Genomic DNA, 115343 nt, shown 5'->3' with positions numbered 1-115343 from the left:
TCATTCCTATGGGAAGCAAGAAAAAAAGGCTGAAGCGCCTTTTCAGGCTTTCTATTTAACTAACGGGCAGTTTTTTGAAAAGTACTATGCTAATATTAATTAATGATTATTATTGGAGAGGTGAAGATAAATGAAAAAGTATCCCTGCCCTTGTTGCGGTTATAAGACTTTAGATGAGAAACCTCCTGGGACAGACATTATATGTAAAGTATGTTTTTGGCACGATGATGGTATTCAAGCAGACGATGTTGATTATTGGGGTGGTGCAAACGATTTATCACTAAGAGATAGTCAAAAGAATTTTTTGAAGTTTGGAGCAGTTGAAAATAGATTTATTAAAATTGTAAGAAAACCAACTATGGAAGAAGCAAGAGAGATAAATTGGAAACCACTAACTGAAAAATAATTATTCGTTCTTTCACTAACAGGTTCTTTTGTAGAATAAAGTTATTCCAGCTATTGAAAAACATAAATAAATACGCAATATTACCATAATCCACTTTTTATTTGATTACGCTATTATTTTTTTATCCAGATATTATAGTTACAGCTTTTTGGGAGATTTAGATTTTGTCGTAACAGACAGAAGGTTCAAAAGGTATCTTTAACTGATATAAATAGACAAAAATTCCAAGGCACTATCTGCCTTGGAATTTTGTTCGGATCATTTATTCTCTTCTTCTGCTATTTTAAAACGATGGACCAGCTGTTCAAGCTCTTCAGACAAATTAGATAAAGATAACGCTGATGATGACACTTCTTGGAATGAAGCAGTTTGCTCCTCTGTTGCGGCAGCTACTTCTTCTGTATTTGCCAGCGTCTTATTTGAGCTGTCTGCGATTTCTTCGATGGAATGCTGAACACCTTGTACCTCTGCAGTAATTTCCGTTGTTGTAGTGGCAACATCTTTTATGTGGCCAGCTACCAGCTCAATACTTTCAAGTATTTCTTTAATATGTGAGTTTGTTTTTTCAGAAAGCTGAATCCCAGAATCCACGTTTTCCTTGACTAGCAGCATATTAGCCACTGTATTAGATGAATGACCTTGGATAGAGATAATTAAGGTATCAATATGATTGGCAGAGGTGCTTGTCATATCCGCCAACTTTCTCACTTCATCTGCAACAATAGCAAATCCTTTGCCCTGCTCTCCAGCTCTTGCAGCTTCGATTGCGGCATTTAGAGCGAGCAAGTTCGTTTGGCCGGAAATTTCCTGTATATAGCTTAACGTCTCTTTAATCTCATTAATACTTGATACTAAGGATTGTAAACCATTTGCCGCTAACCCAACTGAGTTGTGAATCATGTCCATTTGTTCATACATTTCTGTCATAGCCTTTTCCCCATCTTTTGCTTTTCCTTTAATCCGGTCAGACTCTTTTGAGACATGGTTGGCTTTTGTCGATACACTTAAGATATTTTGAAGGGAATTGTTCACTTTATCCAGGCTCCGTTGGGCAGTTGTGTTTTGCTCATTACTGTTTTCAGCAATTGTTTGCATTGCATCAGCGACTTGCTCTGCCGACACTCTTGATTGCTCCATACTTGCTGCCAATTCATCAGATGATTGGGCAACATCCCTTGATGTTCTGCCAACTTGTGAAATCATAGCTTGAAGGGAATGAACGAAAGCATTAAAAGAAGAAGCTAAATGAGTGAACTCATTTTTCCCTTTCACCTCTACTCTTTTCGTCAAATCTCCATTGCCTGAAGCAATTTCAACCATCTGTTTATTCATGGCACTCAACGGACGCAAAATAGAGCGAAGGAGGATGAAGCCTAATACTAAACTAAACATTATAGCAATAATAATAATAGTAATTAAAGAGATTCTTGTAATGTCAGTGTTCTTCTTGCTGTCGGCTTCTATTTGTATAACATCCTGATTTATTTGGTCAACTAGTGTCTCCACAGCAGGATCAAGAACTTCTTTTCTTAAGTTCCTTAAGTCACCAAAATGCAATGACTTTGATTCAGAAGGATTTTCGGCAAACATATTAATTACTTTGTCACTCATTGTTTTATAAGATTGGAAGCTGCTTTCTAATTGTTGAATACTTTTTTTATGTACTTGATAATTCGATAACTTTTCCATTGAATTAACTGTATCTTCTACATCTGAAGCCTTTTCTTTAATTCCGTTTGTATACTGGCTGTCCCCTGTGAGCAAGAAACCTCTCTCATCATTGGACATCCCAGCAAGGCGATATTGAACATGGGTAACGAGCCGCTGCATTTCTTTTGATTCTTTCAGCTTTTCATGAAAAGCTTCTGCATTTAAAAGGCTGTTAATGCTGTAAACTCCGATTCCTATCATGGAGAATACTAAAACTGTCAGTATGGTAATTAATTGTGTTTTTATCCTCATTTTTTAACCCTCACTTATTTCACATAACTACCTCATTTATATCGGTTAACTAGATGAAGAGTGAAGAAAATTAGGAGAAAGAATGAAGAAAACCTCAATTAAATAGATTGTCTGTACCTTCTATACCACTTCTATAAAAATTATAAAGAGCTTTAGCAAACACAAAAGAATATAAATAGGCTAAAGTTCACTAAATTCCCATACGAACAAAGACTAAAATTTCAGTACAATACCAGAATCCCCCTTCCCATCAAGCTATTTATTCCCGTATCTAATTTCCGTTGTGACATTTTTTTCACTTATTCACTTGTGATTATTTTCACTTAAACTAACGCCCTCAATAAACAAAAAATTATCTCTTAAATTTGCTGTTTTACTTAATATTCCTAACCAACTTGATAACGCTAATAGATTTGATCAGTATGAAAAGAACACAAACAAGCAGTATAAAAAGAAAAAAGACGACTTTCTTCTTGAAGTATCTCCCCTGAATTCTATGATTTTCAGCATCCCATCACCTACACACAAATGGTAAATGCCCCTAGTTTCGAAACACTTATTTATAGTAAAATTAAATAAAGTTTTTCCAAAAATTTTTTATACCAAAGGAGATAAACAAATGAAACTAGGTGCATTCTCTGTAAGTTTAAACGTAAAAGACATTCATATTTCCAAGTCATTCTACGAAAAGCTAGGATTTCAAGCATTAGGTGGTGACATAAAGCAAAATTGGCTTATTATGAAGAATGAAAATTGTATCATTGGATTATTTCAAGGAATGTTTGCAAAGAACATTCTAACCTTTAATCCAGGCTGGAATGAAAATGCTGAAAATCTCGAATCGTTTACGGATATTAGGGAAATTCAAAAACAACTTAAGGCTGAAGGAATAAAAATGATCTCGGAAGCAGAGGAAATAACTAATGGACCAGCCCATTTTTTTATTGAAGATCCAGACGGGAATCAAATTCTTGTAGATCAACATCGATGAAAGTAGCGGAGATAACGGAATCTACCTATAACTATTAACAACCAAGGATATATAAGGAGCCTTTCCCCAATTATAAGTGGATAACTAAATGGAAGGAAAGGCTTAAATATCCTAAACTTCTGTTCATTCTAAACAGAAGATGGTGCAAAATCTCTAAGGATTTCGGAATCCACCAAATTATTCAGATTAAATCGAAATTTATGCAATATTGTGTTAAATGATTAGGAATTCCTTCTTCTACTAAACTGCTAGTTTAAGAAAAAACTCCTGCAAAACTACAGAATTTTAATCAAACTTTATTATAAATGATCCATCTTTTTTATAAAACTCCACTAGCAGTCAAACCAGCTCAGTAATGCCGATACTTTAAGCTAATTCTTTAAAACTCTCTCTAATTTATAATAAATGGATTTATATTGGGTGTCTCCACTATTTTTTCCTATTCTCTTATAATCGGTTATTAACAGGGAACCGTGCAATTTTGCTTAGCACGGAAAATTTTCCGTGTTTTTTTAAACATATATTTATTTTGGAAGATTTAATTGCCACGAGACACCGAACCGATCATTTAGCCAGCCAAACTTCTTACTGAAACCATAGTCACCTAACGGCATAAGTGCTTGCCCATCTATGATGAGTTTCTCATAAAGATTGTCAAGCTCCTCTTCAGTATCACAAGTAACAAAAATTGAGAATGAAGGAGTAAAGGAAAACTGATGCTTCACATTACTGTCAATGCACATAAATTCTTGCCCTTTTAAGGAAAAAGTAGCCTGCATTACAGTTCCTTCATCTCCAGTTTCATTCGCTCCATAGCGAACAATACTTGTAATTTCTGAATCGTCAATGACTGATATGTAATGATTCATTGCCTCTTCTGCTTTGCCATCTTGAAACATTAAGAATGGTGTAACCTTTTCCATATAAATCGACTCCTTAAATATAAAGAATAATACATCAAAACAAATTCTCTTTGGATTGTGTCAGCAAGCGGAAATACTATCTAAGTTCATACCTTTTATTTCACTCATAACGTTCACTATACTAAATGATTAAGGCTAATCAATTTATCGAATATATTAATCATTTAATCCCTTTCCAGCAAGAATTTACTGCATACATTTTTCCATTCTTGACTCTCCCCTTCTTTTAAATTTTTTAACATATGCAACCACAAAAAGAACGTTTGTTCTAGATCTATATTAACATATATTTCATAAGCATGGAAATTCCTATTCCACAATCTGGCCCGTTTGTGGAACAAGAAAAATCCTGCATATTACTACAGGATTTTTAATCAAATTTTATTAAAAATTATCAATCTTTATTTTACATAATCGAATTTTAATTTAAATGAGCAATCTTTTTTATAAAACTACACTTTTATAGGATTATGAGCTTAATAGTCTTTAAATAAAGATATCTAAAATTAAAGTCAAACCAAACGCTACAAACGAGAGGATCGTTTCCATCACTGTCCAAGTTTTAAATGTTTCTTTGACAGTTAACCCCATATATTCTTTTACTAGCCAGAAACCTGCGTCATTTACATGTGAGAACATTAGAGATCCAGCTCCTGTAGCAATAACAAGCAATTCTAAATTAACGCCAGACATATGCGCCACCACAGGAGAAACGATTCCAGCTGCTGTTGTTAATGCAACGGTTGCTGAACCAGTGGCAATTCGGATTAAACCAGCTACTAGAAAGGCAAGAACTATTGGGGATAAAGAAATCTGTTCAGACATCGTAGCGATGGCAGTCCCAACACCGCTGTCAATGAGAATTTGTTTAAATCCTCCTCCAGCACCGATTATAAGGATTATAGATGCCAATGGCAATAAGCACTCTTCTGTTAATTTTTTTATTAATGTTTTATCCATCCCTTGACGATATCCTAAGAAGAAGTACGCTGCAAAACAAGCAATTAAAAGAGCAATGATAGGGCTTCCAATAAACAAGAAAATATTTTCTGTATATTCTGACAACGAAAGATATGGTGCTATAACCGTTAGGACCATTAATAAAACAGGCAATAAAATAATAAAGAATGAAATGCCGGTGCTTGGTAATTGATTTGCCTTTGTTTCCACTCGGATTAGTTCTGGTTCCCCAACGGGAATCACACGTTTATGAATCCATCTCGAAAATATGGGTCCAGCAATGATAGCAGTCGGAAAGGCAATGATTAATGAGTAAAGAAGAACATGTCCCATGTTGGCGCCATAAATGCCGATTGCCGTCATCGCACCTGGATGAGGCGGGACCAATCCATGTACAATCGATAAACCAGCCAGAACTGGAATTCCAATTAATAAAATATTTTGTTTTGTTGACTTGCGAATGGAAATAACTAAAGGAAGCAAGATAACCAAACCAACTTCAAAAAATACGGGAATCCCGATAATAAAACCAGCTAGCAGCATAGCCCATGGAAGCTTCTTTACGCCAAATTTTCGGATAAAGAAATCTGCTACCTGCATCCCCGCACCAGAATCGGACATCATCTTTCCTAAAATTGTTCCCAGTGCCAATATACCAACAAGATGGCCAAGTACAGATCCTACACCTGTTTCATAACCGCCGACAATCTTGTCCATTGGCAGTCCAGAAAATACAGCTAAAAATAGGCTGGCCACCGATAAACTTATGAATGCATGCCACTTCCACCATGATACTCCCAAAATAACAATGATAATCGCGATTACTGTAATGCCTAGTAAATATAAATTCATCTCATTTCCTCTCCCTCTGGAAATCGCTGATATAATTGATGAATAAATGGGATTACTGCATCGATTCGTTATAGGTAACAATATAGTTTTGTTTGTCCGTATTATAGTACCCTTCACTATATTCCAATACATTCCCCTCTTCATCAATGGAACGTCGAATTCTTTTTAATATAGCTGTATGTTTTTCTATCTTTAACGTTTCACTAATATGATCCGGTGCAGCGGAAACTTTGAACTCATCCCGAAATGATTCAAGGCGAATATTATTTTCCTCTAAAAAACGGTACAAAGAATTGATCTGAATATCATTTAATTCTTCTTCTGCGATATCCACTAAAAGATAATGAGTGAAATAAATATACGGTTCATGATCCAATAGGTAAACCCTGTCTATTTGAAGGCATTGTTCCCCAAATAAAGAATAAAGTGGCGTTTCCGCAGACAATGGAAGCTTCTTTATATTTACCACTTTTTTTGTAATATGATGGCCCTCTTCTACTAAAATCTCCGTAAAACGTTTCCCTTTTGAAAGTCTCGCATTGGAAACATTTGAAATCACCTTTGTTCCTTTACCGCTTTTCTTTTCAAGATAACCTTCCTGTACCAGTTCTTTAATGGCATTCCGTATAGTAATCTTACTCACATTAAACTCTGTTTCTAATTGAGGCTCGGAGGGAATGTTTGTGTTAATAGCATAAACTCCATGTAAAATACGATCCTTCAATATTTCTTTAATTTGTAAATACAATGGTCCCTTTTTTCTATTCACATTCATTCCCTATCTCCTGCCTTTATCTTTTTATATCTTCAGTCTTTCCTATCATTGCTGAAAGGATTTCTGTTTCTGTTGACATGGGGGTATCCCCAACAATGGTACATGCTAACATACCCGCCGCGGTGGCAAAACGGACTGTTTTCTCCGAGGAAAAACCAGCTAATTCGCCATGTAAAATCCCGCTCGTATAAGCATCTCCAGCACCAATTCTATCATATACGGAAAAAGAAATGTTCTCTGAAAATATAAATGCTCCATCTTTATACATGTATCCCTGTAAAGAATGGGTATTATCACTATTAACCTGCCGATGTGTTCCTGCAACTGTTTGAATAGCAAACTTTTCTGCGACTTTAGGAATTAAATCCTTCAGTTGTTCTAGTTTTGAGGCTTTTTTTGTCTCCATTCCTAAGATATACATCGCATCTTTTTCATTCATCATAACAATATCCGCTAATGCAAGCATGTCCTCATAATGGGATTTAGCTTTGGCATAGCCCCCGTCCCATAAGGATGGGCGATAGTTACAGTCAAAGCAAACAAGCCCGCCTTTTTCTTTTACTTTTTTGGCCAGTGTCTTCATGCTTGCGCGAACCTGCTCTGTCATGGCAAGTGTAATGCCGCAAAAATGAACGATATCTGCATTTTCTGCAATCAAATCATAATCATAATCAGAAATGCAAGCTGTATTAAAGCTGCTTTCTAGCCGATTAGTATAGGTAACACGGCTCGCTCGTTGTCCAAAGCCATTTTCTAAAAAATACATGCCAATATATTTGCCGCCTCTTGCAATAAAGTGACGTACAATTCCTAAGCGTTGTAAAAAAGAAATTGCGGCATCACCTAAAGGATTATCCGGTATTTTTGTAACAAGATATCCATCATGTCCAAGCTTTGTCATTGCAGAAGCAACGTTTACTCCCGTCCCTGAAAAAGAGTATTGTAATTTATTTGCTTGTGTCAGTAGTTCATACCCCTGCACCTGCAACCTCATCATGACTTCTCCAAATGCTACAATTTTTTTAGGCATATTTAACAGTCGAATCTTTTATGATGGCTAATAATTTTCTTACATCTTCCTCATTCGTTTTTCCAGTCTCTTTATTAATGATAGAGGAATAGACATGAGGAATAATTTTAGGCACATTTGCTTCCAAGGCAATTTCTAAAATTTTAGCAAAGTTATCTAAATCAATGCCGCCGGTTGGTTCTAAAGCAAACCCTTCTTCCCCACATGCTTCAGCCACTGCACGAAATTCCTCTTCATGGATTAGCCCTTTCATTGGGAAGTATTTCAATGCATTTCCCCCCATATCACGGACAAGTGCAATAGCCGCTTTTATTGGTACAATTGCCGTTTCTCCATTAGCACTAATAGGGCCAGTAGAAATATTTACATATCCAACCTTACCAGTTGGTGAAACAAGGGAGTTAATCCAACTCTCCTTTTCTCCTAAATTTGCCCTTGTAGCGCCAACTGCCGGGAAAACTTGATTAATATGACTGCCAGGATAATACTTCGCGATTTCTGCTACAACTGCAGCCTGCTTGTTATCTCCAGCGCCTAATCCGATGGAAACAGCCTCATCTATCGCTGCTCCATATTCCTTCATAGCCGTAACTGCAGCTTCTACTGTGGAATAGTCTTTTGAAAGCACACCAACTAGCACATGCCCCTCCGCAGCCTCAAAAACTTCCTTTGCATTTTCCATACTATTAGCCAAAACATTTAAAGCCACACGATTTTGGTAAAAGCGTTTTTCAATATTCATCATTTTTCTCCTCCTAAAATTTTCTTTACTCTAGCTTCAATTACATAGATGTCATCCCCTTGAAGCGGCCGCGGATCTATATCAAAGAAGCCTTGGCGGATTCCATAGTCCCTAGTATAGATAGCAATGTCTCCATTTCTTAACTTATCAACTACTTCTTTTGCTGTTGTTTTTGCAATGGCAGAATCTAGGTGAATACGAGCTCTATAAATGGCTCTTCCAGCTTCATCTTGTACAATCGTTACTTTTACGCCATCATATGAATCTAGTGATTTAAGGATTTCCAGACTGGCTTTTTCTTTTTCACTCGTGTCCTCTTTGACAAAATACTCCTCCAACGCCTGCAACAAGCCAAAGGTGGTTTCTTTTCCAACCTTCATGCTTCTGCCGATACCATGCAATTGCACTTTTAACCATTCGATATATTTTTGCTTTCCAGCCACAATCCCCGATGTTGGCCCTTCAATTGCTTTAGAGCCGCTATAAATGGCCAAATCAGAAATCTTCACATATTTTTTCAAATCCTCTTCAGCTGCCGCATCAACAATCAGGGGAATATGATTCGCTTGTGCAACTTCCCAAGCCTCTTCAACGGAAATCATATTCTTTTGAACAGCATGATGGGATTTTACAAATAATATAGCTGCCGTGTTTTCATTAATGACGTCAGCGATATGTCCTGCTTTGCCTTCATTAGCATAACCGACTTCCACTAGCTTTCCGCCGCCGAGAAAAACCATTGTTTCTACTGGTGCACCATATTGTACATTATGGCCTTTCAACATGATGATCTCGTTTTTTTGAATCGTTTCTTGATGTAATCTCTCACTTTTTCGGCGGTTTCCTTCTGTGACAATCGCTGCTATAGATAAGGCAATGCCACTTGATGCAGAGTTTACGACAACCGCCGCTTCGGATTGAACAAGAGCAGCAATATGCTCTCCTGCTTTGTCCACTAAATCAGAAATTTCCATATAATTTTGTCCGCCTATTTTCATGGCTTCCATCACCGTGTCTGTTGGAGCGGAAACTCCTAAAATACTCATTCTCCCGCTTGCATTGATAACTCTCTTCAAACCATATCTAGCATTCAATGTATTCTCCATTAATAACCACTCCTTTTACGACAATCCTTTGATCTGCTTTTCGCTTTTCCCCTTCAGAATCCAATAAATCAATCGCTTCATCCTCCACTGAAAATAATGTTAGATTTGCTAGATCTCCCGCTGAAATCCGTCCGAGTGCAGGTTTATTTAACCAACTCGCTGCATTGACAGTAACAGCTTCAATAACCTCTTTTAGGGAATAACCCAAATACAAAAATTTAGTTAGAACATTTGCCATACTGTAAACAGGTCCATACAGCCGGTTTTTCCGATAAATATCTGTACTGATCGTATTAAACCTTATACCGGATTCTTTCGCTTGTTCTGCGGTCTTGAAAGAAAAACTTGCATTGCCATGGCCCACATCTAAATGAACCCCACGTTTGATTGCATCTAGGAAGTTAGGGAGAGGCTTTCCACTCTTGTCAAATAAATTATTGGATTTTCCATTTAAATAGTGGGTAATAATATCATTTTCCTCTAATACATCCAAAACATCATTAATATTTGGAGGACCTGATCCAATATGAACCATTAAAGGTAAAGCGGTGCTCTCAGAAAATTTTCGGGCTATTTTTAATGGTTCTATCCCATTAGAACCAACCACGCTTTTACTAATCCTTGCTTTAAGGCCAATGATAAAATCTTTATTTTCCATTACTGCTTTTTTTAATTCTTCTTCATCTAACCAAGACAGGTTGGATAATTCATCGATTTGCTTTAATCCAATTCTTGAAACATTTAAGAAAGCGAATACATTTGTTTTAGACCTTTTAGTATGGATAGCCAAGTCGCATACTCGATCGGCCCCCGTACTTCCAGCATCAATAATGGTTGTTACCCCTGTTTTATAGCCTATCTCATCCATATCATCTCCATATGGATCAAATTCTGGAAAGGCATGTACATGCATATCAATCCATCCACTAGAAACATAAACTTTATTTTTAAAATTAATTATTTTCCCTCCAACCCCAGTACCTGGCGGAAAAATCCCAGCAATTTTTCTATTTTCTACAACAATATCTGCAGCTTTCCCATCTATCATTTTTACATTCTGCAGAACAAATCTGGTGGTCATTTCAATCATCCCTTTTGATAAGCCTTAAGCAATATAAGTGCAATAGTACTTGTACGCGGTTACATTCCCCTTTACAAAACTAGATTAACACTTATTTTCTGTTTAGTCAATATAACGTTATAATGTTTCTAATAAATGATGTACAGCAACATCATTTATTAGAACAAAATCCTACTCCCTTTGATCTTTAAGCATATGACCCGTATGGATGGGAAGGGAAGCATTGGAGATGCCAGCTATGACACAGGCAGCCTTCGTGGGGATTTAATAGCGCTATGCCAACATTTCGTTAAAAACTCTCAAACCTTTTCATCTGAATTTTTGAAAGGCTTTTTAAACGAAATGATCGAGAATCCAGAAATTGCCCATTTATCAGAAAAAGGGACTGTCTCAAACTTGCTAGTTATTGGAAAAATTATCGAAAGGGCCATCATACGCGGGGAAATCAAGCATGAAGTTAGTGACTTAGTAAAGCTGCTGCCTTTTGAAGTATTGCGTTACCATATTGTGTTTATGAAGGACAAGGTGGATGACCTATTTATCGAACAGTTAGTGGATCATGTTATGCTGCCAGCTATGGCAAAATGCAATAATGTGGAGGGCTAGAATAACAAAAGGCTGAACATACAGAAACATGGTCTTAGTTATAAAATAATCCCCATCTGGTTGACAGACGGGGATTATTTTATAACTATATGAAAACCAGCTCCCTATATTAAAAAGTTAGTGTTGCTTTAAAATAAAGCTTGATCAAATTAATGCTAGTAACCCTGATAAACGAACATAGAAAAGAGCGTGTTTTGAAAAAAGATTGATCAAAACACGCCCTTATCATTTTTAATTGGCACATTCTTTTATAAAAAGGTTTGATCATTTCCAATCTATGTTGCTTCACAATCGCGCCCTATTCTTGAACAAGTCAATACTTACTTTTTAGGCATAGTGTATGTCACAGAAAAACCACTGCTTTCTTCAATTCTCGTAAAAATTTCATTAAGAATTTCTAATGCTCTTTCGTTTGATTCATACTTACCTAAAACCTTACTCCAGCGATCCATAGCAGCACTACTGATTATCCCTTCTATTTTCTTTCCGTCTACTGTAATTTCTTTTGCGTTTATCAAACTTTTATCATCTTGTGTTGCAATCCATAGCATAAATAATCATCCTTTTGGTTTATATTTTTTCATTTACAAATACAACAATATGGCCCGTTTGCAGAACAAAGTAATACTTTACAAAGCAAATCTTTTTATCAAACTATTTTACAAATTATCAATCTTTATTATAAATGATCAGACTTTTTTATAAAATATCGGACTTTATTTTAAATCCACAGTTAGAGGGAAGGGAAATTCCAATTTTTTTGTAAAGCTTCTTTTATTTATCATAAGGTTCGTCGCGCTATAATTAAATGAGGTTTTCGTTATAACTTAAGTCATCAACGGATTGATTAACATGATTGACCATTAATTAATTGGTTAATTGAGTGGCAATCAAATTACCTTGATAGAACACTTCAATTATAAAAATGGAATTTAAACTTATTCCCCTGTTTCCCCAAGATATTCCTTCATACTAACCGCAAAGTGACTGTTCGGGAGATAGGCAATCTCTAGAGGTTTTCCGGATAAGTTTGCTTGGTAATAGCTTCTTGAAATGTTTAGGCTATAGACGTCGATGGCAAGATCGTTAAATTCCAATTCCATTAGAAATTGGGTGCCGTAGTCAGGGTCATCGAACTCCACCCCGATTGGGATCGCAACCAACTTTTCATACTGCTTATTTTCAAAAGCTTCTTTATCTTTATAGAGTAGTATGGAAGATTCCATAAAGGAATAGCTTGTTGTTAGCATCACAGCTGCAATGAATAAACAAAAAATCCTTGCCAACCAGTTTCTTGTACCGATAATTAATCCGATAAAAACAAGACCAAAGCAGAGACACATGCTTGCAGAACTGTAAGCACCAATCATTTCCGATATAATGAAATTTTCTTCGGCTAACTCAGATATGCCCCACAAAATGAGCGTTACAATTAAAAAACACATGCCGATGAATACGAATACGCCAGCAAGGGTTTCCCTCCTATTTTTACCTAGACAAATACGTCGATTTGACTTCTTTTTCTGCTCTAGCTTTATGGTCATTTGCTGCTCCCTTCTTCTAAAAGTAGTTTCGAAATTTATGATGAACAAAAAGATATCATATTCAGGCTGAACAGCGATCCAGCTGGCGAAAAAGGCTGACCTTGCCTTCTCCCCTTGAACGATGAAAATTTTCCTTTACTCATTTTTCCATTGCTGACGCCATTCTTCGACTTTAGCATTAATTTCCTTCGCCGCTTGCTCTCTTTCCGACACCTTGGTCTCATTTATTGCTTTGAAGTGCTTATTACGTAAATCATGCAGGGACTCAGCCAATTCCAGGACTTGTTTCTCCACATGATCGGTAATCAAATTCTCCTTATGCAAAAAATAGGCGGCATGTTTGATGCGATTCAATTCTGCATCGGAGGCAGTATATAAGGGATTATAAATCTGATTCATTCGCTCCATTGCCTTGGTCATTTGCTGCATCGTCACCCCTTGTGTCCAAACAAGCTCCCCAATCGTAGGCTGCCATTTTTTCGTAATTTGAACTCCGAGCTCAGCAGGATCCTCTACCGTCACATACTCTCCCCCGCCAGAATCGGCCACTTGTTTTAGTTGCTGCTGCCCTTCGTTATCTACATTGAACCCAATAATATTGACCTTTGCTTTAATACTTTGACTTTGAAGCTGTTGAGCTGCCGCGACGGGGTCTCCATCACATGTTTCCACTCCGTCACTCACCATATAAACCAGATTCGAGTAGTCGTCTGAAGGATAGGCTTGCAGAATTTCTCTCGCTTTATTGATCGCCCCAGCTAATGGGGTCCAGCCGCTCGCATGGAAAGAATTTAACGAGTTTGTGAAGTTTTCAGCTTGATAGACTGATAGCGGATACACCGATTCCACAGACGAACAGGATGTTATCTTATCCGAATCGGCTGATGATCCAACATGTCCATATGCAATCAATGCGACATGGGCGTCACCGGGAATTTGTTCTATGAATCTGGCAATCGCTGCTTTCGCTAGCTTCATTTTCGTTTGGCCGGCTATTTCCCCTTTCATACTGCCGCTTGCATCCAGTAACACCAAAACATTCATTTTCTTTTGTTTTGTGGTTACCTCATCCTCACCATTCGGCAATTCCGGCATCACGAACCCATGATCATATGCAACTAATTGCTCATAATAGCTTTTATAGTTTCCTGAACTAAGCATATAAACAAGAAAATCATATACCTGTTCACCGCTTAGGTTTTTATGTTGGGTAAAATAAGTTTTGAGTTCCTTCTCGGCAAGGGGATTGAACGTTTGCTCTAGAAAATCCCGGTATTGTTGACTGTCCCATCCTCCCAGCGTTTCCAACTGCTGGTCCATATGCGTTTCGACCAACACGCCAGCTTTTTGGTCAACCATTTCTTCCACTGTTTTTGCAGCAGGCGGAATCCTTGCCTCCACTGCTTCCTCGGTTGTCGTTATTTTAGCGGACTTTGTATCCTCCGTTTGCGTTTGATCCTTCGCACACGCTCCAATTACTACTAAGGATAGAACGCACACTAGTATTGCGCCCCTTTTAAAAAAATTCATCCCTTATCCTCCTTCTAGAAAAATACCATTATTTTCTATACGTTCTGGGATCCATTTGGTTTCTAAGGCTTTTGACACAATTAATAGCGAGATATTTAGATGCATATCCCTATCAATAAAGCCCTGCAAAATCCTAGCTGATACACAAAAGAGTTAGGAGAATTTCCACCCCTTTAGAAATGTCGCATTTTCAAGTGGAAAATATCAAATTTGCCTATCTTTTTTAGGAGGATGGTCTTGCGGTCAACATCATGTATACGGTTGATGACCCTAAGAAGCGAGCCGTTGGTTTTAAGCTTTCTGAGGGGATAGAGGTACAAAAGGAATTAGATAGGAAAGTTAAGTTTGCTAGGCAAAAATCTAAACTAGCTGGAACAAGTCCCGGCTCGTTTTTTGTAATGAAAGGAGAAGTTTAAAATAAGCAAAAGCGACAGCAGAGGAATTTAACCATTTTTTGTATTTGCTCAATCAGGGTTTTCTTCATTTAGAGAAGAAAATCCTGATTGAACAAAAAAATTACATTCGCTGTCAGAGCAAAAACATTATTAACTAGTGCACACGATTACATTTATTATTGATTTACTATTTTAGAGATTTAACCCACCATAAATTACTAAATGGATCCACGAAACCTGCCATGTGCCCGCCGTTTTCTTCTTCTATAACTTCCATAATAGAAGTCGCCCCTGCTTCTGTCGCTTTTTCATATGTTTCTTTAACGTTTTCGACATAAATAAACATTTGTATTGGAACTAGACCATCATTCTTTAAATCCCCGCATACACCTGGACCGCAGCTTCCATCATAAGATGTATCCGCAAAATAAATGATACTATCTCCTATTTTCATTTCTGCATGAACTACCCCCTCTGTACCTTCTAACTTATGAATAGTTACTACATCAGCCTGAAAAACCTTCTGAGTAAATTCAATAAATTGCGGTGCACTTAGTACCATGAAATAAGGAACAAGCGTTTGTTTCACTTCAAGATTATTCATTTCATCTCTCTCCTTTTATTAAAATTTGATCGGAGAACTTCAAACATTCACCTTACATATTTAATAGTACAATATTCGTGCAAATGATAATGTTATGCTATTATATATACTAATATTATTGATTCTAGTAAAAAAACCCGTCATCTACTTTAACTATGTTTTGTAAGGATACAGAAGGAGATTGGTGATGAAAGGTATTGAGATTGCAAGAAACTTAAATATAAGTACAAGTGCATTAAGGCATTATGAATCTTGGGGACTTATTCCTAAAGTTGAGAGAGCAAAAAATGGTTACCGCATCTATACAAAAGTACATGAAGCATATTTTCAGTGTATACGTTCATTGAATGCTGGTTTTGGCATGGATTTGGTTCGAAAGGTCATGCCCCTCATCCTCAATAGAAAAATACTTGATGCCTTATGGTTAATTAACAAGGCACAAGTTGACCTTCATACGGAAAAGGAAACTGTACAAAGAACAGTGGATATGCTTGATTTAAAAGAGTTAACCCCTATTCCAAATTATCGTCATAAAAATTCGTTTACGATTGGAGATGTAGCTCAAGAAGCGAATGTGTCTACTTCTGCGATTCGGCATTGGGAAAAGGAAGGGTTAATAAAGCCTGAACGTCACCAAGAGAGTGGTTTCCGTATATATAGCCCATCTGATATTCGAAAGGTACTTATCATTCGAACTGTTCAAAGAGTTGTTTACTCCTTAGATATTGTTCGTGAGGTCTTATCAGATTTGGATAAGAATAACGTTACTCAGGCTAAAGAAATGGCTCTTAAGTCTCTTCAATACATTGATTATGCACTAGTGGAGCAAGTAAAAGGCATTGCCTATTTGCACAATTTATTGGATGTTGTGTCAAACAAAGAAGGACAGGAAATATAATCCATTTGCGAAGTTGAACGTTGATTGTAATAGAATAGAAGGTGTCTTCCATTCACTAATCCGCATACCCCGTGCAGTGTAAGTATCATAATAAGGAGTATAGTTTTAAAATACGACACTTTTGCCATGAATGGAGGCATATTTTTCGGATCATTTTGTTCGTTAGACTATGCTAGTTTACTTACTACTATTATTCCATCTATTATTTCCATTAAATAATCCGCTTTAATTATCAATTGCCATTTAACATTTTAAAAAATTATACTACATATTCCGAATCCCCTTTAAAATTGGCTGATCATATACGGGCCAAGCTAAGGGATTCGTCACCAGTTAAGACGAAAATAGACTAATAAAAAAAAGGCTATTCTTGTTGAAAAATCAACTCGAATAGCCCTTTCTTTGTATAAAAATTAAAATGCTGGTATGGCCGTTTCACTATAATTTTTTTCTAAAAATTCACGTACCTCTGGACTTGTCATAGCCTTGGCCAATTTTTGAATTGGCTCAGAATCAACATTATCTTTGCGTGCTACTAATGTAATTGCAAAGTCGTTGTCAACCCCCTCTGTGAGAAGAGCATCATTTTTTGGCGTCAAACCAAGCGGTGCAGCATAAGCAGGTGTCATAACAACCGCATCTGCATCATCATACATTCTCGCCAGCATTAACAAATCTACTTCTTTGAACTGATAGTTTTTAGGATTATCGATAATATCAGCCTTTGTATAGTATGGACCCGTTTTTTTCTTTAAAGTAATGACTTTATGCTGCGCTAGCAAAGCCAATGATCGGTCAATATTTGAAACATCATTTGCGATAGCAATAACAGCACCTTCCGGCAATCGATCGATTGTATCATACTCTTTAGCATATACACCATAATTTGCAAAATAGATTGGTGTCACCGGTACAAGCTTGGCGTCATTGTTTCGATTAAATTCCTCCATATATGGAACATGTTGAAAGAAGTTTGCATCTACTTCTCCTGCTGCTAGTGCACTGTTAGGCTGCACATTATCACTTAACACAACCATTTCTAGGTTAATACCATCCTCTGCTAGCTTTGGTTTAACAAGCTCAAGGATTTCCGTCATTGGAGGAATAAGAGAAGCTACTTTCAATGTTACCTCTTCCTTCTCTTGATTCTGTGTATTTTCTTTCTCTGTTGCTTTATTCTCTTTACCACATCCTACTAAGAGCACCATAAGTGCTGTCATCAGAAAGAGTATTTTTTTCATGATGTTTCCCTCCATTATTTATCTTTTATCAATCATTCTGGATACAGCTGTTCCGGTAAATTGGACGAGCTGTACTAGGATAACCATAATGATAATCATATAGATCATTAGCTCTGTTTGAAACTGTTGATAGCCGTACCTGATGGCAAAGTCACCGATACCCCCGCCTCCGACCACTCCCATGATCGTTGAATAGGAAATAAAGCTGATAATCGATGTTGTTAGTCCGAGGACAAGCCCAGAGCGTGCCTCCACGTAAAGAAATTTAAACATGACATCCTTTACAGAAGCTCCCATGGAAATCGCTGCCTCTATCACACCCCTTGGCACGTCCAATAGGGATTGCTCGACCAATCGGGAATAATGGGCAATGGCAATAATCGATAATGGAACTGTTGCAGCTGCTGTACCAATGGCTGTGCCAAGCATAAGTCTTGTAAATGGGATTAAAAAAACAACTAATAATAAAAATGGGAAAGAACGAATAATATTGACCAATAAATTTAAAATCGAAAAAGCCCATGGATTCTCAAGCAACTGGCCCTTCCTGCAAAAAAACAGCAAGGTTCCGACAGGCAATCCGATAACAATCGCAGCTAAAATGGACACGCCAACCATTGCCATGGTTTCTCCAATTGACTGCCAAATTTCCGCCTCATATTGAACTAAAACCTCAGGCATAACCTCGCCCACCATTCTCTACTAATTGTTCGATAAAGTATTCTGGACGATTATCGATTTTTTGAATCCCATTTGGTTCGATTGAGACCGTATCATAGATCTCTCCATCTGCCATGATCGTTACACGATTGCATATACTTTTAATGACGTCCATCTCATGACTAACAATGACAATCGTCACACCAAAACGTTTATTAATATTCCCTAGCACATCTAATATTTCAGCCGTTGTATTGGGATCAAGAGAAGAGGTTGGTTCATCGCATAACAAAACTTGCGGATTATTTGCCAATGCCCTTGCAATGGCAACACGCTGCTTTTGTCCCCCGCTTAATTGTGCAGGATATTTCTTCTTCTCATTCTCCAATCCGACAAATTGAAGACACTCCACAATACGGCTCCGACGCTCTTTCTTTGGGTAATTTGCCAGCTCTAAAGAAACAGCCACATTGTCATAAACTGTTTTATTTGCCACAAGGTTAAAATGCTGAAAGATCATGCCAATCGACTTCCGTGCCTTTCGAATTGTTTTATTGTTCAATGTTGTCAGTCTTTGGCCGTTTACTTCCACTTCGCCCGCATCGGGGGTCTCCAACAAATTCATTAGCCGCAGCAAGGTTGATTTCCCAGCTCCACTTGCTCCAATGACTCCATGAATTTCCCCTTTATGTATGGTTAACGTAACAGACTTAATCACCTGAAAATTTGAAAACTTTTTACTCACTTGATGCAGGTTAATCATAATCCTTTCCCTTCCTATTTATTAAATCGCTCTCTGTTATAGCTTAATCACAGAAACACAGCTAAGAAACTATTTTACCAACTAATGAGGGCAAATTGCAAAGACACAAATTAACAATTAAAAGCTTCCAACCCTATTAAACTCCCTCTTTCTATTAAAAAAACCAAAGACAACAATGTATCTTTGGCCTTTCTTCTAGCACTCTTAGATAGGGGTGATTATTTACATGTTGGCATAAGTTCATTTACCACTTAAACCATTTGTGGTTTCAGGCGCGCAATACTTACGCCATCCTGCTTAAATTACTTACCGTAAATGTTATTCCCTAACATTTCAAGTGTATCAAAAATTCGAACACCGTAATCCATAAAGTCATCATACGTTACTTCATAAACGCGCCCTTCTTTAATCGCACTTACATCTTTAAGAAGAGGTTCATTTAAAATACTCTTAACAGCATTTGCATCTAAAGCTGCATTACGGTCTGCCTTTATATAGACAATTACATCTGGGTTTGAACTTATAATTGTTTCTAATGACGGGTCAGCGCCATTACCTTCAACAGCTGGTACAAGATTTAACTTTGTTAATAAATCTTTTTGTAATCCCTCTGATACACCAAAAATAGAAAATGTTGATTTCGAAGAATCATAGCCTACGATAGGAAGCAATGATAATTTTTTCTCTCCTTTTTTCGTGTCTACTTTTTCTACGATAGCATCATAACGATCTTGTAGCTCTTTCGCATATTCCTCTGCACGATCATTTACATCGAAAATTTTCCCTAATGTTAATACATCATCGATAACTGCTGTTAATGGTGGGTTTTCCCCTATGTTACTTGCAGATTGTGTAAATACATTAATTCCTAAATCATTAAATGTTGATACAGAACCCATACTGTCATCAGTAAACACCATGGAGCGCCCAACTACTAAGTCAGGTGTTTCTCCGACAATAATCTCTTTGGACATCGTCATTTTATCTCCAAGATTTTTAAGATCAGCAACATCGTCTGCGAATTGACCAGTTACAGCATTATCTGGTTTCGTAATCCCAACAATTTTATCCTTTAAGCCAAGCTGTAATAACATCTCAATGGAAGAAAGATTATTCGTAACGACACGTTCAGGTGCTTTTTCAAAGGTTTGTGTATATTTATTTCCTTCAAAATCACGAATTTCAATTTCTAATGGATATTTTGTGTGATTTCCCTCTGTATCCTTTGCTTCTTTGCTTTCCGTTTCTTTCGCTTTTCCTGCTGTTTTCTCTCCAGTTGTACCACAAGCTGCCATAAGGCTTACTGCTGCAAGAATTGCAGCAAATAGAAGTAAAAATCGTCTTTTCATTCTGTTCTCTCCCTTATTATTTTTCATTAGGTTGGTAATAACTAATGGATAAATGATTTGTTCGTGGATCTTTAAATACTTCACAATCCACTTCATAGATTTCTTTTAATATCTCTTTTGTAATCACCTCTTCCGGCTTACCGTCATAAACAATTTCTCCTGCTTTTATAAAATAGATATAGTCACAAAATTGCGCGGCTAACGAAATATCATGCAAAGCAGATAAAACATTTACTCCTAGTTTTTTGATAATATGTAAAATATCAAGTTGATACTTTATATCTAAGTGGTTACTTGGTTCATCAAGAATCATAAGTGAGGGACTTTGCACAATTGCTCTTGCTAGTGCAACCCGTTGCTTTTCTCCACCTGAAAGCAAGGAGATTTTTCTATTTTTAAAGTCTAATAGACCTGTTTTCCTTAATGCTTCCTCCACAATGTGATAATCTGATCCACTTTCCTTTTCTAGTGCCTTCAAATGAGGAGTTCTTCCCATTAGAACAACTTCCTGCACCGTAAAATCAAAGCTATTACTTTGAAACTGGGAAACTACCGACATATTTTGTGCAATTTGCTTAGTCGGTATGTCCTCAAGCTTTGACTGATCCAGATAAATGGTTCCATTAGATGGCTTCAATACTCGGTAGGCTGCCTTCAATAAGGTAGACTTTCCACTTCCATTTGGACCGAGCAAGGCGACAAAGGAATTATTTAACACATTTAAATCAATCCCTTTTATAATTTTCCTGGCTCCCAAATTAATCTCAATATTCTCTATTTTTAAATCCATAAAAATCCCCTTACATTAATTTGAAAAGCTATAATTTTTTCGAATCATAATATAAGCAAAAAATGGGGCACCAACGAGAGCTGTAAATATCCCAATAGGCAATTCGATATTATGCAGAATAGTTCGAGCTAAAACATCTACAGCCACTAGGAAAATACCACCTACTAAAACGGAAACAAGAACAAGTCTTCGATGATCCGGGCCAATCAAGGCTCTAGCTATATGCGGAATAATCAAACCGACAAAACCAATAATGCCACAAGCAGAAACTAAAATACCCGTTAATAGTGCAATAATCACAATGTAAAACTTTCGATAAAAATTAAGGCGAATACCAAGTGTAATCGCTATTTCATCTCCCTGCAGCATCGTATTTAATGTACGATATTGCGTAAGAAAAAAGACAAAACAAACACTGACAGCTATGGATGGTAAGAAAAGACTTTCCCATTTTGCCGCTGATAGAGAGCCCATCGTCCAGTATGTAATCCTTGTAATGGTGTTATCTGATCCTGAAACCGCAATGATAAAATTTGCAATGGCTGTGCAGCCAGCATTTATGATGGTTCCCGATAAGATTAATTTGGTTGTTGTAATACTACTCTTAAATGAAGCTAAAAATAACACAGCAATAGCTGCACTTAATGCCCCAAGAAAAGCAACAACAGCTAAACCTAATCCACTAAATAGCCCAAGGATACCGCTTCCCAAAATAATGAAAAAGGTTGCTCCTAAATATCCACCAGCAGATATCCCTAGCAAATATGGATCGGCAAGCGGATTTTGTACAATTGCCTGCATCACCACTCCGCACAGAGCTAATCCTGCTCCAATAACAAGACCCATAATAACGCGGGGAAGTCTTATCTTCCAGATGACGCCAGAAAATGTTTCATTTACTGTCGGCTCCAAGTTAAATATCTTTTCAATGAATATTGTAAAGGTTTGTGTGAACGGTATTTTTAATGTTCCAACACTTACAGCTATAATAATCATTAATATGAGTGTAATAATCAGCCCCACTATTAGTAAGGGAAAGCGAGTCTTTTCTATCTTCATTTCCAACCACCTTAGCTATCACTCCTATGATAACAGCCCCTATTATCATTCTTATGACTAGATTCTTTGTGTTTTCACTCTATTAATTAGAGTATTCCTTCCAAAATAATAGAGAATATATTATGATTATAGTTGATAATGGTTATCATTATCAATACTTTTTTGTATTTTTTTATAATCTTCAAAATACGAATATCTAAAGAAGGTGGGGAAAATTATATGATTCAATTTCGTAATGAGAAAATTGCCAACTATGAGGTATGTATCATCTTACCCTCAGGTTACGACCAAACCAAAAAATACCGAACCCTCTATATGCATGATGGCGGAGAAACTGCCATGCAAGCTGTAAACTATATCGATCATTTAATTCTTTCAGGTCAAATTGAACCACTTATCGTTATTGGAATTAAACCCATTGATCGCAATAATGATTATACACCGTGGGAAGCACCATCACTTGTACCACATGGTTCCATCTTTGGAGGACAAGCGCACGTTTATTTACATACTGTTGTAACCAAAATCAAGCCATATATAGATGCTCATTATGCTACGAACCCTGAGCCTTCCCATACAGCTATTTCCGGCTGCTCATTTGGAGGACTTGTTTCCATTTTCGCCTCCTACTATTATCCAGAGGTATTCCATCAATATATCTTATTATCTGCTTCCTTTTGGTACGAGGATGTTCTTCGCTATCTTCAAGGGGAAAAGATTGAACGGCAAGGAAATACCTATGTCAAACCAACTGTAAATCGTCAAGATCATCAGCTCTATTTATATGTTGGAGAATTAGAGGGAATTTATAAAGAAACGACTCAACAGCATATGGTTGCTTACACAAAGAAGGCCCATCTTGCATTGATCAAGGAAGGCTACTTGGAATCGAATCTCTTATTTGAGTTAGATCCAGAAGGAACTCATGATGACCTATTCTTTTCTAACTACTTCATTCAGTCACTTCGTTGGTTATTTGGCATAGAAAATAAAAACAAAACGATGGATCGTTAATTAGCCTTAAACAATTGCACCACAATAATCCCCAAGAATGGTGATTTCCCTTCAGTCTTGGGGACTACTTTTTTAAAGGCCTTTATCTATTGGCGAATCGAAAGGCCCTGCTCATAATGGTGGGCACTACAGAAGCATGATTTTCATCCATCGCTACATACAGCTCTATTGCTAATTCCTTTAATGATTGTCTATTCAGCATGGCATATAGGCGCTTTGCATCCTCTACCATAAACCTTTCTTCACTTCCAACAGTGATCAATAGCCTTTGTTCGATATAATGATTGTGATCCGCATACAGCAAAACCTCATGATCGTTCCACCAGATGGAAGGACTTGATGCCACATATGTTTGAAAAAGCTTTGGTTGAGTAAAAAGCGCCCAGAGTACAAACAAACCACCTAACGAGTGGCCAAATAATGTTTGCCTTTCTACATCTACAGGATATTTTTTAGAAATTACTGGCATTAACTCTTGCTCGATAAAGGCAAAAAACTTCTCCGCACCACCATGCATACCAAGATCTGCACCTTTCAATCGCTCTGGGTATAAATATTGCTCTGCTGGCGGTGTAAAATCATAAAATCTGCGCTTTCCCCCCTCTTCCTCCACTCCTGTATGGCCAATTCCAATCACAATCGCCTGCGAAACCAATGTTTTTGGTGCATTTTTCGATTGTAATTTTACAACATCACGTCCAAATTGGAAGTAAGCATTACCATCTAATAGATAATAAACCGGAAATCCCCTTTCCGGTGGCTCCCCTTCTGGTAAAAACACTTTAATATCATAGGCCCCCCCCATAATGTGTGACTCCAACACCCAGCATTCTGTATCATTTAGCTGTACTTTACTAACCATCGCTCATTCCTCCATCCATCTATCAATCAATATCAAACAACACGTACCCTTTTATCTAATTAATACTTCTGATACATAATAAAAATGATTATCATTCTCATTTTATTTCATAAAAGGCAACTGAGCAATATTATATTTTATAAAATATTGGAGAGGACTCACTGCTAGATTCAAAGATTCCCTAGGATTTAACTTCATTGAGGAATTCGGAGAAGAGAGTAATGAACAGATAATGGAGGATTTGAATCTAGCAATAGCTCCTAATGAAGAGATAAAATTGGCCCACCTTCTCAGGGAGCGTCAAATGATTCGTAACTTTGACTCACATCCAATTTCACAGCAGCTTATTACTGAACTACGCCAAGTATCTATACTATCCATTACCTGGGATTGAAAAGAATCATTATGCCGCTTTCTCATTATTTCAAACAAAGAGGGAAAGGAACAAACTCATTATAATTAACTCTTCTTGCTTGTTTCCAAGAAAGAAGCAAGAAGGAATATATGTATAAGGGCCATCTGAACCTCATTTTCTTAGGATACGGTTTACCGTAATCTATCCACTTACGGAGAAAAAAATAATACAAGATATGCCTAGCAGAGAAAATTTTTATGCCTATTCATTGATAGAAGCTTCTTTATTTAAATGAGTTTGAGCGTATGAAAAGAAGAATTAGTAGAAATATATGGGGAACCATAATAGCCAGTGAATAAAGACAAAATGAAAAGACATGATTTCCGCACTATACAGAATTCATGCCTTGCAAACTGTCTAATCTATAATCTATTTAACTTTTTAGGACCTCTTTCTTTAGTAGACAGCCCTTCTACTTATTTATTTTTACGTTAACTGAAAGTTCTTTATTTCCCTCTGTTTCCTGTGTATTATCTGCTATATTTAAGCCAACCACTCCTAAAATAATGAGGATAATGGAACAAATTTTAAAGAAAGAAATATTTTCTTTAAAAAAGAATAACCCAATGATAGCTATTGTTGCAGTTCCTACACCTGACCATATCGCATACGCTGTACTTATATCAATTTTTTTAAGTGACAGTGTTACGAAAGATAAACTCAATCCATAGAAAACAAAAATAGCTATGGAGGGAAGCAACTTTGTAAAACCTTCCGAAAGCTTCATGGAAGTTGTTCCAATAATTTCAGCAAATATACCTAGAATCAAGTAAAACCAACTCATATTTTTCCTGCTCCTTCACGTAGGTTAAGCAAACAAAAGAAACGAATAAAATTTATTTTATTCGTTTCTGACACTTTAAAAAATGGGTTAATAAGGACGATCTCCCGCTATCGTTACACGTTCTGCCAAACGCTCGTATGGATAATAATCTGATACAGCATAATGCTGAGTAGCGCGATTATCCCAAAAAGCAATCGAATTAGGTTCCCAATGAAAACGAACCTGATACTCAGGTATATGTGTTTGTCGAAATAAAAATTGCAGCAGTTCTTCACTCTCCTTCTCGTCAAGCCCAATAATCCTTGTAGTAAAAGAAGGATTCACAAAAAGAAGTTTCCTTCCTGTTTCAGGATGCGTCCGAACAATTGGATGGGTAACCGCTGAAAACTCCTTTTGCCACTTCAAAAGCTCTTCAGGACTCATCAAATGACTAAATGATGGCGTAAAATCATGAAGCGCCTGCAATGTGTCGATTCGTTCTTTTATTGTGTCCGGCAGATTATCGTATGCAGCTCCCATATCTGCCCAAAGAGTATCCCCTCCTACTGGCGGGACTTTCATTAAACGAAGGATAGCGGCCTTTGCCGGTTGTTCACGAAATGATACATCCGAATGCCATATATTTTCAAAGCCTTTTTGGACTTTATTTCTGTTAAACTGAATTACTTCCTTTGCTCGGCCTGTCGGTGCATTATAAAATGGATGAACCTCTAACTCTCCAAAGTTTTTTGCAAAGGCTATCTGCTGCTCTGAGGTAATCGCTTGATTTCTGAAAAAAATCACCTTCCATTCAAGCAATGCTTCGTTTAATTCTTCTCTTAATGGTGTTGAGAGCGGTTTGGATAGGTCCACTCCTTCAATTTCCGCACCAATAATAGGGTTTAGCGGCTTCACTTTAAAAAATGAAAAAGTTTGGTTTTCCTTATCTACTCTACGTCGAAGTATTCTCGGACCTTCCTTATCCTCACGATTATTAAAATGTACAGGACGTGGATAATTATGTAATTCATTTGCCATTGGTCTCATCCTCTCAATTTGTTTTAATTGTAGCAATCAGATAGTTTCTTAATTCTTGAAATTCTTTATAATTAAAATCAATGGCTGTCGGATTATGCCTTTTTAAGGGATTGGCTATATCGATAGCTATTCTTCCGGGATTTGGCTTCATGACTAAAATCCTTGTCCCTAGAAGCATGGCTTCCTCCACATCATGCGTAATAAAGAAAATCGTTTTCTTCGTTTCACTCCATAATGACAATAAGTGGTGCTGCATATTTTCTTTTGTTAAAGCATCTAGAGCACTAAATGGTTCATCCATTAAAACCGCTTTGGGATCAGCCGCTAATGTCCTTGCTATAGCAGCTCTTTGCTTCATCCCTCCAGATAGCTGATGAGGGAGTAAATCCCCTACCGTTTCAAGCTGCACCAGCTGTAAATAATGGTCAACTTGCTTTTTTCTTTCTTCCTTTGAGTAGCCTTTCATCTTTAGACCGAATCCAACATTCTCTTTTATTTTCATCCATGGAAACAAATTGTGATGCTGAAAGACAACCCCTACATCACTAGTTGGTTTAGAATAACTTTTTCCTTCAATCTTCACTTCTCCAGTAGTTGGTCTTTGAAAGCCCGCAAGAATATTTAATAGCGAGGACTTCCCGCATCCTGATGGACCAAGAACACACACAAACTCATTGCTGTGCAAGTGAAGGTCAATATCTTGAAGAACGGCTTGCTGCTTCCGCGAATATTGCAGGAAAATGTTTTTTACTTCAATTATTTTTTGCCTTTGCTCCTGATCAAACTCTTTATCTTTAAACTGCAAAGTAGTTGTGATTGCCATATCTTTAATCATCCTTTTCCATTCAATGATAAAAATTTGAAAGCAGCGCTTTTTCGAAAGTTGCCTTATCAGGAGCACTAGTAATAGACTGTTGCTCTACCAAAAAATCTGCTGTGTCTTTTAATGTTTCAGCAAGTGGTCCATCAAAATACTCTTTTTGTTTGGAGGAATCAAGCCAAACGATTTGTTTCATTGTTTTCAAGCTTTCTTCAGGTGATAAGCCTAATTCTTTTGAAAGAAGTTCAGCAGATTTTTCAGGATTTCCATGATAATACTTAACCGCTTCATCAAGAACACTGATATATTCTTTTACAATATCAGGGTATTTCTCTGCAAAATCTGAACGGACAATTCCTACTTCAGCAGTGATAACTCCTTTTTCTGCAAGTTTTCCTGAATTAACAATCACCTTGCCATTGTCTGCAAGAAGCTTTGATTGCATCGGCTGCCAAATATAAGCGCCATTAATATCTCCCCGTTGCCATGCTGCAAAAATATCAGGTGGCTGCATATCTAAAATTTTAATTTTTTCTTTTACTGGATCGATTCCCTCCTCTTTTAAAGCGCCCAATAAACTAAAATGTGAGGTGGAACTAAATGTAGTAGCAATTGTTTTACCTTTTAAATCCTTTAACGACGCAATACCAGAGTTGCCTTTCACAACAAGCGCTTCACTTTCACCAATGACATCGTGCAAGTAATAAATTTTGTAAGGCAATTTACTTGCTACTCCTATTGCAGCAGGAGGAGTGCCAACAAGTCCAAAGTCAATGCTTCCGCTTGCAATGGCATTATTAACATCACGACCTGCTTCAAATTTTACCCATTCAATTTTGGTGTCTGGATACTTCTTTTCCAAGAGCCCTAAGGCTTTTGCAACTAACTCTCCATTAGGTGAGACCTGATATCCAAGAACAATTTTTTCCGGTATTTTAGAATTATTAGCTTGTGTCCCGCTCGCTTTTTCAGCTGCATTATCTTGATTTCCACAAGCAGCGGTAATCAACAATACAAGCAAGGTGATTAATAGTAAGAGTTTTTTTTGAATTAATGTCTTCATCGAAGTTCATTCCTCTATTCTTTATTTTTTATTTACCTACCCAGGAGAAGCGGCGTGCCTGATAGAAACGAAGTAATCCATCTAGTACAATAGCAATGATCCCCATCAAAATAATGCCGACAAAGACAATATCACTTCTTAAATACCGGCTCGCATCTAGTACCATCCATCCAATTCCGTTGGTTGCAGCCACCATTTCAGCAGCTACCAATGTTGCATAGGTAACACCGATCGATGTACGTAAACCAGTAAGAATGTCAGGATAGCAAGAGGGCAGGATAATGAACCAGAATAATTTTAGTTTATTAGCGCCAAGTGAAAGCGAGGCGTTAATTTGATCAGCCGGCAATTTTTCGACCGATGCTGCTGTCGCGATAAATAAAGGCGCAAACCCACTTAAAAATAACAAGGCAATTTTAGATTCATTGTCAATCCCCAGCCATAAAACAAGCAGTGCATAATAAGCAAGGGGAGGAAGTGGACGGTAAAATTCAATAATCGGTGCAAAAACGGCCCGTATATGTTGGGAATATCCACATAGAATTCCTAATGGGACAGCCGTTACAAAGACAAAAAACAGGGCTGTAAATAGACGGTACATGCTGTTAGCTATATGCGTTAAAAGAGATGCACCTTTATAACCTTCTGCTATCAAAACCAGAAAAGAAGACCAAACAGCTTGCGGTTTTGGTATGAAGTAAGGGTCTACCCATTCCAATTTTGTAACAATAGTCCAAATGATGAATAGAACGATTACACTCCCAATAGAGATACCTCTTAATCTCATATTCTTACTTTTTACAAACGAAAGCTTTTCCATTTTAACCTCCTTAAAAACAAATAAAGGAGGCTCCCTCTCATAGATTAGTTATGAGTAGGGAGCCTCCAGTTTACCGGTCAGCTCAGTATTCCGATTGAATTACTTAGAATAGATTAGCACAGTATGAAAAACGAGTCAATAATGATATCTGAATTATTTTTATTTTCTTATTTGGATGGACTTTAACTATCACTCCATTGGTTTAGCGAAGAAAGCGTTAACTCATACTCACGAATAATGTCCTTTCTTGGTTTTCCGTTCAGATATAGTTGCACCATTTGTTGTTTAAATTCTACGGCGAAAGTTCGGCATGCTTTTTTTGGTCATGGTAGATTCTCCTCTGATTGTCTTATTCGTATTCTGCTTGACCTTAAAATATCTGTCCCTGTCCAACCAAGCGGAAAACATCCATTTATTACTAGATAATAGTTTATATAATTTTATGAGTTTTATATCATGGAATGAAATTATAGATATAGTCTTGAACAACTCCACTGCTTAAAATATATATTTAGGTGTATCTAATTCTTTCACTAGTAGGGGGAAGGTGCCACCTTTCCTTATCACCTAATCAATAGATTATCTAGCATAGTCAACTAGTAGTTACTTGAAGATAAAAAGTTTTTTACATATACTTAGTTTAGACAAACAACAAACAAAGAAGAATACAAAACTACTTTATTTTTAAAATTTAAGATGCACAGAGGTTTCGCCATATCGGATAAAAATTGGAGGGTTGAAAATGAAAAAGATAGTAATAACAGGTGGTAGTGGTCTACTTGGTTCAGCAGTCATAAAGGAATTTTTGGAACATGGTTATAAAGTTGTTAATGCAGATATCAAGTATCCAAAAGAAACACTTTGTAAAACAGTTATAACAGACTTAACAAATCTTGGGGAGGTATATGGGGTATTAGCAGGTGCTGATGCAGTTGTCCATCTTGCCGCTATTCCAGTTGCATACTCACATCCAAACGAAGTGACCTTTCAAAATAATGTGATGTCTACTTATAACATTTTAGAAGCTGCAGGGAATTTAGGGATTAAAAAAGCTGTAATATCTTCCAGTGAGTCGTCATATGGTATTTGTTTTTCAAAACAAAATTTAAAACCACAATATGTACCAATAGATGAGGATCACCCACAGTTGCCGGAAGAAAGCTATGGTTTATCCAAGATTGTAAATGAGAAAACAGCTGATATGATTCACCGTAGAACGGGGATGCAGGTAGTATCATTTAGATTGGGAAACGTCATTTCTCCTAAAATGTATAAGAATTTCCCTGAATTTATCTATAATCCTGAACAGCGAAAAACCATATTGTGGAGTTATATTGATACGCGAGATGCGGCCACTGCTTATCGATTAGCTATTGAGACAGAGGGACTTGGTTCTGTTGCCCTTAATATTGGGGCGGATGAAACAAGTATGGCTATTGAGAGTAAACAACTAATGGGAATATGCTTTCCAGATGTAAAAAATTTTAGAAAAGACTTATCAGGCTTTGATCCCCTGTTAAACAATGAAAAGGCTAAGAAACTACTAAATTGGAAGCCTATTCATAAGTGGAGAAATTATGTAAACCTATAATTCTAAGCTCTAACTATTAATATAAAAAGAGATAAATAAAGTGAAGTAGTGGATAAAATGACACTGCATTACGTTTATATCAATTTTTATTAAACGCAGATTTTTCTCCTGTATTAACCTTAAATATTCTAAAATATTTTTTCGCTTTTTTCATATTTAAAACTCCCAACGACGTATAGAATCATAAAAGATAGGCTTATCCAATATAAGGAATCTATCTTTTAATGAATTTTTATTGAATAGCAAAAAGAGGTTATGCATGATATAATCCTCTTTTTGCTTGGATTGTAATGTCTATTTCCATCTCTCCAATTTATGAAGGCTTTTTACAAACATTCCTGCCAAAAACTTCGGAAAACCCATTTCAATGCATTTATCTTTTACAAATTGTTTCATTTCATCGACAGAAATGTCCTTTTGCATAAATTCTCCTTCTTGATAGCAATGCTTACAGTACATAGAACTTTTATCTAAATTTTTTTCCGTACCTCGATCTTCCATTTTTTTTAATGGCATAGCACAGCTTTGGCATTTTTTATATTCTTTCATATCTATTACCTCACCATATACTTTCATTAAGTTTCTAATGTTTTATAGATTTTTTTAACTCTTTTTAGTTGAGGAGCTGTTAGATATTTTTCTCTTTTTCGTAACACATTCAAAAATTCCTCTTTATTTTCATCAGTTACGGCTAAAAGCGTGCTTTCCGAGTGCTGAGGAATTTCCTTTGACCTGCAATTCTCGAGGTGATGGAGTAAGAATGGAAAGGAAAAATCACCTCATTATTTTCCTTCCTGATGGCTGCTAGCTTCGCAAGCGTGAGGACACCTTTATCAATGGTAATGACCGAACCAATTTTCATAGCACTTTTTAATATGTCAAGATGAGCCATGATGGTTTCTGATGCTACGTCAGCAATGGTTGCTAATGCCATCATTCCCCCCCAGACCAAACGGTTATTGCGGCTTTTTAGCAGCTCTATAAAAGTTAGTGCATACTTACTTATGAGTTCTGGTTTAACTTGTCCAATTTCGTACGCCACTTTCAGACAATCGTATTGAATCTTTTTATCTTTGCTAGATAGGTTTTCTATTATTTCTTCTATACCAGCATGATTTTCTTCATTAGCTAACTCATGTGCCAGCTCAATATTTGGCACTTCATCATTTCGACTTAGTTGAGAAGCTAATTGGTTTAATACTGACATGATAATCCCTCATTTATCAAATTGAATTCTCGTACATACATTATCACATGTAATCAGACACCAGTATGTCGTATATATTAATATTTATCACAAATTTTCTGTGCTCTTTCTTTTATAATTTTCCTAATATGTTGTGGCTCAAGCACTTCAATCTGATCCCCTAGACCTAAGATTATACGATAAACCCATTCATCCTCTGGCAATGTTTCAGTCAAATAAATCCACCCGTCATCTCTAAATTCCAAATCATCAAATTCAAAATAATCTTCTAACTCATTTAAAGCATGTTGAGTAAACTTCATACTCACAGAGACCATTTCACGATTATGCTGATAAAAGTTATACTCCCTAGCATATTCTCTTTGTTCTATATCTTGATTTGTGAGTTTTATGTTTCGCATTCTTCCTAATTTAAACAGGCGATATTCATTTCTTAATTTACAAAAAGAATACACATACCATTTATTCACCTTTAGAATCAAGGTAATGGGCTCAATTTCTCTTTCTGTACAGCTTCCATTTATATCTATATATTGAAAAATAATCGCTTTATTTGATTCAATCGATTTTTTGATGGTATTTACTTTTTCTGTTCTTTTTTCAGTTGGCCCCCACCCACCGAAATCTAACAAAACGGATGACTGCTGTTTAATAGTATCATTTGCTTTTATGGAGGTAAGCTTTTCGATAATTTGTTTTAACTGTTTATCATCATAGGTTTTATATACACCGTTTAATGCAGTAAGCAGTAAGTCATGTTCTACCTCATTAAATAGACCCGTACGGATTTTGTATTCCTCCAGAATTCCATAGCCGCCATTTGATCCTTTATAGGAAACAATGGGGATTCCAGCCATGTTGATGGAATCGATATCTCTTTGAATCGTCCGAACAGAGACCTCGAACTCTTCTGCAAGTTCTTTTGCTGTTATTCTATTTTTATTTAATAACTTGATGATCATCGCAAGTAATCGTTCTATCTTCATGTTTTACAGCTCCAGTGAAATATAATTGATTATGTTCCTATAGCTGATTTAATATCTTTTCCCGTTTAGCTAAATAACCAGAATCCGTTATTTATGGTATGGTTCACCTTCCTCGTTATTTTTAAATTCCTGTTTTTCAACAATATCTCTATCTTGGACAATGCTTGATGTATTTACTATAAACTTACTATAAACCTTGTCATAAAGCTTGATAGTTCCATAGCCAAGCAATCCCCCAGAGGTGTTTAGTATTAGGTCATCTACATCAAAAATACCGAGAGAAAAAACAACCTGTAAGCATTCCAAGAATAAACTTGCACTCAAAGATAGAGCTAATACGCCTATGAATGACATCCCTTTCTTTTTAAACAATAATACAAGAAACATTCCAAATGGTATGAACACTACGATATTCCCAACCAAATTACTTAAATCATGCCACCACCATAGACTCTGAATATTAATGAATATTGTTTTAAACGGGATAAAATTACCTCTTTGCAATTGGTACATGAGATTATCAGGGTTCCCAAAATTCCTCTGAAGTTGAGACATGAGAAAGTTCATATCTCTCCAGCGGAACTTAAATAGAATGATTCTAAGTAATGCGTACATATAAAAGACAAATAGTGCTAGTACAATAATTTTGTTCATTAATTTTGTTTTTTTCATTCTGCCATCCCTACCTCCTTGAGATTAGCATGTGTTGATATTGGAAACACTGTCACAATTACACCATCCATATTGTTGCCTGATATCTCCCAACGAAGGTTGGAAGGCACATGAATGGTCGTATCTTTGGTTACAGGGTAATAAGAGATTTCATATTTTTCACCATGCATAGTAGTTGAAATGGACTTTTGTTCTTTTAAGAAATCCAAATATTCTTCTAAAGAAAATTTTTTTCCCTCCATAATCACACTATGCGGCAATCCAACATAGCGAATATGCCAAGGTTCATACTGGATGCCTGTGATTGTCGTTTTGTCCTTTGGATAACGTAAAATGAACCCGTATTTCCAAGCATTTTCTTCTATCCACTTTCCTTCTGGTGCATCCACCATCTTCATTTGAGTAGATCCTACATCAAGCGACAAGCCTAAATTATGTTCGCTATAGCCGGCTGGCAACGCATAGGCAGAACCCATTTCTTGATAAAGTACACTTTGCTCCTCAAAGTCTCGAAAGCCACTAGTAATGCAGAAATTACGGACTCCTTCTTTTTCTGCAGCAGTAGTCATCTCTGAAAATCTACGTGCTATATCCTCTGACAAATACATTTCGCTCTCTAACAATCCGTACCCCTTTATCAATTCATTGTGCGTAGATAGATTGATGATATCCGATTTTATACTTTTTGGGTGCGCTGGATATTCACCGTTGACCAAAAGCAGATTTCCTTGATAGATTTGTTCTTCTGTAATCTCTTTTTTTTGAAGATTTCCAGAAATTTTTCTATCCACTACTTTATCATTTTTATATAGTTCATAATGTTGCATTTCTTCTTTTGATTCCAAAAACGGTTTAATATATAGGAAAGTTAAACACAATAATAACAATAAAAATCCCCACTTTTTCATTTTAATCTCCTCCTTCTTGCAGCTTGTTAATAGAATAGGAAAAACTTTTAAAATAAAAAGTGGGGTAAATATTAAATTTTTCTTAAATTTTTACTTGGACTTTATTATTAATCTTCTTAAGCATTCTCCATTGGTAATCGGACTTCAAATATAGTGCGTATTAAATTACTTTCGGCAGTTATTGTCCCATTGTGTTGCTCTACAATATTCTTCGCAATAAATAAACCGAGACCTGTACTATTTTCTTGATGAGTTCGTGCTTTGTCACCCGTATAAAGCATATCAAAAATATGGGGCAGTTCATCTGGAGGAATGGCATCTCCATAATTGATCACTTGAATAACTACTTCCTCTGTATCAATAAAACCGTTGATATCTACATACTGCCCCTCATAGCCATAGCGATTGGCATTAATCAGAAGATTTTCAAACACACGTGCCAATAACTCTCCATCCCCCATAATAGATAAAGGGGAAGTACTATTTATTCTTGCTATCAAATCGTTTTTCTCAAAGACAGGATACAACTCTTCTTTCAATTGAATAAGTAGCTCACTTAAATCGATTGGCTTCTTCTCAATTGGTAACATGCCATAATTCATCCTAGTTATCTCGAATAATTCATCAATTAGCCTTTCTAAACGTTGAGATTTAGTAAAGGCTATCGTTAAAAAGTGTCGTACTTGTTCTTTAGGCAAGCTATCATCCTTAATGATTAAATCCAAATATCCTAACACAGAGGTAAGTGGAGTCCGCAAATCATGAGCTAAATTTACGACCAATTGATCCTTACTGCTTTCCGAAAAATCTCCTCGTTGAATCGCTTCTTCCAATTTTCCACTTGCCAAATTGATGCTTTGGGCAATATCGCTAAATTCATCATTTGACAATATTTGAACTCGATGTTTAAAATCACCTTGAGCTATATAATGAATTCCTTTTGAAATCTCATTTAAATAGGCAGAATAGGGTTTTGTAAGGAAAAAGAAAAAAAATATCGAAAGCAAGATAACTAACAGTAAAAAGAAGTTAAGGTCTCCAATATTCCCCACGATTTTGCGAAAATAAGCTAGTGTATCTCCATGACTAACATTTGTATAATAATACAATTGGAGGACTTTAAAGAGTAGATAGGTTATGAGGCTAGATAAAAGCATGCTTAAACCTAACAATATTATCATTTTAGAACGAAAGCCTCGTAGTATTTTACCCATTGAATTTATAACCTACCCCCCATACAGTTTTTATCAATTTGTTTTTTCGTTTATCCTCTTCAAGTTTTTTCCGCAAAGTACGAATATGAACCATAACGGTATTCCCACCTCCATAGTATGCATCCCCCCATACCTTCTGAAAAATATCTTCAGCACTATAAACTTTATTTGGATTACTGGCTAATAAATATAAAATTTCAAATTCCTTCGGCGTTAACTCAATATTCTTACCATATAGCGTAACTGTACGTTGTTCAGGAGAAATCGTTAATCCTCCAAACTCCAAGTTTGAGTTCTGTTTGGTTTTCGGTTGATTCAACTTCATAAAGCGTCGCAGCTGTGCATTTACCCGCGCTACCAATTCAATGGGTATAAATGGTTTAGTCATATAATCATCCGCTCCAATTACCAGTCCCTGTACTTTATCGAAATCAGATGTTTTAGCACTCAAAAATATGATAGGCATATTATGCTTTTCGCGAATGCAGCGGATTACTTCATATCCATCCATTTTTGGCATCATAATATCCAAAATCAGCAAATCAATCGATTGAGCCTCAACAACACTAACAGCCTCTTGCCCATCCGATACTTTAATCACATGGTACCCTTCTTTTTCTAAATGGATGGCAATCAGATCAGCAATTTCCTCCTCATCATCAGCAATTAAAATCGATATACGTTTCATCTATTCCACTCCTATATCAAGTTACATTCCGTGTATTTTTTATTTATCATCAAACCTTACAAAGCTGCACCCTTTTAAAAAAATTTGATGTTTTTGGTGCGGATACCTTATCATCCGAATCTTAACTAACATGGTATAATTTAAAGCTTGTATTTTATTTTCTATTATTTCCTTTTTGTATTCAAGAATCTGCCCCTTTAATGGAATAACTTTATTATCACTTAACAAGTTCTTAATCCACAAGAAAAACCGGAATCCCTCCTTTATAGAAATAGGAAATTCCGGTTCATCTTTTTTATAAATGGATAAACTTTTATCAAAACGGTACAACTTTTTGATAAATAAAGTTTTATCAAAAGCATGCTGCAAACGTTGATTTTATAATAGAAGAAACCTACTCATTTTGAACAAAAATTGAGCAAAATGCGTGGATATAGCATTAGTGTAGTGTAAATCCCCATAAAAAAGTTGATTAAAAAGTGATTATTAGTGTTTGATTATCAACAACTTAACACTATCTCTCTTGAACTCTTCCTCATTTTGAATACACCCTAAATCATATACTATATATAGTTAACGTTCATATTGCTTTGCGTAAGACGTAATATCTGCACTTATTTCTTCTATAATTTTTAATTTTTTCCCCTCATGCAATAACTTGACTTCAATACATAATCTTAATTTAGGAATAATAAAATCAGGAATGAATTCTTTCCCTGAAAACTCAAGCTTTCCCGTTTCTCTATCATAGTCAGTACCTTTACTTAGCCCTCGACCTAACAGTAAGATTTCAATAACATTTTGAACTTCGACTATTTATTAATCTATGAAAATGCCGGCAATTCATACACTTTATCCCAAACAAACTGAATCATTTCACAAAGGGATCTCAGTGTATTTAACTGCAAGTTTTCCTGCAGTGTGATTAGAGAAGTTTTTACGATGACCTTTTCATCAAACAAACGTAATGCAACCAGTTTTCCTTCTTCCAAATCCTTTTTTACATAGTTACTCGACATTATTCCTAATCCTTTTTGCTGTATAATCCCCCGTTTAATCGCTTTTTCACTTTCTACAAGAATCGTTCTATTTGGCACAAATGGAAGTTTATCCATAAAGATATCCATCTTTTTTTGAAAATCACTATCTGCTCTAAATTTCATAAACGTCAGATCATCTAGCAAACGATTGATAGGATATCGTTCATGCAAAGCTTTACTGACTACTAGCAACAATTCTTCTTCTTCAAGAAGAGTGTTGGATATCGTATTATCTTGAATCTCTCCGGAAATAATTCCAATATCGTATTCCTTGTTGCGAACACCTTTAATCACATTACTTGTTTGCCTTGATAATATCTCTATGTTAACGTTTGGATGGTTTTTAATATATTCCGTTGTTATAGGGAGCAAGTATTCCGTACAATAAACTTCTGCTGCTGCAATGACAAGATTGCCGTTGGGCTGTGCGAGTTCCGCAAATTCACCTTCAATTTTTTGAACAATACTTAAGAGTTCATTAGCATGTGCTTGCAGTTTTTTTCCTGCCGGAGTTAAACTTAGCCGTTTGTTTATACGAAAAAATAAAGATTGTCCCAACTCTTGCTCAAGTGCCTGTATTTGTGAGCTAACAGTCGGCTGGGTGAAATTTAAAATTTCTGCGGCTCTTGTAAAATTTAAATGTTCTGCCGCAATTACAAATGTCTTTAAATGACGTAATTCCACATAGTTCACCCTTTTTTGCTTATAATCTACTAATTCTAAAGAAAAACAGAAAATATTTCAATTACTTTGTGAGAAAATATAACATTGTAATTATATATAAGATGATTACAAATCTGAATTTTTTAATAATTCTGATTTGTGTTACATTACATGTATACAATTTAAGGAGGTAGTCATTTGGGTAGTTTAGATATCATATTGATGTTTATTTATTTCTTAGTAATTATTGGCGTAGGGGTTATTGGTACAAAAAAAATAAAATCCTCTGAAGGCTATGCAGTTGCTGAAAGAAATCTAGGTTTTTTTATGTATCTCTCTTGTCTAGCAGCAGTTATTCTAGGAGGCGCCGCCACAATTGGCACAGCTAAGCTTGGCTTCTTATACGGCATTTCTGGAGCATGGCTTGTCATTATGATTGGTTTAGGCACTTTATTGCTTACTGTTCTTTTATCGAAGAAGCTATTTGCCTTGAATGTAATAACTATTAGTGAAATGCTTTTCAAAAGATACAATAGCCAAACAAGAATTATGAGTGCACTAGTTGGCTCCACCTATACAGCTATGCTTGTTATTACACAAGTTATTGGAATGGGCAGCATTATGAATGTATTTCTTGGCTGGGGTATGGTCCCTTCTATTTTATTAGGAGGCGGAATTGTTCTATTATACACATTACTTGGCGGCATGTGGTCCATTACCATGACAGATGTAGTTCAATTTTGCATCATGACAATAGGAATATTCTTTATTATGCTTCCACAAAGCCTTTCAAGTGCTGGCGGTTGGAGTTCACTTATTGATCATGTTCCTGCTTCCTATATGAATTGGACAAATATTGGATGGTCCACCATTTTTCAATATTTCCTTCTTTATACGCTGGGACTGTTAGTTGGACAGGATTTATGGCAGAGGACTTTTACAGGCAAAAACTTACGTACGGTTAAAGCCGGAGGAATAGGAGCAGGCATCTACAGCATTTTCTATGCGTTAGCCATTTCTATCGTTGGAATGTGTGCATTTGTTGTATTTCCTAATTTAGATAACCCACAAAACGCCTTTGCTCATATGGTTTTAAATGTACTGCCGACAGGATTGATTGGAATTGTTTTAGCGTCTGTTCTATCCGCACTTATGTCGACGGCTTCTGGCACCTTATTAGCTTCATCCACTTTACTTGTGAATGATATTATTAAGCCGAATTTAAAATCAGAATTATCCGAACAAAAAAGTTTGTTCTTATCTCGTTTGCTTACACTATGTATTGGAATATTCGCCATCGTATGTTCCATTTGGGTGCAAGATGTCCTAGTTGCCTTAGATATTGCTTATGCAATTTTATCTGGTGCTATGTTTTTCCCAATTGTTCTCGGCTTCTTCTGGAAAAAGGCTTCTGGCAAAGCAGCATTTATTTCCATGTTGATGAGCACAGCCACTATTATAGTTGGTTTAATCGTTCAGGGAACAACAGCAACAGAACCAATTTTGTATGGTCTGCTTACCAGTTTCATTAGTATGGTTGTTTTGTCATATGCATTGCCAGATAAAAAACCTTCCTTACTTATGAACGAAGCTATAGAAGATAAACAAGTAATATAAAAAATAATCATATAAAAAGGAGTCATTATCATGCAAATACCTACTCAAGAATATTTAGGGACAAGCCTATTAAAAGAATCTTTTTCAGAACCTAACACTTTAAAAACAGTTTGGGGAGAGAAATGGGGAGCTTCCAATTATATTGGACAAATAAGAAAAGTATTAGTGCATAGACCAGGTAAAGAGTTAGAATTATTTCGGAAAATGCAATATGAAAAGAATGTTGATGCACAAGTGCTTCGGGATGGAAGTGGGAAAATTACCAGTTATTTACAAGGAGAGGAACCAGTTAATGAAGAACTTCTGCACTATCAGCATGATCAACTCCGTGAAACGTTAGAGAGGTGTGGAGCTGAAGTTATCGATGTTGATTTCGCTGCTCCATCTCATACTAAAACGATGTATACAAGGGATATTGGACTTGTTGTACCGAGTGGCGTTATTCTTACTCGTCTGGCTTTACCGATGCGCCAAGGAGAAGAAAAAGCAGCCTATCAAACTTTTGCTAAATTAGGCATGCCTGTACTTGCTATGATTCAAGGGGAAGGCTTTATTGAAGGTGGAAGTTTTGCGATGCTTGATGAGAAAACAGCAATAATCGGCCGTTCTATTCGTGTCAATCAAACAGGAATTGATCAGCTGAGACAAATTTTATCATGGCAAAATATTGACTTAATTGTCATTGATGTTCCGAACGATCGCATCCATTTAGATGAAATGTATGTAATGATTGATTATAAAACAGCTCTTGTAGAACCAGGGCGTCTTCCTTATTGGTTTTTAGAAGAACTGAGATCAAGGGGAATAAAACTAATCTATACTGACCCTTCCGATCCTGAACGTGCGGCAAACTGTTTAGCAGTCTCTCCTGGAAGAGTACTTATCGCTTCAGACGCACATAAAACAATAGAAAATCTTAAAAATCATGGCATTAAAGTATTCCCAATTGATTTATCAGAAATCCGTAAATTAGGAGGAGGAATCCACTGTTCTACCTTGCCTTTAATTCGAGAAGACATCTAGTAGGAATAAAGTAAAACTTCAATCAGTGGGGGTTTTCTTCATCCCCCACTGATTGTTAGTTGAACCAATCAGGCTTTTACGGGCAGTTGTCCCCCACCTAGATTTCTCCTTTCTTCTTGTACTAGGCGGGAGCAAAATCCTATTAAGCAAGATAAAATAGTCATAGAAAAATCAATTGGTTGTTACTTTCATCCAATTGATTTTTTTGAGGCTATATAAATCATTTTCAATTTTCTAACATGAAATTTGCAAATATTTGGCCTATATCAAGATATTGTACAAATTCTTATGTAGAAAAATTAGGACCAACTTATATATAAGATCAAATCAAAAAATCTTACTTATAAATAGAATACAAGGTGAAAAAATGTACAAAAACGGAAAAGATATTTTTTTTATTATACTAGGTGCTTTTTTATTCGCTTTAGCCATTAATTTATTTGTTATTCCAAATGACCTTGGCGAAGGTGGAGTAACAGGTATTACCATTATTTTATACTATGTATTTCAATGGGGACCGGGAATGGTCAACTTTATTATCAATGCATTTCTAATTTTAATAGGGTACAAGTTTTTAGATAAGCAAACTTGCATTTATACGATTATTGCTGTTATTTTTAATTCTTTGTTTTTGCATGTAACAGCAAGCTGGCATATTGAATCAAATGAGATTATTATCAATGCTATTTTCGGCGGGGTGTTTGCAGGAATTGGTATTGGCTTGATTTTAAAAGCGGGAGGAACAACGGCAGGAACGACATTATTAGCGAGAATTACAAATAAATACCTCGACTGGAGTATTAGTTCTTCCTTGCTGTTTTTTGACTTAATTGTTGCTTTTTCTTCCTATTTTATAATAGGTGCAGAAAAATTAATGCTTACCATTGTCATGCTCTATATTGCAACAAAGGTAATGGAGTTTATTATTGAAGGATTAAATCCAAAAAAAGCTGTAACCATTATTTCCAGCCGACAAAACCAAATAGCAGAAAAAGTGAATAATATAATGGATCGAGGAGTAACGGTTATCTATGGAAAAGGCTATTACTCAAACGATTCGAAAGAAATTTTATATATTATCATTAGTAAACAAGAGGTGGTTACCTTAAAGAAAATTGTCAAAGAAGTAGATAATGAAGCTTTTATCACAATTCATGATGTCCGTGATGTTTTTGGAAAGGGGTTTTTGGAGCTTTCTAAATAATCATCTAAAGTTTATTCCCTATTTCGTTATTTACGCAGGGAAACAGTTCTCTCTCTTATAAGCATGTTGTCGTAACGAACATATATTAATTTAAAAGAAAATGAGGCTCATATTGCCTCATTTTCGGCTGTCGACAAACGCTTGCTTTCTTTTTTGTTCACCATACTCAGATGCTCATCGCCTATCTTGGCAACTCCGCTCCTCCCAAGGCCTCACCCCTCAAAAGCCAAGCGTTCTCAATCACCCTAAAAAATTAGCAAATCGATTTTGTCCATACTCTGAAATTTATTTAGTTATTTATAAATAAACCACTAATTTTATGTGGATTTTTAAAATTATTTGTATCTACTTAACAAAGTCCTGTAATTTTCTTCAGGCTTTTAAATATTTACTTTTACTAACGTAATATTTATAAAGCAACTGACCATAGACCGAGGCTAATACTTGTTGAAAAAGCATTCCAAGAACAACAGGCAATGCAACTTGAGCAGGAAAAAAACTGACAGCTAATACAGAGCCGGCGCTTATATTTCTCATCCCACTGCAGAACGTCATTGTCATAACCACATCTCGTTCCCATTTAAGAAACAAGCCTATACACCAGCTTATTAAATATCCAGTCGAAGAGATGACAAATACCGTAGTAATGATTAGAATGAGATGCCCATCCAATTTAGTTAAATATGGAGCTAAGATACCTCCATTAATACAGACAATCATAACAACCCCTATTTTCGTAAAAGGAGAAAGTTTATCTGCTAATAGTACGTTTGCTTTCCCTTTTGTTGCGTGATTTATGATCATTCCTAAAAGCGAAGGAAAAACAATCATAAAAAATAAACTTTTCATTAATTCCCATACATCCATTACCACTGTCTCTCCTGCAAAAAAAGATAAACTAGCTGGAACGATAAACGGAGAAAGAAGGGTATCAAATAAAATAATAGCTAGTGCAAAAGAAAGATTTCCTTGATAAATGGTTGCCCATAAAAAACTAGTAACGCCTGTCGGTATAACAACTGCCAAAATAAAACCTGTAATAGTAAGGGAATCTCCATGGAAAAACAGATTTCCTAATCCCCATGCCAAAAATGGCATTACTATATGCAGTACCAATAAGCTAATAAAAAAGGGAGAAGGTCTTCGGATAACAAAATCTAGTTGTTTAAAATTAGACCCCAAACTCCCAATAAATGTAATAAACGCAAATATCCAAGGAATTAAAAAGGAGAGATAGGTAATTTTATCCCCACTAAAAACACCGATTAATAAACCTGCCGGTGTAAGAATAGGCATTGTTTTTATTAACCATTTATTCAATATTTTTAACATGTTTAGTCCAACTTTCTAGAAATTACCCTATAATCAGCAAAAAAGTGCTTTGGGAAGAGTACTTACTCTTCCTCTTCCCGCAAGCACATTTGCAATCTAACTATCTAATGGAATCAAAAATGTCATTCGCTTAGTTCATCCAAAGAGTTTTTGATTATATGAAATGCTTTATCGATTTCTTCCTTTGTAACTGTAAGGGGTGGAATAAAACGAATAACATTTTTTTCCGTTCCACATACAAGGAGAATTAATCCTTTTTCTAATGCCTTTTCTTTTAATCCATCTACCGTTTTTACATCTGGTTGTCCATCCTCTTGAATGAATTCCATTCCAATCATTAGCCCTAATCCACGAATATCACGAATGTTCGTATACGTCGCTGTCAGTGTCTTAAGTTTCTCTGTGAAATATGCTGCCGTTTCCACAGATTGTTCCAGCAATCCGCCTTGCAATAGTTCAATGACTGCAAGTGATGCAGCACAGGAAACTGGATTTCCTCCGTATGTTCCCCCATGTGTGCCAGCCGTCCATTGGTTCATTAATTCTGCCTTGCCTACTAAAGCACTGAGCGGAAAGCCATTTGCAATTCCTTTAGCAAGGGTTAAAATATCAGGCTGTACGTCAAAGTGCTGCCATGCAAACATTTTTCCTGTGCGCCCAAAACCAGTTTGAATTTCATCAAAAATCAATAGAATCCCATGCTGATTACAAATCTTTCTTATTTCCTTGATGAATTTTGCCGGCGGAACAATATATCCCCCTTCTCCTTGTACAGGTTCCATAATAATGGCCGCTACTTGATCTGGAGCAATCAAAAATTTAAAGATTTCTTCTAAGGAGTCTAAACAACGAGTTATTTCTTCCTCTTCTGACAACCCTGTACGAAAAGCATAAGGATATTCTGCATAATAAACACTAGGAAGAAGCCCTTCATACCCTTTTCGATATAAAGAATTAGAAGCTGTTAAAGTTGTTGTTGCGAGTGTACGTCCGTGGAAGCTGCGTTTAAAAGAAATGATGCCAGGGCGTTTCGTTGCGTGTTTCGCTAGTTTGATAGCTCCTTCGTTCACTTCTGCCCCACTGTTTGAAAAGTATACCTTGCAGTTACCGCCGTTTAATTCGTTGAGCTTTTCCGCAAGTTCCACATATACTGGATAATAAAGAACATTGTGGCCACCGTGAATTAATTCATCAATTTGTGCCTTTGCTCTTTCTACAACGAGTGGATGATTATGGCCAACATTTGTTACGGCTACGCCACTTGCAAAATCTAAATATTTTTTTCCATCTTCAGAGGTAACGTAAGCACCTTCCCCTTTGACGATGCCAATAGTAGTTGCTCTTTGTGCAATGGGAGGAAATACCTTATTTGCTCTTTTTATTAAAGATTCAGATGTTATTGTCATATTTATCACCTTTTCCTTTGCTTATAATTTTTTAGTAGAAGCCTTTAACCAAGAATTTGTCATATCTCTAATAAGTTTTGGTACCGTTTCGAAAGAATAGGGCTTATACACGCGTTCTGTCCAGCGATGTGCATCAAACCCATACACGCCAACATTAATAGAGGGGATATTTAATTTACGTATATCTTTAATTGGGACGGGATAAATCTTATTCCATTCAGGAAAGTTATCGACAAGATAGTCAATTTCCTCATCCGTATCATGAAGGGAGAGATAACTGCTGTCCGAAAGATACGGAAAGAATTTTTTCACTGAAAAGATATCATTTGTACGTGTAGAAGTATTTGCTGTTGCTTCTTTAATCGTTTGTAAAATAACTTGATCCCTTTGGCTTTCTCCTGCCAAATAATTATGTGGACAATATGGAGGTGCGTAGAAAACAATCACACACGGCGTTACCGCTTGGTCTAATTCTCGTAATCTATCCACTATCTTGAAACAAAGCTCACGCAGTTCAAGTGTAGGGTTTTCTTTTAACACCTGTTCTGAAACTGCCTTTACATCTACTCCTTGTTTAGCAAGCTTTTCACAATACTCCACATAACTATAAACATCCATATCCCAGTTCGGGCGATTAGCCGGAAAATTATTCACATCAGCAAACTTTTTGTAATTATTTTTGTAATATTCAGATATTTTAACGGTTGCTTCTTGTGCTATAACTTTTAACTTTTCCATAATATCTTTTGGTGAAGCCTCCAGCACCATAAAGTTAAAATACAAATGACTAGTTACGGCTGTTTGCACATTGTAAAACTCTTTCGTATCTCGATGATAGAGAGCAGATGGAGGGGTAATCAATTCCCCTTCAATATGTTCAGTCAAATCCATATTATTATTAATTCGTTTATTTAATTCCGCTGTCACAAGTGTAGGATCAAGACCATTAAGTGTTTGTCCAACATGGGTTTCACGCCCATATACATAAAAGCATGGCAACAACTTTCCACCAGATCCAGTATAAATGTACTTATTTATATCACCAGGATAAAAAGCGGAAATATAATCCGTATTGATTGCAACTACATACTCCAACTCTTCTTCTTTTTGCAAACGCAGCAATTCATCCACAGCAGCAATAATGCCTGAATGTTGATTTTCCTCTACTGGATTTGCCATAAAAATAATGTCTCCATCCCATTCTTCCTGATGCTCACTAAAATAAAGAACATTCGCTAAGTGAACTGCAACCCCACTCTTCATATCCAATGCTCCCCGGCCAAACATCCAGTCACCCGATAAAGCCTGTGTACGAATCTCTTTGTCTGAATATGTTTGAAAATACTCTAGCAGTGCGTTTGGATCGTTTGCGCTTGATTGCAAGGCACCAAAGTCTTCAATTCCAACCGTATCGATATGTGCATGAAATACGACCGTTTTTTTGGAGCTTCCATTGCCTTTAATATGTGCAAACACATTCTTCCTGCCCAATGCATCATTCGGCAAAGGCTGCATCCATACATGAGTAGGGTGTTGATTAAAGTAAGGAAAGCTGCGTAAAAACTGTTCAATTTCATCTGCTATTTCGGATTCCCCTTCTGTTCCATTGATACTCAATGTTTGTACAAGAGAGGTTGTAATAGCTTCTACTTGATCAAATAACGGCAAATCTTTTATTTTCGTATACATATAGAATTACCTCTCCTTCTAATACTCTCTGCTTGTGTTAATAACATTGATCATCTCACCATCCCCTTTTCTTGCTTTAACATTCTTAACAAAGATATCCACACAACGATCCATATAATAAATCGACTTTGCAGACATATGCGGTGTTAAAATCAAATTCTCACATTCCCATAAGGGACTATCAGCTGGAAGCGGCTCTTGCCTGAACACATCCATCGCTGCTCCTCTTAATACCTTACTTTGAATCAGTTCTACTACTGCTTGTTCATCGACTACATCCCCACGGCCAATGCTAATAAATATGGATCCGGGCTTCATTTTCTGCAAATATGCTTTTGAAAAGAAATTTCTCGTATTTGTAGTAGATGGGAGAAGGGAAATGACATAATCAACATTGCCGATTTCCTTTTCTGCTTCTTCTAACGTGTACGTCTCTTGAAAATACGGTACTGTTTTTCCAGAAGTATTTACTCCGCAAATAGTTATATTAAATTGGGAAAGTGTCTTGGCAATAGCTTGACCAATGACACCTGTTCCATATAACAGCATTTTGAGACCTGTTAGTTCTCCAACTAACTTACTTCGATCAAATTGTTTTTTGTTTTTTAATGATTGATAGCGGGCCATGTCTTTTTCAAAATAAAGCATGCACATGAGTACATATTCACTCATCGGTTTAATATGAATACCAGAGGCATTTGTCAACGTAATTCCTCGTGCAGCCAATTCACAAATATCTAAATCATCAATCCCTGCACTAAACCACTGAACCCACCTCAATTTCGGAAACGGTTCAAAGGTAGCTATTGGTCTTCCATCAAAACTTAGACCATATGCCAGCAATACTTCAAGAGATTCCTTAATAGGATTTGGAATCTCCTTTACGGAGCTGTAAAGGAGTACCTCTTCCCCGGTTTCACGTGATATTTTCTCTAGATGAGAAGGCAATACCTCCTCACAAACAGCAACAATCATGCAAGAGCACCTCCGTTTATCCTGCTAAAATTTACGAACGTTTTTCTACATTTTCAATATGATATCGAACAGCCTCAGCAGCTTTTTTGGCATTTCGTTCTTTTAATGCTTCAATAATCTTTAAATGCTCTTCGTGTGCTTCAAAAGCACTTTCGGAAAGTGTACCAGAGAGCACAAGATATCTTGTTAATTGATTAAGAATTTGTTCAATAAATTCTTGTAATTTCCTATTTCCAGAAATCTCCGCTATTCCTAGATGGAACTGCAAATCTAAATCAATGTAAGTATAATGGTCCTTCTCCTCAATTGCTTTTTTCTGATTAATCATCAGCATCTCTAAATGTTGAATCCTCTCATCCGATACAAGAGGAGCAGCTTCTTCTGCTGCAAGTACTTCCAGAACTTTTCTCAATTGAATATAGTGCTGAAAGTCTTGGTCAGAAATAAAGGAAATACGCGCTTTTTTGCCATTTTCTGATGTAACCAATCCATCATAAGTCAGTGCTGCAATAGCTTTGCGTATCGGCGTTCTGCTGATTCCAAGCATAGTAGCAATTTCTTCTTCCGGTAATGCATCACCTGGTTGAAAATCCCCGCGAATAATTGCCTTTTTTATCTCTTTATAAGCACGATCTGCTAATGTTTCCGATTGTTCAATTTTATTTATCATCTGAAATACCCTCTTTTCTCTATCTGTATTCTGTATACAGAATACTAGTTTATTATGTGATAAGTATACAGAAATTGCAGAACAATTCAATCTAATTGTAATATTTCCTTACTCTATTTTCAGCATGTATTTTAGTGAAAAATATCTTAATAAACTCTTAGATATCTAGATTTTTAGAGAACTCCCAGCTGTATTTTTCATTTATAACCACTCTCATTTTTCTAAAGCATGCTTTTCATCAGTTTAATTAAACAAACTTTATTTAAAATCAAAAGAAATAAATTTAGTCTCTAAATAGTCTTCTATTCCGTATTTCCCGCCTTCACGGCCAATTCCAGATTCCTTTACTCCGCCAAACGGTGCTTGCGCTACTGTTGGCATCGCATCATTTACACCAACTATTCCATAATCAAGCGCTTCTGATACACGGAACATTCTCGCACCATTTTGCGTGAATATATAAGAAGCTAATCCATAAATAGTATCATTTGCTTTTTCTATCACTTCTTCTTCTGTTTCAAATTCAAAGATTGGCGCAACTGGTCCAAAGGTTTCCTCATACGCTATTTTCATATCATTCGTCGCATGAAGAAGAACAGTTGGATTAAAGAAGTGCCCCTTGCTAAATGCTTCCCCTTCTGTTTTAGAGCCTCCATATATTACTTTTGCTCCTTTAGATACAGCATCTATTACATGACTTTCCGTTTTTTCAATGGCACATTCATTAATTAATGGACCAATATTCACGCCTTCTTCCAACCCATTCCCAACTACTAACTGCTCCATTTGTGTTTTCAATCGATGTGCAAATTCCTCTGAAATAGATTTTTGAACAAATATACGATTTGTACAGACACATGTTTGTCCAGCATTTCGGAACTTACTTGCGATCGCTCCTTCTACCGCTTTATCTAAATCCGCATCTTCAAAAACAATAAATGGTGCGTGTCCCCCTAATTCCATCGATACTTTTTTCATCGTATTCGCCGATTTGCGCACTAATTCTTTTCCAACTGCTGTTGATCCAGTAAAGGTAATCTTCTTAATAACTGGACTTTCCATGAGTGCATCTCCAATTTCTTTTGCATCACCATGGACTAAATTAACAACTCCATTTGGAATCCCTGCTTCATGCAATGCCTTTACTACTTCCATTGCAGATAATGGACTTTCCTCTGAAGGTTTTAGCACAACAGTACATCCTGCAGCAAGAGCTGGTGCTAGCTTTCTCGTAATCATTGCAATTGGGAAGTTCCAAGGAGTAATAGCGCCAATAACTCCAACTGGCTGATGGATTACCATTAAACGTTTTGTCGGTGAAGATGCTGGAATGGTATCCCCATATATACGTTTTCCTTCTTCTGCATACCAGTCTAAATAATCAATTGCTAACCCGATTTCTCCTTTTGCTTCTGCCACGGGTTTTCCCATTTCCTTTGTAATTAATTCCGCTAAGCTGTCCACTCTGCCTCTTAGAATATCTGCTGCTTTCTTTAAATATATGTATCTTTCTTTTGCAGTCAATTTCACCCATAATGGAAAAGCGTTTTGTGCTGCATCTATTGCAGACTGTGCTTCCTTTCTGCTGCCTTTTGCCACTGTATCTACTACTTTTCCAGTAGCAGGATTTATTACGTCAAAGCTCTCCTTAGATTCTGACTCTTTCCAAATCCCATCGATATATAGCATGTATATATTCCACCTTTTTCATAGTATTTTTAAATTTTCACAAGTTTCTTTAAATGAGAGATTAGTAATAGGAAGTTTTCGTTGTATCCTGTATACAGGATACAATTCTTATTTTTATTATCTAATATTTTAAAATTTTGTAAACAAACTTGTCAGGAAATCTGACGCATTTTTTTAAGAACTCTACATTTAAGAAGAATTAAATGAGTGTTATGTATATTAAAAAAGAATCATTTTTTACAAAATATGTAATATCAATAAAAAAAGCAAACAATAAGAATGCCTACTTATGTTTGCTTTTTCTATTTAGCTATATTTATTATGTGGCCAGCTTCATTAACATCAGGCTTACTAACGAACCAGTGTATTGTTAGAATGGTCCATAATTGGTTAGTACGGCAATTAATATGAATATCATCTGGATGGCGAGTAAAATTCCAAACAGCGGCATGAAAAATTTAAACCATCTTCCAAAAGGAATTTTAGCAATGCCCAGCATAATGCCAATGTGAGCTGTTGGATATAAAAGATTAGAGAACCCCTCTCCGTAAGTAAATGCCATAACCGCCGTTTGTCTTGTTACACCTGCTAAGTCCGCTAATGGTACCATTATAGGCATAACAGTAACTGCTTGACCCGTTCCAGATGGAATAACAAAGTTTAATAAGGTCTGCATAATCAGCATGCCTTGAGCACTTGCCCACGGTGGTAAATCCTTAATAGGCTGATATAATCCGTACACAATCGTGTCAATAATATCCGCATTAGTTAGAATGATTAAAACACTTCTTGCTAATGCAATTAAAATGACGACCATCATCACCTCAGAACAAGCTTTACAAAAGTTTTCTGCTATTTGATCTGGAGAATATCTGGCTACGACTGACATCAATAACGCTCCTATTATATATACCATAGCAACCTCTGTGAGACCGAACTGAAAGTGAATCGACCCTACTACGATTGCCGCTATAGATAACAAAAAGATCGCTAAAACTATTTTTTGTGTAAGTGTCATTTTAGAATTTTGCAAATTATTGATCTTATCCTCATCAAACTTGTAGCTGCTAAAGTCTAAATCACTGACAATGCTCTTGGAAGGATCTTGTTTAATTTTTTTAGCATATCTTAAAGTATACCAAATAGTCGGTATTAGGAAGGCTAGCATGGATAACCATTTTAATCCTTGTCCTGAATATAAGGGCAATTGTGCAATATTTTGTGCTAATGCCGTTGTATAAGGATTTGATGTGGCCACAGCTGATCCAATAGCACATGCCATGCCGCATATGCAGACCCCTATTATTGCATCATGTCCCATCATAATGGCCAATCCTATGAAGAGTGGCAAAAGTCCATATGTTGCAGTTAATTCTCCATAAGTAGAACCCGCTAAAACGAAAAGGATAATAAAAATTGGAATATACAAACGGCGGAGCTTGCTGTTATTTATAATTTTTCCAATTACAGCATTGAATGCCCCTGTTTTAATCATCGTATATACCCAGAAATATCCAAGAAATACTAAGAAAATTATTCCGCCACCTTCTACTAGGCCAGTGTAGATACTTTTAAAAACATCAAGTATACCTACAGGAGCAGCATCTACATAATGAAATGAGTTAGGGTCAATTTTAGTAACACCCGTTTCTTTATCCACAACTCTTACAAACTCTCCAGCTGGAATAAGATAAGTTGAAACAGCCCCTATGATTAAGGTACAAAACAAGAACACTACAGTACTTGGAATTCTATCGTACCATTTCTTTTTAACCATATTTGTATTTTTCATAATATTATTTGTAGTCGCTTCTATGATCTCCACTTCCTTGTATATTATTTTTAAGTTTGCCTCTTAAAACCCTAGAGGACTTAGAACGTATTTGCTCTATAACGTGAATATTTTCTATAATTTTATAATCGAATACTCTGAACCGATTTTTCTATTTTTCACCGGATCAAATAAAGAATATCTAAAATGTTCTCCATACCTGAACCCATTAAGAGTTGGCACGCTGCCGGAAAAAATAACACAATTCATATCGGATATTTTTTTATGATAAAATTCCTCTACCGATTCCATGATTTTCTCCGGACGAAGCATAACCTCTGCTATATTTTTTTGGTACAGCTCTTCTGTCCCATCCACAAAGTATCGGGATTCCAACACTATTTTATCCCAATGATCTTTGACTTCACTCCATTTCCAAACCTCTTTACACATATGCTTGGCGCATAACTGCTTCGATTTGTGAATATTAAACGATTCTACCTTCTTATCAGCATGATCACTGCCCACCCCTATGTAAATATCACCATTAAAAGAAATAATTAAGTATTCTACTTCACCATTCGTATCATTTCCTACAACAGATATTTCATCTGTAGTTGTCAGAAGATCTGGTGATAAAGGATAAGCCATTGGTGTTTTATCAGGAATGGAACCCCCTATTTTTCTTAATGCTTCAAACAGTTCCCTTATCACCTTTTCATCTCTAGGAGTAAATCCCATAACAATCAAGTTTTTTGGTTCAATATCCACTATTTTATTACTACATCTAAGTTCCATAATTCCCTCCTCGTATTCTAGACTTGATGAGCAGCGTTGATAAATAAATGATTATTCAAAAAATTAATGATATCTCCTTACTACACTTATTTTCTATTAAATATTTAATTCCTAACTTCCATATCCTATAAAAATACTAGACACTAATTTATGAACATTAAATAACTGTATCCTGTATACAGTTATTTAACTAGAATCCTCTAGTTGTGTAAATAAACTTGTAAGAAAACCTCACACTATTTTTTTATATAATACTTTCCTATATACATTTTCCCTTACTATAATCCTATTTATTTTCAACATTTCTTTGGGATCTTGTTTGCAACAATGAACATAGCCAAAACAAAAAAGACAGAAACAAACATACTCGTTTCCATCTTATCTCCAATTTTTATCTATTAAGATGATATTCCAAGATAAACCTCTTTTACCTTATCCAATTCACTAGCATTAATTTGTTTGGATTGATATACCACTTGTCCTCTTTCCAGGATGTACAGACGACTGATAATATCCAATGCAGCAACTGTGTTTTGTTCTACAAGAAAAACCGGAATCCTTCCTTTATAAAGATAGGAAATTCCGGTTCATCTTTTTTATAAATAGTTAAACTTTTCTCAACACGGTACGACTTTTTGATAAACAGTTCAACTTTATTTCAAATCCCCCTCAAGCACATACTAAAGTAATCCTTTATTAGACTTTTTATCTTAGACAAACTTTTACTAGTTGACTATTTTACCGCGCCTGTATTTACCCCTTGAAATATATTACTAAATAATTAAAAATGCCAATCCAAATGGAATAGTAAACCATTGCCAAATTGATAAAAAGAGAATAAAGTCTATGCAAAATAAATTCACCTTGCATAAACCTTATTCGCATTTAAAACCTCATTTACTTATGATAAGGTTCACCCCAGTTATTATATGAGGTTTTTATTAAACTGGTTATTATCCCATTAGAAACCTACTCCTATTAATAAGTTCTGGATATTTTCCCGTTAATTCTAACGCTAAATAAACAGATGGGAGTATGAGTATTTTTAACACTGCTATTTTATTTGCAAATTTTATATAATTCTAATCTACTTGTAATCATTTTTTGGTCCTTTATCCATTATAACTTCTACCATATTTGAAGATCCCATCTTAAGTTTAGGTCGAAGCTCTGAGTTCGGCTTACTATAAAGCTCCAACGGACTTATAATCACTCCATCTTGCGTATTATGAAGTATTCCCGGCACACAGGAATAAATCCTATCATTATTATTTGCGTTTTTAGCGAATATGGTCACAGAGGTTCCATTATGATTATCTATACTCATGGACACCTTGTATCTGTAAAATGAACCTGTTCCATTTGATTGAGCAGAATAAACCACAGGAACAACTGCGAGAATATCATTATTTAACCTTAATTTGATTACTTCTGTCTTAGTTGATCGACTATCTCTTCCAACATCTCCCATATGTTCGACTACTCCGTTGTCAAAACTCCTGAGGGGAGGCGTTCCTTTCGCCCCAAACATAGCTACATCTATCTGCTTACCATCCTTTGTATAGACTAAAGCATATATATCATAATCTGTCCCAGTTTCCCAAGATACCGCAGCAGTAATTTCTGGTGTTTTATCAATGAGAACTGGCTTGTGTCCTTTGTCGAGACTTATCTTCCCCTTTACCTTTTCCAAGCTTATCGGTGACAATGTGTTTTGTTTATTTGTATTTTCAGGAACAGTTAGAGTCTTATCAGGTTCTTTTGGTGCTTGTTTTTGAATCGTTTTAGGTTCAAAAGGCTTGTTTTGCTTATCAGATTCCACCTCAACACCGTAATTTCCACATAATCCTTCAAGCCCAGAATCGAATCCACGCCAGATTGACTTTGCCTTTGTCTGACCATTCCTTAGATATAATTCTAATACTACGATTCCATTTTCAGTTGTGAAACTAGATGGGGTTAAATGGATAATAGTATTATCGGTACATATCTCGGCCTTTAAATTCTTTACATTTGAAAATCCCGTGCTATTATCCTCTGTAAGCGTTATAGCTATTTTAGTAATACTTTCAGGAACTTTACTCATGTCAAAGTTAATTTTATGTACTTTTGTGTTACCTACGTTCTCAGATGGTATAAGGGTAGCTACACCAGAAGAGCTCTTTGGCTGATTATAAAATATAATGCCGCTATCTCCTTGTACCTTGTCTGAATCAGTTAGAAGAAAAGCTGTTAAGGACATATCTATTGAATTAGAAATTTCATAGCTAACAGTAACACTACCTTTTAGGGAACTTAAAACAGTATTTGCTCCCATCTGAAGAATTTGATTCATTTAAACCACTCCCTACTCCTCTATCCATTTATCAAATCACTACAAAACCCTCTTATAGCCTTTTGTAGATAGCTTATATCAGAATATGTTAATGAAACTGCTATAAGCCGTCAACTTCTATTTTCAGAACTATTTATGTTTTTTTCTATAGAAATTTAGTTATAAAAGCTTTACTCCTATTTTATTACATCATATTCTTTTTAAGAAAGTGCCAAGAGACTATATGATAATGCAGATATTCTACTTATCAATAGAATATTATTGGGTTTTACTTTCGGGTTAAATGATTTATATCCTGATCGACTTATTAATTTTTCAAACAACTTGCTACTACAAAAATTGCACCAAATAAATTTTTTTCTTAGTATTCATATTTCTTTCGTTCATTTGTTAACGCTTATATGTTTTTTGGCAATTAATTGATGTATATTTTCCTTATGAATGGTTACTCAAAAGGAAATCTTATAGACTTTAATATTTATACAGTCCCTTGTTGAACGAACGGGGACTTTCCTCATCAAGAGGAGGAATAAAAATCAATATCTTCTCCCAACTACAATAATTCATCTTAAACTAATGGACACATGAATGGAGATTCGATTTTACTTTAGTGGCTACTTTTAAAATATCATAATTATTAATAATCTTATAAAAAAGTGAATAAGGTAATACAGTACATTCTTGAAGGGGGAGTCTAATTGAAACGCTTTACAAAATGGCTAAATCGAACGTTCAATCATTATCCCAGAAAAAAATCGACTCTCGTTATGGGATCTCAATACGAACCACAAATATTTGGCCAACCAGTTGAACGAAACCAATCTTCGTTAATAAGTGCCCGAGATGCCGAAAAATACTTTCGTCCATCCTGCCTTCCTATTAAAAACACCCTTATCAAGGACTTCCAATTTTTCGATCCCTATTATGAAAAAAACTACAAAGAAATTAAACTCCCTGCAACATTAAATCGGACTCCTGATCAAACTCTTTTAAACTACTTTAGTATTTTAAAAGAGGCAGCAAACCTCACTCAAAACCAGTTGGGTGGGTGTGGAACGGTGGGGAGGGCAACTTTGCCCTATCCAATTGCATATAACTTTTTTACTAAAGACTATCACAAAAGGGTTTCCTATAATGAATATCTTCAATCGTTTGCTGGAATTGGACATCTAAATTTAATTAAGATGAACAGACTTCCTAACGAAAAAGGCATTGTTCCTTACTTCATTGAACTAGAAAGCATCGAAGGTTCATCAAAGGGTGTTACCTATTTTGCTTATTATTATGGATATGTCCAATTAAAAAAGGTGCAAAACTTGTATAAAATGGATCAGATGAAATTATACGGAGAGGACTTCTTATGTGCAAACTATCATCTCTGGCAGCATGATGCGGAAGCAGTCGTTGATATTATGTATGGAAACTGGTGCAAGTTAATAAAAAAACAACTGCCTACTAAACAAGATGGTTACGTCAAAACCATTGACTATATTGGTACGGATGGAGCCGATTATCGGTTTATCTTTTATCAATTAACAAATGATACAGATGTATTAATTTCTCAATATAAAAAGGATTCTAAAGGAAACTGGGAATCCATTAGAATTGATCCTAACAAATGTGTAAAAAACTAAGCGTGTTATTAAAGAAAACCTTTACTCTAAGCCCTAAAGATGAAGAAATATAAAAATTAGAATAGTTCCAAGGGAAAAGGTGATGATTGATATTTTAAAGCTTTTTGTGGCCTGATGTTTAGGCTACCTTTTAGGTAGCCTTAATACAGCGGTAATTGTAGGAAAACTATATGGCACGGACATAAAAGCCATGGAAGTAAAAACGCCGAGCTTACCAATTCTCTTAGGGTACTTGGGAAATCTGCTACGGTGTTTGTTCTAGCGGGAGATATATTAAAAGGAATACTTGCCTGTTTTATAGACTTGTTCCTTGACATTTCTTCTTATTCGGAAGAAGCTTTAGATAGTGTAACTCTTTTAGTGCAAGCGCAGTAATTGGAGATTTTTTTGTTACTTATTCCGTTTTTTTATATAATGAAGCATAGCGAGTTGACCTAACTTTTCAGCTTTGGTTAACCTATATTTTTGAGTAATATCATCCCCGTTATAAAGGGAGATTCCTTTCCCCAAAATAATAGGTGCAATGGCTAGTTGGAATTCATCAATTAAATTCCCCCTAAAAAACTCACGGGCTAAACTTCCTCCACCAATTAACCATATATCTTTACCAGGCCTTTGTTTTATATTCTTAATGAAAGTTTGGACATCTTCATTAATAAATAAAGCATATTCATCTGAACCGCTGACAGATTTAGAAAATACATAGTTTTTATAATCACTATAAGGATAGTCCATATCAAATCCACGAATGATATCATATGTTCCCTTCCCCATAACAATAGTATCAATTCTTTCTAGAAGGGAATTGTAACCAGAATCTCCTTCTACTTCCGTGGACTCCAACCACTCTAATGTACCATCATCATTTGCAATATAGCCATCAATTGAAGTACCAATATACAAAATAACGTTACGTCTTTTTTCCATATAAATCTCCATTCCTTTGTTTCAGAAGATAAAATTAAGTATACCTGCTATTCTTTTATTCATAAAGACCACTCTTTTAAAAAATACTCATTTACTTATGATAAGGTTCACCATGATGTATCTAAATGAGGATTTTTATAATATTGGTTACTTCCTTTAGCCTTTTCTTTCTATCCCTTAAATGAATTATTTCTAAAATGCCATCTGATGTAAACATACCGATTAAAATTAGTAATAAATTCGAAAAAATGTAAAAATAAACTTAAATAATAAACTATTAATATCCCCCACTTTTCACTTATTAGAAATAATAAGTATACTGTGCGAGAAGTAGCTAATAGATATAGGATAGCTCGTGAAAATAGATGCTGATATTAACAATTGATTATATATAATTGAAATAAGGTTTGGCGATGAAAGACTTATTTGGATTCAAAATCACTGTGGACTTTGACTGGTAAGATCAACTGGATGATCCCATCTTGATACCGGTTCACTGCGATTTAGCGCCTGCGCCGGAATTCTTGCTGTTCAATCTCAATAAGCCGCAATTCCAATGAATTTGCGGCTTGTTTTGTATCAGGCATAAGAAGCTGAACTGCAATTGCATCTTCAATTGTAAGCTTGAAGCACTATATCATGGCTGACACAGCCAACGATGAGCCTCAGCAAACAGTGGTCCCCACGTGGATTCGTGGTGTGTTCCGTCTGGAATGACATCGAATCGAATTCTGCTATCCTCTACCCCTGCTGCGATCAGCGCCTGGAGGACCAGTGTGATGTGCTCATAGGCAATCCGGTTAAAGTCTGGATTATCAGTCTCCAGTTCTCCGATGCTCAGATAGAGTCGCAGTGTAGGAGAAATAACCGACTGCTGGATCAATCGGATAATCGCGCCGTTGTCCTGCCACATAACGAAAGAAAGGCCGCCCATTCGGTTGAACTGAGCAGGATAGCGAATGGCGGTGTAGAGCGATATATACGCACCGAACGAGCTTCCGCCAATCATTGTATGCTCCGGTTCAGGAAGAGTCCGATAGTGGCTGTCAATATACGGCTTGAGCGTCTCCGCGAGGAACGTAGCATAAGCGTCGCCTTTGCCTCCGAAGCCATATTCCGCGTTAATCGTGAAGTTATATTCATCGTTGCGCTGGTCGCCTCCATTATCAATAGCGACCACAATAGTCTCGAGTGCAGGTTCATCAATCGTCATTTGCTCCAACGTCTCATCGACGCCCCACTCGCTTCCCCAAGACGTCGCTTGATCAAACACATTTTGCCCATCGTGCATATATAGAACGGGATACCTGCGAGCGCCTTCGTTATAACTTCTCGGTAAGTAAATCCATACTCTCCGCTCCGTCTGCAGCTGCGGAATTGGGAACGCTTCGATTATCCTAACATCACCAGTAATGGTATGCATCGCGTCATTGGCCAGAACTTCTCTCCACGACAAAGCAGGATTTTTCATCATACATAACTCTCCTAGTAATGTGTTTACTATAAACTTAACATGCGGCTCTACAACTATCAATACATAATACTTTAATACACAATACCCTGTTGTATCATTAAAATAAGCACTGACACAATTACTAGGAAATACAAAATAGCTGAAACAAATTCCTCAGCCAAAACCATATACTAAATTTTTTATGTTACAAAGTGTGAGCTCATATTAGGACTGGTACTTTTCTGTTCTTTCCGAAAAACCTCATTTACTTATGAGCAGAATAAATATAATCTCTCTTGTAAACCTCCTAAGACTCCTTCTGGCACTTCCCTGACCTTGATATCCTCACCTAGGAAAAGCAGCCAACTTGTCATTTCGGTCAATTCTTCGGGATTATTAACATTGATAAAAGTCTTTAGAATGGCTGTGGCTTGGTAAGGATTCTTATAGGAAAGTGATACTTTTAAAGGTGGTATTTTTTGAACTGAGCAATCGCTTTTGGACCAAGTTCAAGAACAAGGTTGATTACTTCTTCTTGCTTACTTAGTTTTTCTACAATCTTTTTCTTACTTAATCTTTTTTTCGTTGGGTAGGGTTTGACATTTGTGAGATTGTCGACATTAAAATCTGCTTCTTTTCTTCCTTTATGTCAAAACTTTTAATCAGGGCTCGACACGCCCTTTATAAAATTGGATAATTTTATTAATATGCCCAATCTATCGTATCCGTAATTTAGTCTAACATCACCCTGTCCGAATGAGTCATGCATTCAGACAGGATTTCTAATTTTGGACCTTTCAATAATTCCCACACTGATTGTGAGTCTGACCCCATAATCTCAATTTCCCCACTTCCTCAAAATTCCTATCAAATTGGAACAAAGATGCAAAAATCGGCATGAAATTTCACTTTCAAGCCAAAATTTAGCCATTTAAAGCTGAAGCCCTGCCCAAAATTCATTTTGGGCTGTTCTGTTAAAAAAGCAAAACCCGATATTTTTGAGGTCCAGTTAATCAAACAGAGAAAGGGTGGGGCAAAATAATGAATTTAAAATCTGGTAAAATTGAAGCCGCAGTATTCTCAATTCAGTTCACTGAAGGAATGTAATACCCATATGGAGATATGGTTAGTAGAATACAAGAAGAAGTTTTTCCAAGGGGAATTGGTTGGATTAAAACGGCTGGTTCGTTTTGCGGCAAAAATTCCTAGAGTGGGGACTCGAAAGTCGAAAGGAGCCCAAGGGCAACATTTCTAACCTATACACTCTGGTACAGATGTTGTTCTCGTTATGTAATGGGACGTGACAGGCACCATTACATAACGACAAAAACTATCAAACTTCAGGCTGTGTCAGGTACCCAAAATGAAAAATCAAGTATGCGAAACGATTAATTCACAATCCCCATCTAAATGAAACTCCCCAAATCCAACAGGGATGATAAGATGTGACCCCTTTTTCAATCCATACTGCTCACCATTATGAAAAAGTGCTCCTTCCCCCTTAATGACACTAAGTAGCAAATATTGATCATTAAATGAGAAAGTAGACTTTCCGCTAACATCCCATCTATAAACAGAGAAAAACTCTGATTCAACAAATGTTATAATTCTAGCTTTTTCCTGCTCCTGAACTGTAGGAATGCTCACAATATCCTGATGAGGAATAGTCGTAACTTTAATCGCGTTTCCTAGATGAAGGTCTCGCAAATTCCCTTCAGCATCCCGGCGGTCATAATCATACACACGATAGGTGGTGTCAGAGCTTTGCTGGGTTTCCAAAACTAACGTGCCTTCACATAGTGCGTGGATGGTGCCACTCGGGACATAAAAAAAGTCGCCAGGCTTAATTTTCACTCTGCGAAGCAGTTGGTTCCATTCCCCTTCATTTATTTGCTCAACTAATTCTTCTCTTGTTTTGGCATTATGTCCAAAAATCATGTCTGCGTCCTCTTTACAGTCGATGATATACCAGCATTCTGTTTTGCCTAGTTCCCCGTTCTCATTGACCAATGCATAGGAATCATCGGGATGAACTTGAACGGATAAATCCATATTCGCATCCAATATCTTAGTCAATAGAGGAAATACTTCTTCCTTCGGGTTTCCAAACAGTTCGGGATGTTCACGCCATAGCTCGTCCAACGTAATACCTGTAAAAGGTCCATTTCCAATGATTGATGGGCCGTTTGGATGAGCTGAGATTGCCCAGCACTCCCCTGTATTTTCCGTTGGGATATCATAACCGAATTCATTTTTTAAAGCTGTCCCACCCCAAATTCGCTCTTTAAAAATTGGTTTTAAAAATAATGGTTGCAAAATAATTACCTCCAATAGTTCGTTTTATCTTTGGTTTGTCTCTTCCATGGCTTGATATGCAAGCAGAAGGGATCCAGCAACCCCTGCATGGTCCCCCTAAGCCTGGACTTACAATATAATCGGAAAGCTCCGGTAATGAAACATACTCGCGAATAAATTCTGGTAAATACTTAATAGATAGTAGCAAATACCTGTTTTTGGTTCATAACCCCTCCACCAAGGATAATCCTTTTCGGGGACAGAATTAAAATATATTGCATCAGGGCTTGGGCAAGATAGTATCCTTCCAATTCCCAAACTTCTGCTCGTTCGACAAGATTGACACCTTTGTCACCCCAGCGCTCTTCAATGGCCGGACCCGCAGCAAGACCTTCTAAGCAATCGTGATGATAGGGGCACTTTCTCTTATACTTATCATCCGGATGCCTCCTTACTAGAATATGTCCCATCTCCGGATTTGATAGTCCCTGAAGGAGTTTCCCTTGCACAATAGCTCCAGCGCCAATTCCTGTTCCAACTGTTATGTAAAAACAACTATCTAACTCCTTGGCGGCTCCAAGATTAACTTCTCCCAATGCAGCAGCATTGACATCCGTATTAAAACCAATAGGAACTGAGAAGGAATTCTTCAATGTTTGTACAAACGGATAATCCTTCCACGCTATTTTTGGCGTTGAAGTAATATTACCGTAAGCTGGACTTTCTCGGTTCACCTCAATTAACCAATCCCGATTGCTTGAACAGGATATTTTCCAAAAAATTCTATCACTTTGGGCATCGTTTCTTCAGGGACTGTTGTTGGAATTTGAAATCGATCAAATATATTGCCCTTTTCATCTCCAACCGCACATACAAACTTAGTCCCACCCCCTTCAATTGCACCTAACATTTAGATTTCCTTCCATTCAAGTTACTTAAATATAAAAAGCATACCCTTGCCCACATAAGGCAAGGGTGTAGCGTTTTCACTAAGCTAGAATTTCATTGACTTATTATTGACACCCAGGTTGAGAATACTCCCGGCGCATTTCAATCATTTCACCAATTAATAATTTAATTGTTTCTGCGCTCATAAACTGATCTTCAGCGTGCATGAGTAGAATAGAAAACTCTGTTTTTTCGCCAGATGCTTCTTTTTGAATCAATTCTCTGTGCACGTTGTGTCCCTCTACTAGGAAAGTATTTCCCTCTTTGACCGATTCAGCCGCAGCTTCGAAATTACCTTTTTTTGCATGTTCCAACGCTTCAATAAACTTTGTTTTTGCCATCCCCACGTTGCTGATAATTTGAAAAGCAATTAATTCAATTCCATTCAAGATGTTTCCTCTTCTCTATGCAGAAAATTTTAGTTTTTATCGATTAATTCTAATGCTGTGTCTAACACAGCTTGTCCATTTACACGACCATAGGCTAGAAAATCAATGACGGAAACGGGAATACTATTTCCAACTACCTTTTCAGTATTTGATTTTAAATACCCCACTTGCGGCCCTAATAAAATGATGTCCGCTTGTTCCCAGTTGTCATTTAACTCTGCATCTGAAACTGCCCAAATCTTTACTTCGGTTCCACTTTCCTTTGCTGCAAGTTTCATTTTTTCAACTAAAAAGCTAGTAGACATACCTTGGTTACATACTAGTAAAATATTTTTCATTATAGTCAGCTCCTATATCATTAAATTATGTACTTACTTACTCGAATGTTAAGTTACTATGCAGCTTGATCTTGTTTTTCACTAACTCGCTCATCAATTTTCAAGAAAGGCAGATAAATAAATACAGTTGCGATAATAATGAGAACTTGTAAGACTGCCGCTCTCCAATCGCCACCAGTAGCTAAGAAACCTGAAATGACTGGTGGAGTCGTCCATGGCGTTTGAACAACTACGTGATTAATTAATCCTAGTGCCGTGGCAATGTATGCAACAGTAAGAGAGAAAATAGGTGCTAGAACAAAAGGAATAATTAACATTGGATTAAATACAATCGGTAGACCGAAGATAATCGGTTCACTAATATTGAAAATAGATGGCGTTAATGACATTTTTGAAATATCTTTATAGTCTTTACGTTTACCAAAAATGAAAATGGCTATAAGTAAAGAGATGGTGTTGCCAGATCCACCCATAACAGCAAAGGTATCTTTAAATGCCATGTTAATGATATGAGGAATCTCTTGATGATTGGCATAAGCTAACATATTGTCCTGCATGTTTTGCAACAAAAATGGATCCAATAACGCTCCTGAAATAACCGCTTGATGAATCCCAAATCCAAAGAAAAGATTTGCAAAAGAAGTAATTAATAAGAAGCCAGGTAAGCTTGTTGTCACATAACTTAATGGTTTTGTGATAATGGTAGTGATGAGTTCATTAAAATCCATATTTAATAGTTGATTTAGTAAAAATGAAGCAACCGCAAAGATTAGAACATTAATCATAATTGGAAGGAGTACATTAAATGACTTGATAACAGCTGGTGGTATATTACCACTAATATTAATTTGTAATTTCTTATTTAAAGATAATTTAATAAATAAATCTGTTGCTAAAAGTCCAACAATAATCCCAACAAACATGCCTGATGCGCTAGTGTGACTAACAGGAATGACATTTCCAATAATAAAGCTTTCTGTTGACCCATCAGGAGTAAATGTAGTCGTAAGTGGTGTTACGACAATCATTGTCGATAGGACAACTAATATTGGTGCGATAACATTTTTATATCCTCTGTTTACGCACAAGTGATAGGAAATAGCCACCGCTACTAAAAGGGTCATAATATTTAATGTTCCATTTGCAATCGAAACACCAACGGATTGCCAAGTAGTTAACGTTTTGGGATTAATAATCTTGCCCATAAAACCAGTTGGTTCTAGTATAACGTAATTAATAAGTGTCATAAATCCTGCCAAAATCATAAATGGCATAATAGATGCAAACGCATCACGTAAACTACGAAGGTGAATTTGACCCCCTAATTTTTGAGCAACAATGGCAAAGCGGTCCGCAACCCCTTGCTTTGATGAATTATTCATTTGTACATCCACCTTTTTTTATAATTTGGCTGTGTTAAACTTGTCTGATGATTTCCGTTTCATGCGCGGGCGTGCCAGGGAGCCTCCTCGTCGCATCGCTCTTGCGGGGTCTTCCCCTGCCCCATACTACCGCAGGAGTCTCGCGCATTCTGCTCCAATCAACAGATTGTGTAAATTCAACATTTAGCTTTAACACAGCCTAAAATTTATACTAGTTTACTAGTTTCATATTCAAAACCATTGTTAAGGCTCATCTCTTTATAGAATTCCCCACTCTTCTTAATGGTTCGCTTTTGAGTTTTTAGGTCTAGTGATACCAGACCATAACGATTCTTATAGGAATTAATCCATGACCAACAATCAATAAAAGTCCAGAGGTGATATCCATTAATATTGCAACCATCCTGGATGGCTTTATGAACATAGGCTAGATGATCTTTAATATAATTTATTCGGTAATCATCAATGATTTGTCCTTCTTCATTTAAGAAACGCTCTTCATTAGCCACACCCATCCCATTTTCCGAGATAAAGGCTTCAATATTCCCATAGTTATCGCGGATATCCACACATAAATCATAGATACCTCTCTCATAGATTTCCCAACCGCGATACACATTCATTTTCTTCCCAGGCATATTGTGTAATTCAAAGAACCATTCTGGTAGAAAAGGACCCCTTTTATTAATCTCTGTAAGGCGTGCTTTCACACGTCTTGGTTCGTAGTAATTTAAACCTAAAATCTGCGATGTATTTTCCGCAATGATCTTTAAATCATTTTCTTCATAAGTAGGCATTTGATCATATTCTTTTAAGATTTCTACTAGTCTCTTTGGAAATGTTCCTTTAACCATCGGATCTAAAAAGCTTCTTGTATAGAATGCATCTGCAATTTCAGCTGCTTCTCGATCATATTCATTTTGACTTCTAGGATACGTCGGACTTAAATTTAAGATTACTCCGATTTTTGAAGTTAAGTTTAGCTTTTTAAAAGATTCAATGGCCTTTGCATGAGCTAAAATAGTGTTAAATCCCGCTTGGGCACCTCGTTTAAAATCCACGATATTGGGATAATGAAAGTCTTCCAGGTAACTCCCTAGGATAGGGCCGAGTGGTTCATTAAAGGTAAACCAATGATAAACCAAATCACCAAACTCTTCAAAACAAGTAGTCGCAAACGTTACATACGACTCTACCACTTCACGGGATTCCCATCCACCTTGTTCCTGCAAAGCAAAAGGCATATCAAAGTGGTAAAGATTAGCAAAAGGCTTAATACCGCTTTCATTCATTTCAGTTAAAAGATCTCTATAGAATGCTATCGCTTTAGGGTTTTTTTCGCCTACTCCACCATTTGGAAACATTCTTGCCCATGAAATAGAGATACGGAAGGAATTATGCCCCGTTTCTTTCATTAATTGGATATCTTCCTTGTAACGATTGATATGATCGGTAGTAATTTCTGGTCCTATTCCCTCATAAAAACGATTAGGTTCCGTTTTAAACCAGTGTTCCCAAACCGTTTCTGCCTTCCCTGTTTCTCCTCGTCCTTCAGCTTGTTCAGCGGACCAAGCTGATCCCCACCAAAAGTCTTTAGGAAACGCTAACATTTCTGTCATTATTTCTTCCCCCGTCTCTTCCTGATTATGAACAAAGTATATCACCCTATTTTTTAAAAGTAAATACTTTTCAACAAAAGTATATACCTTTTATTGTTTGTATACACATTAATAAGTACATGATATACTTTTCTTATGTATACACCATTTTATTAGATGAGTTATTGGAATAAATCGGGGGATTCGCGTGAGTAAATTACCAAAATATATGGAAATATATACGGATATTCGGGATAAAATTAATAAAAATAAATATGAACTAAATGAAAAGCTCCCTGATGGGGATACTCTGGCAGATTCCTACAATTGCAGTAAACTAACTGTAAAAAAGGCTTTGGATATCCTTGTAAAAGAAGGAATGATCGTAAGAAGACGAGGATCAGGTTCATTTGTAAAGGGTGTTTCAACAAATGGCGGTGCTATTGCATTGGGTCCAACTGCGGGTCTCGTCAATACTGTAGGAAAACAAAACATCACTTCAAAAATCATCCTTTTTTCTATTGAAAAACCCAGCCTTGAGGTAGCAGATAAACTCGGAATTCAGGATGAGTATATCTATAAAATTATTCGTGCCCGTCATATCAATAACAAGCCCTATTCCCTTGAGCACACCCACATGCCACTATCACTCATCAATGGATTGGAGCCAAAGCATTTAGAGGATTCAATTTATAACTATATTCGCGATGAGTTAAAATTGAAAATGCATAGTGCCCATGTGTGGATTAGAGGAGACAAAGCGAATAATGAAGATTCCTCATTATTAGGGGTTCCAGATAGCTCCTTTATGATGGAAATAGAAAAGTTAGCGCATTTAGAAGATGGACGTGTTTTCGAATATTCCCTAACAAGACATCTACATGAAAACTTTGTTTTCGAAACAGTATTTGTACAAAACTAAAATCACCTATCTCGTATAACGAAGTAATCAGATAGGTAGTGGTATATGAGAAGTCCCCCATCCACGTAATACGCAAAAGGCGATGACGTCGATGGGGGATTTCGAAAGTGATAAGGCATCTGTTTATGCTAAATTGACATATTATTCGGGGGAACCTGATGAAGTACAGCTAGCCATGATCAAGGAAGATGGAAAGTGGAATGTCTTTGCATTCGGCTCTTATTAATTAAATACAAACGAGTAAGAAGGAACTAATACTTAATTCAGTTCCTTCTTTTTTATCATTATGAAATGCGCTCCCTTACTTTTTTAGGGAAACAGTTCAACTTAGGCTGCCGATTCAGTCTTCCTTAACGCATTAATTTCAATTAACAACGGATAAACAGAATAATCTTCTAGGTGATCTAGCCTAATCTCTACACTTCCTGTTGAATTTTGGAGTTACATGTTGCCTCTTCTAAAACCATAAAATCGTACACCTTGATTTCAGATCTTCAAATAGTACGTCATTGGCCCTTTTATAAAAACATTCATTTCTAGATCGTAGAATCCATTTCCGTAATTATTGAAATCATATTATTACCCTAGCTACTCTTTAATGTTATTAATATTTAAAAACTAAGCGTCTGGAAAAAATCGGAACCCAACCTATTATTGAAGATTTCTGATATTATGTATTACACGCAGATTCAGAATCTTTCATTTAAATCACACGCTTACATACTTCATAGCACCTTCGAATAACGTATCTTAGATAAAACTTACTTCCCCTTTCGTTTAGTTTAACTATCCATCCATTTTTATAGGATTGCGTAAATTTAGAAGCAATCTTAAACTTCTAAATTTTTTCTAGCTGTTTGTTCATAGTTATTCCATCTTTTACATCAATAAATATTCTGGTGCACAATGTGAGAGCAAACGTCATTTTTTGTGCAATATTATGATTGTGCACAAAAAAGTAACAGTTATCTGCTTCCCGTTAATTCTCCAATATACTCCACATCATTGACTTTCCATCCTTTGTGGTCTACATAAAGCAACTCTGTTTTTATTATGGTGGTTACCATATCTGCCACTCCATTATAGGTGGTGGTGAACTGGAACTCGTTGATAAAAGAGGTTTCTGTTGTACTGATCTGATGCTCATACGCTTTTAATCCCCTAATAGAGGACGCTACAGATTCTTTGGTAGAAGGAATCTCTGTTCCAGATGGATGAGTAGAAGACAATCCCTGCTCTGTCATGAATGATTCTATTCCTTTGTATCGATCCGCAGTATTTTCATAGGTAAAAAACTTCTCTAGAAAGGTTTTATTTAACATCTTTGCTTCGGAGTCTTGTACCATTTTTAAATTTTTGATTTTTTCCTCATACCTACTCTGATTGGATCTTACTTCCTGCAATTGTGATTTTAGGCTAAAAATATAGAGAAGAAGCACAATTCCTGTTAGAGTAATACCAACCAACAAAATAGACTTCTTCTGTATATGTTCCAAAATTATCACTCCTTCCTAATAGTTATACGGAACTATATTTAATTTCTATCATTTTTTCAGTTTATTACTCTACTTTTTAGGGAAGCAAGATGAATAACTACTTAGTGATGGAGGGATTACCATGTCTAGTTTGACCAAATTAAATGATGACTCACTATTAATAACATACAAAGATGCCTGTAAGCATCAGCTCTCTTCAGAATTTTTGCTGCTTCTTCGCAAAGAAATTTCTAAGAGACATTTAATGCAACTTATTCATAATTCTCAATTAAAAGATTTATAGTATTAACTCATCACATAAGCTATTGATATAACCATTAGGCTATGATGTATTACTGTTGTTTGGATATGATCTATAGCCTATTAAATATTGTTTTAATAAGGTTGTAAAATTATCTCCATACAAGTAGTATCACTTGCTTCCTATTGTTCGGCATACAATTTTTAATACTATTATACTTCCCATATAACATCTAAATAGCTGCTAAAAGCTTCCCTTTAGTTTTAAAATCGATTTATTATTTTATAGTTTCACCTATTATGTATCCTAGGTAAGCTATAACAACTCCTCCCACATATGTAATCGTTATATAATAAATTAATTTCTTTTTATAATTATTAAAATGCAACTTTATCATCTCTAAATTTAAAGTAGAAAAGGTTGTAAATGCCCCCATAAACCCCGTTCCAAAAAATAAGATAATACTTGTCTTCATTTTAGCTCCAACGATGATCCCTAAAAGAAAAGCCCCTAATAAATTAACTGTTAATGTTCCAATTGGAAATATATATTTATTATTAAATTTTTTACTGATAAAATAACGACTTATAGAACCAAAAAAGCCGCCTATACCAACCATTAAAATATGTAACCCACTCATGATTTTTGTCCCTCCTCACTCGCTTTAAATCCCAATCTACTCATTATCAATCCCCCAACTATACTGACAAATACATATAAACATCCTAATACTATCTTGCCATTATTAAATAATGTAACAGTTTCAATGCTTAAGGTAGAAAAGGTTGTAAAAGAGCCAACAAACCCCGTTCCAATTGCAGTAATTAAAGATGGTGATAGTGAAATCTTTTTAAACAAGTTGGATGTGAGCCATGCTAATATAAAACTTCCTAATAAATTAATTGTTAACGTTGCAAATGGAAAAATGCTATTTATAAACAAAGAAATCCCAATTAAATACCTTAATATAGCTCCAAGTGAACCTGCAATTCCAACCAATAAGTAAGTCATTATAATTTTTCCTCCTAACTGAAAAAATAAAAAGACCCCTGCCAGTAAAAAACCAGCAGGAGTCATTAGCCACAAGTGGCGGTTAAAGGCGAACTTCATCACCTAAATTTATTTATTATTTTATAAAATATATTCTAACCCAATTAAGGAAAAATGCAACCCGTTTATAGAACATTAATTGCTCTTTTTTAATTCACCTTGTATTACATGCGTTAACCTGGAGAGAGCTACTAGGGACGTGACTATAATTACAATCATAACAGAAGTGAAATATTCCTTCTGCAACAATGATTCTTGTAGTCCAGCAGCTGCAATAATCAAGGCCACTTCTCCCCTGATACCATGCCAGCTCCTATAATAAATGATGAGTAGTGTGTACCAAAACCTGCTAACTTCGCTTCTAACGCTCCGCCTAATAATGTCGTCAGTACGGCAATGATAGATAAAGCAACCATAAAATCTATTTGATTTCCTATCCCATCAAAGGAAACATTTAAACCTATGCTGACAAAAAACACTGGAACAAATAGAGCATATGCAATTGACTCTACTTTACTTTCTACAGGATGTTTGAAATCGGTCTGAGAAATAGCTAATCCTGCAGCAAAAGCTCCAATGATACCTGCCATTCCTAATATATCAGCAAAATAAACAAAGGCAAAGCAAATCACTAAGGCTATAGATACAACTGGTTCTGTAACGTTTAAATTAGAAAGTAGTTTTAGTAATTTGGGAACTATAAATACTCCTGCTAATATAAAGCCCCCTTAAAGAACACTATCTTTTTACCGATTAAAAGCCCCATAGAAATTTCTTGACCACTCCCAAGAAAGCTTATTATCCTTGTTCAACTCACAGGCAGTTAGTTTAAGAAGGATAATATCTCAAAAAAAGGAGTTTTGTATTACTTTATCTCGTTTATTTAGATCTTCATCCTATTCTGGATACATGTAAAATCCCCTCATTAACGGTTGAAGGGGTTTTGTACTACTATTTATTTTCTCTGATCACAAATAAGACACCTAGGAGAATTAAGATAGAGCCTATCCAAAAAGTGGAACCAATCTTTTCGCCTAGCACAAGCCATCCAAGTAATGATCCAACAAGAGGTTGAAAAAAGAAATATATCCCTCCACTTGAGGCGTTAAGCATTTGTAAGCCTCGATTCCAAAGAAGAAATCCTCCTGCTGTTGAAACAACTCCTAAATACAAAAGTCCTCCCCAAATAGTGGGGTGAGTCAGTTGAGAGATATTGATTTCATGTAGACGCTGCAAAACAAAAGGCGTCAATACAATTAGAGCTACCAATATGGTATAGGTTGTTACCACTATTTGCGAATAATCACTGGGTAAACGTTTTACAAGTACAGACATAAGTGCCCATGTTAAAGCAGCAATAATAAGTGAAACACCACCAAGTGTACTGGACATACTCATATTACCAATTCCAACAATGAGAAATACTCCAATTGTAGCTAAACAAACAGAGAGTCCCTTTTTAATAGTCAAGCGTTCTTTAAGGATTAAGCGAGCGAAAATAACCATAAATGCTGGTGTTGAAGAAGTAATTATGGCACCCATTTGTGCTGTGGACAGCATGGTGCCAGTTTCCTGAGCAACAATCGAGATCGTGTTTCCAATAATACCAATAGCTATGATTAGCAGGAAATGACGTTTTTTGATTCTCCATTTTTGTTTAGTAATAAAACCTATAAGGAGAAGTGCGAATATAGCGACTAAATATCGCAACCACACCAGTTCCAGCGGTGGTATGACGGACACTACCACTTTCACAACAACATACATACCGCCCCAAATACTTGAAGCTAGAATTAAATATAAGGAACCTAATAAGGTATTTTTCATTTTTTATCCTCCGTTTTTTATTTAGGTCGATACTGCCCCTAACGGAGAGATGTAGTCACCTTCATGCCATTAAGAGCAGAAGCGTGCTACTGGTACATCGTTTTCAAATAATGGAGTCCAATACATATAGATTCACCTCTAGTCCATCTAAATTACCATTTACTTTGTTTTATTATAGCAAAGAATATTTAGCTTTTGTTTCCAATCTTCTTAAGGAATTACTATACCATGAATAGATTGCGAAAAAGTCTCATTAGCTAACAAGAGCTTTTTGATGAAGAATAAGTATAAAGGTAAAAACGAAATTTTCATTTTATTTTGTACGAATAAGATGCAAATTTCTAAAGGATAAATAGTTCGTTATGTCATTTTTAATTGGTATAAAACATAAAATAATAAAATATAAATCAAATTAAAGAAAAACATAAGTAATAAAAAAAACAAATATATTAGGCTTTTTTAGAAAGTTAGCGCTTATTTCTTTCATAGCAAGGGTTAGAGCTATATTCCATGTTTCCTTTTATCATAGTTTCCACTTATGCGCAGCAAACCAACCAGTATTTTCACATGTGCACATACTAAAAAATAATAGATTCAGATACTCACAAATTTATTTAAAAAATATCTACAAATTCACAGGTGTTCTTTCGGAATAATTTAAAGTATAAAAAATCCCCACTTTATAAAAAAGTGGGTTTATTGTTAGTAATAACGTATATAGTTAATGGATTTCTACGTTGTTTACTTATTAGAAAAAACACGAATAACCCTGTAATAATTGAATTTTTTTACAGGGCTCCTAAATAGGAAAAAGAATTTTTTCTTTTTGACTAAATGCTTCTACTTTAGCATCATGCACAATTCCATATGGTATTTTTTCTAATGCAATTTTTAAGTTATTACGGAAGAATATCCGGAATACAGCTCCAATAGAATGCCATTTATAAGTAGATGTCTCTTTTCTTTTTTGTTGGTACTGTTCTGCAATATTGTCTATACATTCTAAGAAGTAATGTTTGATAAAATGATCCCGATTGAAAGAAGCGTACTTTTCGTCTTTTAGATATTTTAGCGCTTTTATTACTTCCTGGTTAAAAGCAATCATAACGTCTCTTTGATCCCGAGGTTTATATTTAATACGGAGACCATCTAGGAAATAAGTTAGTTCATGTGAAAGCATAGCCATTAATTGATCTACTTGGAATTCATCTGTTTTTTCTACTACACACTCTGCTTTTAAAGAAATCCAGATCTTGCGAACCCACATTTGTTTCCCACGAAATGTTAATCCCTCGAATTGCACATGAAATAAAGATTCTAATATGCTTAAAATCTGTCTTACTCCCTTAGCATTTTTATTTAACTGCTCTTTTAGGGTATTCATCGTTCTGCTCATTTTTACTGATTCAAATGAGTCACCTTCCATTTTGGATAAACCTGTACGGAATTGATTAAGCAGGGAAAATAATAGTTCAATAGCCTCCGGATTCGATGTGCGCACAAATTCGGCTAAGATATTCGTTTCTAGCAGTGCATGTGGAATGAGTAAATAATTTAATTCATGTCCTTCTTCTGGCTTATTATATTTCTCTACATCTTTCATAACGGTAACAGGCATGCCAGCAGCATCAATCGTATCCTTGATAAAGTGATTTTTTTCTAGCCAACATTTTCCGCTATATAGCGTACTATAGGAGATATTTAGCTTTTTGGACCAATAGGAAAGGTTATACTCGCGTAATATACCACGGCTATTATTCTCTACATCTAGTTGTTTTAACATGGTTAGGTAGACAACATAACTCGAAGCTGGAGGACGGGAGAAAGATTCATCTCTTATAAAACGAAATTCATTTAATATAGATTGGTGCATGCGAAAGCCATCTATAATGATTTTGTTTTTAGCCATACTTCTCCCCTCCTCATTCTACGTTTATTTTTATCCATTATAGCAAATTGGATTTTCACAAAATCCCCCTCTTTAATTAGAGCTTTTTGAAACGTGCACAAAAGCTTGAACCCCTTGTCCCCCAAGGGCTCACAAATTCCCTAAAAAAATTTTGTGTGAGAGGAAACGTCATTTTTTCTTTCTTTTTTTGAGGCCATGTGAGAGGAAACGTCATTTTTTTTGAGTCGAGCAAAATGGCTGAAACCCTTTGGTCCCAATGCTTTGAGCGGAAAAAGTGTCATTTTAAAGCAAAGTTTTCGCAAAAATGTGCACGAATTTTTGTGCATGTTTGTGTGAGAGGAAACGTCATTTTTTCTGTTTTTTGCAGCATTTTAGTTAATATAGTGCAAAAAATAGAACTTTTTTTACAGAAATAATTAAAATAGACACAATTTTTTCTAATTTTAACTAAGTAAATGAACAAAATGAGTTTTGATGAAAGGTTGTACTAATGAGTAGGAAAAAAAATATATAGATGGAGATTTATTAATAAAGCCAAAGTGAAAGGTGAAAAAATGTGCACTGTGTGAGAGGAAACGTCATTGTGAAGTAAGGACCATTCAAAAAGGTCTGTTAAATAAGGGAGAAAAAGGTAAGTATGGTAAGACTTATTTAATAAAAAGGAAAATTTTTTGTGCGTTATGTGAAAGGAAACGTCATTTTTGGAATTGTGCATGTGTTTGAACAGCCTACTAATTTTATTTCTATTGAAAAGAATGCTAGAAAAATTCTCTCAAAATATATTTCAATCATTAAAAATAAAGCAAAAATTCCCATGCATAATAAGGCAAGAGAAATTTTAAGTACTTTTGAATAAAATAAAATAATATTTTGGAAAACTTGTGAAAGGAAACGTCAAAGAGGAAAATTATTGACCATCCTCCTAATGCTTAATTCTAATATTTTTTTGCTCTCAATTTTTCTTTAGTAGATTTTAAAAAAAATAATTTTGTGCACGATGTGAAAGGAAACGTCATTATTAACAATAATTAGTGCACAGCTAATGATTATGAGTGTTTTTCTATTTTTAATGATGTTTGTGCATAGTGTGAAAGGAAACGTCATAAGAAAAAACAGTTGCACATTATAAAAAGAGGTTATAAATACAAAGATAGAGCGGATATATTGGCCGTTAAACATAAAAAAATTTCTCCTTTTTTATTATGAAAGTTAAAAAAGAGTTTATCGTGTCTTTAGCATTTTTCTAAAATAAAAAAAATTAGTGCATAGTGTGAAAAGAAACGTCATTTTTTAAGAAAATTTCTCCTTTCTTTTTAGTGTGGAGGTAACTTCTTTCCTCATTATATGTGTTGACAAAAGCAACAGTTATTTTAATAATAGTCATAGATACATAGATAATAAATACTCTCTATGAATAATATTTTTATATTCTGTTGATGGAGGGATGATGAGATGGGTCTATTTGTTGGAGTTAAGGAAGCTGGTGAAATATTAGGATGGGATCGCAGAAAAGTTTCCACCTATCATCTTCGTGGAGTATTTCCTACTCCTTTAGAAGTGCTATCAAGCGGACCAGTATGGTTTAAGGAACAAATAGAATATTATAAGCTTACAAAAGTGAAAGAGGTTCCTTTTTATTATTATGATGGAAACTACATCTTTCAATGTGATATTAAGCAAGAAAAGAAAAAGACCGAATTAACGTTAGCAGCTTTGGAAAAACAAAAAATAAATTATGTTTTATGGAAAGAGAGCGATGTTCAATCTCTAATGGAGGCGATTATGGAACAGCAGCCGTTTGTTCGCTTTTTTTCTTCTGGCAGTATTAGTATTATTCATGATTTTGGTATTTTACCGGATCATATTTACTCATTCTACTTAGAAAACTATACTCCTAATGCGTTTCTCTTTACCACCATAAATCATACCAATTAGGTGATTATCATGACAAATACAAAGGATATTCAAAAACGTTTTTTGCAATTTGGAAAAAATACTTTTGGTGATTTTCCACTGCTTCTTCAACAATGGAAAAGAGATATGCGATCTTTAATGAAAGATGATCCGAACTTTGAACCTTGCCAGTCTTTAAAAGCTTTTTTGGTTATAGTCGATCAAATAGCAGCTGAACATCATTTATCTATGAGTAATATGAATGAATGGCTACATATTTATCAAAATCAAATTCGGGAATTTGTTATTCCATATATTGATTTTGATTTTAATAATAACAATAATAATAAAAAGGAAAATAATAGAGATTTAATTACTTCTCTTTTAAATCAAAGTTTTGTAGAATCTGGTTCTGCCATTCTTTTTCACAAGATTAGAGAAACGATCAGCAAAAATGAATTTGATTTAAACGAGGCCCTTCCTACTGCTAAAATTAAGGAAAAAGTAATCGAAGCGACTGCACAAGTGAGGACGGTTAGTGATTATCCTAAACTTCTATCTAATCAAGAACTGAACAAATGGAATCACTTAACAGAACAGGCGCTTACTTCTATGGATGACTTAACAGCGGATATTTTTGATATTATTTCTATTCTATGGATGAAACAAGCTGCCCATAAAGATCAAATGATACGATTTCACACAGATGACGCCCTTAATTTAAGGCAGGTACAAGGTCGCAGCAATGATGAAGGCTATCAGACCGGCTATCGAAAAAAAGAACGGGACGATATTATGAAACGGTTAGCCGCCCTTACCACTATTTGGGTTCGTATTGAACGAGACAACTTAAAATTAATCGATCCTGAAAATGGAGAGATTGAAGAATATGGGAATGTTCAATTTAACCCTCTTTTTGTAGTCGATAGTGTAAATGTAGCCTATCGTGGAGATAAACCAATTGGTATATATGAGTGCAGTATTCGTCCTGGAGAATTATTGTCTAATTTCTTATTCGGTGCAAAAAAAAGCAGCGGTTTATTGGCACTTAAAACGCTTCACTATCATCCAACTAAGCAAAAATTTCATAAGAGATTAGCAAGATATTTATCGTGGCAATGGAGAATCCGGCAAAAAGGCTCTGATTACTTAAGGCCTTACTTAATCGGTGGCGATAAAGGCCTTTTAAATGTGATGGGGATTGAACCTGCTACACGTTATGGTTCGAGAATGAAAGAGCAGTTTGAAGAAATACTAGATACACTTCAGCATGATGGAATTATAAAAGCATGGCTTTATGTAGAAAGTGATTGGACAGAAGCGATTATGGAGCGGGAGCGAAATTGGTTCACGAATTCGTGGCTTAAAGCCCGTGTTCAGATTGTCCCTTCCGATGATGTTACACTAAAAGATATAGACTTATTAGAAGAATTTTCTTTAGAAAGTAATACATATAAAGCTGTAAACTTCTCCTCTCTTCTAAAAGGAATGTCAGCAAAAGAAGAAGTAGCAGTGAGTGAGCCAAAAATGATAGAAATGGACGTTACTCCAGATTTAATAAAAACAACCAGAAAGAAAAAGAAAATTAGTTTAACCGATGCAGCGAAAAGTATAGGGATTTCCCATAGTACTCTTTCGCGTTATGAAAGAGGATTAATTAAACGTCCTCTTTCAGAGAATCTGGATAGGATGAAAGAATGGCTGGAAAGCCTAGAATGATCTTTGTTATAAGAAATTATTAAGGATGATTTTTTTTAGTAAAAAAGCTAAAACCTTGCTGCTTCCTATCAAAGAATTTAGTAATGCACATAAATAGGCCATCAAATTATAATGAAATTTGATGGTCTATTGTTATTGATTGATAAATATTATTGTGTTTACAAACCTCATATGTCACTGCGAAAAAATACATTTTCATAATTCCACTCCCTAAATATTCCGCTCCTTTAATATATCCAATCCGTGTTAAACTATTAGCTGGTTTAGTGCAAGAAGAAAGCTGCTATTTGTGGGCCCCCTGACCTTCAACTCTTGCCCCTGTTAACTTACTAGCAAATGATTACATCCTGCTATTTCTCCCAAAGCTCGATCAGTCGACCTTCAGGATCTTTAATCCAAATAAACTTTCCAAATTCACTAATCTCTTTTTTCTTTGCAAGAGGTACACCAATATGTTCAAGATGCTTAATAGTCTCGTTTAGATTATGTACTTGGAAATTTAACATCACTTGTTGTTCTGTTGGAAAATAACTGTCATTCTCGGTAAAGAAAGAAAAGATAGTCTCATTTCCTAAGTGGGGTTTAATCACAGTCCCATTCCAATTTTCTATTTCAATCTTCAACACTTCACTGTACCATTTTTTTATAACATCAAGATTCTTAGTTCTCCAAAATATTCCTCCAAAACCTTTTATCATCGTATCTGACTCCTGTCTGTCTTTAAATTTTAGTTTTTCGCTTTTTGTTAAATTCCTTTTGTAACTAACCTACTCATCCTTATTATTCGAAAAAAAAGTTTTTTCTCCTTCTTCCACTAACCTGTCCTTTTCTTACCTCAAAATAGCCAACATAGTTCTATTAAAGCAAAGCACTAGCTAGAAGACTACTGATAATTACCAATTCATAATTTTGACCCACACCAGGGACAAAAAATTATTTGAATGCTTGAAGTACCACCGTCATGAATAATCAAGCCATAGTCCTGACTCCTTTTATCGTATATAAGAATTTTGTCAGGACATTCATATGGATTATCATGTAAATCACATTTATAATTCGCATGATAATCCATATCTTCGCAACAATATTTTTTCATATTTCCATTTCTCCTTTATCTATATAAAACAAATTCCTTAAACACATAAGTTAAATTACAGCTCTTCATTAAACTAACTCTTTTCCTTTAGTCCAATCAGAAAAGGTTACCGCAAAAGCTTTCACTTGTTTAAATCAATCACTCATTCTTTGAAAATCAAAATATCCATTTAAAGACTGTGTAAATCCCGATTAGTATTAAGATAATTATTAAAACTATTATGGATAAACAGCCAAAAGTTACTAATTTATCATCCAATGAATTTTCAGGTTTTTCTACCAATTTTTCTTTCACTTTGTTTGGTAGAGAGAAAATTTCCTCGTCTAATTTCAATCTTTTTAAGATTTCCATATTCCCTTTATACTTTAAAGCTCTTGCTATTTTTTCTGGGTCTTTGCCCATCTTTTTTTCAAACTGAATACATGCTTTTACCATTTCTGGTGTTTTCTTCTCTTCTAAATACCAGTATCGACCAGCCATTGAAGGATATTTTAATTCAAAATAGATATCCCCCAGCCTTTTGCGGAGTTGTAATTCATTGGGATAGGTTGATATTAGCCCATGTAGTCTATCCCTTGCTTTTCCTAAATCATTTTTTTGAACGTCTTCTTTTAATTTTTTAAGCGTCTTAACAGGTATCTTTTCTATAAAAAACACTCCATTATCTTTAATCGTCTAAATTTTTATTTCTCAATGGTTCATATTATTTCCTTCTTATACAACTATTAGGCAGGATAGTTGCATAAGAAAAAGCTGCCTTAAAGACAGCTCAGATCTTCAGCTAACGTACCTGTCACCTGAAGAAGTCGGTTACTCTCCAGAGTTCTCATCAACAGGTTTTCGTTTATGTTTTTCATTAATTATTTTTTTATTAATTATCTTAACTTCTCCAACCATTAGTAACCTCATATCCTCTACAATATACTTGGCTAACTCTTGATCAGTGATGTCATCTCCATCAATATCAAGTCGGAATTCCTGCCCTTGAAGTCCACCGCCATTAGTAAACTCTATTTCAAAGTCAAATTGAACTCTTTTATCCATTTGATCCCTCCTAAAATATTGATTGATTTTTCAATCTCATGGATAAAATATCCTTTTGATAACATATAATTAACAGTTTTTAACAATTTTCGGTAGACATAATCTAAACGAAAAAAAATTAATCTGCCCTATTAGTATACTAAGCATAGTTACACAAATATGTATAAACATTAGAGTCTATACGTGAGCCATTCGTAAAGTTTAATAAACATAATGCCAAAATAATTTCGTTGTCGATACTAACATTTTTTATGTCTTGATAATTTATTCTCTAACAATGTAGTGCATATATAATATACACTACATTGTTAATCTATAATTATATTATAAGTAGAATACTAATCGGTTTCTAGCTGTTTTTTTAGTGCAATTACTCTATATAATTATGAAGAGAATAGATTCTCCGATGAGGATAACTATGGGCATTATATAAAAAATAGATAAAAAGTTAAGAATTCTTATTGCATGCATTTTGTTTGCGGATGGTTTAAATGTATGCTTTTTGCATGCAAGTCGAAAAATGACGATGCATGCGTTTTGTATGCTTTCTTTTGACAAAAGTATGCAAAAAGCATACAATAATACTATTAATCTAAAATATACCAATATTTCCAGAGGAGGAACGATATGTCTAGATTTGTTTCAATAGATATAGGTAATGATGCTGTTAAGGGTTTTTTAGGAGATGTAGAGAATAGAATATACATACCAAATGTTATTGCAGATTTAAAAGATCGTGAAATAGTAGAAATGGAAAAGGAATCTATAAATGCTTTACATGTGGAGATCACTTCTTCTGCGTTGAAACAAAAAAACGGGTCTTTTGCTGTAGGTAAACTAGCATCAAAATATCCTAATAATGATGAATTAACTCCAGATCAAGATAAATCCAGTAGTGATCAACCAGTTGTTTTATTATTAACTACTCTTGCATACGATGCGGTTAACAATTTTAAAGAAAAAGATGGAATTATCGAAGCTACCTATTACCTTTCAACAGGTCTACCGTTAGACGAGACTAAAAAAGGAAAAGCGAAAGAATTTAGAAAAAAACTAAGGTCTGCTCAGCATGAAATAAAATTCTTAAAAACACCAAAGTTTGAAGAAAAAGTTGTTCGTATAAAATTTGAACAAGTACTAGTAAATACGGAAGGTTTTGCTGCTTTTGTAGATTTAACCACTAATAATGATGGCTCTACAAAAAACGAAGAATTATTAGGGAAAACGATTTTAATAAATGATATCGGTGGATTATCTACTGACTCTGCAATAATTACGAGTGAAGCTGAGGTAGATAATGAATATAGTGATGGTATTAAAAAAGGTGTTTCTACTTATCTTGATAATATCATTAAAAAAGTTTATTCAAATCATAAATACACCATTAAAAGTCGTCGTTCTCTTGTGGAAATTATTACAAATGAAAATCCAGAAGAACAATATCATATTTGGGTAGATGGGAATCGTGTATCTATTCAAAATATTATCGATGATGAATTATCTATTTTGGCTAAAGAAGAGTACAAATTAATTAAAGATTTATGGAGAAATGTTCCGGATATTCGTTTATCCTATCAAATTGGTGGTGGATCGGTTGTTTTAAAGCCGTATTTAACAAAAATCAATCAAAATGATAAGAATTACCCTCTCCGCTTTGTTTCTGCAGATGAAAGTGTGTGGATGATTGCACGAGCTTATTTTAAAATTTTAATGATGTATGCAGATAGTAAAGGTATTTCTATTCAAGAAGTAGCTGCAGCAAGTGAGTGATTTTTTGTGGAAAATTTTGAACCAGGTAAGACAATTTCCTTTCGATTGCCACAAAATACACCAAAATCTGTGAGTGATCACTTAAATAAAAGGAAAAAGGTATTAGGCAGGAAGTTTAGTAGCGAGATAGCTCCCCTATTTGTGGAAGCAATTGAAGAAGCTGTGGTTGAGAATAAAATAAATACGTGTGAGATGGTAGAAATCCCCCTTCCTAAAGGCTTAACTCAAGATCAAAAGGAATGGTTGGATTCTCCTCATACGAAGTCTTTATTAAGTCAGCTGATTTTTCAAGTAGTAAATCAGCCCGGTACCCCCTTCCCTTTTCCAAAACCAGAAAATGTTGTGGAGCAAGCGCCAAAACAAAACTCAGATTCTGTTTTTAAGGTGGATTCTAAAATACAAAATTTCGCCAAGAAAACGTTCTTAAGTTTTGATGACGATGACGATTAACCCATCTTTAAGATGGGTTTTTTTTATCCATCTTTAAATTGCTGCAAATTACTACCCTTTTCATTTAAACTTAAGTAATATATATATAGACTATATATTAGTTGTAGTTCACAATTAATGAGGTTTTACTAGAATTAGTGATTGCTACATTGTTAGTGAACCATGTATACTGTGTAAAAACTATTAATTGTACAGCAATATTAAAATGCTTATACAAAAAAGTGGTCTATATGTAGGTAGTGGTCTATATGTACACCATTTTAATAAAACAACTGGCGTTCACAAGTGGATTAATTGTAGATTAATCATTACGAATAGTCTACATAGTTGTTTATGATGATCGAGTTGTGAGGTACATGTGTTAAACAATTAATTCAGATATTTATTTTTTGTGATCTATATGTTGATTGTAGAATATATGTAGGGAAAAATTGCGTGTTTGAATTTTTATAAAGGTGTTTCGTTTTTTTGTTTGTGGATTATATGTGGTTTGTGGTCTATAAGTAAAAGAGAAGTAGGGTAATGTTATTGGTTATAATAGGGAAATTCAGTATATTCAAGTTTACATAATATAGTAAAAAGGAGATGGGGAAAATTGAACTTTTGGAAAATAAGTGATTTTACTGAACAAATAAGAAATGTTTATAACAGTGAGAAAATTCACATGAATACCATTGACGGTTGGTTTAAAGCATTAGAAAATAAGCGAATTCATTATGTGAACCGAACAGAAGATACAAATGAGAAAGTATACGATGACTTAGATTTAAACATAGCTATTTTTATCAAAAAGCGACGTGAAGAAAAATGGTCATTATCCGCAATCTACGAAGACCTAGAGAATCATTTTGATTTAAGAATGTTTCCTACAAATGAAGTAGGACAAGCTTCATTTGTAGGTGATATGGAGACCTTAAAAGAGCAATTGAGTGAAGAACTAAAAAAATCCTTTGAACAAATTGCTGCTGCCCAAATAGAAGAGTTAAAGAAACATTATACTTCCTTAATTCAAGAAATACCTAAATTGCCAACTTTAGAAGAGCAAAAGGAAATAAGATTTCAAGAAATGGTTATAAGAAGAAGGGTGGAAGCACAGTTAGAAAGGGAAGCCTTGAAAATGTGGTCTACAAAACCAGAAGAAGAACGCATGAAAAAAGTAGGTTTGTTTCGAAAAGAAGAGGATGTAAATAAGCGATCATTATTTGTAAAGGAATATGTGAACCAAAATTATGAAGATAGATTGAGAAAAGAATTAGATCTATAAATAGTTAGATAAGTACATAATGTGAGAACAAACAACAAGAATATGAGTTAGAGAATGCCTGTTATTGAAAAAGAACAGGCATTTTTTTATTTTTATTTTTTGGAAACATTCTATATTCGTATGTGATAGGTAGGAGTATCATATTAAATCAAAATATTACGCATCGAATAATTAATTATATAACTAATATCCATTTTTAAAATTAAGTGCAAAAAAGATTCAATTTTTAGCTATTTTTATCCAATTTTAAAAAAATATATAAAATCAGCAGCAATAATTATCTACTTAATTTTTTTGTACAACAGATGGGAATCTATAAGTTATTCTAACCCAACAAGAGAGACTTTAGTAACAGGACTAAATTAGCAAATAATAAAAATTTTAAAAAATTCTTTGATTATCATATTGAGAACTGTTATCATTCTCGTTATGAAATGATAGTGATAATCATTATCACTATTGTTTTGAATTTTTATTAGGCTTTTTTCTAAAAAATGTTGTTTGGAATAAGGTGTGTAAATGAACACATCTGGCGATGTTTGAGAAAATGCCTTTTATTATCAAGAAAGGAATGAAAATATGCAATCTGAATTATCGTATAAAAAAGTAGCATTAGTGACTAGTGCTGCTGGAGGTATTGGGGAAGCCGTCGCAAGGGAGCTTGCTAAAGAAGGGATGTTCGTTGCTCTTATTGATAAAGACGTAAAAGGGCTGGATAAAATTAGAGATGAGCTTCATATGGATGGCTGCCATGCAGCATCGTATTCTTTAGATATATGCGATCGCTCTGCGGTTGAACAGACTGTAAAAATGATTGAACAAGAAGTAGGACCCATTGAGATTCTCGTCAATGTAGCAGGAATTATGCGGATAGGGACGGTTGATAGTCTTCAGGATGATGATTGGGATGAAGCGTTCGCAGTAAATTCTACTGGTGTTTTTAATTTATCGCGTGCTGTCAGCAGAAGAATGATTCCGAGAGAGAAAGGTTCAATTGTAACAGTGGGTTCCAATGCTGCAAATACACCGAGAATGTCTCTTTCGGCTTATGCTGCTTCAAAAGCTGCAGCTACAATGTTCATGAAATGTTTAGGTCTTGAACTTGCTAAATACAATATTCGCTGTAATATCGTGTCCCCTGGATCAACTGAAACGGACATGTTAAGAATGCTTTGGAAAGATGAATCTGGAAAGGATGAGTTCATTAAGGGAGTTCCAGAGTTATATCGAGTGGGAATACCATTAAAAAAACTAGCAACTCCAACAGATATTGCCAATACAGTACTTTTCTTGATATCGGATCGTTCCTCACATATCACGATGCAAAACATTTGTGTTGATGGTGGAGCTACTTTAGGAATTTAACAAGATTCATATAATAAAAGAGAAAACTGGAGGGAAAAAAATGAATAAAGTTATGATGCCTGCAGATGTTAAAGACCAACTTCTTAACGCCTATGAAGAAGGAGATTTTTACCTATCTTCACCAAGCAGAACAATGCTCGGAAAAGGGGTACTTAAAAAAATATTTAGTGAAAGTGAAGAGATGCATCAGAAGACTCTGTCAGAACAAGTAAAGATGGCGTTGGAAGAGGCAAGGCAAAAAGGGATCTTAAAACCTGTAGCCGTAGGTGCCATACCTTTCGATCCAAAGAATGCTCCACAGCTCATTATTCCGGAGAGGACAAAATTTTCTGTTCCTCATCAAATAAAAGGTATATTACCTGATCGTAATTCTTCATTAAATACATATGATATGCGATCAATTCCTAAACCTGAAGAATATATGGATGGTGTCCACCAAGGGCTAACCTATATTCAGGAAGGAGAACTGGAAAAGATTGTGCTAGCAAGAACATTAAGATGTCAAACTGAGGATCCAGTAGATACGAAGCAAATTCTGCAAAATTTGGTACAGTACAATGCTGGAGGCTATACATTTGCAGTGAATTTATTAAATAGCAACTCCAGCAAAAATGGAAAAGATCCAGATTATCAGAATAATAAACGGACTTTTATGGGAGCAAGTCCTGAATTGTTGGTATCAAGAGCTGGGACTACATTAATAGCAAATCCTCTTGCAGGTTCTAGACCCCGTAGTGAAGATCCTGTGGAAGATAGGAGACGAGCAATGGAGTTATTAGTTTCAGCAAAAGATTTACATGAACATGCAGTGGTGGTTGATGCAGTAAGTAAGGAACTCGCAGCTTTATGTACAAACTTGGTTGTACCAGACAAGCCGTCGGTAGTTCAAACAGAGACAATGTGGCATCTCTCAACAGAAATAAAAGGAGAAATTGTGGATAGTAAAGTCACTTCACTTGACTTGGCCCTTGCCCTTCATCCTACACCAGCTGTTTGTGGATATCCGACAGAGAGGGCATATGAAGCAATTAATGAAGTAGAACCTTTTGACCGCAATTATTTTACAGGTATTGTTGGATGGTGCGATGAAAGTGGAGATGGAGAATGGATAGTAGCCATTCGCTGCGCAGAAATTGAAAAAAGCACTATTTCTTTATATGCAGGTGCCGGGGTAGTAGCCGGTTCGAAGCCAGAAGAGGAATTGGAAGAAACATCCGCTAAATTTCGTACCATGCTTTATGCTATGGGATTAAAAGGCTTAAAGGATTCCGAATAATCGGAATATAAAAAGTGGGAATCTGAGTGTCTCAATGAACCTGGCTATCTGCAAAGTACAGATGAGACAACGCTGGTGATTCATTTCCATGGGTCTTAGTGAATCAGAAAGGAAAAATGTCGTCAATCTTAATAAAAAATACATAAAGGGAGTGAAGTTTGATGGGTATACCTGCCATCACACCATATAAAATGCCAAGAATAGAGGAGCTGCCGGAGAATAAGGTCGACTGGAAAGTTGATCCAAAACGTGCAGTTCTGCTTATCCACGATATGCAAAAGTATTTTCTAAGTGCTTATGATTCGGATCAGTCTCCTGTTGTTGAGCTTATACAAAATATTAAATTACTAAAAAATGAATGCAAAGAGATGGGGATTCCAATTGTTTACTCTGCTCAGCCTGGAAATCAGTCTCCTCAAGACAGGGCTCTTCTTACAGATTTTTGGGGAGAAGGGCTGGAGGATAATCCTAACTACACTAATATAGTTGATGAATTGTCACCAGATGATCAGAATGTTGTTTTGACGAAGTGGAGATATAGTGCATTTCAAAGAACTGAATTATTGGATTATCTGCAAAATCAGGGACGTGATCAACTTATCATCTGTGGTGTATATGCTCACATTGGATGTTTACTAACAGCTTGTGATGCATTTATGCAAGACATACAGCCATTTTTTGTTGCTGATGCTGTAGCGGATTTTTCAGAGGAATTCCATCTAATGTCATTAAACTATGTATCTTCCCGCTGTGGGATTACCACGACAGCCACTAGGATAGTAGAGGAATTGAACAGTAAAGAAGGGGTTGCTAAATAAAGAGAAAAAGGAACCTTTTATTTAATGATTTAATTAGTAAATCTAATTACTGGGCAGGTAATGCATCATAAGAGGAGAGGATTACAATGATAAGCTTATCTAGTTTAAGAGATACGGTTGATGAAGAGCTATTGCAATTGGTGTTTAAAAGGTGGGAACTTGTTAAAGAGATCCAAAAAAATTATGGCGTTTCATCCGATTCACTGTTTACGAAAATGATTCATTTAGCCAAAAAGGATAAAGATGAACAAATGATGGAGACAATAGATCATCTTCTTAAGGAATTTTCCAATTCAAATAAAAAGGTTGAAAATAAGGAAGAAAAACAGCAGAGTCCTCTGCTTTACTCTAGAGAATACCAGAAAGAAGACACAATCGTCACAATAAATGGTGAGAGAATCGGGGATGGCACACCTCATTTTATTTTGGGACCTTGTGCTGTTGAAAGTTATCAGCAGGTTCGGGAAGTAGCTGAAGTATTGGAGCAAAAAGGAGTAAGGCTATTAAGAGGAGGAGCTTTTAAACCGCGTACTTCTCCATATGATTTTCAAGGGCTGGGAATAGAAGGATTGGAAATTCTTTCAAGAGTAGCCCGTGAGCAAAATATGGCAGTTATCACAGAGATTATGAGTGTGGAACAAATCGAAAAAGCAATCCCGCTTGTTGATGTCATTCAAATAGGAGCCAGGAATATGCAGAACTTCTCCCTCTTAAAAGAATTAGGGAGAATAGATAAGCCTATTTTGTTGAAAAGGGGATTGGCGGCCACGATTGAAGAATTTAAATTGGCAGCTGAATATATTCTTTCAGAAGGGAATAAGAAGGTTATTCTTTGTGAAAGAGGCATTAGAACATACGAAACAGCAACTAGAAATACTCTTGATATATCTGCAGTTCCAATACTTAAGCAAGAGACGCATTTGCCCGTCATAGTAGATGTTACGCATTCGACTGGAAGAAAGGATTTATTAGCTTCTACAGCGAAAGCAGCTTTTGCAGTTGGTGCAGATGGCATTATGGCTGAGGTCCATCCAGATCCAGCAATTGCCTTATCAGATTCTAAACAGCAAATGAACTTAAATGAATTCGAAGAATTTTATAATGAAATTCAGAACTACCTTAACAAGAATCAATATGAAATTGTGCATTCATAATAATACATGTGCTGGGACAGTGGCTGCTGATTAGAGGAATGCTATTCATTGTATTCAATTGATAGGAATGAAATAGTTAATCCACCACACCCGATGTTTTTACAATATTGTTTTATTTAATATGGATAGAGTCATTCCTTGTTCCATTTATAGATCAATAATCCTTTCGAGTTAGCTTGTCAAAATCCGAAAAAGGATAGGATATAAAAAGTTGAACAGGATGCCCTTAAAAACGTAGCACAAAAGCAAAAAGCGTTAACGGTGGTATGCAACTGATATCCATAGGTTGGGTACCATCTTTCAATCCATCCGCGCTGGCGCAGTATCGGACTAATAGTGCACTTTTCGATTGAAAATGATTATCCCTATCGAATGTATTTATTGTTGCTTTCATTTTTTAAATAAACATTGGAGGTATTACTATGCTTGAAGGTTTTACACCCTGGCCAGCAGATAAGGCCGAATATTATCGTCAGAAAGGCTGTTGGGAAGGCCTGACGTTTGGACAAATGCTTGAAGATCGAAGCAAGCAATATGCCAATGATATTGCAGTAATAGATTATCAGTCTTCGATTACATATGCAGAATTGAATGAGCGAGCAACAAAGTTTGCAGCAGGCTTGCAAAAGCTCGGTATAGATAAGGGAGACCGGATAGTGGTGCAATTACCTAATATTATTCCTTATGTTGAAGCCGTATTTGCTTTATTTAAGATTGGTGCACTTCCAGTTTTTTCATTGCCTTCACATCGTTTTAACGAAATAAACTATTTTTGTGAGTTTTCAGAAGCGGACGCCTATATCATTCCCGATCGATTCGGTGGATTTGACTATCGAACTTTAGCAAGACAAGTAAAAGACGCTACCCCATCATTAGAGCATATCATTGTTGTTGGGGAGGCAGAAGAGTTTCTTTCTTTTAATCAAGTATATAGTGATGAGCCGCTTAGAGAGATTAATGTGCAGGGAAGCGATGTTGCCTTTTTACAATTATCTGGTGGAAGTACGGGAAGGTCTAAGCTTATTCCGAGAACACATGATGAATATATGTACACGATCAAGTTAAGCGTAGAGTGCTGTGAAGTCACTAATCAGACCATTTTCTTGGTTGTCCTCCCTGTAGCGCACAATTATCCAATGAGCTCCCCAGGAATCTTAGGGGCAATTTATGCAGGCGGGAAAATTGTCTTGAGTCTCACCCCAAGCCCTGAGGAAGCTTTCCCATTAATAGAGAAGCATCGTGTAACCATGGTGCCGCTTGTGCCGCCGCTCGCACTTCATTGGTTAGATGTAAAGCCATTAAGAACAGAGGATTTATCAAGCTTAGAAGTAATATTAGTGGGCGGTGCGAAATTTAGTGCAGAAGCCGCGAAAAGAATCGAACCGGTTTTCGAATGCAAATTGCAGCAAGTCTTTGGTATGGCAGAAGGATTAGTCAATTATACACGTTTAGATGATCCGGAAGAAATCATTATTCATACACAAGGAAGACCGATGTCACCATATGATGAAATAAAAATCGTTGATAATGAAGATAATGAACTGCCAGCAGGGGTGGCAGGGCATTTATTAACAAGAGGGCCATATACCATTCAAGGTTATTACAAAGCTCCTGAACATAATATAAAAGCATTTACAAAAGATGGATTTTATCGGACTGGAGATATTGTGAGTGTCAATGAACAAGGCTATTTGACAGTTGAAGGCCGAGATAAAGATCAAATTAACCGTGGTGGCGAAAAAATCGCGGCAGAAGAAGTGGAAAATCATTTACTTGCCCACCCTGCCATTCATGATGCTGCAGTTGTTGCAATGTCAGATCCTTATATGGGAGAAAAAAGCTGTGCTTTTGTTATTTTTCACGATGAACAAATAGCTAAGCGGAAATTAAAAAAGTTCTTAGGTGATCGAGGTCTTGCAACATATAAAATTCCAGATGAATTTGTATCTGTCGAAAAGTTCCCTATGACACATTTAGGGAAGGTTTCAAAAAAAGAATTGCGCAAAATAATAGAAGAACAGTTGCAACCAACTGAATAAGACAGAATATTTTAATTAAAGGAGCGTTTTGACATGACAAAAGAACAATTACGGGAACTATTATCATCCTATGTAGAGGATGAGATGGATACAATTGCGGACGATGAAAATTTAATTTATGCAGGCTTAGATTCGATGATGGTAATGTCAATTGTAGAAGAGCTGCGTACACGTGGTATTTTAGTTAATTTCTTGGAATTTTTGGAGCAGCCATCGATTGAAGCTTGGCTTGAAAAAATTCATATATATACGACAGTGTAAGGAGGAGACAAAATGGCTGCAAAAACTTATCCATTACCAGATGCTGCATTGGGGATTTGGTATGCACAGCATATGACAGCAAGTTCGCTATATAATACAGCAGAATATGTACGATTACATGGTAATGTCCATGTTGACATCTTATTAACAGCAGTAAAAGATACTATTGCTTCGGCACAAGCTTTACATATTGAGTGTTTTGAGCAGGATGGACAAGTTTGGCATCGTTTAAAAGAAAACACATCCTTTTCTTGCGAACATCAGCAATGCAAGAACTTTGAAAAGGCAAAAAGCATCATGTATAAAGATGTTGAAAAGATAATTCAACTGACGGATGAACCTCTCGTACGTGCTATCCTTTTTACAGAAAATAGTCAGCTGCACTATTTATATTTACGCATTCATCATTTAGTGAGTGATGCATATAGTTTTCGCCTAATTTATCAGCAAATTGCTGAACGCTATCACGCATATTTGAATGGTCAAGCTTATACCAAAAATTTTGGCGAATACGCAAATGTGCTGAAAGAAGAGCAGCAATATAAACTTTCCGAGCAGTACAAACAAGATCAGACATTTTGGTTTAATGAACTAACCGGTATCGATATTGCCAGCCTGTCAGAAAGTGCTCATTTGGACATCGGTCCAACGTTTTTACATGAAAGTATTTTTGAAAAAGAGTGTTGGGAAAAAGCACAACAAGTTGCAAAGCAATTGAAGGTGAATGTCCAGCACGTAGTAACCGCTGCAGTTGCAGCTTTTACGAAACGCTTAACGAATGCTCCAAGTGTCGTATTAGGCATACCTATGATGGGGCGTTTTGGCAGTAAGACGGCAAATGTTCCTTGCACAAAAGTAAATACGATCCCATTTCGGATGGATTTTACTGTTGAACAGACATTTGAACATATCGTATTAGAAACCAAACGTAAAATGACGCTGGTGACAAAGCATCAATATTACCGTCATGAGCAGATACGACGGGATTTGCATCTTAATCCAGAAGAGCTGCTTTTTGGGCCGCAAGTTAATTTTATGCCATTTTATGAAGACTTACACTTTGGACAAACTATCGGCCAAATAGAAAAAATATCTACAGGTGCAGTAGAAGATATTGCATTTAATATTTATAGAACAGCAGAGGGAATGCGCTTAGATGTGGCTGCTAATAGTAATCGATACAGTGAACTAAAAGTGAAAGAGCATGCACATCGTTTTATGCGCTTTTTTAAACAGCTTTTAAATAATCAAGAACACTCTATATTCACTGTGGATTATTTAAGTGATGAAGAGCGCGGACAGATTCTAATGGATTGGAATGACACGAACAGCGAAGTCGAATATAAAAATTTATCTCAATCTTTTGAAGCACAGGCTTCACGTACACCGGATGCTATTGCTATTCAAATGAATAATCAATCCATTACTTATCGGCAATTAATGAATAATGTAAATAATATTGCAGCATTTTTGCTGAAGAAGGGGATTGGCAGCGAACAGTTTGTCGGTATTTGTATGGATCGCTCCATTGAAATGATTTCTTCCATGCTTGCGGTTTTAAAGACGGGCGCTGCATATGTACCGCTTGATCCAGCATACCCAAAAGACCGCTTAAACTATATGATTGAAGATTCACAGCCAGCCATTATTCTCATTAATTTCGAAGAGCTGCCTTTTGCAACACAAGTAATGACGGTAAATGTCCAAAATTTACGGCAAGACAGAGCTAAATATGAATTTGAATTTAATCATTCACCTCGTCAAGCAGCCTATATGATTTACACATCAGGCTCAACAGGCAAACCTAAAGGCGTTGTGATTGAAATGGCAAGTTTAATGAACTTCTTAAAATCGATGCAGTATACATTTAACCTAGATGAAAAGGAAAAATTGCTTGCTGTAACAACGATATCATTTGATATTTCCGCGTTAGAAATCTATTTGCCATTATTGAATGGGGCAAGTGTTGTACTTGCAGCGAAACATGAAATCCAAGATCCCCAGGAGTTAGCAAGTATCATTGAGCAAAAAAAAATTACAATGATGCAAGCAACACCAATCGTATGGCAATATCTTGTGAAATATTCACCGAATAGTTTGAAGGGTTTACGTGTTTTAGTTGGCGGGGAAGCATTGTCCATTTCTCTTGCAAATGAGTTAGGTTTTGCTGGTGCGGCAATACATAATATGTATGGACCTACTGAAACAACGATTTGGTCAACAACAATGCAAGTGCCATCTGAAAACCAGCATGTGCCAGCTTTAGGCAAACCGATTAAAAAAACGCAGCTTTATGTATTAGATTCCATGCTGCAGCCTGTGCCGCCAGATGTAATCGGGGAGCTTTATATTGCAGGTCAAGGAGTAGCCCGTGGTTATCATAAACGTCAAGTTTTGACTGCTGAGCGTTTCGTTGCAAATCCGTATGGTCCGAGTGGCAGCAGAATGTATCGAACAGGCGATTTAGTAAAATGGAATACGGATGGTACACTGCATTATATTAGTCGTACCGACCACCAAACAAAAATTCGGGGTTTCCGCATTGAATTAGGAGAAATTGAAGCGGAAATTGCAAAACATCAAGCAGTCGAACAGGTAGCTGTAACCGTTCGGGAAGATGTTCCAGGCGACAAGCGTATTGTCGCTTATATAGTAGGGAGCATCCATCCTCAAGAGTTAATGGGTACATTAAAACAAGAATTGCCTGAATATATGGTACCTTCTTTTATCGTACCAATCGACGCTATGCCGTTAACAAATAATGGGAAAATCGATCGTAAACAATTACCGCAGCCTTTTGTCGATACTCAACAAAAAAAAGCACCGCAATCATTTTTGGAGAGAACACTTTGCACATTATTTGAAGAGGTTTTATCTATTGAACAGGTTGGGGTAGATGAAGACTTCTTCCATTTAGGCGGTCATTCCATATTAGCGACACAATTATTATTAAAAATACGGCAGCAATTACAAACAAATATTACAATCTCAGCGATTTTTGAAAACTCAACGGTTGAATTGCTGGCACGTAAGCTGCAGCAGCAACATGTTGAAAGCAAGCCTGTAACGATTCAGAAGATGAAGCGTCCAAATCGCATACCGCTATCGTTCAATCAACGAAGCTTATGGTTTTTGCATCAGCTAGAAGGTCCAAGTGCGACGTATAATATTCCACTTGTTTTAACATTTAAACGAAAAATCAACGTAGCTAAATTCCAGGGGGCTGTGCAAGCAGTAGCGAATCGACATGATATTTTACGAACGAAGTATCCAGCTTCAGATGGTGTTCCTTACCAACTGCTTGTTGAAGAACCGGTTCATTTTAATATATTAACAGTGGAGAAGGAGGACGAGGCATACGAGGTGGAACAAGCAACTCGTTATGCTTTTGATTTACAGCATGAGGTTGGTTTTAAAGTAACCATTATTAATGAAATGATTGCGGTATTTGTCATGCATCATATTAGCTCCGATGGATGGTCTTTAGCAACACTTATGCATGATTTGCAAACAGCTTACGACGGATCGCTAACTCCACTGCCTATTCAGTATGCAGACTTTGCATTATGGCAGCAGCATTTGCTCGAAAGTAAAATGGATGACGTTTCTTTACAGGATCGTGAATTATTATACTGGAAAAAGCAGTTAGAAGGAATTCCTGATGAAATAGAACTATTAGCAGACCGAAAACGGAAGCACAGTCCACAGGCACAAGGGGATGTCTTAAAATTCGTCATTCCATCAGAGTTACATAAACAGCTGCTGCAATTAGCCAAAGACTACAATGTCACCTTATATATGATCTTACTGGGAGCATTTAGTGCAATGGCAACAAAACTTGGTGCCGGAGAAGATATTGTTGTAGGAAGTCCGTTTGCAGGACGAGAAGATGAAGAGACTCTCGATTTAATCGGCATGTTTATTAACACACTGGTTATGCGTGTAGATACAAGCAACAATCCGAGATTCGAACAGCTGATCGAACGTGTGCGTTCTACTAGCATTGGAGCTTATGAGCATCAGCACGTACCATTTGACCGTTTAGTGGAGCAAATAAATCCAGAGCGTATGACGTCACGCCATCCCTTATTCCAAATTATGTTTGCATTACAAAACACACCAATGCCTTCATTAACAATAGACGATAATAATGCCGACATGGAACTTTATACAGTTGGACTATCGAAATTTGATTTAAGTATTGAAATGCGTGAATTGTATAAGGATGAAATGGCAAATGGGATTGAAACAATTGTTGAATTTAAAACAGATCTATACGATTTAAATACTGTTGAAATGCTGATGCATCGCTTCCAGATGGTGCTTTCACAACTGCAAAATAATCCAAGAATTGAAGACTTATGCATTATAACAGAACAAGAGCGTCAACAGACGATTATCGGCTGGAATACAGGTACGATTGAAACGAAACCATCAACGATTGTGGAACAGTTTGAACAGCAGGCAGCTATCCATCCGAAGAGTGTGGCAGTTTCATATAATGGGGATCACTTAACATACGAACAATTGAATCAAAAAGCTAACTGTTTTGCACGGTATCTAATAGCAAAAGGCGTTAAGGCAGAATCATTTGTGCCATTGTTATTACCGCGTTCTCTTGACATGCTCGTAGGTATTATGGCTGTGCTAAAAACAGGAGCGGGTTATGTACCGATCGATCCATCCTATCCGAAAGATCGTATGGAGTACATTATAAATGATGTACAGCCATCTATTGTTGTGACGGCAAATGATATGAAATTGCCAATAGAAATGGATGAAATAGAGTGTATTTATATGGACCTTGAGACAATCGGAAATTACGATCATTCAAATATTAGACAGGCAGAAAGAAATACACCATTAAATTGTTTACATCCTGCTTATATTATTTATACATCGGGATCCACGGGCCGACCTAAGGGGGTTGTTGTCCCGCATCAAAACGTTATTCGTTTATTGCATGCGACGAATTCATGGTTTGCTTTTAATGAGCGGGATGTATGGACATTATTCCATTCTTATGCGTTTGACTTCTCAGTTTGGGAAATTTGGGGAGCCTTATTATACGGAGGAGAACTTGTTGTTGTTCCACATGATGTGAGTCGTTCGCCGCAACAATTTTTACAATTATTAGCAGATGCGAATGTAACGGTGTTAAATCAAACTCCATCCGCTTTTTATCAACTAATGCAAGCAGACCGAGATCACCCTGAACTTAGTCGTCAGTTATCACTCCGCTATATTGTATTCGGGGGAGAGTCTTTGGATTTTAATAGATTAGAAGACTGGTATAGCAGACATCCTGATAATAAACCTGAACTTGTAAATATGTATGGTATTACAGAAACAACGGTTCATGTAAGTTATGTGAAATTAAATAAAGAACTGGTGAAGCGAAATGCGAACAGTCTAATAGGTGTCGCCATTCCTGATTTAGATGTGTATGTGCTGGATGCAAAACTTCAGCCTGTCCCTCCAAATGTTATTGGTGAAATGTACGTGGCAGGTGAAGGGTTAGCACGAGGATATTTTGAGCGGAAAGCGTTGACAGCAGAGCGTTTTATTGCCAATCCGTATGGAAAACCAGGCAGTCGAATGTACCGTACAGGAGATTTAGCTCGTTGGACAAAAAATGGAGAGCTAGATTATATAGGCCGCATCGATCATCAAGTGAAAATTCGCGGATTTCGCATTGAATTAGGTGAAATAGAAAATGTATTGCTTAAACATCCACAAATTGCGCAAGTTGCCGTAATCGTAAGGGAAGATGTTCCAGGAGATTTAAGATTAGCAGCTTATATGGTGCAAAAACAGGATCAAATAATAGACGCTACGTCCATTCGTCAATTTGCTGCCGGTGACTTGCCTGATTATATGATTCCTTCGACATTTACGGTTATTGAGGAGATACCGCTGACTACTAACGGCAAGTTAAATAAAAATGCCTTGCCTTTACCAGACACTAGTTTAAAAGAAATGATTTTACCGCGTAATCCCCAAGAAGAGTTACTTTGTGAGATTTATAAAGAAGTATTAAATGTACCACAGATGGGAATTGAAGATGGTTTCTTTGATTTAGGCGGTCATTCTTTACTGGCAGTGCAGCTTATTGGACGTATTAAAGAGGCTTTTGGAAAAGAGTTGAATATAGGTCATTTATTCGAAGCGCCGACTGTTGCTAGGCTGACTGAGAAATTAAATGGTGATGATGAACCTAATGCACTTGATATATTATTGCCATTACGTCAAGGGGAAAAGCCGTTGTACTGTATTCATCCGGCAGGTGGATTAAGCTGGTGTTATGCAGGTCTATTGAAAACATTGCCAACAAATATCGCCATTTATGGTCTTCAAGCTAAAGGAATAGGTAAGAAAGAAACGTTGCCAAAAACATTGGCTGAAATGGCAGCGGGGTATATTGATACCATACAACAACTGCAGCCCGAAGGACCATATCGTTTATTAGGCTGGTCACTTGGTGGCAATGTTGTACAAGAGATGGCTGTACAATTGCAGCAAAGAGGTCACAAAGTAGAACAGCTTATTATTTTTGATGCCTATCCAATAAGCTTTACTCCACCGTTCAAATTGAGTGAAGATCAAGAAGCGCTCGTTGCATTATTAGCATTAGGAGGATATGACCCAGAAATAGATGCAGAGTTGACACAAGAATTTGTGATAGAGCAGCTGCAAGCAGAGGGAAGTGCACTTGCATCCCTTTCAGGAGAAACTATCATGAATTTAAAAGAAGTATACAAAAATTCGATTCGATTATTAAAAGAACACGAAGCAGCCTGCTATCAAGGGGATGCATTATTTTTCAAATCGACTATTGTCCCAGACGGAATCCCTAACGTAGATGCACAAATTTGGGCACCATTCATTACTGGTCAAATAAAAAGCTATGATATTGCGTGCCGGCATAAAGATATGTGCCAGCCAATACCACTTGCGGAAATTGGAAAACTTGTTAAAGAAGCACTAACTGAAAAGGAAGGGGAAGAACATTATGTATAATCCATTTGAAAATGAACAAGGAAACTATATTGTGTTAGTAAATGAAGAGAGGCAATATTCATTATGGCCAGCTGCTATTGCTATACCAGGCGGATGGAACAAAGAGTATGGACCAGAGGTGAAAAGTAGGTGCCAGCAATTTATTGAAAAGCATTGGCAGGACATGCGTCCAAAAAGTTTAAGTCAAGCCATGGATAAGGTTATGTCTTAATGAAAAATCATCCTATCATCATCATGATATTATATGTGATCGCGATGTTCATGGTTGCGATAGATGGAACAATCATGAATGTTATTTTACCTATAATTGCAAGGGATTTTAATATATTTGCAAATGAAACAAACGGTATCAATATTGGTTATTTAAGCAGTATTGCAATTAGTTTACCGGCTGCTGGATATTTAGCAAATCGATTTGGTGTGAAAAAGGTGTTTGTAATAGCAGTGTTCTTTTTTTCATTGGCTTCTTTTTTGTGCGGCATTGCCAGTACGCTTACGGGGCTTATTGCAGCACGTGTCTTACAAGGATTAGCTGGTGGAATCATTACACCTGTTAGTATGGCATTGCTGTTTCGGACATTTTCACCAGCAGAGCGTCAAAAACTATCGCGCACTCTTGTTTTGCCAATTGCTTTTGCACCTGCAGTTGGTCCGTTAGTTGGAGGATTATTTGCAGAATACATGTCATGGCACTGGGCATTCTTTATCAATATTCCATTCGGCATTGTGGTGGTGGTTTTCGGATTATTAACACTGAATGAATTTGAATTGTTTGATTCAAAATTTGATTTAAAAGGGTATCTATACGTGGCATTCGGGCTGCCTATTTTTATGTTGACTTTAAGTTTAATAGCTTCTGAAGGAATGACATGGAAAGTTATTTTATTTGGTTTGATTGGCAGTGCATTGTTAATACAGTTTTATCGTTATGAAAAAAAGATAACAGAGCCTTTGTTAGACATGCATTTATATGAAGACCGGCTCTTTTGTTCATTAAGCTTTGTGGCGATGTGTTCGATGGGGGCATTAATGGGGATGTTATATTTATTCCCTCTTATGTATCAATCTATGTATTCGGCTTCTGCTTTAGAAAGTTCCCTGATTGTGTTTACAGAGGCATTAGGATTGATGGCCGCATCGCGTATTTTACCGAAGACATCAAAAGAACTAGGTATGAGAACAGTTATTCAAGGTGGTTTAGTAGGAACAATGATTGTATTTATGATTATTATAACCCTTGGACCAACAGCTAACCCGTGGATATTACGAGGTTTAATGTTCTGCATGGGTATTTTCTTAGGACAAACAGTGATAGGAGCGCAAGTATCTGCTTTTAATCACATAACGAAAAAGAATATGAGTAAAGCTACCACTTTATATAATATGGTAAATCGTGTTGGGGCAGCTATAGGTATTGCACTTGTTGCGATAATTTTATTACTTGCACAACAAGTGGTTGAAAGCACTTTGGCTTATCAAATTGCCTTGGTTGGAACTGTCGGACTATTACTAGTAGGCTTTGCATTTACGTTATTTGTACGTCCGAATGCTTTTTCGTTAAGTGAGCATAAAGCATCATGATACAAATATTTGTTTGTCGAATTGAAAGGTTAGAGGAGAGGCTGTTTCACGAGCTTCTCGGTTGCCTTTCTAAAGAACGTCAGCACCATATTTTGCGTTTCCGCCATTATGATGATCGTTTGCGCAGCATGGTTGGCAGTTTGTTAATCCAAATGCAATTAGCAAAACAATTACAATGTGAACCCACGGAATTAACATATCAAGTAAACCAATTTGGAAAATATAGATTAACAAATCATAACTTGCATTTTAATATTTCACATGCGGGTCAGTATGTAATTTGTGCAATAAGTGATCGTCCAGTAGGAATCGATATTGAACAAAAACAATACCGTGCTTTTTCGTTATTCCAAAGTGTTTGGACTGAAACAGAGCAGAAACTCTTCCAGCTTGATAGGATGGAAGACTTCTATTATTTATGGACAGCAAAAGAAAGTTATGTGAAGTGGTTAGGAACTGGATTATCGACAGATTTAACTAGCATTGACATTAATCCTAATGGCATGGTTTATCAAAACGGAAAAAAGGTACCTGTTCGAGTTCAGTCTATAAGTATTGATTCACAATATAAATGTGCTGTATGCAGTGAATGTCGTGTAGAGCAAGTGTTGTTAATAACAGTACATCAGCTGAAAACTTTTTTTATGGAGGGGAGATGGAGCAGTGAGAAATATACAAGTAGCTAATGTTATTGATAACAGTAAATTTAATAAGGCACATTTTACAGTCCTTCTATGGTGTATGCTATTAATTTTGTTTGATGGCTATGATTTAGTCGTATATAGTGCTGTTATTCCAACGTTAATAGAAACTTGGGGAGCAAGTACCGCAATTCTTGGAATGATTGGTTCACTTACTCTTATCGGTAGTTTAATTGGATCCGTTATTTCTGGGGTGGCAGCAGATAAATTTGGACGCAAATATGTCATTATCGTTTGTACAGCAGTATTTAGCATTTTTTCTTTATTAACAGGATTAGCGGAGAACCTTCCATTATTTATGACTTTTCGATTTGTCGCAGGCATTGGTTTAGGAGGGATTCCACCTTTACTTGTAACATTAACGTCCGAATATTCTCCCAAGAAAATGCGTAATATTATGGTTGGTATTATGTTTAGCGGTTATTCAATTGGCGGAATTTTAGTTTCTTTATGTGGAATGTGGGTTATTCCATCGTTTGGATGGCAGTGGATGTTTTTTATCGGTACCATACCGCTCCTTATGCTGCCGTTTATGATTTTTTCATTACCTGAATCTATTTATTTTTATGTTGAAAATGGGAAAATCAAGGAAGCAAAAGCTATGTTACATCGATTAAATCCTTCTTATATTCCTCAGCAACAAGATGCGCTTGTTGTAAATATGGAGACAGAAGGTGTGTCGATTACAAAGTTGTTTAAAGAAGGAAGAACACGAGCTACAGTATTATTCTGGGTTATTTGTTTTATGGGCTTATTATTAGTTTATGGTTTGAGTACATGGTTACCACAAATGATGGTATCATCTGGCTATGAGCTAACGTCAAGTTTGCTGTTTTTATTAAGTTTGAATATCGGTGCCATTATTGGCTCTCTAATAGGAGGATATATCGCAGATCGTTTAGGTTCGAAGAAAGTTTTAACCACGCTCTACTCAATCGGAGGGGTATGCTTACTGTTATTAACATTTAACCCGAATGTGTGGATACTGTATTTGTTGGTCGCTTTTGTTGGTGCTGCATCAATTGGAGCACAAAATTTAAATAATGCATTTATTTCATCGCATTTTCCATCTTCCATGAGGTCAACGGCTTTAGGGACTGCACTTAGTGTCGGACGTATTGGTGCCATTATTGGTCCTGTTTTAGGAGGTTTTTTATTAACAGGGAATCTACCAACTTATATGTGTTTTGTAATATTTGCAATTCCAGCATTTATTGCAGCAATTACTATGACCTTCGTGCCTTCCGTAAAACAATCTAATGCGAAAATAAAGGCATTATCTCAAGAAGTTGTATAAATAACAACAGTATTTAAATGAGATTCTCTTCTAAAAGATTGTCGTTTTGGAATAAGTTGAATGTAATTGAACAAGGTAGATAAAAAGATTGATTGTGGTAATCACAAAATAAATATTTACTAGTTAAAATTAATTCTTGCTAATCCGACCCTGTTTTCGTCAAAAAATCTTTGGCGAAGTCAGGGTCTTTTTAGTGTGTATCCCTTACTATTCCAATGTTTTATCAATGTTCTTTTCTTTTTCTTATTCTAAAATTCCTTCGATTTTTTGGATAACTTCATCTGATAGTTTGATGTCAATTGCTTTAACATTTTCTTCTACCTGACTTGGCTTACTTGCCCCAATTAAGGCACTTGCAACGTTAGGCTGTCTTAAGGTCCAAGCCAGTGCAAGACTAGGTAAGCTAGTATCCAATTCTTTAGCGACACCTTCTAGCTGTTCCACTTTTTTCAAAACATCTTCATTTAAGAATCCTTGTATAAATTGATTAATAGAACCATTCGATGCACGACTGTTTTCAGGAATTTTATTGCCTTTATACTTACCAGTTAAGACCCCTTGAGCAAGTGGAGAAAAAACAACTTGCCCAACGCCGTATTTTTCACTAACAGGGATTACTTCTTTTTCAATATAACGGTGGAACATATTGTATTGTGGTTGGTTAACCACGATTCTATCTAGTAAAAATTTATCTGCAACACGCATAGCTTCTTCGATTTGGGCAGCGCTCCATTCACTCACACCAGCATACAAAATCTTGCCTTCGCGAATTAAATCATCAATTGCTCTTAATGTTTCATTTACTGGAGTTTCAGTATCATATCGATGACAATAGAAAATATCAACATAGTCTAAATTCATTCGCTTTAAACTGGCATTTACTTGTTCCTTTATATGCTTTCTGGACAAGCCTCTATCATTAGGACCTTCTCCCATTGGCCAAAATGCTTTAGTGGTAATGACATAGGACTCACGTGGATAGGATTTCAATGCGGAAGCCATTACTCGTTCCCCTTCGCCACGCTCATACACATTGGCAGAGTCAAAAAAGTTAATTCCCAATTCATATGCCTTATGTATTGTTTTTTCGGCAATATTATCTTCTACTGATTTCCCGTAGGTTAACCAGCTACCTAAACTGATTTCGCTAACCTTCAAGCCGCTTCCACCCAAATTTCTGTATTTCATCTTAATCCTTCCTCCTTGTCATCTTTATTAATTGTTAAATACTCTTGATGTATAGGCTTACAATTTTTGAGTAACTAAAAAACTTTGTTTCTAGAAAACTATAATGTTCTCACTAAAGACTATAGACTTTCTTTTATTACTTTTCAATTACTGAATTTTTTTTGATATAATTACCTTTAATAAAGAAGCTATACTTTTTATAGTATCTATAATAAAAAAAGAGGTGGATTATGAATAATCATAATGAATCGGAGAAAATACAAATAGAATGTTCTATTGAAAAAGCATTAAATATAATTGGAGGGAAATGGTCATTTCTTGTCCTTAGAGAATTATTTGAAGGAACAAAACGATTTGGAGAATTACAAAAAACTATTTCAAAGGTAAGTCCAAAGGCATTAACAAACACTTTAAGACACTTAGAAGCAAATAATATATTAATTCGAACGGTTTATCCTACTGTTCCAGTAACAGTAGAATATTCGCTTACAGAAAAAGGACAAGCATTACATACGATGATTAAAGAAATGAAAAAATGGGGTACATACTGGGGGTAGTTTTTATTAGTGAAACCTTTCCTAAAATATTATTAAAGTCCCTCCAAGTGACGGAGCTGAAATAGTTTTTACTAAGGTGCAGCTATATTTGGATTTTTTTCGGAAAATTGTTGGGAGCTTTTTAAAGATAATTCTAATACGGCACATTGGGATTATTTTGATAACTCAATAAGGTTGTAGTGCCCATACTTCAGAGAGAGAAAAAGACGAAAAATTCCCTATAAGATAGATCTGGCTATTACTTCTATTTTTGCAATGTTGTCGATGGATTGGAAAAAATAATTGCTGATTTAAAAACAAGCAACTTTCTATTTAATAGACAATAATCCTATGACGAGGATGAAAAGGGGATATAAAAGTGTTTGAACATATTGAACACCATAGAAGGAGAGTTTGTATTAATCTCAGAGCCTATTTCAAAGTTAACAGAATAACATCAGGTTGATAATGTTTCTATTTGATTAGATAGATTTTGTTTTTCCATACTGATTACGTGCTTTTGTTAGAGTGCTAGTCCCAGTAAAAATGTCGTATGATGAAAAAATTTTTATTTGAATAAGTTGGAAAGTATAGAGAAATTTAAAGAAAAATTAGCAGACATATATTAATTTACATAATTACAAATGGATTAAAATAAAATGAAAAGGCATAAAGTATAATACCAAATCAATGCCCTATAAACTGCCTAATGGATGATCTATCTAACTTTTTGTATTGTTCCGCTATGTATAAAGAAAAAGGACACTCGTTGATTAAGTGTCCCTAAAACTTTATCTATTACAATCATTACCAACAAGATATTGTTAATACTTTCTACTTAATGGTGGAATTTACAGATTAAGATGGTAGTAGGTTCTTAGTTAGCTTTTTTTGTTCTTTAAACTGTTTTAACGCTTTCATCATACCAACTTGTCTAACTCCAAAATAATTATGTAACTGCTTGTAATACTGAAACATATTGTCATACACTCCTACATGTTCTTTTACAGGATAATAAGTTTTCTCAATAGGTTGTGACATAGCTTGAACAGCTAGCTCCATGTTGTCATAACCACCTTTTTGGGAACCTGCAGCCACCGCGCCTAAGATAGCAGCTCCAATCGCTGGTGCATAATCAGATTTTGAAATGCGAATCGGCATATTTAATACATCCGCATAGATTTGCATAAGAAGAGGATTTCTCTGAGGGAGTCCACCGCATGCTACCACCTCATTAATATTCATTCCCCACTCTTTGTAAGTTTCTGCAATAATCTTTGCACCAAAAGCTGTGCTTTCCAAGTATGCGCGAAAAATTTCTTCCGGTTTTGTATAAAGTGATAGTCCTACCAGCAAGCCTGATAAATCTGCATCTGATAAAACAGAACGATTTCCATTATGCCAGTCCAATGCAATCAATCCATTTTCTCCAGGAAACAGTTCTGCTGCTTTTTTTTCTAAGAAATCAAAAATAGAAAGATTATTTGCTTCTGCTTCCAAATAATAAGCATGGGGCACATGTTTTTTCACATACATACCAAACAAATCGCCCACTGCAGATTGGCCAGCTTCATAAGCATATAATCCAGGCATAATCGCATCTTTTACTACACCAGAAATTCCAGAAACTTCTTTTTCTTCTTTATTAAGCATCATATGGCAAGTAGAAGTCCCCATAACCATCAGCATTTTTTCTGCTTGATAAACCCCTGTTCCGAGTACAGCTGAATGAGCATCAATAATACCAGTTGCAATTGGTAACCCTACTGGAAGAGATAACTTTTCTGCCCACTCCTGTGTTAAAAACCCTGCACATGTACCTACATTTTTAATTTCCCCACCTAGTTTAGATAAAATGGTTTCCCCAAAATTTGGATGAAGTAAATTGAAAAATTCTGTTGGGAAACCTTGTTTTTCATTCCAAAAAGCTTTGAATCCCAAAGAACAATTATTTCGTGTCAGAGAATTAGTGAGCAGAGAAACAAGCCAATCTGAAGCTTCCAGGAAATAAGCCGTTTTATTATAAATATCTGTTCCATCTTCAAATACTTCGAAGATTTTAGGAATCATCCATTCCTCTGAAATATTATAACCAAGCTTTCGCATCCAGTTTTCTTTACGTTGAGTTGCTAATTGAAAAATTTTATCCGTTTGTTTTTTTGTATGGTGATGTTTCCATAACTTTACCCATGCGTGATAAGAATGTTCATATTCTTTTTTCAAACATAAAGGATGCAAGTTTTCATCAACAGGCAAAACAGTTGATGAGGTAAAATCTATCCCCAGGCCCACAATTTGAGAAGGATCAATTCCAGCCATTTTAAGAGCTAATGGAATACCTACTTCCATTACTTCTAAATAATCAGAAGGATGCTGCAATGCGCTTCCTTTAGGGATTTCTGTAGAGCCATCTGGCAATGTATCGATAATCACTCCATGTGCATAAGGAGTTACATGACTTCCTTTAATTGTTCCTGTTCGAACATCTACTATTAAAACTCGGCCTGATTCAGATCCATAATCAATACCAATTGTATAGAAAGAAGTGTTTGACATATATAATCCCTCCTGAAAACCTTTTCATTTATAACATTTTATCAAAACGAGTATAATCAAGCAATAATAAACTTAAATAAAAATTTTTATTTTAAATATATTGACTTGTAATTTCAATATAGTGTAAATTATAAAAAACGAGCATTAATGAACTTAAATGAACAAATTACAATGCTTGTTTAAAAAAGATGGTTTCCTATCGCATTTTTAGAAAACGCTTACTTTATTTGTGCGAGAAATCAATGAAAACTATCAGAAGGAGGATAAAAAGAAGTTACTGTGCACTTATATAATTGATTCAATATTAAAAGGGGGATAAAAAATGAATAGTAAACTTTTAGATCGGATTGGGCTACCAAGCAATTTAGCTTGGGGGTATCTTGGGGTTTTAATCTTTATGATGGGGGATGGATTAGAAATTGCTTGGCTTAGCCCTTGGTTATTAGAAAATGGCTTTACTGTGCAGGAGAACTCTCTTTTATTTGCTGTTTATGGAGTGACGCTTGCTATTGCCTCTTGGTTTTCAGGTGTTTTAGTTGAAACCTTAGGTCCAAAAAGAAGTATGTGGATAGGTACACTTATTTATATTATTGGAACTTCAGGTTTTATTGGATTAGGAGTGTCCAATGATTTTAATTACATAATGATGCTTGTATTTTATTGTATTCGCGGGTTCGGTTATCCACTGTTTGCTTATTCATTCCTTGTATGGATTGCCTATAAAACTCCTCAACAAAGACTCAGTTCGGCTGTTGGCTGGTTTTGGTTTGTATTTACAGGTGGATTAAACGTATTAGGTGCTTACTATTCAGTATGGGCTATTCAAAATCTTGGTCATATTAATACATTATGGACTTCTATTGTAATTGTTTTAATTGGTGCACTATTTGCACTAATTGTTAATAAAGATCGTTTAGAATTACAAAGTGGCAGAAGCAAAGACGAGAAACTTAAAGAACTTGCGAAAGGACTTACAATCGCTAAGGAAGAGCCAAAAGTATTGCTAGGTGGAATCGTGCGTACAATCAACACAACAGCACAGTTTGCTTTTCCAGTGTTCCTCCCTGTCTACCTAGCTGATTATGGAATTCCAACAACAACTTGGTTAGGAATTTGGGCTTCCATTTTCACAAGTAACATCTTATTCAATTTAATTTTTGGAATTATTGGAGATAAACTTGGATGGAGAAACACAATTATGTGGTTTGGTGGAGTTGGATGCGGTCTGACAACACTTGGCCTTTACTATGTTCCACAATGGTTTACAGGAAACATCTATGCAGTGGGAGCAATGGGGATTGCTTGGGGAGCTCTGCTTGCTGCTTATGTCCCTCTTTCTGCTTTAGTGCCATCTTTAGTTAAAAAGGACAAAGGTGCAGCAATGTCAATTTTAAATCTTGGTGCAGGTCTACCAACATTCTTAGGTCCTGCAATAGTCGGCTTGTTTATCGGTGCACTGGGAGCACAAGGGGTTATTTGGATTTTAGCATTACTTTATTTCTCAAGTTCTATTTTAACCTACTTCATTAAGCTTCCTAAAGAAAGAGGTGAAGAGATAAAGAATATAACTGTTGCAAAATATAACTCAAACTAAATGTGCATAAACGAACGAAAATAAGTTTATTTTTGTTCGTTTATAGTTGACTTGTTTGTTTTTTTAGTTGTATTATAAAAATACGAGCAAAAACGAACTTTTTTGAATAAGTTCGCACTTTATTTTTGAGGGGGAAATACAATGACACAAATACGCAATGCAATGCAATCAAGAACGTTTTGGCTTCTTCAACCGGGTAAATTAGAAGAAAGAAGCATTGAGAGAGAAATTAAAGATGGAGAGGTAGTTATTGAACCGAGTATGGCAAGTGTTTGTCATGCAGATATTCGTTATTATGCTGGGTTGAGAAAACCTGAGGCAATGGCTAAAAAATTACCCATGGCACTATTGCACGAAGGGATTGGAACGGTTATAGAAAGTAGATCCCAAGAAGTCCAAGTAGGTGAACGTGTTGTTATAGTTCCCAATCTGCCAGGCCATTTAGTAGAAGCAAAAACAAAGGAAGAATGTTGCTTAACGTGTGGAAAAGGAGTAGCGGATAACTACTGTGAAAATGGGCACTTTATGGGAAGTGGTTATGATGGTATTGCTCAAAGCCGTGTGGTTGTCCCAGCTGCTTGTGCAGTTCCAATCCCAGCTGACATGCCGGATGAGATTGCCGTGTTATCTGAATTATGTACAGTTTCTTACCATGCATTAAGTCATGTCCATCAGAAATTACTGTCTCCTAATACCACAGTTGCTATTTTTGGTGATGGACCGGTTGGTTATTTGACAGCAGCGATGGTTCGTTATGTTTATGGTATTGATGAATTGAGATTAACTGTATTCGGTGCAATGCCTGAAAAACTAGAGCAATTTAAGTTTGCAGCTCGTCATCTAGTTCAAAACTTTGACTTCTCTTCCTCCAAAGTAGGAGCTGATATCATTATTGAGTGCACTGGCGGAAAATTTAGCGAATCAGCAATTAACCAAGGTATTGATTTAGCGAATCGCGGTGGATCTTTAATCTTAATGGGTGTAACGGAAGAAAGAGTTCCTATTAATACTCGTGATATTTTAGAAAAGGGCCTTACTCTATACGGCAGTAGTCGCAGTTCAGTTTCTGATTATCATGCTGTCATTAAAGCATTAGAAAATCCTGCATATCAACAAGCGCTAAGCCTAGTACTTCCTGATACGTTAATCTCTGTTTCAAAAGTAGAAGATTTTGATGAAGCGATGAAGAGTGCATCGGCACATCGCGGATGGCAAAAAACTATTTTAGATTTCAAATGGTAACATTTTGAATTTCTAATTACCTTATCAACGCGATAGATCTTATCCTTACCCCCTTTCTAAAAAGAAAGGGGGTATATTTTTTATTTAGATGAGTTTAAAAGTTCACTTTATATCCATAAGTAAATGAACAATTAATATGTTAAAATTAACAAAAATGAACATTTATAAAAAGTTATAAATGAAAGGAGAGAATATCATGCTTGCCGCTGAACGCAAATTGAAAATTCTTGATTATGTAAGAAAGCATAATGTCGCTTCTGTGTCTCAACTTTCACAAGATTTTGGTGTACATGAAGCAACAATTAGAAGAGACTTAAGTGAAATTGAAAAAGAAGGACGGATAAGAAGAACCCATGGTGGTGTGGTGCTTGTGGAAGGAGTTAGTTCGGAACCTTCCTTCACCATACGTGCCAATGAACGTGTAGAGGAAAAAATTCGTATTGCTGAATGTGCAGTAGAAATGATAGAAGAAGGAGACAATATTATTCTTGATTCTGGAACCACTACACTTCAGATTGCCCGGTTGCTAGTTGCAAAATCAAACATTACCGTGGTGACAAATGATATCAACATTGCTGCAGAGTTACGTGACTTTAAAGATATTAAAGTAATTGTTACTGGAGGAATTCTTTATCCAGAAAGCTATATGTTAAACGGACTTTTTACAGATAATAATTTAAAAACTTTACATGTCGACAAAGCTTTTGTTGGTATTCCCGCTTTTCATCCTAATCGCGGACTGACACATTTTGATGACCAGCTTGTCTCGGCGAAACAAAGTATGATTGAGGCAGCTTCGCAAACTATTGTTGTAACTGACCATACAAAACTAGGTGGTATTTCCTTGCATAAAGTCGCTCCTGTTAATGAAATTGATGTTTTAATTACAGGAAGAGAAGCCTCGGAAACTAAAATAAGACAATTTAAGGAAGCGGGTTTAACTGTTTATACAGTTTGATATAATATTTTTGGATAAAAGTGCGGTCAAAGATTCCGCACTTTTTATTTATTTGTATAAATGATTAAAAAAGCCTTAGTGTTAACTTTGTGACTTTTTTTATAATGAAGCTTTTTTAGCTGGTTAAATATAAAAAAGAATGGAATGAATTTGAACCTCTACAATCTGCGCTGCCAGATTAATAGTTGTCAACATAAAAAACAATCAAGATTTTTTTGCAAATATTAACGTTTAAATGGCCCTTTACAGATTTTCCGAACGAGAAAGCTACCCTATACTTGAATTTCCTGTCTCAATTTCAATTGCTTTGGAACCTTTTGACTCACTGTTTTCCTATCCCTTTGCTCTGTTGGCTGTCTACAACTGTAATATTCACTAACTCTATCAAGTGTTAATGATTAAGTTGTTTTCGGTCCTTTCTGTTGGAGAATCAATCGATCTCCTTTTTCTAAAGGTGCATTTATCATCAATAAATAGGATGAAAGAAGAAATACAACGGATAATCCAAACAAGCTGTTAACAAACTGTAGATGATGCATAAAAATTAATTCTATTAACCAACTTATATCACCAAAAACAACGATAGACGTACCGATAATTAAGAGTAACGTTGCTGCAACAAGTGAAAATAAAGTACCATAATTGAACCAAATCGTTTTTGCAATCATTCCTAAACTAAATAAAAAGATAATCCAAGAAAAATCTACCCATAGATAAACAAGCCAATTAGAGCTATTTACTAAATCTGCTAAATGGAAAAAATTAACAGAGTTGCTGCCGCTGCTAATAATATTTGTGCTTAGATAGTAAAACAAATTAAGGAGTAACACACTTATAACACTAAAAATAAATGTGGAAAGATATATAGCCGAAACGAATTGAATTCTAGTACCACCTAAAGAAAGAATATAATGATATCCTTTGAAATTAATAAATGGATATAGAAGAAATACAATGAAAAATGGTCCGAATAAGGTAAATGACACAGATTTTGCATCAATAAATCCTAAAAAGCTAAAGAAAACAAAGAGCACGAAAGTAATTACAGCATTTATATAAAATGTCCTGTTCATTTCTTTCATCATTAATCGGAATGGTCCAGTAAAGGTATTCATACTTTTTGCTCCTCTTTTTTGGTTGTATAGTTAACAAGATAATCCTGTAAGGGTGCTTTTTCCACAGTAACACCAGCTTCTTTGGCTCTTGATTTCCACTCATCCGTAAATATGTCGTCAATCATCACATTGATTTGTTTTCCAAGTTTTCTTTTTTCTAAAATGGTATGTCCTTCAATTAAAGGTTCTATCATCTTTGCTGTTCCGGATAAATGAACACCGTGCATTTTTAACTCTTCCGTATCTTCATAACGTACAATTGTCTGCTGATTGATGATCGCAATCTTTTCACATAACGCTTCAATCTCATCAATATGATGTGTAGATAAAATAATTAAACGGGGATCTTCCTCATACGTATTCAGGAGTGCATCGTAAAACTGCTTTCTCATATAAGCATCAAGCCCATTCGTTGGTTCGTCCATAATGGTTACGGAAGATTTACTAGCAAGACCAACGACAATTTGTACCATTGTTTGCATCCCTTTAGAAAATTTCTTGATTTTCTTTTTTCTTGGTAGTTCAAATAAAGCAACTAGATGTTCTGCCAACTCCATATCCCAGTTTTTGTTAAAAAATGCTCCATAACGCAACGCATCCTCGACATTCCACAGATCTGAGAATGGGTGATTTTCTTGCATATACGTTATGGTGTTCATCGCTTCATTATTGTTATACGGTGCAATGCCGTTCACATTGATAGAACCAGCATCTATATTTTCCATGCCGGATAAAAGCTTCATAAGTGTTGTCTTTCCAGATCCATTTCTACCCCAGAGCCCTATGATGATTGGCTTCGTTTCTGAAATATTTATATTCTTTAGAGCTGGGATATTTCCATATGAAAACGAGACATTTTCGAGTTTAATCATCCGTATAATCCTCCTTGATCAGTTGAAGTAATTCTCCTTTTTTTATTTCAATCCGCTTCGCTTCTTCCATCATCGGTTTCAAATACTCGTTGTAGAAGTCTTCTTTACGCTTTTCAAGCAACTTTTGTTTGGCACCTTTTGAAACAAACATTCCAACGCCACGTTGCTTATATACATATCCAGCATCGACTAATGCAGCGAGTCCTTTTTGAACAGTTGCACGGTTTATTTGATAAAATTTTGAAATTTCTGTGGTAGAAGGGATTTGGTCGCCTTCTAACAACTCACCTTCCACAATTTCATTAGCAATCATATCTGAAATTTGCTGGAAAATAGGTTTCGAGTCATCAAAAACAGCTTTCACGATTTTCTCCTTCCTTGAAAAAAGTTGATTAGTTGATTAGTTGTGTAATCAACTATATGATAATTTTTCTCATCTGTCAATCCTTGTATTTGTTGCTTTGAAACAGAGTTTAATCTAACTCACCTTAAAATCCGTATTTTACGGTAAATACAAAGAATCTTTTTTAAAAAAGGGCAATCAAAAAAGAAAATGGTCGATTCTTTACTGAACATGACAAAAATGTCACGTTAGATAATGTTATATCGATGGTTGGCGGGCACATTAATCGATATAGTATGGTGGTGAAGGAGGGCTAAACAATGATTACAATTATAAAGACAAAAAACTTATCAAAATCTTACGGAAAGACCCAAGTCTTAAAAAATATTGATTTGACCATAGAACAAGGGGAATTCACCGCGATTATGGGGCCATCTGGCTCTGGGAAAACGACATTAATGAATACTCTCTCAACGATTGATTCCTTTAATGGTGGGGATGTTTGGATCGAGGGACAATCCTTGTTAGATTTAAAAAAGAAAGCATTACGAGAATTTCGCCAAAAACGAATGGGATTTATTTTTCAAGATTACAACCTACTGGATACCTTAACGGTGAAAGAGAATATACTGCTGCCACTCTCCTTACAAAAAACACCTATTGCGGAAATGGAGGAGAGATTAACGAAATTGATTGAAGCGTTAAATATTGAATTCATTTTAAATCAATATCCGTCTGAAATTTCCGGCGGGCAAAAGCAGCGTACGGCTGCCGCAAGAGCGATGATTACCAATCCGGCGATTGTGTTTGCTGATGAGCCTACGGGTGCACTTGATTCAAGGTCTGCCACCCAGCTACTAGAACAAATTCAATTGCTCAATACAACCTTTAAGACAACGGTTCTGATGATTACCCACGATCCGTATGCAGCGAGCTACTGTCATCGTGTAATTTTTCTTCGCGATGGAAAAATCGTCAATGAAATGTTTAAAGGAGAACAATCGGAAAAAGAATTTTTTGACAGAATCCTAACGATTCAAAGTGCTGTAGGAAGTGACCAGCGATGAACTTAGTTGATTTATCATGGAGGAATATGAAGCGGAACTTCCGTTTGTATACCATATATTTCATTTCCATGCTTGTCGGGGTTATTATTTACTTTACTTTTTCGGGTTTAATGTTTAATAAGGACGTAGTGGCCGCAATTCAAAATAAAGAAAACTACAAAACGGTTATTTTCATTGCCTCGGTTATCGTCTTTTTGTTTATTGTGTGCTTTATTTTGTATGCTAACTCATTTTTCATGAAGCAGCGAAAAAAAGAATTCGGCATGTATTTACTTTACGGAATGAAAGAAAGACAAGTTGCCACAATGGTCTTTTTTGAAACATTATTCTTGAGCTCCATTTCTGTATCCAGCGGTATATTAATCGGTGGGTTACTATCGAAATTTTTCGGTGCGGTATTAATGAACTTAATGCATTACAATGAGGACATTTCCTTTTCCTTTCCACTTGAAGCAATCGTCTCTACTATTGTGTTATTTACTTTATTAATCGGCATCATTACTATTCAGAGCTATTTTAGTGTCCGCCGTGTGCAGTTAGTCGAATTATTTCATGCAAAAGAAAAAATAGACAAACCTTTTAAATTTTCTTTTGGGTTGGCAATATTGTCCATTATATTGATTGCAGCGTCCTACTATGTGATTACGATAGCAGGAGATACAGACATATGGAAAGAGTATTTTAAAGAAACATTAGTTGCTACAGCAGTAACATTGATTGTCGGAACGTATTTATTTTTTCGCCAGTTTTCTGGTTGGGTTTTACAAAAATTGAGTCAACGTAAAAATTACTTTCATGGTACCAAAATGTTATGGATTTCCTCCCTTCGTTTTTCCATTCGAGGAAATACAGTAAACTTTACGTTTAATTCACTTATTAGCGCTATTGTCATCTTTGCAGTTGGATTTATTGCTGTAGATTACGCTGTGAAAGGTGATGTTGTAAAAAAAGAATTTCCAAACCATTTTGCCTTCTCGACGCAAGATGATAAGACACAAAAACAAATTGAACAAATAATAAATGATTCACATCCTATTATTGGTCATGAAACAATTACGGGAATTGAAACAGAAAAAGTCCCAAATAGACAAACTTTTTTTAGTTATCCTGAATATTACACAGAGGAGTTTTACCTTTTCCCTGAGTCACAATTAAATACGATTGTTGATTTGCGTGAAGTGGGTGAAAAAGTAGATTTAAAAGGGGAAGATGCAATTATTTTAACAAGAGGATTAGATGAACCAACAAAATATAAAAGTCCTCAACCTACAATTACCGTTTTAGAAGACAATACATTTCGTATAGTCGAAAAAATACGATATCCCTTGTTAAGTATCCCAACGCGTCCTGGTGGAGATACTAAACCTCAACCATCTGTACTGGTTATTTCAGATGAAGTTTTTGAGAACTTAAAAGAAAATCGTACTCTTTCTTCCTATGAAATTTATCAAATTGAAGATCCGAAGACCTCCAATGACGTTTCACGAAAAATATACGATATTGTTATGAAAAAAGAAGGAGCATATTATTCAGCCTATATAGATATGCATTCCACAGATACAGAGTCGTCCTCTTTGGTATTGTTCTCCGTTGCGTTTTTTGCAGTCATTGCATTGTTTGCTTTAGGAAGTGTCATTTACTTTAAGCAGCTACGCGAAGCGACAGAAGAGAGAGAGCATTACGCAATTTTACGCAAAATAGGTGTTAATGACAAAGAAATGAAAAAGATTATCCGGAAGCAATTGCTGTTCGTATTTTTACCGCCGCTCATACTTGGATTGGTACACAGTTGGTATCTTTTATACTACACAGTTATCCTAGTAATAAAAGATTTACCTTCCTTGACAACGATTATTTTTTCTGTAATGGGACTGTATGTGTTAACGTATTTAATCTTTTACTTATCATCAATCTCTATTTACTACAAAATTATCAACGAAAAAAACACACGGTGAGTTATTTACTCATCGTGTGTTTTTTGTCGTATTAAATACGGGTCGCTATCCAGAGGGAAGTGAATAATAAATTGGGTAAAGTTGCCCACTTCCGACATACAACTAATGTAATGTCCTAATTTGTTACTTAACTGTTGGGCTAAATATAAACCCATTCCAGTCGACTTCGAATACAATCGCCCTGTTTCTCCAGTAAAACCACGATTGAATATTCGCGGTAGATCTTTTTGGCTGATGCCAATTCCATTATCCCGAATGAGAAGCTGTTTTTCTTGTGGGGTTTCGTATACTGAAATGTTTATCTCCCCACCATGCTGCGTATATTTTAAACTATTCGTCAGCAGTTGATTGATGATGAACTGGAGCCATTTAGGATCACTTTGAACCTCTAGCTGGTCTGCCTGTATGTTAATGCGGATTTTTTTTGAAAAAAAGGTTTTCGAATGAGATTTAATAATCTCTTTTGAAATTTTGACGATATCACACTTTTGAATATTATAATCTTGATTAAAACTGTCGAGCTTGGCATAATAGAGAGCTTGATCAACGTAATTTTCAATTTTCGTAATTTCTTCCCTTAAACTATCCGCGTCCATATCGGTTTGCTGCAGTAAGCGAAGAACTGCAATTGGTGTTTTGATTTCATGGAACCAGGAGACGATAAAGTCATAATGCTCATTTTTTCTTTCTTGAATCCGATTCATTTCACGGATATGCGCCCTTTTCAGCTCCTCGATATGCGCTTTAGCGAATTCTCCTTCCAGTGATAAATGGTCATAATCTTCCCTTTCTATTTGTCGGATTACACGTAGATTGTGCTGATAGCGAAATAATAAAAATCCCAGTAACACAATAGAAGATAGAGCGAAGGCATAAAAGAATGTTCCCCACGCCCAGTTGTCCCTGCTATCGGTGAAAAATACTGCTGCTGAAATTAGGAAGCTAGCTAGATACAGATAAATATAAGGCTTTTCATAAGTTAGATATCGTAGGAAGGTCATTCGATTAAATATCCCATTCCTTTTCGGGTAACTATAAAATCTTCCAGACTAAGGGAAGCAATTTTCCTGCGCATTCGGTTCACATTCACGGTTAGTGTGTTATCATCAACAAACTGATCTTCATTCCATAATGCTTGCATTAAGTCCTCTCGCGAAACAATTTTACCGATATTCCGCATCATCAATTGTAAAAGGATGAATTCATTCCGGCTTAATTCCGTGCTTTGCCCTCTATATTCAATTGTTGAATTGGTTACATTTAATTTTAAGCCCCGATGGACGAAGGTGATATTTGGCTCTTCCTGATATGTATATCGCCGGCGGATAAGCGCACTAATTTTCGTGACAAGAATATCCAAATCAAATGGTTTCTGAATAAAATCATCTCCGCCCATATTAATCGCCATTATAATATCCATATTCTGATTTCTGGAGGAAAGGAAGATTATCGGCACCTTTGAAACAGATCGTATCTGCTGGCACCAGTAGTATCCATCAAAAACTGGTAGATTAATATCTAATAGAACAAGGTGTGGAGATTCTTGTTCAAATTCCTTTAACACTTGGTCAAATCGTGTCACTTCCATCACATCATACTGCCATTTCCTCAATTTATCAGCGACAATCTGTCTAATTTTCTCATCGTCCTCAATTAACATGATTCTATACATAAAATCTAATCCCTCATTATTGTAAAAATGGTCAATAGATTTATTGTAGCACAACCTTTGGAGGATTTTTATCGTAGGATTAATCGCCATGAAGTTCTATATTAGGTAGAGACTCTAAGTTTAATTAAGGATAGGAAGGATAATGAAGCAGAATATAAAAAAATTACTTGATTCCGATAAAGAGAGAAGTTTAGAAGAGGATCAAATTATCAAAAGCTGAAAATATACAAGTTTTTATATATTTAAAAAACATATTGCTATAAACATTATCTACTATATTGACAATAGCATTTGAATTTATTTTTATACAAAAACTACTTTTAAAAGAAATGAAAAGAAAAAACATACTATAATTAATTTATCAGCATCGATAAATAAGTGGTCAAAAACTTCTTGAAAAAAGTTATTGACTAAATAAAAAATATTGTGGTATATTATTAAAGTCGCTTACGAGCGATAGAAAAATTGCTCTTTGAAAACTGAACAAACAAAACGTCAACAATAATCATTTTATAACTTTTGTTATGAAACGAAACAATAAGCAATAC

The 115343-nt window shown here is 35.8% G+C and carries 102 protein-coding genes, 5 pseudogenes and 1 riboswitch; of the genes and pseudogenes, 39 read left to right on the top strand and 68 right to left on the bottom strand.

Going from position 1 to position 115343, the window contains the following annotated elements; genetic code table 11:
• Positions 1-130 precede the first annotated feature (130 nt).
• On the top strand, positions 131-406 hold the full coding sequence (locus NCCP28_RS16815) for a CPCC family cysteine-rich protein (protein WP_248562584.1): 276 nt from the start codon (positions 131-133) through the stop codon (positions 404-406).
• A 258-nt stretch (positions 407-664) separates the two neighbouring features.
• Here the strand turns inward: NCCP28_RS16815 and NCCP28_RS16810 are convergent, their stop codons facing one another.
• Positions 665-2368: a methyl-accepting chemotaxis protein gene (locus NCCP28_RS16810; protein WP_248562583.1), complete on the bottom strand. Its 1704-nt coding sequence runs from the start codon at positions 2366-2368 to the stop codon at positions 665-667.
• A gap of 619 nt (positions 2369-2987) precedes the next feature.
• Here NCCP28_RS16810 and NCCP28_RS16805 point away from each other — a divergent pair.
• The gene (locus NCCP28_RS16805; RefSeq protein WP_248562582.1) at positions 2988-3359 is read left to right on the top strand and encodes a VOC family protein; all 372 of its coding nucleotides are present in this window, start codon (positions 2988-2990) and stop codon (positions 3357-3359) included.
• 524 nt (positions 3360-3883) lie between these two features.
• Here the strand turns inward: NCCP28_RS16805 and NCCP28_RS16800 are convergent.
• From NCCP28_RS16800 to NCCP28_RS16770, 7 genes are all read right to left on the bottom strand, one after another.
• Positions 3884-4282, bottom strand: coding sequence for a VOC family protein (locus NCCP28_RS16800; RefSeq protein ID WP_248562581.1), 399 nt, complete (start codon positions 4280-4282; stop codon positions 3884-3886).
• Between the two features lie 486 nt (positions 4283-4768).
• Positions 4769-6094, bottom strand: a complete 1326-nt coding sequence (locus NCCP28_RS16795; RefSeq protein ID WP_248562580.1) for a GntT/GntP/DsdX family permease — start codon at positions 6092-6094, stop codon at positions 4769-4771.
• A gap of 52 nt (positions 6095-6146) precedes the next feature.
• Positions 6147-6869 (bottom strand): GntR family transcriptional regulator, encoded by a 723-nt coding sequence (locus NCCP28_RS16790; protein WP_248562579.1) that lies wholly within the window; start codon positions 6867-6869, stop codon positions 6147-6149.
• A 16-nt stretch (positions 6870-6885) separates the two neighbouring features.
• The gene (locus NCCP28_RS16785) at positions 6886-7899 is read right to left on the bottom strand and encodes a sugar kinase (protein WP_248562578.1); all 1014 of its coding nucleotides are present in this window, start codon (positions 7897-7899) and stop codon (positions 6886-6888) included.
• Positions 7892-8644, bottom strand: coding sequence for a 2-dehydro-3-deoxy-phosphogluconate aldolase (gene dagF / locus NCCP28_RS16780; RefSeq protein WP_248562577.1), 753 nt, complete (start codon positions 8642-8644; stop codon positions 7892-7894). The genes NCCP28_RS16785 and dagF overlap by 8 nt, the downstream gene beginning before the upstream one ends.
• Positions 8641-9747: a DgaE family pyridoxal phosphate-dependent ammonia lyase gene (locus tag NCCP28_RS16775; protein WP_248562576.1), complete on the bottom strand. Its 1107-nt coding sequence runs from the start codon at positions 9745-9747 to the stop codon at positions 8641-8643. The genes dagF and NCCP28_RS16775 overlap by 4 nt, the downstream gene beginning before the upstream one ends.
• Positions 9725-10828 carry an amidohydrolase/deacetylase family metallohydrolase gene (locus NCCP28_RS16770; protein ID WP_248562575.1) on the bottom strand — a complete coding sequence of 368 codons (1104 nt, stop codon included), beginning with the start codon at positions 10826-10828 and terminating at the stop codon, positions 9725-9727. Before NCCP28_RS16770 ends, NCCP28_RS16775 begins: the two co-directional genes overlap by 23 nt.
• 204 nt (positions 10829-11032) lie before the next feature.
• On the opposite strand from NCCP28_RS16770, the gene NCCP28_RS16765 reads away from it, so the two are divergent.
• Positions 11033-11434, top strand: coding sequence for a TetR-like C-terminal domain-containing protein (locus NCCP28_RS16765; protein WP_248562574.1), 402 nt, complete (start codon positions 11033-11035; stop codon positions 11432-11434).
• A gap of 320 nt (positions 11435-11754) precedes the next feature.
• Here NCCP28_RS16765 and NCCP28_RS16760 read toward each other — a convergent pair whose 3' ends face one another.
• The 3 genes from NCCP28_RS16760 to NCCP28_RS16750 all read right to left on the bottom strand — a co-directional run bounded on the left by NCCP28_RS16760 (position 11755) and on the right by NCCP28_RS16750 (position 14508).
• Positions 11755-11985 (bottom strand): hypothetical protein, encoded by a 231-nt coding sequence (locus NCCP28_RS16760; protein ID WP_248562573.1) that lies wholly within the window; start codon positions 11983-11985, stop codon positions 11755-11757.
• Between the two features lie 387 nt (positions 11986-12372).
• Positions 12373-12978 (bottom strand): hypothetical protein, encoded by a 606-nt coding sequence (locus tag NCCP28_RS16755; protein ID WP_248562572.1) that lies wholly within the window; start codon positions 12976-12978, stop codon positions 12373-12375.
• Positions 12979-13113: 135 nt separating this feature from the next.
• The gene (locus NCCP28_RS16750) at positions 13114-14508 is read right to left on the bottom strand and encodes a vWA domain-containing protein (RefSeq protein ID WP_248562571.1); all 1395 of its coding nucleotides are present in this window, start codon (positions 14506-14508) and stop codon (positions 13114-13116) included.
• A gap of 170 nt (positions 14509-14678) precedes the next feature.
• Between NCCP28_RS16750 and NCCP28_RS23735 the strand changes: the two are divergent.
• Positions 14679-14924, top strand: a pseudogene (locus tag NCCP28_RS23735) (phage tail protein); the annotation flags it as partial.
• Between the two features lie 166 nt (positions 14925-15090).
• On the opposite strand, the gene NCCP28_RS16745 reads toward NCCP28_RS23735, so the two are convergent.
• Positions 15091-15507, bottom strand: a complete 417-nt coding sequence (locus NCCP28_RS16745) for a VOC family protein (protein WP_248562570.1) — start codon at positions 15505-15507, stop codon at positions 15091-15093.
• A gap of 187 nt (positions 15508-15694) precedes the next feature.
• Here NCCP28_RS16745 and NCCP28_RS16740 point away from each other — a divergent pair, with 187 nt between their 5' ends.
• Positions 15695-16405, top strand: coding sequence for a MerR family transcriptional regulator (locus NCCP28_RS16740; RefSeq protein ID WP_248562569.1), 711 nt, complete (start codon positions 15695-15697; stop codon positions 16403-16405).
• Positions 16406-16818: 413 nt separating this feature from the next.
• Here the strand turns inward: NCCP28_RS16740 and NCCP28_RS16735 are convergent, their stop codons facing one another.
• The 6 genes from NCCP28_RS16735 to NCCP28_RS16710 form a co-directional block, all read right to left on the bottom strand.
• Positions 16819-17646, bottom strand: a complete 828-nt coding sequence (locus NCCP28_RS16735) for a MetQ/NlpA family ABC transporter substrate-binding protein (protein WP_248562568.1) — start codon at positions 17644-17646, stop codon at positions 16819-16821.
• Between the two features lie 18 nt (positions 17647-17664).
• Complete coding sequence (locus tag NCCP28_RS16730) at positions 17665-18327, bottom strand: methionine ABC transporter permease (protein ID WP_248562567.1); 663 nt, start codon at positions 18325-18327, stop codon at positions 17665-17667.
• Positions 18320-19069: a methionine ABC transporter ATP-binding protein gene (locus NCCP28_RS16725; RefSeq protein WP_248562566.1), complete on the bottom strand. Its 750-nt coding sequence runs from the start codon at positions 19067-19069 to the stop codon at positions 18320-18322. Before NCCP28_RS16725 ends, NCCP28_RS16730 begins: the two co-directional genes overlap by 8 nt.
• 302 nt (positions 19070-19371) lie before the next feature.
• A complete protein-coding gene (locus tag NCCP28_RS16720) occupies positions 19372-20418 on the bottom strand; it encodes an ABC transporter substrate-binding protein (protein WP_248562565.1) in 1047 nt (348 codons plus the stop codon).
• Positions 20419-20434: 16 nt separating this feature from the next.
• A complete protein-coding gene (locus tag NCCP28_RS16715; RefSeq protein ID WP_248562564.1) occupies positions 20435-21208 on the bottom strand; it encodes an ABC transporter ATP-binding protein in 774 nt (257 codons plus the stop codon).
• Between the two features lie 15 nt (positions 21209-21223).
• Entirely contained in the window at positions 21224-22267 is a 1044-nt protein-coding gene (locus NCCP28_RS16710) for a FecCD family ABC transporter permease (protein WP_248562563.1), read from the bottom strand.
• 219 nt (positions 22268-22486) lie between these two features.
• Here NCCP28_RS16710 and NCCP28_RS16705 point away from each other — a divergent pair, with 219 nt between their 5' ends.
• Positions 22487-23281, top strand: a complete 795-nt coding sequence (locus NCCP28_RS16705; RefSeq protein WP_248562562.1) for an alpha/beta hydrolase — start codon at positions 22487-22489, stop codon at positions 23279-23281.
• An 82-nt stretch (positions 23282-23363) separates the two neighbouring features.
• Here NCCP28_RS16705 and NCCP28_RS16700 read toward each other — a convergent pair whose 3' ends face one another.
• The 6 genes from NCCP28_RS16700 to NCCP28_RS16675 all read right to left on the bottom strand — a co-directional run bounded on the left by NCCP28_RS16700 (position 23364) and on the right by NCCP28_RS16675 (position 29029).
• Positions 23364-24143 carry an alpha/beta hydrolase gene (locus NCCP28_RS16700; RefSeq protein WP_248562561.1) on the bottom strand — a complete coding sequence of 260 codons (780 nt, stop codon included), beginning with the start codon at positions 24141-24143 and terminating at the stop codon, positions 23364-23366.
• A gap of 827 nt (positions 24144-24970) precedes the next feature.
• Positions 24971-25342 (bottom strand): DMT family transporter, encoded by a 372-nt coding sequence (locus tag NCCP28_RS16695; protein ID WP_248562560.1) that lies wholly within the window; start codon positions 25340-25342, stop codon positions 24971-24973.
• 87 nt (positions 25343-25429) lie between these two features.
• Positions 25430-26359 carry a TauD/TfdA dioxygenase family protein gene (locus NCCP28_RS16690; RefSeq protein ID WP_248562559.1) on the bottom strand — a complete coding sequence of 310 codons (930 nt, stop codon included), beginning with the start codon at positions 26357-26359 and terminating at the stop codon, positions 25430-25432.
• A gap of 13 nt (positions 26360-26372) precedes the next feature.
• Complete coding sequence (locus tag NCCP28_RS16685; RefSeq protein WP_375709422.1) at positions 26373-27194, bottom strand: ABC transporter ATP-binding protein; 822 nt, start codon at positions 27192-27194, stop codon at positions 26373-26375.
• 10 nt (positions 27195-27204) lie between these two features.
• Positions 27205-28242: a taurine ABC transporter substrate-binding protein gene (locus NCCP28_RS16680; RefSeq protein WP_248562557.1), complete on the bottom strand. Its 1038-nt coding sequence runs from the start codon at positions 28240-28242 to the stop codon at positions 27205-27207.
• 28 nt (positions 28243-28270) lie between these two features.
• Positions 28271-29029: an ABC transporter permease subunit gene (locus tag NCCP28_RS16675; protein ID WP_248562556.1), complete on the bottom strand. Its 759-nt coding sequence runs from the start codon at positions 29027-29029 to the stop codon at positions 28271-28273.
• A gap of 775 nt (positions 29030-29804) precedes the next feature.
• Between NCCP28_RS16675 and NCCP28_RS16665 the strand changes: the two genes are divergently transcribed.
• Positions 29805-30653, top strand: coding sequence for an NAD-dependent epimerase/dehydratase family protein (locus NCCP28_RS16665; RefSeq protein ID WP_248562555.1), 849 nt, complete (start codon positions 29805-29807; stop codon positions 30651-30653).
• Positions 30654-30947: 294 nt separating this feature from the next.
• Here NCCP28_RS16665 and NCCP28_RS16660 read toward each other — a convergent pair whose 3' ends face one another.
• The 9 genes from NCCP28_RS16660 to NCCP28_RS16625 all read right to left on the bottom strand — a co-directional run bounded on the left by NCCP28_RS16660 (position 30948) and on the right by NCCP28_RS16625 (position 38052).
• Positions 30948-31202 carry a zinc ribbon domain-containing protein gene (locus NCCP28_RS16660; RefSeq protein WP_248562554.1) on the bottom strand — a complete coding sequence of 85 codons (255 nt, stop codon included), beginning with the start codon at positions 31200-31202 and terminating at the stop codon, positions 30948-30950.
• A gap of 142 nt (positions 31203-31344) precedes the next feature.
• Positions 31345-31860, bottom strand: a complete 516-nt coding sequence (locus tag NCCP28_RS16655; protein WP_248562553.1) for a hypothetical protein — start codon at positions 31858-31860, stop codon at positions 31345-31347.
• Positions 31861-31937: 77 nt separating this feature from the next.
• Positions 31938-32846, bottom strand: a complete 909-nt coding sequence (locus tag NCCP28_RS16650) for a helix-turn-helix transcriptional regulator (RefSeq protein ID WP_248562552.1) — start codon at positions 32844-32846, stop codon at positions 31938-31940.
• An 87-nt stretch (positions 32847-32933) separates the two neighbouring features.
• Entirely contained in the window at positions 32934-33518 is a 585-nt protein-coding gene (locus NCCP28_RS16645; protein WP_248562551.1) for a VanZ family protein, read from the bottom strand.
• Positions 33515-34426, bottom strand: a complete 912-nt coding sequence (vanY, locus tag NCCP28_RS16640; RefSeq protein WP_248562550.1) for a VanY-A/VanY-F/VanY-M family D-Ala-D-Ala carboxypeptidase — start codon at positions 34424-34426, stop codon at positions 33515-33517. The genes NCCP28_RS16645 and vanY overlap by 4 nt, the downstream gene beginning before the upstream one ends.
• Before the next feature lie 116 nt (positions 34427-34542).
• Positions 34543-35640, bottom strand: coding sequence for a sensor histidine kinase (locus NCCP28_RS16635; protein WP_248562549.1), 1098 nt, complete (start codon positions 35638-35640; stop codon positions 34543-34545).
• On the bottom strand, positions 35633-36328 hold the full coding sequence (vanR, locus tag NCCP28_RS16630; RefSeq protein ID WP_248562548.1) for a vancomycin resistance response regulator transcription factor, VanR-F/VanR-M family: 696 nt from the start codon (positions 36326-36328) through the stop codon (positions 35633-35635). The genes NCCP28_RS16635 and vanR overlap by 8 nt, the downstream gene beginning before the upstream one ends.
• A gap of 573 nt (positions 36329-36901) precedes the next feature.
• Positions 36902-37111, bottom strand: coding sequence for a PD-(D/E)XK nuclease domain-containing protein (locus NCCP28_RS23875; RefSeq protein WP_375709426.1), 210 nt, complete (start codon positions 37109-37111; stop codon positions 36902-36904).
• A 41-nt stretch (positions 37112-37152) separates the two neighbouring features.
• Complete coding sequence (locus NCCP28_RS16625) at positions 37153-38052, bottom strand: LysR family transcriptional regulator (RefSeq protein WP_248562547.1); 900 nt, start codon at positions 38050-38052, stop codon at positions 37153-37155.
• Positions 38053-38229: 177 nt separating this feature from the next.
• On the opposite strand from NCCP28_RS16625, the gene NCCP28_RS16620 reads away from it, so the two are divergent.
• The 3 genes from NCCP28_RS16620 to NCCP28_RS16610 all read left to right on the top strand — a co-directional run bounded on the left by NCCP28_RS16620 (position 38230) and on the right by NCCP28_RS16610 (position 41875).
• A complete protein-coding gene (locus NCCP28_RS16620; protein ID WP_248562546.1) occupies positions 38230-39648 on the top strand; it encodes a sodium:solute symporter family protein in 1419 nt (472 codons plus the stop codon).
• Between the two features lie 30 nt (positions 39649-39678).
• The gene (locus NCCP28_RS16615; protein WP_248562545.1) at positions 39679-40671 is read left to right on the top strand and encodes a dimethylarginine dimethylaminohydrolase family protein; all 993 of its coding nucleotides are present in this window, start codon (positions 39679-39681) and stop codon (positions 40669-40671) included.
• A gap of 367 nt (positions 40672-41038) precedes the next feature.
• A complete protein-coding gene (locus NCCP28_RS16610; protein WP_248562544.1) occupies positions 41039-41875 on the top strand; it encodes a YitT family protein in 837 nt (278 codons plus the stop codon).
• A gap of 372 nt (positions 41876-42247) precedes the next feature.
• On the opposite strand, the gene NCCP28_RS16605 is transcribed toward NCCP28_RS16610, so the two are convergent.
• The 9 genes from NCCP28_RS16605 to NCCP28_RS16565 all read right to left on the bottom strand — a co-directional run bounded on the left by NCCP28_RS16605 (position 42248) and on the right by NCCP28_RS16565 (position 54540).
• On the bottom strand, positions 42248-43207 hold the full coding sequence (locus NCCP28_RS16605; RefSeq protein ID WP_248562543.1) for a bile acid:sodium symporter family protein: 960 nt from the start codon (positions 43205-43207) through the stop codon (positions 42248-42250).
• A gap of 122 nt (positions 43208-43329) precedes the next feature.
• Complete coding sequence (locus tag NCCP28_RS16600) at positions 43330-44613, bottom strand: aspartate aminotransferase family protein (RefSeq protein WP_248562542.1); 1284 nt, start codon at positions 44611-44613, stop codon at positions 43330-43332.
• A 21-nt stretch (positions 44614-44634) separates the two neighbouring features.
• Positions 44635-46302, bottom strand: coding sequence for a M20/M25/M40 family metallo-hydrolase (locus tag NCCP28_RS16595; RefSeq protein ID WP_248562541.1), 1668 nt, complete (start codon positions 46300-46302; stop codon positions 44635-44637).
• Between the two features lie 18 nt (positions 46303-46320).
• Entirely contained in the window at positions 46321-47277 is a 957-nt protein-coding gene (locus NCCP28_RS16590; RefSeq protein WP_248562540.1) for a D-2-hydroxyacid dehydrogenase, read from the bottom strand.
• Positions 47278-47308: 31 nt separating this feature from the next.
• Positions 47309-47947, bottom strand: coding sequence for a GntR family transcriptional regulator (locus NCCP28_RS16585; protein WP_248562539.1), 639 nt, complete (start codon positions 47945-47947; stop codon positions 47309-47311).
• A gap of 258 nt (positions 47948-48205) precedes the next feature.
• Complete coding sequence (locus NCCP28_RS16580) at positions 48206-49636, bottom strand: NAD-dependent succinate-semialdehyde dehydrogenase (protein WP_248562538.1); 1431 nt, start codon at positions 49634-49636, stop codon at positions 48206-48208.
• Between the two features lie 370 nt (positions 49637-50006).
• Positions 50007-51461: a YfcC family protein gene (locus NCCP28_RS16575; protein ID WP_248562537.1), complete on the bottom strand. Its 1455-nt coding sequence runs from the start codon at positions 51459-51461 to the stop codon at positions 50007-50009.
• Positions 51462-51542: 81 nt separating this feature from the next.
• On the bottom strand, positions 51543-52205 hold the full coding sequence (locus tag NCCP28_RS16570; RefSeq protein WP_248562536.1) for a DUF2848 family protein: 663 nt from the start codon (positions 52203-52205) through the stop codon (positions 51543-51545).
• Positions 52206-53292: 1087 nt separating this feature from the next.
• Entirely contained in the window at positions 53293-54540 is a 1248-nt protein-coding gene (locus NCCP28_RS16565) for a TerD family protein (protein WP_248562535.1), read from the bottom strand.
• A gap of 698 nt (positions 54541-55238) precedes the next feature.
• Here NCCP28_RS16565 and NCCP28_RS16560 point away from each other — a divergent pair.
• Together NCCP28_RS16560 and NCCP28_RS16555 are read left to right on the top strand one after the other, a co-directional pair.
• On the top strand, positions 55239-56174 hold the full coding sequence (locus NCCP28_RS16560; RefSeq protein ID WP_248562534.1) for a hypothetical protein: 936 nt from the start codon (positions 55239-55241) through the stop codon (positions 56172-56174).
• A gap of 168 nt (positions 56175-56342) precedes the next feature.
• Complete coding sequence (locus tag NCCP28_RS16555; protein WP_248562693.1) at positions 56343-56549, top strand: glycerol-3-phosphate acyltransferase; 207 nt, start codon at positions 56343-56345, stop codon at positions 56547-56549.
• A 15-nt stretch (positions 56550-56564) separates the two neighbouring features.
• Here NCCP28_RS16555 and NCCP28_RS16550 read toward each other — a convergent pair whose 3' ends face one another.
• The 3 genes and pseudogenes from NCCP28_RS16550 to NCCP28_RS16540 all read right to left on the bottom strand — a co-directional run.
• Entirely contained in the window at positions 56565-57101 is a 537-nt protein-coding gene (locus NCCP28_RS16550) for a dihydrofolate reductase family protein (protein ID WP_248562533.1), read from the bottom strand.
• Between the two features lie 637 nt (positions 57102-57738).
• Positions 57739-58575: an alpha/beta hydrolase gene (locus NCCP28_RS16545; protein WP_248562532.1), complete on the bottom strand. Its 837-nt coding sequence runs from the start codon at positions 58573-58575 to the stop codon at positions 57739-57741.
• 248 nt (positions 58576-58823) lie between these two features.
• Positions 58824-59220, bottom strand: a pseudogene (locus NCCP28_RS16540) (helix-turn-helix transcriptional regulator); the annotation flags it as partial.
• A 448-nt stretch (positions 59221-59668) separates the two neighbouring features.
• On the opposite strand from NCCP28_RS16540, the gene NCCP28_RS16535 reads away from it, so the two are divergent.
• On the top strand, positions 59669-59809 hold the full coding sequence (locus tag NCCP28_RS16535; RefSeq protein WP_248562531.1) for a hypothetical protein: 141 nt from the start codon (positions 59669-59671) through the stop codon (positions 59807-59809).
• Between the two features lie 116 nt (positions 59810-59925).
• Here the strand turns inward: NCCP28_RS16535 and manA are convergent, their stop codons facing one another.
• From manA to NCCP28_RS16505, 6 genes and pseudogenes are all read right to left on the bottom strand, one after another.
• Entirely contained in the window at positions 59926-60873 is a 948-nt protein-coding gene (gene manA / locus NCCP28_RS16530) for a mannose-6-phosphate isomerase, class I (protein WP_248562692.1), read from the bottom strand.
• Positions 60874-60894: 21 nt separating this feature from the next.
• Positions 60895-61759: pseudogene (locus NCCP28_RS23870) on the bottom strand (ROK family protein).
• A 103-nt stretch (positions 61760-61862) separates the two neighbouring features.
• Complete coding sequence (locus NCCP28_RS16520; RefSeq protein WP_248562530.1) at positions 61863-62186, bottom strand: PTS sugar transporter subunit IIA; 324 nt, start codon at positions 62184-62186, stop codon at positions 61863-61865.
• A 29-nt stretch (positions 62187-62215) separates the two neighbouring features.
• Complete coding sequence (locus tag NCCP28_RS16515; RefSeq protein WP_248562529.1) at positions 62216-62524, bottom strand: PTS sugar transporter subunit IIB; 309 nt, start codon at positions 62522-62524, stop codon at positions 62216-62218.
• Positions 62525-62580: 56 nt separating this feature from the next.
• Positions 62581-63906 (bottom strand): PTS sugar transporter subunit IIC, encoded by a 1326-nt coding sequence (locus NCCP28_RS16510; protein ID WP_248562528.1) that lies wholly within the window; start codon positions 63904-63906, stop codon positions 62581-62583.
• Positions 63907-64112: 206 nt separating this feature from the next.
• Entirely contained in the window at positions 64113-65525 is a 1413-nt protein-coding gene (locus tag NCCP28_RS16505) for a glycoside hydrolase family 1 protein (protein WP_248562527.1), read from the bottom strand.
• A 187-nt stretch (positions 65526-65712) separates the two neighbouring features.
• Between NCCP28_RS16505 and NCCP28_RS16500 the strand changes: the two genes are divergently transcribed.
• Both NCCP28_RS16500 and NCCP28_RS23655 read left to right on the top strand, forming a co-directional pair.
• On the top strand, positions 65713-66426 hold the full coding sequence (locus tag NCCP28_RS16500; protein WP_248562526.1) for a GntR family transcriptional regulator: 714 nt from the start codon (positions 65713-65715) through the stop codon (positions 66424-66426).
• Between the two features lie 91 nt (positions 66427-66517).
• A complete protein-coding gene (locus NCCP28_RS23655) occupies positions 66518-66652 on the top strand; it encodes a hypothetical protein (RefSeq protein WP_282579582.1) in 135 nt (44 codons plus the stop codon).
• Between the two features lie 739 nt (positions 66653-67391).
• Here NCCP28_RS23655 and NCCP28_RS16495 read toward each other — a convergent pair.
• Entirely contained in the window at positions 67392-67922 is a 531-nt protein-coding gene (locus NCCP28_RS16495) for a hypothetical protein (RefSeq protein WP_248562525.1), read from the bottom strand.
• 121 nt (positions 67923-68043) lie between these two features.
• Here NCCP28_RS16495 and sda point away from each other — a divergent pair, with 121 nt between their 5' ends.
• Positions 68044-68205: a sporulation histidine kinase inhibitor Sda gene (gene sda / locus NCCP28_RS16490; protein ID WP_248562524.1), complete on the top strand. Its 162-nt coding sequence runs from the start codon at positions 68044-68046 to the stop codon at positions 68203-68205.
• Between the two features lie 235 nt (positions 68206-68440).
• On the opposite strand, the gene crcB (NCCP28_RS16485) is transcribed toward sda, so the two are convergent.
• From crcB (NCCP28_RS16485) to NCCP28_RS16465, 5 genes and pseudogenes are all read right to left on the bottom strand, one after another.
• Positions 68441-68803 (bottom strand): fluoride efflux transporter CrcB, encoded by a 363-nt coding sequence (crcB, locus tag NCCP28_RS16485; RefSeq protein WP_248562523.1) that lies wholly within the window; start codon positions 68801-68803, stop codon positions 68441-68443.
• Positions 68800-69174, bottom strand: coding sequence for a fluoride efflux transporter CrcB (crcB, locus tag NCCP28_RS16480; RefSeq protein WP_248562522.1), 375 nt, complete (start codon positions 69172-69174; stop codon positions 68800-68802). The genes crcB (NCCP28_RS16485) and crcB (NCCP28_RS16480) overlap by 4 nt, the downstream gene beginning before the upstream one ends.
• A gap of 49 nt (positions 69175-69223) precedes the next feature.
• A riboswitch (Fluoride riboswitch) is annotated at positions 69224-69286 on the bottom strand.
• A 62-nt stretch (positions 69287-69348) separates the two neighbouring features.
• Positions 69349-70015, bottom strand: a pseudogene (locus tag NCCP28_RS16475) (cation:proton antiporter); the annotation flags it as partial.
• A 149-nt stretch (positions 70016-70164) separates the two neighbouring features.
• Complete coding sequence (locus tag NCCP28_RS16470; protein ID WP_248562521.1) at positions 70165-71040, bottom strand: DMT family transporter; 876 nt, start codon at positions 71038-71040, stop codon at positions 70165-70167.
• Between the two features lie 799 nt (positions 71041-71839).
• Complete coding sequence (locus NCCP28_RS16465) at positions 71840-72949, bottom strand: hypothetical protein (protein WP_248562520.1); 1110 nt, start codon at positions 72947-72949, stop codon at positions 71840-71842.
• 673 nt (positions 72950-73622) lie between these two features.
• Here NCCP28_RS16465 and NCCP28_RS16460 point away from each other — a divergent pair.
• From NCCP28_RS16460 to NCCP28_RS16450, 3 genes are all read left to right on the top strand, one after another.
• The gene (locus NCCP28_RS16460; RefSeq protein WP_248562519.1) at positions 73623-73805 is read left to right on the top strand and encodes a hypothetical protein; all 183 of its coding nucleotides are present in this window, start codon (positions 73623-73625) and stop codon (positions 73803-73805) included.
• A 596-nt stretch (positions 73806-74401) separates the two neighbouring features.
• A complete protein-coding gene (locus NCCP28_RS16455; RefSeq protein ID WP_248562518.1) occupies positions 74402-74884 on the top strand; it encodes a hypothetical protein in 483 nt (160 codons plus the stop codon).
• A 9-nt stretch (positions 74885-74893) separates the two neighbouring features.
• Positions 74894-76561 carry a helix-turn-helix domain-containing protein gene (locus NCCP28_RS16450; RefSeq protein ID WP_248562517.1) on the top strand — a complete coding sequence of 556 codons (1668 nt, stop codon included), beginning with the start codon at positions 74894-74896 and terminating at the stop codon, positions 76559-76561.
• Between the two features lie 350 nt (positions 76562-76911).
• Here NCCP28_RS16450 and NCCP28_RS16445 read toward each other — a convergent pair whose 3' ends face one another.
• The 4 genes from NCCP28_RS16445 to NCCP28_RS16435 all read right to left on the bottom strand — a co-directional run bounded on the left by NCCP28_RS16445 (position 76912) and on the right by NCCP28_RS16435 (position 78701).
• Positions 76912-77259, bottom strand: a complete 348-nt coding sequence (locus NCCP28_RS16445; protein WP_248562516.1) for a VOC family protein — start codon at positions 77257-77259, stop codon at positions 76912-76914.
• Positions 77260-77462: 203 nt separating this feature from the next.
• On the bottom strand, positions 77463-77657 hold the full coding sequence (locus NCCP28_RS23865; RefSeq protein WP_375709421.1) for a DUF6980 family protein: 195 nt from the start codon (positions 77655-77657) through the stop codon (positions 77463-77465).
• Between the two features lie 156 nt (positions 77658-77813).
• Positions 77814-78305, bottom strand: coding sequence for a DUF6584 family protein (locus tag NCCP28_RS16440; protein WP_248562691.1), 492 nt, complete (start codon positions 78303-78305; stop codon positions 77814-77816).
• 162 nt (positions 78306-78467) lie between these two features.
• The gene (locus NCCP28_RS16435; protein WP_248562515.1) at positions 78468-78701 is read right to left on the bottom strand and encodes a cyclase; all 234 of its coding nucleotides are present in this window, start codon (positions 78699-78701) and stop codon (positions 78468-78470) included.
• A 627-nt stretch (positions 78702-79328) separates the two neighbouring features.
• On the opposite strand from NCCP28_RS16435, the gene NCCP28_RS16430 reads away from it, so the two are divergent.
• From NCCP28_RS16430 to NCCP28_RS16365, 14 genes and pseudogenes are all read left to right on the top strand, one after another.
• Complete coding sequence (locus NCCP28_RS16430) at positions 79329-80471, top strand: ParM/StbA family protein (RefSeq protein ID WP_248562514.1); 1143 nt, start codon at positions 79329-79331, stop codon at positions 80469-80471.
• A 6-nt stretch (positions 80472-80477) separates the two neighbouring features.
• Entirely contained in the window at positions 80478-80921 is a 444-nt protein-coding gene (locus tag NCCP28_RS16425) for a hypothetical protein (RefSeq protein ID WP_248562513.1), read from the top strand.
• Between the two features lie 595 nt (positions 80922-81516).
• The gene (locus NCCP28_RS16420) at positions 81517-82185 is read left to right on the top strand and encodes a MerR family transcriptional regulator (protein ID WP_248562512.1); all 669 of its coding nucleotides are present in this window, start codon (positions 81517-81519) and stop codon (positions 82183-82185) included.
• Between the two features lie 579 nt (positions 82186-82764).
• The gene (locus tag NCCP28_RS16415) at positions 82765-83550 is read left to right on the top strand and encodes a 2,3-dihydro-2,3-dihydroxybenzoate dehydrogenase (protein ID WP_248562511.1); all 786 of its coding nucleotides are present in this window, start codon (positions 82765-82767) and stop codon (positions 83548-83550) included.
• Positions 83551-83590: 40 nt separating this feature from the next.
• Positions 83591-84826, top strand: a complete 1236-nt coding sequence (dhbC, locus tag NCCP28_RS16410; protein WP_248562510.1) for an isochorismate synthase DhbC — start codon at positions 83591-83593, stop codon at positions 84824-84826.
• Positions 84827-84987: 161 nt separating this feature from the next.
• Positions 84988-85632 (top strand): annotated as a pseudogene (locus tag NCCP28_RS16405) (isochorismatase family protein); the annotation flags it as partial.
• Positions 85633-85724: 92 nt separating this feature from the next.
• Positions 85725-86798 (top strand): bifunctional 3-deoxy-7-phosphoheptulonate synthase/chorismate mutase, encoded by a 1074-nt coding sequence (locus tag NCCP28_RS16400; RefSeq protein WP_375709425.1) that lies wholly within the window; start codon positions 85725-85727, stop codon positions 86796-86798.
• A gap of 422 nt (positions 86799-87220) precedes the next feature.
• Positions 87221-88837: a (2,3-dihydroxybenzoyl)adenylate synthase gene (locus tag NCCP28_RS16395; protein ID WP_248562508.1), complete on the top strand. Its 1617-nt coding sequence runs from the start codon at positions 87221-87223 to the stop codon at positions 88835-88837.
• A 33-nt stretch (positions 88838-88870) separates the two neighbouring features.
• On the top strand, positions 88871-89098 hold the full coding sequence (locus NCCP28_RS16390; RefSeq protein WP_248562507.1) for a phosphopantetheine-binding protein: 228 nt from the start codon (positions 88871-88873) through the stop codon (positions 89096-89098).
• 12 nt (positions 89099-89110) lie between these two features.
• A complete protein-coding gene (locus NCCP28_RS16385) occupies positions 89111-96118 on the top strand; it encodes an amino acid adenylation domain-containing protein (protein WP_248562506.1) in 7008 nt (2335 codons plus the stop codon).
• The gene (locus tag NCCP28_RS16380; protein ID WP_248562505.1) at positions 96111-96329 is read left to right on the top strand and encodes an MbtH family protein; all 219 of its coding nucleotides are present in this window, start codon (positions 96111-96113) and stop codon (positions 96327-96329) included. Before NCCP28_RS16385 ends, NCCP28_RS16380 begins: the two co-directional genes overlap by 8 nt.
• Positions 96329-97699, top strand: coding sequence for an MFS transporter (locus tag NCCP28_RS16375; protein WP_248562504.1), 1371 nt, complete (start codon positions 96329-96331; stop codon positions 97697-97699). Before NCCP28_RS16380 ends, NCCP28_RS16375 begins: the two co-directional genes overlap by 1 nt.
• Positions 97696-98385, top strand: coding sequence for a 4'-phosphopantetheinyl transferase family protein (locus NCCP28_RS16370; protein ID WP_248562503.1), 690 nt, complete (start codon positions 97696-97698; stop codon positions 98383-98385). Before NCCP28_RS16375 ends, NCCP28_RS16370 begins: the two co-directional genes overlap by 4 nt.
• Complete coding sequence (locus NCCP28_RS16365) at positions 98363-99697, top strand: MFS transporter (RefSeq protein ID WP_248562502.1); 1335 nt, start codon at positions 98363-98365, stop codon at positions 99695-99697. The genes NCCP28_RS16370 and NCCP28_RS16365 overlap by 23 nt, the downstream gene beginning before the upstream one ends.
• Positions 99698-99940: 243 nt before the next feature.
• Here NCCP28_RS16365 and NCCP28_RS16360 read toward each other — a convergent pair whose 3' ends face one another.
• Positions 99941-100885, bottom strand: coding sequence for an aldo/keto reductase family protein (locus tag NCCP28_RS16360; protein ID WP_248562501.1), 945 nt, complete (start codon positions 100883-100885; stop codon positions 99941-99943).
• A 230-nt stretch (positions 100886-101115) separates the two neighbouring features.
• Here NCCP28_RS16360 and NCCP28_RS16355 point away from each other — a divergent pair, with 230 nt between their 5' ends.
• On the top strand, positions 101116-101442 hold the full coding sequence (locus tag NCCP28_RS16355) for a winged helix-turn-helix transcriptional regulator (RefSeq protein WP_248562500.1): 327 nt from the start codon (positions 101116-101118) through the stop codon (positions 101440-101442).
• A gap of 837 nt (positions 101443-102279) precedes the next feature.
• On the opposite strand, the gene NCCP28_RS16350 is transcribed toward NCCP28_RS16355, so the two are convergent.
• Positions 102280-103977: a ribulokinase gene (locus NCCP28_RS16350; protein WP_248562499.1), complete on the bottom strand. Its 1698-nt coding sequence runs from the start codon at positions 103975-103977 to the stop codon at positions 102280-102282.
• 322 nt (positions 103978-104299) lie between these two features.
• Here NCCP28_RS16350 and NCCP28_RS16345 point away from each other — a divergent pair, with 322 nt between their 5' ends.
• From NCCP28_RS16345 to NCCP28_RS16335, 3 genes are all read left to right on the top strand, one after another.
• Positions 104300-105571: an MFS transporter gene (locus tag NCCP28_RS16345; protein WP_248562498.1), complete on the top strand. Its 1272-nt coding sequence runs from the start codon at positions 104300-104302 to the stop codon at positions 105569-105571.
• 141 nt (positions 105572-105712) lie between these two features.
• On the top strand, positions 105713-106813 hold the full coding sequence (locus NCCP28_RS16340; protein WP_248562497.1) for an alcohol dehydrogenase catalytic domain-containing protein: 1101 nt from the start codon (positions 105713-105715) through the stop codon (positions 106811-106813).
• A 196-nt stretch (positions 106814-107009) separates the two neighbouring features.
• A complete protein-coding gene (locus tag NCCP28_RS16335) occupies positions 107010-107771 on the top strand; it encodes a DeoR/GlpR family DNA-binding transcription regulator (protein WP_248562496.1) in 762 nt (253 codons plus the stop codon).
• 398 nt (positions 107772-108169) lie between these two features.
• Here the strand turns inward: NCCP28_RS16335 and NCCP28_RS16330 are convergent, their stop codons facing one another.
• The 3 genes from NCCP28_RS16330 to NCCP28_RS16320 are packed head-to-tail and all read right to left on the bottom strand — an operon-like array spanning position 108170 to position 110122.
• Positions 108170-108886 carry a hypothetical protein gene (locus NCCP28_RS16330; RefSeq protein ID WP_248562495.1) on the bottom strand — a complete coding sequence of 239 codons (717 nt, stop codon included), beginning with the start codon at positions 108884-108886 and terminating at the stop codon, positions 108170-108172.
• Positions 108883-109758, bottom strand: a complete 876-nt coding sequence (locus NCCP28_RS16325) for an ATP-binding cassette domain-containing protein (RefSeq protein WP_248562494.1) — start codon at positions 109756-109758, stop codon at positions 108883-108885. The genes NCCP28_RS16330 and NCCP28_RS16325 overlap by 4 nt, the downstream gene beginning before the upstream one ends.
• A complete protein-coding gene (locus NCCP28_RS16320) occupies positions 109751-110122 on the bottom strand; it encodes a GntR family transcriptional regulator (protein WP_248562493.1) in 372 nt (123 codons plus the stop codon). The genes NCCP28_RS16325 and NCCP28_RS16320 overlap by 8 nt, the downstream gene beginning before the upstream one ends.
• Before the next feature lie 299 nt (positions 110123-110421).
• Between NCCP28_RS16320 and NCCP28_RS16315 the strand changes: the two genes are divergently transcribed.
• Positions 110422-111168 carry an ABC transporter ATP-binding protein gene (locus NCCP28_RS16315; protein WP_282579581.1) on the top strand — a complete coding sequence of 249 codons (747 nt, stop codon included), beginning with the start codon at positions 110422-110424 and terminating at the stop codon, positions 111166-111168.
• Complete coding sequence (locus NCCP28_RS16310; RefSeq protein WP_248562492.1) at positions 111165-113123, top strand: ABC transporter permease; 1959 nt, start codon at positions 111165-111167, stop codon at positions 113121-113123. Before NCCP28_RS16315 ends, NCCP28_RS16310 begins: the two co-directional genes overlap by 4 nt.
• A 5-nt stretch (positions 113124-113128) precedes the next feature.
• On the opposite strand, the gene NCCP28_RS16305 is transcribed toward NCCP28_RS16310, so the two are convergent.
• Together NCCP28_RS16305 and NCCP28_RS16300 are read right to left on the bottom strand one after the other, a co-directional pair.
• On the bottom strand, positions 113129-114124 hold the full coding sequence (locus NCCP28_RS16305) for a sensor histidine kinase (protein WP_248562491.1): 996 nt from the start codon (positions 114122-114124) through the stop codon (positions 113129-113131).
• Positions 114121-114795 (bottom strand): response regulator transcription factor, encoded by a 675-nt coding sequence (locus tag NCCP28_RS16300; RefSeq protein WP_248562490.1) that lies wholly within the window; start codon positions 114793-114795, stop codon positions 114121-114123. Before NCCP28_RS16300 ends, NCCP28_RS16305 begins: the two co-directional genes overlap by 4 nt.
• Positions 114796-115343: the final 548 nt, after the last annotated feature.

The organism is Niallia sp. NCCP-28 (genome assembly GCF_023168165.1).
In the GTDB taxonomy this organism is placed as follows: domain Bacteria; phylum Bacillota; class Bacilli; order Bacillales; family Cytobacillaceae; genus Niallia.
The sequence above is the reverse complement of the archived record's forward strand: the minus strand, read 5'-3'. Positions and strand labels throughout refer to the sequence as shown.

Excerpts from the sequence above, each read along its gene's own strand:
- NCCP28_RS16815 (WP_248562584.1), top strand. The coding sequence starts at position 131 with ATGAAAAAGTATCCCTGCCCTTGTTGCGGTTATAAGACTTTAGATGAG.
- NCCP28_RS16810 (WP_248562583.1), bottom strand. The coding sequence starts at position 2,368 with ATGAGGATAAAAACACAATTAATTACCATACTGACAGTTTTAGTATTC.
- NCCP28_RS16805 (WP_248562582.1), top strand. The coding sequence starts at position 2,988 with ATGAAACTAGGTGCATTCTCTGTAAGTTTAAACGTAAAAGACATTCAT.
- NCCP28_RS16800 (WP_248562581.1), bottom strand. The coding sequence starts at position 4,282 with ATGGAAAAGGTTACACCATTCTTAATGTTTCAAGATGGCAAAGCAGAA.
- NCCP28_RS16795 (WP_248562580.1), bottom strand. The coding sequence starts at position 6,094 with ATGAATTTATATTTACTAGGCATTACAGTAATCGCGATTATCATTGTT.
- NCCP28_RS16790 (WP_248562579.1), bottom strand. The coding sequence starts at position 6,869 with ATGAATGTGAATAGAAAAAAGGGACCATTGTATTTACAAATTAAAGAA.
- NCCP28_RS16785 (WP_248562578.1), bottom strand. The coding sequence starts at position 7,899 with ATGCCTAAAAAAATTGTAGCATTTGGAGAAGTCATGATGAGGTTGCAG.
- dagF (WP_248562577.1), bottom strand. The coding sequence starts at position 8,644 with ATGATGAATATTGAAAAACGCTTTTACCAAAATCGTGTGGCTTTAAAT.
- NCCP28_RS16775 (WP_248562576.1), bottom strand. The coding sequence starts at position 9,747 with ATGGAGAATACATTGAATGCTAGATATGGTTTGAAGAGAGTTATCAAT.
- NCCP28_RS16770 (WP_248562575.1), bottom strand. The coding sequence starts at position 10,828 with ATGACCACCAGATTTGTTCTGCAGAATGTAAAAATGATAGATGGGAAA.
- NCCP28_RS16765 (WP_248562574.1), top strand. The coding sequence starts at position 11,033 with ATGGATGGGAAGGGAAGCATTGGAGATGCCAGCTATGACACAGGCAGC.
- NCCP28_RS16760 (WP_248562573.1), bottom strand. The coding sequence starts at position 11,985 with ATGCTATGGATTGCAACACAAGATGATAAAAGTTTGATAAACGCAAAA.
- NCCP28_RS16755 (WP_248562572.1), bottom strand. The coding sequence starts at position 12,978 with ATGACCATAAAGCTAGAGCAGAAAAAGAAGTCAAATCGACGTATTTGT.
- NCCP28_RS16750 (WP_248562571.1), bottom strand. The coding sequence starts at position 14,508 with ATGAATTTTTTTAAAAGGGGCGCAATACTAGTGTGCGTTCTATCCTTA.
- NCCP28_RS16745 (WP_248562570.1), bottom strand. The coding sequence starts at position 15,507 with ATGAATAATCTTGAAGTGAAACAAACGCTTGTTCCTTATTTCATGGTA.
- NCCP28_RS16740 (WP_248562569.1), top strand. The coding sequence starts at position 15,695 with ATGAAAGGTATTGAGATTGCAAGAAACTTAAATATAAGTACAAGTGCA.
- NCCP28_RS16735 (WP_248562568.1), bottom strand. The coding sequence starts at position 17,646 with ATGAAAAAAATACTCTTTCTGATGACAGCACTTATGGTGCTCTTAGTA.
- NCCP28_RS16730 (WP_248562567.1), bottom strand. The coding sequence starts at position 18,327 with ATGCCTGAGGTTTTAGTTCAATATGAGGCGGAAATTTGGCAGTCAATT.
- NCCP28_RS16725 (WP_248562566.1), bottom strand. The coding sequence starts at position 19,069 with ATGATTAACCTGCATCAAGTGAGTAAAAAGTTTTCAAATTTTCAGGTG.
- NCCP28_RS16720 (WP_248562565.1), bottom strand. The coding sequence starts at position 20,418 with ATGAAAAGACGATTTTTACTTCTATTTGCTGCAATTCTTGCAGCAGTA.
- NCCP28_RS16715 (WP_248562564.1), bottom strand. The coding sequence starts at position 21,208 with ATGGATTTAAAAATAGAGAATATTGAGATTAATTTGGGAGCCAGGAAA.
- NCCP28_RS16710 (WP_248562563.1), bottom strand. The coding sequence starts at position 22,267 with ATGAAGATAGAAAAGACTCGCTTTCCCTTACTAATAGTGGGGCTGATT.
- NCCP28_RS16705 (WP_248562562.1), top strand. The coding sequence starts at position 22,487 with ATGATTCAATTTCGTAATGAGAAAATTGCCAACTATGAGGTATGTATC.
- NCCP28_RS16700 (WP_248562561.1), bottom strand. The coding sequence starts at position 24,143 with ATGGTTAGTAAAGTACAGCTAAATGATACAGAATGCTGGGTGTTGGAG.
- NCCP28_RS16695 (WP_248562560.1), bottom strand. The coding sequence starts at position 25,342 with ATGAGTTGGTTTTACTTGATTCTAGGTATATTTGCTGAAATTATTGGA.
- NCCP28_RS16690 (WP_248562559.1), bottom strand. The coding sequence starts at position 26,359 with ATGGCAAATGAATTACATAATTATCCACGTCCTGTACATTTTAATAAT.
- NCCP28_RS16685 (WP_375709422.1), bottom strand. The coding sequence starts at position 27,194 with ATGATTAAAGATATGGCAATCACAACTACTTTGCAGTTTAAAGATAAA.
- NCCP28_RS16680 (WP_248562557.1), bottom strand. The coding sequence starts at position 28,242 with ATGAAGACATTAATTCAAAAAAAACTCTTACTATTAATCACCTTGCTT.
- NCCP28_RS16675 (WP_248562556.1), bottom strand. The coding sequence starts at position 29,029 with ATGAGATTAAGAGGTATCTCTATTGGGAGTGTAATCGTTCTATTCATC.
- NCCP28_RS16665 (WP_248562555.1), top strand. The coding sequence starts at position 29,805 with ATGAAAAAGATAGTAATAACAGGTGGTAGTGGTCTACTTGGTTCAGCA.
- NCCP28_RS16660 (WP_248562554.1), bottom strand. The coding sequence starts at position 31,202 with ATGAAAGAATATAAAAAATGCCAAAGCTGTGCTATGCCATTAAAAAAA.
- NCCP28_RS16655 (WP_248562553.1), bottom strand. The coding sequence starts at position 31,860 with ATGTCAGTATTAAACCAATTAGCTTCTCAACTAAGTCGAAATGATGAA.
- NCCP28_RS16650 (WP_248562552.1), bottom strand. The coding sequence starts at position 32,846 with ATGAAGATAGAACGATTACTTGCGATGATCATCAAGTTATTAAATAAA.
- NCCP28_RS16645 (WP_248562551.1), bottom strand. The coding sequence starts at position 33,518 with ATGAAAAAAACAAAATTAATGAACAAAATTATTGTACTAGCACTATTT.
- vanY (WP_248562550.1), bottom strand. The coding sequence starts at position 34,426 with ATGAAAAAGTGGGGATTTTTATTGTTATTATTGTGTTTAACTTTCCTA.
- NCCP28_RS16635 (WP_248562549.1), bottom strand. The coding sequence starts at position 35,640 with ATGGGTAAAATACTACGAGGCTTTCGTTCTAAAATGATAATATTGTTA.
- vanR (WP_248562548.1), bottom strand. The coding sequence starts at position 36,328 with ATGAAACGTATATCGATTTTAATTGCTGATGATGAGGAGGAAATTGCT.
- NCCP28_RS16615 (WP_248562545.1), top strand. The coding sequence starts at position 39,679 with ATGCAAATACCTACTCAAGAATATTTAGGGACAAGCCTATTAAAAGAA.
- NCCP28_RS16610 (WP_248562544.1), top strand. The coding sequence starts at position 41,039 with ATGTACAAAAACGGAAAAGATATTTTTTTTATTATACTAGGTGCTTTT.
- NCCP28_RS16605 (WP_248562543.1), bottom strand. The coding sequence starts at position 43,207 with ATGTTAAAAATATTGAATAAATGGTTAATAAAAACAATGCCTATTCTT.
- NCCP28_RS16600 (WP_248562542.1), bottom strand. The coding sequence starts at position 44,613 with ATGACAATAACATCTGAATCTTTAATAAAAAGAGCAAATAAGGTATTT.
- NCCP28_RS16595 (WP_248562541.1), bottom strand. The coding sequence starts at position 46,302 with ATGTATACGAAAATAAAAGATTTGCCGTTATTTGATCAAGTAGAAGCT.
- NCCP28_RS16590 (WP_248562540.1), bottom strand. The coding sequence starts at position 47,277 with ATGATTGTTGCTGTTTGTGAGGAGGTATTGCCTTCTCATCTAGAGAAA.
- NCCP28_RS16585 (WP_248562539.1), bottom strand. The coding sequence starts at position 47,947 with ATGATAAATAAAATTGAACAATCGGAAACATTAGCAGATCGTGCTTAT.
- NCCP28_RS16580 (WP_248562538.1), bottom strand. The coding sequence starts at position 49,636 with ATGCTATATATCGATGGGATTTGGAAAGAGTCAGAATCTAAGGAGAGC.
- NCCP28_RS16570 (WP_248562536.1), bottom strand. The coding sequence starts at position 52,205 with ATGGAACTTAGATGTAGTAATAAAATAGTGGATATTGAACCAAAAAAC.
- NCCP28_RS16565 (WP_248562535.1), bottom strand. The coding sequence starts at position 54,540 with ATGAATCAAATTCTTCAGATGGGAGCAAATACTGTTTTAAGTTCCCTA.
- NCCP28_RS16550 (WP_248562533.1), bottom strand. The coding sequence starts at position 57,101 with ATGGAAAAAAGACGTAACGTTATTTTGTATATTGGTACTTCAATTGAT.
- NCCP28_RS16545 (WP_248562532.1), bottom strand. The coding sequence starts at position 58,575 with ATGATGAAAAATCCTGCTTTGTCGTGGAGAGAAGTTCTGGCCAATGAC.
- NCCP28_RS16535 (WP_248562531.1), top strand. The coding sequence starts at position 59,669 with ATGGAGATATGGTTAGTAGAATACAAGAAGAAGTTTTTCCAAGGGGAA.
- NCCP28_RS16515 (WP_248562529.1), bottom strand. The coding sequence starts at position 62,524 with ATGAAAAATATTTTACTAGTATGTAACCAAGGTATGTCTACTAGCTTT.
- NCCP28_RS16510 (WP_248562528.1), bottom strand. The coding sequence starts at position 63,906 with ATGAATAATTCATCAAAGCAAGGGGTTGCGGACCGCTTTGCCATTGTT.
- NCCP28_RS16505 (WP_248562527.1), bottom strand. The coding sequence starts at position 65,525 with ATGACAGAAATGTTAGCGTTTCCTAAAGACTTTTGGTGGGGATCAGCT.
- NCCP28_RS23655 (WP_282579582.1), top strand. The coding sequence starts at position 66,518 with ATGGGGGATTTCGAAAGTGATAAGGCATCTGTTTATGCTAAATTGACA.
- sda (WP_248562524.1), top strand. The coding sequence starts at position 68,044 with ATGTCTAGTTTGACCAAATTAAATGATGACTCACTATTAATAACATAC.
- crcB (WP_248562523.1), bottom strand. The coding sequence starts at position 68,803 with ATGAGTGGGTTACATATTTTAATGGTTGGTATAGGCGGCTTTTTTGGT.
- crcB (WP_248562522.1), bottom strand. The coding sequence starts at position 69,174 with ATGACTTACTTATTGGTTGGAATTGCAGGTTCACTTGGAGCTATATTA.
- NCCP28_RS16470 (WP_248562521.1), bottom strand. The coding sequence starts at position 71,040 with ATGAAAAATACCTTATTAGGTTCCTTATATTTAATTCTAGCTTCAAGT.
- NCCP28_RS16465 (WP_248562520.1), bottom strand. The coding sequence starts at position 72,949 with ATGGCTAAAAACAAAATCATTATAGATGGCTTTCGCATGCACCAATCT.
- NCCP28_RS16455 (WP_248562518.1), top strand. The coding sequence starts at position 74,402 with ATGGGTCTATTTGTTGGAGTTAAGGAAGCTGGTGAAATATTAGGATGG.
- NCCP28_RS16450 (WP_248562517.1), top strand. The coding sequence starts at position 74,894 with ATGACAAATACAAAGGATATTCAAAAACGTTTTTTGCAATTTGGAAAA.
- NCCP28_RS16445 (WP_248562516.1), bottom strand. The coding sequence starts at position 77,259 with ATGATAAAAGGTTTTGGAGGAATATTTTGGAGAACTAAGAATCTTGAT.
- NCCP28_RS23865 (WP_375709421.1), bottom strand. The coding sequence starts at position 77,657 with ATGAAAAAATATTGTTGCGAAGATATGGATTATCATGCGAATTATAAA.
- NCCP28_RS16435 (WP_248562515.1), bottom strand. The coding sequence starts at position 78,701 with ATGGATAAAAGAGTTCAATTTGACTTTGAAATAGAGTTTACTAATGGC.
- NCCP28_RS16430 (WP_248562514.1), top strand. The coding sequence starts at position 79,329 with ATGTCTAGATTTGTTTCAATAGATATAGGTAATGATGCTGTTAAGGGT.
- NCCP28_RS16415 (WP_248562511.1), top strand. The coding sequence starts at position 82,765 with ATGCAATCTGAATTATCGTATAAAAAAGTAGCATTAGTGACTAGTGCT.
- dhbC (WP_248562510.1), top strand. The coding sequence starts at position 83,591 with ATGAATAAAGTTATGATGCCTGCAGATGTTAAAGACCAACTTCTTAAC.
- NCCP28_RS16395 (WP_248562508.1), top strand. The coding sequence starts at position 87,221 with ATGCTTGAAGGTTTTACACCCTGGCCAGCAGATAAGGCCGAATATTAT.
- NCCP28_RS16390 (WP_248562507.1), top strand. The coding sequence starts at position 88,871 with ATGACAAAAGAACAATTACGGGAACTATTATCATCCTATGTAGAGGAT.
- NCCP28_RS16385 (WP_248562506.1), top strand. The coding sequence starts at position 89,111 with ATGGCTGCAAAAACTTATCCATTACCAGATGCTGCATTGGGGATTTGG.
- NCCP28_RS16380 (WP_248562505.1), top strand. The coding sequence starts at position 96,111 with ATGTATAATCCATTTGAAAATGAACAAGGAAACTATATTGTGTTAGTA.
- NCCP28_RS16375 (WP_248562504.1), top strand. The coding sequence starts at position 96,329 with ATGAAAAATCATCCTATCATCATCATGATATTATATGTGATCGCGATG.
- NCCP28_RS16370 (WP_248562503.1), top strand. The coding sequence starts at position 97,696 with ATGATACAAATATTTGTTTGTCGAATTGAAAGGTTAGAGGAGAGGCTG.
- NCCP28_RS16360 (WP_248562501.1), bottom strand. The coding sequence starts at position 100,885 with ATGAAATACAGAAATTTGGGTGGAAGCGGCTTGAAGGTTAGCGAAATC.
- NCCP28_RS16355 (WP_248562500.1), top strand. The coding sequence starts at position 101,116 with ATGAATAATCATAATGAATCGGAGAAAATACAAATAGAATGTTCTATT.
- NCCP28_RS16350 (WP_248562499.1), bottom strand. The coding sequence starts at position 103,977 with ATGTCAAACACTTCTTTCTATACAATTGGTATTGATTATGGATCTGAA.
- NCCP28_RS16345 (WP_248562498.1), top strand. The coding sequence starts at position 104,300 with ATGAATAGTAAACTTTTAGATCGGATTGGGCTACCAAGCAATTTAGCT.
- NCCP28_RS16340 (WP_248562497.1), top strand. The coding sequence starts at position 105,713 with ATGACACAAATACGCAATGCAATGCAATCAAGAACGTTTTGGCTTCTT.
- NCCP28_RS16335 (WP_248562496.1), top strand. The coding sequence starts at position 107,010 with ATGCTTGCCGCTGAACGCAAATTGAAAATTCTTGATTATGTAAGAAAG.
- NCCP28_RS16330 (WP_248562495.1), bottom strand. The coding sequence starts at position 108,886 with ATGAATACCTTTACTGGACCATTCCGATTAATGATGAAAGAAATGAAC.
- NCCP28_RS16325 (WP_248562494.1), bottom strand. The coding sequence starts at position 109,758 with ATGATTAAACTCGAAAATGTCTCGTTTTCATATGGAAATATCCCAGCT.
- NCCP28_RS16315 (WP_282579581.1), top strand. The coding sequence starts at position 110,422 with ATGATTACAATTATAAAGACAAAAAACTTATCAAAATCTTACGGAAAG.
- NCCP28_RS16310 (WP_248562492.1), top strand. The coding sequence starts at position 111,165 with ATGAACTTAGTTGATTTATCATGGAGGAATATGAAGCGGAACTTCCGT.
- NCCP28_RS16305 (WP_248562491.1), bottom strand. The coding sequence starts at position 114,124 with ATGACCTTCCTACGATATCTAACTTATGAAAAGCCTTATATTTATCTG.
- NCCP28_RS16300 (WP_248562490.1), bottom strand. The coding sequence starts at position 114,795 with ATGTATAGAATCATGTTAATTGAGGACGATGAGAAAATTAGACAGATT.